The organism is Streptomyces sp. NPDC002573, assembly GCF_042889625.1.
Taxonomy (GTDB): Bacteria; Actinomycetota; Actinomycetes; order Streptomycetales; family Streptomycetaceae; genus Streptomyces; species Streptomyces gibsoniae.
In genome coordinates this window covers 18,050-125,458 of record NZ_JBIARC010000006.1, presented here as the reverse complement: position 1 = coordinate 125,458, position 107,409 = coordinate 18,050, and the positions used below count along the sequence as shown (strand labels likewise).

Annotated in this window: 135 protein-coding genes and 4 pseudogenes (1 of these 139 running past the window's edge); 95 read left to right on the top strand and 44 right to left on the bottom strand. The window is 70.7% G+C overall.

From position 1 onward, the window contains the following. The 7 genes from ACFYX0_RS08510 to ACFYX0_RS08480 all read right to left on the bottom strand — a co-directional run. On the bottom strand, positions 1-1,634 hold the 5' portion of the coding sequence (locus tag ACFYX0_RS08510) for a DEAD/DEAH box helicase (protein WP_388967948.1). 1,171 nt of this gene lie to the left of the window's left edge; only the first 1,634 of its 2,805 coding nucleotides appear in the window; the start codon lies at positions 1,632-1,634; the stop codon falls past the left edge of the window. A 116-nt stretch (positions 1,635-1,750) separates the two neighbouring features. Next, complete coding sequence (locus tag ACFYX0_RS08505; RefSeq protein ID WP_388967946.1) at positions 1,751-2,338, bottom strand: sugar kinase; 588 nt, start codon at positions 2,336-2,338, stop codon at positions 1,751-1,753. After that, positions 2,335-3,480: an ROK family glucokinase gene (locus ACFYX0_RS08500; protein WP_388967944.1), complete on the bottom strand. Its 1,146-nt coding sequence runs from the start codon at positions 3,478-3,480 to the stop codon at positions 2,335-2,337. Before ACFYX0_RS08500 ends, ACFYX0_RS08505 begins: the two co-directional genes overlap by 4 nt. Positions 3,481-3,690: 210 nt before the next feature. After that, on the bottom strand, positions 3,691-4,503 hold the full coding sequence (locus ACFYX0_RS08495; protein WP_388968223.1) for an ATP-binding cassette domain-containing protein: 813 nt from the start codon (positions 4,501-4,503) through the stop codon (positions 3,691-3,693). Positions 4,504-4,523: 20 nt separating this feature from the next. Beyond that, the gene (locus ACFYX0_RS08490) at positions 4,524-5,588 is read right to left on the bottom strand and encodes an ABC transporter permease (protein WP_388967941.1); all 1,065 of its coding nucleotides are present in this window, start codon (positions 5,586-5,588) and stop codon (positions 4,524-4,526) included. Next, positions 5,585-6,589 (bottom strand): sugar ABC transporter substrate-binding protein, encoded by a 1,005-nt coding sequence (locus tag ACFYX0_RS08485; RefSeq protein ID WP_311693332.1) that lies wholly within the window; start codon positions 6,587-6,589, stop codon positions 5,585-5,587. Before ACFYX0_RS08485 ends, ACFYX0_RS08490 begins: the two co-directional genes overlap by 4 nt. 153 nt (positions 6,590-6,742) lie before the next feature. After that, a complete protein-coding gene (locus tag ACFYX0_RS08480; RefSeq protein ID WP_388968220.1) occupies positions 6,743-7,492 on the bottom strand; it encodes a GntR family transcriptional regulator in 750 nt (249 codons plus the stop codon). Between the two features lie 116 nt (positions 7,493-7,608). Here ACFYX0_RS08480 and ACFYX0_RS08475 point away from each other — a divergent pair, with 116 nt between their 5' ends. Then, on the top strand, positions 7,609-8,619 hold the full coding sequence (locus tag ACFYX0_RS08475; RefSeq protein ID WP_388967938.1) for a Gfo/Idh/MocA family oxidoreductase: 1,011 nt from the start codon (positions 7,609-7,611) through the stop codon (positions 8,617-8,619). A gap of 32 nt (positions 8,620-8,651) precedes the next feature. Here the strand turns inward: ACFYX0_RS08475 and ACFYX0_RS08470 are convergent, their stop codons facing one another. The 8 genes and pseudogenes from ACFYX0_RS08470 to allB all read right to left on the bottom strand — a co-directional run bounded on the left by ACFYX0_RS08470 (position 8,652) and on the right by allB (position 16,035). Next, positions 8,652-9,824, bottom strand: coding sequence for a cytochrome P450 (locus tag ACFYX0_RS08470; protein WP_388967936.1), 1,173 nt, complete (start codon positions 9,822-9,824; stop codon positions 8,652-8,654). A 43-nt stretch (positions 9,825-9,867) separates the two neighbouring features. Then, positions 9,868-10,132: pseudogene (locus ACFYX0_RS08465) on the bottom strand (response regulator transcription factor); the annotation flags it as partial. A gap of 91 nt (positions 10,133-10,223) precedes the next feature. Continuing rightward, positions 10,224-11,057: pseudogene (locus tag ACFYX0_RS08460) on the bottom strand (sensor histidine kinase); the annotation flags it as partial. Between the two features lie 327 nt (positions 11,058-11,384). Beyond that, positions 11,385-11,609: a DUF397 domain-containing protein gene (locus tag ACFYX0_RS08455; protein ID WP_388967933.1), complete on the bottom strand. Its 225-nt coding sequence runs from the start codon at positions 11,607-11,609 to the stop codon at positions 11,385-11,387. A gap of 260 nt (positions 11,610-11,869) precedes the next feature. Next, a complete protein-coding gene (locus tag ACFYX0_RS08450; RefSeq protein ID WP_355913481.1) occupies positions 11,870-12,265 on the bottom strand; it encodes a ribonuclease domain-containing protein in 396 nt (131 codons plus the stop codon). Positions 12,266-12,493: 228 nt separating this feature from the next. Then, entirely contained in the window at positions 12,494-13,312 is an 819-nt protein-coding gene (locus ACFYX0_RS08445) for an AIM24 family protein (RefSeq protein ID WP_388967930.1), read from the bottom strand. Positions 13,313-13,491: 179 nt separating this feature from the next. Next, a complete protein-coding gene (gene alc, locus ACFYX0_RS08440; RefSeq protein ID WP_388967928.1) occupies positions 13,492-14,649 on the bottom strand; it encodes an allantoicase in 1,158 nt (385 codons plus the stop codon). A 45-nt stretch (positions 14,650-14,694) separates the two neighbouring features. Further along, a complete protein-coding gene (gene allB / locus ACFYX0_RS08435) occupies positions 14,695-16,035 on the bottom strand; it encodes an allantoinase AllB (protein ID WP_388967925.1) in 1,341 nt (446 codons plus the stop codon). A gap of 272 nt (positions 16,036-16,307) precedes the next feature. Between allB and ACFYX0_RS08430 the strand changes: the two genes are divergently transcribed. Continuing rightward, entirely contained in the window at positions 16,308-17,102 is a 795-nt protein-coding gene (locus ACFYX0_RS08430) for an IclR family transcriptional regulator (protein ID WP_388967922.1), read from the top strand. Between the two features lie 69 nt (positions 17,103-17,171). Here the strand turns inward: ACFYX0_RS08430 and ACFYX0_RS08425 are convergent, their stop codons facing one another. Next, complete coding sequence (locus ACFYX0_RS08425) at positions 17,172-17,486, bottom strand: DUF5955 family protein (RefSeq protein ID WP_388967919.1); 315 nt, start codon at positions 17,484-17,486, stop codon at positions 17,172-17,174. Positions 17,487-17,672: 186 nt separating this feature from the next. Here ACFYX0_RS08425 and ACFYX0_RS08420 point away from each other — a divergent pair, with 186 nt between their 5' ends. Both ACFYX0_RS08420 and aceB read left to right on the top strand, forming a co-directional pair. Further along, the gene (locus ACFYX0_RS08420) at positions 17,673-18,281 is read left to right on the top strand and encodes an NTP transferase domain-containing protein (RefSeq protein ID WP_388967916.1); all 609 of its coding nucleotides are present in this window, start codon (positions 17,673-17,675) and stop codon (positions 18,279-18,281) included. 229 nt (positions 18,282-18,510) lie between these two features. Continuing rightward, positions 18,511-20,130: a malate synthase A gene (gene aceB, locus ACFYX0_RS08415; RefSeq protein ID WP_388967914.1), complete on the top strand. Its 1,620-nt coding sequence runs from the start codon at positions 18,511-18,513 to the stop codon at positions 20,128-20,130. Positions 20,131-20,158: 28 nt separating this feature from the next. Here the strand turns inward: aceB and ACFYX0_RS08410 are convergent, their stop codons facing one another. From ACFYX0_RS08410 to ACFYX0_RS08395, 4 genes are all read right to left on the bottom strand, one after another. Continuing rightward, a complete protein-coding gene (locus ACFYX0_RS08410; RefSeq protein WP_355913505.1) occupies positions 20,159-20,458 on the bottom strand; it encodes an Rdx family protein in 300 nt (99 codons plus the stop codon). After that, positions 20,455-21,369, bottom strand: coding sequence for a HipA family kinase (locus ACFYX0_RS08405; RefSeq protein WP_355913508.1), 915 nt, complete (start codon positions 21,367-21,369; stop codon positions 20,455-20,457). Before ACFYX0_RS08405 ends, ACFYX0_RS08410 begins: the two co-directional genes overlap by 4 nt. 227 nt (positions 21,370-21,596) lie before the next feature. Continuing rightward, positions 21,597-21,938, bottom strand: coding sequence for a hypothetical protein (locus ACFYX0_RS08400; RefSeq protein WP_355913511.1), 342 nt, complete (start codon positions 21,936-21,938; stop codon positions 21,597-21,599). A gap of 202 nt (positions 21,939-22,140) precedes the next feature. After that, entirely contained in the window at positions 22,141-22,515 is a 375-nt protein-coding gene (locus tag ACFYX0_RS08395) for an HGxxPAAW family protein (RefSeq protein ID WP_388967911.1), read from the bottom strand. Between the two features lie 119 nt (positions 22,516-22,634). Between ACFYX0_RS08395 and ACFYX0_RS08390 the strand changes: the two genes are divergently transcribed. Then, positions 22,635-23,108 (top strand): MarR family transcriptional regulator, encoded by a 474-nt coding sequence (locus tag ACFYX0_RS08390; RefSeq protein WP_388967909.1) that lies wholly within the window; start codon positions 22,635-22,637, stop codon positions 23,106-23,108. A 61-nt stretch (positions 23,109-23,169) separates the two neighbouring features. On the opposite strand, the gene ACFYX0_RS08385 is transcribed toward ACFYX0_RS08390, so the two are convergent. After that, positions 23,170-24,654 carry an IucA/IucC family protein gene (locus ACFYX0_RS08385; protein WP_388968217.1) on the bottom strand — a complete coding sequence of 495 codons (1,485 nt, stop codon included), beginning with the start codon at positions 24,652-24,654 and terminating at the stop codon, positions 23,170-23,172. Between the two features lie 46 nt (positions 24,655-24,700). Between ACFYX0_RS08385 and ACFYX0_RS08380 the strand changes: the two genes are divergently transcribed. Genes ACFYX0_RS08380 through ACFYX0_RS08370 form a run of 3 tightly spaced genes read left to right on the top strand, consistent with a single transcriptional unit; the run spans position 24,701 to position 28,399 of the window. Next, positions 24,701-26,275, top strand: coding sequence for an IucA/IucC family protein (locus ACFYX0_RS08380; RefSeq protein WP_388967907.1), 1,575 nt, complete (start codon positions 24,701-24,703; stop codon positions 26,273-26,275). 43 nt (positions 26,276-26,318) lie between these two features. Then, positions 26,319-27,584 (top strand): VWA domain-containing protein, encoded by a 1,266-nt coding sequence (locus ACFYX0_RS08375; protein WP_388967904.1) that lies wholly within the window; start codon positions 26,319-26,321, stop codon positions 27,582-27,584. Next, a complete protein-coding gene (locus ACFYX0_RS08370; protein ID WP_388967902.1) occupies positions 27,584-28,399 on the top strand; it encodes a hypothetical protein in 816 nt (271 codons plus the stop codon). The genes ACFYX0_RS08375 and ACFYX0_RS08370 overlap by 1 nt, the downstream gene beginning before the upstream one ends. A gap of 96 nt (positions 28,400-28,495) precedes the next feature. Here ACFYX0_RS08370 and ACFYX0_RS08365 read toward each other — a convergent pair whose 3' ends face one another. Continuing rightward, a complete protein-coding gene (locus ACFYX0_RS08365) occupies positions 28,496-29,122 on the bottom strand; it encodes a winged helix-turn-helix transcriptional regulator (protein ID WP_388967899.1) in 627 nt (208 codons plus the stop codon). Between the two features lie 88 nt (positions 29,123-29,210). On the opposite strand from ACFYX0_RS08365, the pseudogene ACFYX0_RS08360 reads away from it, so the two are divergent. Next, positions 29,211-29,631 (top strand): annotated as a pseudogene (locus tag ACFYX0_RS08360) (aminotransferase class I/II-fold pyridoxal phosphate-dependent enzyme); the annotation flags it as partial. Between the two features lie 37 nt (positions 29,632-29,668). Then, on the top strand, positions 29,669-31,264 hold the full coding sequence (locus ACFYX0_RS08355; RefSeq protein WP_388967896.1) for a recombinase family protein: 1,596 nt from the start codon (positions 29,669-29,671) through the stop codon (positions 31,262-31,264). On the opposite strand, the gene ACFYX0_RS08350 is transcribed toward ACFYX0_RS08355, so the two are convergent. Both ACFYX0_RS08350 and ACFYX0_RS08345 read right to left on the bottom strand, forming a co-directional pair. After that, on the bottom strand, positions 31,203-31,745 hold the full coding sequence (locus ACFYX0_RS08350; protein ID WP_388967893.1) for a hypothetical protein: 543 nt from the start codon (positions 31,743-31,745) through the stop codon (positions 31,203-31,205). The genes ACFYX0_RS08355 and ACFYX0_RS08350 overlap by 62 nt on opposite strands. Continuing rightward, positions 31,745-32,197 (bottom strand): XRE family transcriptional regulator, encoded by a 453-nt coding sequence (locus ACFYX0_RS08345; protein ID WP_388967890.1) that lies wholly within the window; start codon positions 32,195-32,197, stop codon positions 31,745-31,747. Before ACFYX0_RS08345 ends, ACFYX0_RS08350 begins: the two co-directional genes overlap by 1 nt. Positions 32,198-32,389: 192 nt before the next feature. Between ACFYX0_RS08345 and ACFYX0_RS08340 the strand changes: the two genes are divergently transcribed. From ACFYX0_RS08340 to ACFYX0_RS08240, 21 genes are all read left to right on the top strand, one after another. Continuing rightward, on the top strand, positions 32,390-32,683 hold the full coding sequence (locus ACFYX0_RS08340; RefSeq protein WP_388967888.1) for a helix-turn-helix domain-containing protein: 294 nt from the start codon (positions 32,390-32,392) through the stop codon (positions 32,681-32,683). Next, positions 32,680-32,856 (top strand): hypothetical protein, encoded by a 177-nt coding sequence (locus tag ACFYX0_RS08335; protein WP_388967885.1) that lies wholly within the window; start codon positions 32,680-32,682, stop codon positions 32,854-32,856. The genes ACFYX0_RS08340 and ACFYX0_RS08335 overlap by 4 nt, the downstream gene beginning before the upstream one ends. Before the next feature lie 95 nt (positions 32,857-32,951). Beyond that, entirely contained in the window at positions 32,952-33,203 is a 252-nt protein-coding gene (locus ACFYX0_RS08330; protein WP_388967882.1) for a hypothetical protein, read from the top strand. Next, complete coding sequence (locus ACFYX0_RS08325; RefSeq protein ID WP_388967879.1) at positions 33,200-34,108, top strand: hypothetical protein; 909 nt, start codon at positions 33,200-33,202, stop codon at positions 34,106-34,108. The genes ACFYX0_RS08330 and ACFYX0_RS08325 overlap by 4 nt, the downstream gene beginning before the upstream one ends. Beyond that, positions 34,105-34,422 carry a hypothetical protein gene (locus ACFYX0_RS08320; protein WP_388967877.1) on the top strand — a complete coding sequence of 106 codons (318 nt, stop codon included), beginning with the start codon at positions 34,105-34,107 and terminating at the stop codon, positions 34,420-34,422. The genes ACFYX0_RS08325 and ACFYX0_RS08320 overlap by 4 nt, the downstream gene beginning before the upstream one ends. After that, entirely contained in the window at positions 34,419-34,799 is a 381-nt protein-coding gene (locus ACFYX0_RS08315; protein WP_388967874.1) for a hypothetical protein, read from the top strand. Before ACFYX0_RS08320 ends, ACFYX0_RS08315 begins: the two co-directional genes overlap by 4 nt. After that, a complete protein-coding gene (locus tag ACFYX0_RS08310) occupies positions 34,796-35,473 on the top strand; it encodes a hypothetical protein (protein ID WP_388967871.1) in 678 nt (225 codons plus the stop codon). Before ACFYX0_RS08315 ends, ACFYX0_RS08310 begins: the two co-directional genes overlap by 4 nt. Next, positions 35,470-35,673 carry a hypothetical protein gene (locus ACFYX0_RS08305; protein WP_388967869.1) on the top strand — a complete coding sequence of 68 codons (204 nt, stop codon included), beginning with the start codon at positions 35,470-35,472 and terminating at the stop codon, positions 35,671-35,673. The genes ACFYX0_RS08310 and ACFYX0_RS08305 overlap by 4 nt, the downstream gene beginning before the upstream one ends. Next, a complete protein-coding gene (locus ACFYX0_RS08300) occupies positions 35,670-35,942 on the top strand; it encodes a hypothetical protein (RefSeq protein WP_388967866.1) in 273 nt (90 codons plus the stop codon). The genes ACFYX0_RS08305 and ACFYX0_RS08300 overlap by 4 nt, the downstream gene beginning before the upstream one ends. Next, positions 35,942-36,862: a hypothetical protein gene (locus tag ACFYX0_RS08295; protein WP_388967864.1), complete on the top strand. Its 921-nt coding sequence runs from the start codon at positions 35,942-35,944 to the stop codon at positions 36,860-36,862. The genes ACFYX0_RS08300 and ACFYX0_RS08295 overlap by 1 nt, the downstream gene beginning before the upstream one ends. Continuing rightward, entirely contained in the window at positions 36,862-37,986 is a 1,125-nt protein-coding gene (locus tag ACFYX0_RS08290; RefSeq protein WP_388967862.1) for a hypothetical protein, read from the top strand. The genes ACFYX0_RS08295 and ACFYX0_RS08290 overlap by 1 nt, the downstream gene beginning before the upstream one ends. Next, entirely contained in the window at positions 37,983-38,717 is a 735-nt protein-coding gene (locus ACFYX0_RS08285; RefSeq protein ID WP_388967860.1) for a 3'-5' exonuclease, read from the top strand. The genes ACFYX0_RS08290 and ACFYX0_RS08285 overlap by 4 nt, the downstream gene beginning before the upstream one ends. Then, positions 38,714-39,190, top strand: coding sequence for a hypothetical protein (locus ACFYX0_RS08280; protein WP_388967857.1), 477 nt, complete (start codon positions 38,714-38,716; stop codon positions 39,188-39,190). The genes ACFYX0_RS08285 and ACFYX0_RS08280 overlap by 4 nt, the downstream gene beginning before the upstream one ends. Then, entirely contained in the window at positions 39,187-39,426 is a 240-nt protein-coding gene (locus ACFYX0_RS08275) for a hypothetical protein (RefSeq protein ID WP_388967855.1), read from the top strand. Before ACFYX0_RS08280 ends, ACFYX0_RS08275 begins: the two co-directional genes overlap by 4 nt. Beyond that, complete coding sequence (locus ACFYX0_RS08270) at positions 39,423-39,638, top strand: hypothetical protein (protein ID WP_388967852.1); 216 nt, start codon at positions 39,423-39,425, stop codon at positions 39,636-39,638. Before ACFYX0_RS08275 ends, ACFYX0_RS08270 begins: the two co-directional genes overlap by 4 nt. After that, positions 39,638-39,925 (top strand): hypothetical protein, encoded by a 288-nt coding sequence (locus ACFYX0_RS08265; protein ID WP_388967849.1) that lies wholly within the window; start codon positions 39,638-39,640, stop codon positions 39,923-39,925. The genes ACFYX0_RS08270 and ACFYX0_RS08265 overlap by 1 nt, the downstream gene beginning before the upstream one ends. Further along, positions 39,922-40,560 carry a hypothetical protein gene (locus ACFYX0_RS08260; protein ID WP_388967846.1) on the top strand — a complete coding sequence of 213 codons (639 nt, stop codon included), beginning with the start codon at positions 39,922-39,924 and terminating at the stop codon, positions 40,558-40,560. The genes ACFYX0_RS08265 and ACFYX0_RS08260 overlap by 4 nt, the downstream gene beginning before the upstream one ends. Then, entirely contained in the window at positions 40,557-41,240 is a 684-nt protein-coding gene (locus ACFYX0_RS08255; protein ID WP_388967843.1) for a WhiB family transcriptional regulator, read from the top strand. The genes ACFYX0_RS08260 and ACFYX0_RS08255 overlap by 4 nt, the downstream gene beginning before the upstream one ends. Then, positions 41,237-41,470, top strand: coding sequence for a hypothetical protein (locus ACFYX0_RS08250; protein ID WP_388967840.1), 234 nt, complete (start codon positions 41,237-41,239; stop codon positions 41,468-41,470). Before ACFYX0_RS08255 ends, ACFYX0_RS08250 begins: the two co-directional genes overlap by 4 nt. A 113-nt stretch (positions 41,471-41,583) precedes the next feature. Beyond that, a complete protein-coding gene (locus ACFYX0_RS08245; protein WP_388967837.1) occupies positions 41,584-41,904 on the top strand; it encodes a hypothetical protein in 321 nt (106 codons plus the stop codon). Then, positions 41,904-42,242: a hypothetical protein gene (locus ACFYX0_RS08240; RefSeq protein WP_388967834.1), complete on the top strand. Its 339-nt coding sequence runs from the start codon at positions 41,904-41,906 to the stop codon at positions 42,240-42,242. The genes ACFYX0_RS08245 and ACFYX0_RS08240 overlap by 1 nt, the downstream gene beginning before the upstream one ends. Before the next feature lie 5 nt (positions 42,243-42,247). On the opposite strand, the gene ACFYX0_RS08235 is transcribed toward ACFYX0_RS08240, so the two are convergent. Continuing rightward, on the bottom strand, positions 42,248-42,472 hold the full coding sequence (locus tag ACFYX0_RS08235; protein WP_388967832.1) for a hypothetical protein: 225 nt from the start codon (positions 42,470-42,472) through the stop codon (positions 42,248-42,250). Positions 42,473-42,657: 185 nt separating this feature from the next. Between ACFYX0_RS08235 and ACFYX0_RS08230 the strand changes: the two genes are divergently transcribed. Then, positions 42,658-44,154 carry a DnaB-like helicase N-terminal domain-containing protein gene (locus ACFYX0_RS08230; RefSeq protein WP_388967830.1) on the top strand — a complete coding sequence of 499 codons (1,497 nt, stop codon included), beginning with the start codon at positions 42,658-42,660 and terminating at the stop codon, positions 44,152-44,154. Positions 44,155-44,538: 384 nt separating this feature from the next. On the opposite strand, the gene ACFYX0_RS08225 is transcribed toward ACFYX0_RS08230, so the two are convergent. Continuing rightward, positions 44,539-44,676 (bottom strand): hypothetical protein, encoded by a 138-nt coding sequence (locus tag ACFYX0_RS08225; RefSeq protein ID WP_388967828.1) that lies wholly within the window; start codon positions 44,674-44,676, stop codon positions 44,539-44,541. 156 nt (positions 44,677-44,832) lie between these two features. Between ACFYX0_RS08225 and ACFYX0_RS08220 the strand changes: the two genes are divergently transcribed. The 13 genes from ACFYX0_RS08220 to ACFYX0_RS08160 all read left to right on the top strand — a co-directional run bounded on the left by ACFYX0_RS08220 (position 44,833) and on the right by ACFYX0_RS08160 (position 50,271). Beyond that, positions 44,833-45,198, top strand: coding sequence for a hypothetical protein (locus tag ACFYX0_RS08220; RefSeq protein WP_388967825.1), 366 nt, complete (start codon positions 44,833-44,835; stop codon positions 45,196-45,198). 63 nt (positions 45,199-45,261) lie between these two features. Continuing rightward, positions 45,262-45,789 carry a hypothetical protein gene (locus ACFYX0_RS08215; protein WP_388967822.1) on the top strand — a complete coding sequence of 176 codons (528 nt, stop codon included), beginning with the start codon at positions 45,262-45,264 and terminating at the stop codon, positions 45,787-45,789. Beyond that, on the top strand, positions 45,786-46,532 hold the full coding sequence (locus tag ACFYX0_RS08210; RefSeq protein WP_388967820.1) for a WhiB family transcriptional regulator: 747 nt from the start codon (positions 45,786-45,788) through the stop codon (positions 46,530-46,532). Before ACFYX0_RS08215 ends, ACFYX0_RS08210 begins: the two co-directional genes overlap by 4 nt. A gap of 77 nt (positions 46,533-46,609) precedes the next feature. Next, complete coding sequence (locus ACFYX0_RS08205) at positions 46,610-47,770, top strand: hypothetical protein (RefSeq protein ID WP_388967817.1); 1,161 nt, start codon at positions 46,610-46,612, stop codon at positions 47,768-47,770. Next, a complete protein-coding gene (locus ACFYX0_RS08200) occupies positions 47,767-47,907 on the top strand; it encodes a hypothetical protein (protein ID WP_388967816.1) in 141 nt (46 codons plus the stop codon). Before ACFYX0_RS08205 ends, ACFYX0_RS08200 begins: the two co-directional genes overlap by 4 nt. Beyond that, a complete protein-coding gene (locus ACFYX0_RS08195; protein ID WP_388967813.1) occupies positions 47,904-48,164 on the top strand; it encodes a hypothetical protein in 261 nt (86 codons plus the stop codon). Before ACFYX0_RS08200 ends, ACFYX0_RS08195 begins: the two co-directional genes overlap by 4 nt. Next, positions 48,161-48,283, top strand: coding sequence for a hypothetical protein (locus ACFYX0_RS08190; RefSeq protein WP_388967810.1), 123 nt, complete (start codon positions 48,161-48,163; stop codon positions 48,281-48,283). Before ACFYX0_RS08195 ends, ACFYX0_RS08190 begins: the two co-directional genes overlap by 4 nt. Then, positions 48,280-48,534, top strand: coding sequence for a hypothetical protein (locus tag ACFYX0_RS08185; protein WP_388967807.1), 255 nt, complete (start codon positions 48,280-48,282; stop codon positions 48,532-48,534). The genes ACFYX0_RS08190 and ACFYX0_RS08185 overlap by 4 nt, the downstream gene beginning before the upstream one ends. Then, positions 48,531-48,713, top strand: a complete 183-nt coding sequence (locus ACFYX0_RS08180) for a hypothetical protein (protein ID WP_388967806.1) — start codon at positions 48,531-48,533, stop codon at positions 48,711-48,713. The genes ACFYX0_RS08185 and ACFYX0_RS08180 overlap by 4 nt, the downstream gene beginning before the upstream one ends. Next, the gene (locus ACFYX0_RS08175) at positions 48,710-48,931 is read left to right on the top strand and encodes a hypothetical protein (protein WP_388967804.1); all 222 of its coding nucleotides are present in this window, start codon (positions 48,710-48,712) and stop codon (positions 48,929-48,931) included. The genes ACFYX0_RS08180 and ACFYX0_RS08175 overlap by 4 nt, the downstream gene beginning before the upstream one ends. Continuing rightward, entirely contained in the window at positions 48,928-49,164 is a 237-nt protein-coding gene (locus tag ACFYX0_RS08170) for a helix-turn-helix domain-containing protein (protein ID WP_388967801.1), read from the top strand. Before ACFYX0_RS08175 ends, ACFYX0_RS08170 begins: the two co-directional genes overlap by 4 nt. Next, a complete protein-coding gene (locus ACFYX0_RS08165; RefSeq protein ID WP_388967798.1) occupies positions 49,161-49,688 on the top strand; it encodes a hypothetical protein in 528 nt (175 codons plus the stop codon). Before ACFYX0_RS08170 ends, ACFYX0_RS08165 begins: the two co-directional genes overlap by 4 nt. Before the next feature lie 391 nt (positions 49,689-50,079). Further along, positions 50,080-50,271 carry a hypothetical protein gene (locus tag ACFYX0_RS08160; RefSeq protein ID WP_388967796.1) on the top strand — a complete coding sequence of 64 codons (192 nt, stop codon included), beginning with the start codon at positions 50,080-50,082 and terminating at the stop codon, positions 50,269-50,271. On the opposite strand, the gene ACFYX0_RS08155 is transcribed toward ACFYX0_RS08160, so the two are convergent. From ACFYX0_RS08155 to ACFYX0_RS08140, 4 genes are all read right to left on the bottom strand, one after another. Next, on the bottom strand, positions 50,268-50,483 hold the full coding sequence (locus tag ACFYX0_RS08155) for a hypothetical protein (RefSeq protein ID WP_388967794.1): 216 nt from the start codon (positions 50,481-50,483) through the stop codon (positions 50,268-50,270). The genes ACFYX0_RS08160 and ACFYX0_RS08155 overlap by 4 nt on opposite strands. 99 nt (positions 50,484-50,582) lie before the next feature. Next, positions 50,583-51,011 carry a DUF6221 family protein gene (locus ACFYX0_RS08150; RefSeq protein ID WP_388967792.1) on the bottom strand — a complete coding sequence of 143 codons (429 nt, stop codon included), beginning with the start codon at positions 51,009-51,011 and terminating at the stop codon, positions 50,583-50,585. After that, on the bottom strand, positions 51,004-51,210 hold the full coding sequence (locus ACFYX0_RS08145; RefSeq protein WP_388967789.1) for a hypothetical protein: 207 nt from the start codon (positions 51,208-51,210) through the stop codon (positions 51,004-51,006). The genes ACFYX0_RS08150 and ACFYX0_RS08145 overlap by 8 nt, the downstream gene beginning before the upstream one ends. A gap of 72 nt (positions 51,211-51,282) precedes the next feature. After that, positions 51,283-51,573, bottom strand: coding sequence for a helix-turn-helix domain-containing protein (locus ACFYX0_RS08140; protein ID WP_388967787.1), 291 nt, complete (start codon positions 51,571-51,573; stop codon positions 51,283-51,285). Between the two features lie 168 nt (positions 51,574-51,741). Here ACFYX0_RS08140 and ACFYX0_RS08135 point away from each other — a divergent pair, with 168 nt between their 5' ends. From ACFYX0_RS08135 to ACFYX0_RS08110, 6 genes are all read left to right on the top strand, one after another. Then, on the top strand, positions 51,742-51,912 hold the full coding sequence (locus ACFYX0_RS08135; RefSeq protein WP_388967784.1) for a hypothetical protein: 171 nt from the start codon (positions 51,742-51,744) through the stop codon (positions 51,910-51,912). Beyond that, complete coding sequence (locus tag ACFYX0_RS08130; RefSeq protein ID WP_388967783.1) at positions 51,912-52,055, top strand: hypothetical protein; 144 nt, start codon at positions 51,912-51,914, stop codon at positions 52,053-52,055. Before ACFYX0_RS08135 ends, ACFYX0_RS08130 begins: the two co-directional genes overlap by 1 nt. Before the next feature lie 82 nt (positions 52,056-52,137). Beyond that, entirely contained in the window at positions 52,138-52,380 is a 243-nt protein-coding gene (locus ACFYX0_RS08125) for a hypothetical protein (protein WP_388967781.1), read from the top strand. 15 nt (positions 52,381-52,395) lie between these two features. Further along, positions 52,396-53,322: a hypothetical protein gene (locus ACFYX0_RS08120; protein WP_388967778.1), complete on the top strand. Its 927-nt coding sequence runs from the start codon at positions 52,396-52,398 to the stop codon at positions 53,320-53,322. Positions 53,323-53,383: 61 nt separating this feature from the next. After that, complete coding sequence (locus tag ACFYX0_RS08115; RefSeq protein WP_388967776.1) at positions 53,384-55,144, top strand: FtsK/SpoIIIE domain-containing protein; 1,761 nt, start codon at positions 53,384-53,386, stop codon at positions 55,142-55,144. A gap of 215 nt (positions 55,145-55,359) precedes the next feature. Continuing rightward, positions 55,360-55,728 (top strand): hypothetical protein, encoded by a 369-nt coding sequence (locus ACFYX0_RS08110; RefSeq protein WP_388967773.1) that lies wholly within the window; start codon positions 55,360-55,362, stop codon positions 55,726-55,728. A gap of 46 nt (positions 55,729-55,774) precedes the next feature. Here the strand turns inward: ACFYX0_RS08110 and ACFYX0_RS08105 are convergent, their stop codons facing one another. Together ACFYX0_RS08105 and ACFYX0_RS08100 are read right to left on the bottom strand one after the other, a co-directional pair. Next, positions 55,775-56,038: a hypothetical protein gene (locus ACFYX0_RS08105; protein WP_388967771.1), complete on the bottom strand. Its 264-nt coding sequence runs from the start codon at positions 56,036-56,038 to the stop codon at positions 55,775-55,777. Positions 56,039-56,057: 19 nt separating this feature from the next. Next, on the bottom strand, positions 56,058-56,366 hold the full coding sequence (locus ACFYX0_RS08100; RefSeq protein WP_388967768.1) for a hypothetical protein: 309 nt from the start codon (positions 56,364-56,366) through the stop codon (positions 56,058-56,060). 127 nt (positions 56,367-56,493) lie between these two features. Here ACFYX0_RS08100 and ACFYX0_RS08095 point away from each other — a divergent pair, with 127 nt between their 5' ends. From ACFYX0_RS08095 to ACFYX0_RS07965, 27 genes are all read left to right on the top strand, one after another. After that, positions 56,494-56,880: a WYL domain-containing protein gene (locus ACFYX0_RS08095; RefSeq protein WP_388967765.1), complete on the top strand. Its 387-nt coding sequence runs from the start codon at positions 56,494-56,496 to the stop codon at positions 56,878-56,880. Positions 56,881-56,889: 9 nt separating this feature from the next. Beyond that, a complete protein-coding gene (locus tag ACFYX0_RS08090; RefSeq protein ID WP_388967762.1) occupies positions 56,890-57,333 on the top strand; it encodes a hypothetical protein in 444 nt (147 codons plus the stop codon). 98 nt (positions 57,334-57,431) lie between these two features. Beyond that, entirely contained in the window at positions 57,432-57,908 is a 477-nt protein-coding gene (locus ACFYX0_RS08085) for a hypothetical protein (RefSeq protein WP_388967759.1), read from the top strand. A gap of 153 nt (positions 57,909-58,061) precedes the next feature. Beyond that, positions 58,062-58,553 carry a hypothetical protein gene (locus tag ACFYX0_RS08080; protein ID WP_388967757.1) on the top strand — a complete coding sequence of 164 codons (492 nt, stop codon included), beginning with the start codon at positions 58,062-58,064 and terminating at the stop codon, positions 58,551-58,553. After that, the gene (locus ACFYX0_RS08075; RefSeq protein ID WP_388967755.1) at positions 58,550-59,950 is read left to right on the top strand and encodes a phage terminase large subunit; all 1,401 of its coding nucleotides are present in this window, start codon (positions 58,550-58,552) and stop codon (positions 59,948-59,950) included. The genes ACFYX0_RS08080 and ACFYX0_RS08075 overlap by 4 nt, the downstream gene beginning before the upstream one ends. A 244-nt stretch (positions 59,951-60,194) precedes the next feature. Then, a complete protein-coding gene (locus tag ACFYX0_RS08070; protein WP_388967752.1) occupies positions 60,195-61,679 on the top strand; it encodes a phage portal protein in 1,485 nt (494 codons plus the stop codon). Beyond that, positions 61,676-63,067 (top strand): head maturation protease, ClpP-related, encoded by a 1,392-nt coding sequence (locus tag ACFYX0_RS08065; protein ID WP_388967749.1) that lies wholly within the window; start codon positions 61,676-61,678, stop codon positions 63,065-63,067. The genes ACFYX0_RS08070 and ACFYX0_RS08065 overlap by 4 nt, the downstream gene beginning before the upstream one ends. Positions 63,068-63,078: 11 nt before the next feature. After that, positions 63,079-64,440, top strand: a complete 1,362-nt coding sequence (locus tag ACFYX0_RS08060) for a phage major capsid protein (RefSeq protein ID WP_388967747.1) — start codon at positions 63,079-63,081, stop codon at positions 64,438-64,440. 96 nt (positions 64,441-64,536) lie between these two features. Next, on the top strand, positions 64,537-64,974 hold the full coding sequence (locus tag ACFYX0_RS08055) for a hypothetical protein (protein WP_388967745.1): 438 nt from the start codon (positions 64,537-64,539) through the stop codon (positions 64,972-64,974). A 107-nt stretch (positions 64,975-65,081) separates the two neighbouring features. Further along, positions 65,082-65,348: a hypothetical protein gene (locus tag ACFYX0_RS08050; protein WP_388967742.1), complete on the top strand. Its 267-nt coding sequence runs from the start codon at positions 65,082-65,084 to the stop codon at positions 65,346-65,348. 47 nt (positions 65,349-65,395) lie between these two features. Continuing rightward, a complete protein-coding gene (locus tag ACFYX0_RS08045) occupies positions 65,396-66,478 on the top strand; it encodes a hypothetical protein (protein ID WP_388967739.1) in 1,083 nt (360 codons plus the stop codon). Between the two features lie 3 nt (positions 66,479-66,481). Beyond that, complete coding sequence (locus ACFYX0_RS08040) at positions 66,482-66,880, top strand: hypothetical protein (protein ID WP_388967736.1); 399 nt, start codon at positions 66,482-66,484, stop codon at positions 66,878-66,880. Beyond that, positions 66,880-67,338 carry a hypothetical protein gene (locus ACFYX0_RS08035; RefSeq protein ID WP_388967733.1) on the top strand — a complete coding sequence of 153 codons (459 nt, stop codon included), beginning with the start codon at positions 66,880-66,882 and terminating at the stop codon, positions 67,336-67,338. Before ACFYX0_RS08040 ends, ACFYX0_RS08035 begins: the two co-directional genes overlap by 1 nt. Continuing rightward, entirely contained in the window at positions 67,338-68,099 is a 762-nt protein-coding gene (locus ACFYX0_RS08030; RefSeq protein WP_388967730.1) for a hypothetical protein, read from the top strand. The genes ACFYX0_RS08035 and ACFYX0_RS08030 overlap by 1 nt, the downstream gene beginning before the upstream one ends. Positions 68,100-68,119: 20 nt before the next feature. Beyond that, entirely contained in the window at positions 68,120-68,545 is a 426-nt protein-coding gene (locus ACFYX0_RS08025) for a hypothetical protein (protein WP_388967727.1), read from the top strand. 6 nt (positions 68,546-68,551) lie between these two features. After that, the gene (locus ACFYX0_RS08020; RefSeq protein ID WP_388967724.1) at positions 68,552-68,959 is read left to right on the top strand and encodes a hypothetical protein; all 408 of its coding nucleotides are present in this window, start codon (positions 68,552-68,554) and stop codon (positions 68,957-68,959) included. 45 nt (positions 68,960-69,004) lie between these two features. After that, positions 69,005-69,403, top strand: coding sequence for a hypothetical protein (locus tag ACFYX0_RS08015; RefSeq protein ID WP_388967721.1), 399 nt, complete (start codon positions 69,005-69,007; stop codon positions 69,401-69,403). 120 nt (positions 69,404-69,523) lie between these two features. Further along, a complete protein-coding gene (locus ACFYX0_RS08010) occupies positions 69,524-73,480 on the top strand; it encodes a phage tail tape measure protein (RefSeq protein WP_388967718.1) in 3,957 nt (1,318 codons plus the stop codon). Between the two features lie 96 nt (positions 73,481-73,576). Beyond that, positions 73,577-73,999 (top strand): hypothetical protein, encoded by a 423-nt coding sequence (locus tag ACFYX0_RS08005; RefSeq protein WP_388967715.1) that lies wholly within the window; start codon positions 73,577-73,579, stop codon positions 73,997-73,999. Between the two features lie 3 nt (positions 74,000-74,002). Then, positions 74,003-76,894 carry a hypothetical protein gene (locus ACFYX0_RS08000; RefSeq protein ID WP_388967712.1) on the top strand — a complete coding sequence of 964 codons (2,892 nt, stop codon included), beginning with the start codon at positions 74,003-74,005 and terminating at the stop codon, positions 76,892-76,894. 6 nt (positions 76,895-76,900) lie between these two features. Continuing rightward, entirely contained in the window at positions 76,901-77,458 is a 558-nt protein-coding gene (locus ACFYX0_RS07995; RefSeq protein ID WP_388967709.1) for a hypothetical protein, read from the top strand. 9 nt (positions 77,459-77,467) lie between these two features. Beyond that, a complete protein-coding gene (locus tag ACFYX0_RS07990) occupies positions 77,468-77,665 on the top strand; it encodes a hypothetical protein (protein ID WP_388967706.1) in 198 nt (65 codons plus the stop codon). 11 nt (positions 77,666-77,676) lie between these two features. Beyond that, positions 77,677-78,528, top strand: coding sequence for a C1 family peptidase (locus tag ACFYX0_RS07985; RefSeq protein WP_388967703.1), 852 nt, complete (start codon positions 77,677-77,679; stop codon positions 78,526-78,528). 2 nt (positions 78,529-78,530) lie between these two features. Beyond that, positions 78,531-79,391, top strand: coding sequence for a peptidoglycan-binding protein (locus ACFYX0_RS07980; RefSeq protein ID WP_388967700.1), 861 nt, complete (start codon positions 78,531-78,533; stop codon positions 79,389-79,391). 38 nt (positions 79,392-79,429) lie between these two features. After that, positions 79,430-79,756, top strand: coding sequence for a hypothetical protein (locus tag ACFYX0_RS07975; RefSeq protein ID WP_388967697.1), 327 nt, complete (start codon positions 79,430-79,432; stop codon positions 79,754-79,756). Between the two features lie 9 nt (positions 79,757-79,765). Continuing rightward, a complete protein-coding gene (locus tag ACFYX0_RS07970; RefSeq protein WP_388967694.1) occupies positions 79,766-80,026 on the top strand; it encodes a hypothetical protein in 261 nt (86 codons plus the stop codon). Then, positions 80,023-80,703 (top strand): collagen-like protein, encoded by a 681-nt coding sequence (locus tag ACFYX0_RS07965; protein ID WP_388967692.1) that lies wholly within the window; start codon positions 80,023-80,025, stop codon positions 80,701-80,703. Before ACFYX0_RS07970 ends, ACFYX0_RS07965 begins: the two co-directional genes overlap by 4 nt. A 121-nt stretch (positions 80,704-80,824) precedes the next feature. Here the strand turns inward: ACFYX0_RS07965 and ACFYX0_RS07960 are convergent, their stop codons facing one another. Next, entirely contained in the window at positions 80,825-81,010 is a 186-nt protein-coding gene (locus tag ACFYX0_RS07960) for a hypothetical protein (protein ID WP_388967689.1), read from the bottom strand. Between the two features lie 102 nt (positions 81,011-81,112). Here ACFYX0_RS07960 and ACFYX0_RS07955 point away from each other — a divergent pair, with 102 nt between their 5' ends. The 5 genes from ACFYX0_RS07955 (at position 81,113) to tgmC (ending at position 85,310) form a co-directional block, all read left to right on the top strand. Then, a complete protein-coding gene (locus ACFYX0_RS07955) occupies positions 81,113-82,348 on the top strand; it encodes a helix-turn-helix domain-containing protein (protein WP_388967686.1) in 1,236 nt (411 codons plus the stop codon). Positions 82,349-82,471: 123 nt separating this feature from the next. After that, positions 82,472-82,852 carry a DUF6415 family natural product biosynthesis protein gene (locus tag ACFYX0_RS07950; protein ID WP_388967683.1) on the top strand — a complete coding sequence of 127 codons (381 nt, stop codon included), beginning with the start codon at positions 82,472-82,474 and terminating at the stop codon, positions 82,850-82,852. A gap of 34 nt (positions 82,853-82,886) precedes the next feature. After that, the gene (gene tgmA, locus ACFYX0_RS07945; RefSeq protein ID WP_388967680.1) at positions 82,887-83,228 is read left to right on the top strand and encodes a putative ATP-grasp-modified RiPP; all 342 of its coding nucleotides are present in this window, start codon (positions 82,887-82,889) and stop codon (positions 83,226-83,228) included. A gap of 11 nt (positions 83,229-83,239) precedes the next feature. Continuing rightward, positions 83,240-84,199 (top strand): ATP-grasp ribosomal peptide maturase, encoded by a 960-nt coding sequence (gene tgmB, locus ACFYX0_RS07940; protein WP_388967677.1) that lies wholly within the window; start codon positions 83,240-83,242, stop codon positions 84,197-84,199. Then, complete coding sequence (gene tgmC, locus ACFYX0_RS07935) at positions 84,192-85,310, top strand: ATP-grasp peptide maturase system methyltransferase (RefSeq protein WP_388967674.1); 1,119 nt, start codon at positions 84,192-84,194, stop codon at positions 85,308-85,310. Before tgmB ends, tgmC begins: the two co-directional genes overlap by 8 nt. Positions 85,311-85,365: 55 nt before the next feature. Here tgmC and ACFYX0_RS07930 read toward each other — a convergent pair whose 3' ends face one another. Then, positions 85,366-85,584 (bottom strand): helix-turn-helix domain-containing protein, encoded by a 219-nt coding sequence (locus ACFYX0_RS07930; RefSeq protein WP_388967671.1) that lies wholly within the window; start codon positions 85,582-85,584, stop codon positions 85,366-85,368. Between the two features lie 234 nt (positions 85,585-85,818). On the opposite strand from ACFYX0_RS07930, the gene ACFYX0_RS07925 reads away from it, so the two are divergent. From ACFYX0_RS07925 to ACFYX0_RS07905, 5 genes and pseudogenes are all read left to right on the top strand, one after another. Then, positions 85,819-86,046 carry a hypothetical protein gene (locus ACFYX0_RS07925; protein WP_388967669.1) on the top strand — a complete coding sequence of 76 codons (228 nt, stop codon included), beginning with the start codon at positions 85,819-85,821 and terminating at the stop codon, positions 86,044-86,046. Between the two features lie 3 nt (positions 86,047-86,049). Further along, positions 86,050-86,856, top strand: a pseudogene (locus tag ACFYX0_RS07920) (aminotransferase class I/II-fold pyridoxal phosphate-dependent enzyme); the annotation flags it as partial. A 77-nt stretch (positions 86,857-86,933) separates the two neighbouring features. After that, positions 86,934-87,584, top strand: coding sequence for a histidine phosphatase family protein (locus tag ACFYX0_RS07915; RefSeq protein WP_388967666.1), 651 nt, complete (start codon positions 86,934-86,936; stop codon positions 87,582-87,584). A 10-nt stretch (positions 87,585-87,594) separates the two neighbouring features. Beyond that, positions 87,595-88,227 (top strand): hypothetical protein, encoded by a 633-nt coding sequence (locus ACFYX0_RS07910; protein WP_388967663.1) that lies wholly within the window; start codon positions 87,595-87,597, stop codon positions 88,225-88,227. A 59-nt stretch (positions 88,228-88,286) separates the two neighbouring features. Further along, on the top strand, positions 88,287-88,709 hold the full coding sequence (locus ACFYX0_RS07905; protein ID WP_311693280.1) for an acyl-CoA thioesterase: 423 nt from the start codon (positions 88,287-88,289) through the stop codon (positions 88,707-88,709). A gap of 43 nt (positions 88,710-88,752) precedes the next feature. Here the strand turns inward: ACFYX0_RS07905 and ACFYX0_RS07900 are convergent, their stop codons facing one another. Next, the gene (locus ACFYX0_RS07900) at positions 88,753-89,280 is read right to left on the bottom strand and encodes an SDR family oxidoreductase (RefSeq protein WP_388967661.1); all 528 of its coding nucleotides are present in this window, start codon (positions 89,278-89,280) and stop codon (positions 88,753-88,755) included. A 96-nt stretch (positions 89,281-89,376) separates the two neighbouring features. Here ACFYX0_RS07900 and ACFYX0_RS07895 point away from each other — a divergent pair, with 96 nt between their 5' ends. Next, entirely contained in the window at positions 89,377-89,922 is a 546-nt protein-coding gene (locus ACFYX0_RS07895) for a hypothetical protein (RefSeq protein ID WP_388967658.1), read from the top strand. Positions 89,923-90,048: 126 nt separating this feature from the next. Here ACFYX0_RS07895 and ACFYX0_RS07890 read toward each other — a convergent pair whose 3' ends face one another. From ACFYX0_RS07890 to ACFYX0_RS07865, 6 genes are all read right to left on the bottom strand, one after another. Next, entirely contained in the window at positions 90,049-91,425 is a 1,377-nt protein-coding gene (locus ACFYX0_RS07890) for an 8-oxoguanine deaminase (RefSeq protein ID WP_388967655.1), read from the bottom strand. 21 nt (positions 91,426-91,446) lie between these two features. Continuing rightward, a complete protein-coding gene (pucL, locus tag ACFYX0_RS07885) occupies positions 91,447-92,376 on the bottom strand; it encodes a factor-independent urate hydroxylase (protein ID WP_388967653.1) in 930 nt (309 codons plus the stop codon). A gap of 4 nt (positions 92,377-92,380) precedes the next feature. Beyond that, complete coding sequence (gene uraH, locus ACFYX0_RS07880) at positions 92,381-92,788, bottom strand: hydroxyisourate hydrolase (protein WP_388967650.1); 408 nt, start codon at positions 92,786-92,788, stop codon at positions 92,381-92,383. Positions 92,789-92,866: 78 nt separating this feature from the next. Next, positions 92,867-93,376: a 2-oxo-4-hydroxy-4-carboxy-5-ureidoimidazoline decarboxylase gene (gene uraD / locus ACFYX0_RS07875; protein ID WP_388967647.1), complete on the bottom strand. Its 510-nt coding sequence runs from the start codon at positions 93,374-93,376 to the stop codon at positions 92,867-92,869. 161 nt (positions 93,377-93,537) lie between these two features. After that, a complete protein-coding gene (locus ACFYX0_RS07870; protein WP_388967645.1) occupies positions 93,538-93,906 on the bottom strand; it encodes a helix-turn-helix domain-containing protein in 369 nt (122 codons plus the stop codon). After that, positions 93,903-94,154: a hypothetical protein gene (locus ACFYX0_RS07865; RefSeq protein WP_388967643.1), complete on the bottom strand. Its 252-nt coding sequence runs from the start codon at positions 94,152-94,154 to the stop codon at positions 93,903-93,905. Before ACFYX0_RS07865 ends, ACFYX0_RS07870 begins: the two co-directional genes overlap by 4 nt. Positions 94,155-94,394: 240 nt before the next feature. Between ACFYX0_RS07865 and ACFYX0_RS07860 the strand changes: the two genes are divergently transcribed. The 3 genes from ACFYX0_RS07860 (at position 94,395) to ACFYX0_RS07850 (ending at position 96,687) form a co-directional block, all read left to right on the top strand. Next, positions 94,395-95,234 carry a TIM barrel protein gene (locus ACFYX0_RS07860; protein ID WP_388967640.1) on the top strand — a complete coding sequence of 280 codons (840 nt, stop codon included), beginning with the start codon at positions 94,395-94,397 and terminating at the stop codon, positions 95,232-95,234. A 43-nt stretch (positions 95,235-95,277) separates the two neighbouring features. After that, positions 95,278-96,171, top strand: coding sequence for a 2-hydroxy-3-oxopropionate reductase (locus ACFYX0_RS07855; protein ID WP_388967637.1), 894 nt, complete (start codon positions 95,278-95,280; stop codon positions 96,169-96,171). A gap of 234 nt (positions 96,172-96,405) precedes the next feature. Beyond that, positions 96,406-96,687: a hypothetical protein gene (locus ACFYX0_RS07850; protein ID WP_311693262.1), complete on the top strand. Its 282-nt coding sequence runs from the start codon at positions 96,406-96,408 to the stop codon at positions 96,685-96,687. Between the two features lie 259 nt (positions 96,688-96,946). Here ACFYX0_RS07850 and gcl read toward each other — a convergent pair whose 3' ends face one another. Continuing rightward, entirely contained in the window at positions 96,947-98,731 is a 1,785-nt protein-coding gene (gene gcl / locus ACFYX0_RS07845; RefSeq protein ID WP_355913570.1) for a glyoxylate carboligase, read from the bottom strand. A 238-nt stretch (positions 98,732-98,969) separates the two neighbouring features. Between gcl and ACFYX0_RS07840 the strand changes: the two genes are divergently transcribed. Further along, entirely contained in the window at positions 98,970-99,761 is a 792-nt protein-coding gene (locus ACFYX0_RS07840; RefSeq protein WP_388967635.1) for a hypothetical protein, read from the top strand. Positions 99,762-99,817: 56 nt separating this feature from the next. Here the strand turns inward: ACFYX0_RS07840 and ACFYX0_RS07835 are convergent, their stop codons facing one another. Together ACFYX0_RS07835 and ACFYX0_RS07830 are read right to left on the bottom strand one after the other, a co-directional pair. Then, on the bottom strand, positions 99,818-101,431 hold the full coding sequence (locus tag ACFYX0_RS07835; protein ID WP_388967632.1) for an AMP-binding protein: 1,614 nt from the start codon (positions 101,429-101,431) through the stop codon (positions 99,818-99,820). Then, a complete protein-coding gene (locus ACFYX0_RS07830) occupies positions 101,428-103,107 on the bottom strand; it encodes an AMP-binding protein (RefSeq protein ID WP_388967630.1) in 1,680 nt (559 codons plus the stop codon). Before ACFYX0_RS07830 ends, ACFYX0_RS07835 begins: the two co-directional genes overlap by 4 nt. Positions 103,108-103,211: 104 nt before the next feature. On the opposite strand from ACFYX0_RS07830, the gene ACFYX0_RS07825 reads away from it, so the two are divergent. Next, positions 103,212-104,054 (top strand): LuxR C-terminal-related transcriptional regulator, encoded by an 843-nt coding sequence (locus ACFYX0_RS07825; protein WP_388967627.1) that lies wholly within the window; start codon positions 103,212-103,214, stop codon positions 104,052-104,054. 220 nt (positions 104,055-104,274) lie between these two features. Continuing rightward, positions 104,275-107,088, top strand: a complete 2,814-nt coding sequence (locus tag ACFYX0_RS07820; RefSeq protein WP_388967625.1) for an AAA family ATPase — start codon at positions 104,275-104,277, stop codon at positions 107,086-107,088. Positions 107,089-107,409 lie beyond the last annotated feature (321 nt).

The following is a 107,409-nucleotide window of genomic DNA, read 5'->3' as shown; positions in this document are numbered from 1 at the left end:
CGGACCGGGACGCCGGGGGCGAACCGGGTGATCTCCCGCTGCCAGTTGCCCAGCAGCGAGGCCGGGCAGACCACCAGCGTCGGTTCGCGACGCGCCCGGCGCAGATGCAGGGCGATGACGGTGACCGTCTTGCCGAGCCCCATGTCGTCGGCGAGGCAGCCGCCGAGGCCTAGGGAGGTCATGAGGTCGAGCCAGCCGAGGCCCCGCAGCTGGTAGTCCCGCAGCCGGGCGGCGAGGCCCGGCGGCGGTTCCACCGGGCCGACGCCCGCCGTCAGCCGGTCCCGGAGCGCGGCCAGCGCGCCGACCGGCACCGCCTCCACCGTCTCGCCGTCGACCTCCGTGCTGCCGGTGAGCGCGACGGACAGCGCGTCCACCGGGTCGAGCAGACCCAGCTCGCGCTTGCGGGCCTTGCGGACGAGGGCCGGGTCGACCAGCACCCACCGGTCGCGCAGCCGGACGACCGGGCGGTGGGCCTCCGCGAGCGCGTCCATCTCGGCCTCGGAGAGCGGATCGCCGCCGAGCGCCAGCTGCCAGCGGAATCGCAGCAGGTCCTCGCTCTCGAAGAACCCCGTGCCGTCGGTCGCCGAGCCGGGCGCGGACCGGACGACCGCGGTGGCGGTGAGGTCCTGCGCCAGGTCCCGGGGCCAGTGCACCGCGACCCCGGCCGCGCCCAGCCGGGTGGCCGCGACACCCAGCAGCTCGCCCAGTTCCTCCTCGGACAGCGCGAGGACGTCCGGCGTCTCCTGCTCGGCCAGCCGCTCCAACGGGGGCCACACACGGGCCGCCCGGCGGACGGCGAGCGCCGCGTCCACCCGCGCGCGGGGGCCGAACGCGGTGGCCGCCTCGCCCGCCCACAGCTCCGCCGCGTCCACGACGAGGGTCGGATCGGCGAGGCTGTGCACCTGCACGACCGCGGCTCCGGAGCGGCGGGCGCCCTCGGCGTCGTCCAACAGGTCGTACGCCGACAGGTCCAGGCGCAGCGAGATCCGCACCCCCGCGTCCATGCCGGCCGCCACCTCGGCGGCCCAGGCGTGGGCCTCCGGCAGCCGCTGTGGACCGGCCGCCGCGAAGGGCCGGCCCGCGGTGTGGGCGGCGGCCGGGGTGCGCGGCAGGGTGTCCGCGACCGCGTCGAGAAAGGACCGCACGAGGGCCTCGGGCTCGGGCAGCAGCAGGGGGCCCTTGCCCGGGAGCGGGACGGCGTGCCCCTCGTACGGCAGGGCGGCGGCGATGGCCCTGAGGTGGGTGATGTCGTCCGGCTCCAGGGGACCGGCGCGCCAGGCGTCGTCCCCCTCGGGGGTGAGTCCGGGCAGCAGGCGCCCGCGCGCGACGAGCCGGAGGGCGTGCAGGGCGGCCGCGCCCCAGCAGGCGGTGGCGGGGTGTGCGGCGGGATCGCGCCGGGCCCGGGTGAGCAGCGGCAAGGCCTCGGCGACCGGCAGCGTCACGGCGGGCACGGTGCTTCTGCGCACTCCTGATCCGTGCGGGCGCACGACCGTCAGTTCCTCGGTGGCTTCCGACGGCGGTCGTCCGTCCTCCGGGTCCCAGAAGGCGACCCGGCCGCGGCGGGGCAGCGGCTCGGGCAGAAAGACGGCGGCCAGCCGCACGGGCACGGCCGCCTCGGCCATCTGGTCGGCCATCTGTCCGGTCACCTCCCGCCGTCGTCGCATCGAACGTCTTCGACTCTACGGGCGGGGTCTGACAATCGGCTCCGGCGAGCGGCCGGGCCCGGACGATCCGGGGCCGGCCGCGGCCGTCAGGGGATCGTGCGCGAGACCACGTACACCGTCGGGTGCTGGGGGTCGGTCCTGTTCACGACGACGTCGAGGGTGGGTGCGGGGTTCTTCTGCGCATGGGTCAGCCCGGACCAGGGGCCCGGTCCCGTGAAGGCCCAGTCGACGACGTGCCGGTCGCGCTCGCCGATGGCGAGGTCGTCCTTCTTCAGCGAGGAGGGCGTGGCCTTCAAGGTGCTCAGGAAGCGGTTCAGGCCGTCGTCGCTCGTGCTGAACTGCACGTAGAGGCGGCTGGTCTTCCAGTTGTTCGTCTCGTAGGACGTCACGTCCGTGGCGTCCCACGGGATCCAGACGTCGTACAGACGGCGCTGGACCCGCGTGGGCCAGCCCTCGGTCAGTCCGGTCGCCGAGTACTTGGCCTCCTTGTCCTTGCCGCTGTTGCGGCTCTGGTTGGCGGAGATCACCAGGTAGCCGGCGGGGACGCCGATGAGCAGGCCGATGATCAGCAGGGTGAGCGCCCGGCGCCGGAACTTGTGCCACCCGTCCTCCGGGGGCCGCGAGGGCTCGTCCGGCGGTGACGACTGACGCGGTATCGAAACGGTGGCGGTCACAGCGGCCCCTTGGCGGTGCGGCGGTCCTGCGCGTACCGCTCGTAGCGTTCGTAGCGCTCCACGCGGCGCCGGTTGGCGCGGCGGAAGCGGCGGGCGACGAGCCGGGCGAGGTCCGCGGCGCCGACCATCCCGGCCTCGGGGCCGAGCTGGGCGCGCGCAACACGGGCCTCGGGCCGGTAGCCGCGACCGGTCAGATGGCGCCGGAAGGCGTCCCGGGCGGGACCGATGAGCAGGTCGTCGGCCGCGCTGACCCCACCGCCGATCACGAAACAGGACGGGTCCAGGGCCGCCGCCAGGTTGGCGATGCCCACCCCGAGCCACTGGCCGATGTCCTGGAGCAGCTCGATGCACATCGCGTCGCCCTCGCGGGCCAGATCGGTGATCATCGGGCCGGTGATGTCGGCGATGTTGCCCTTGACGTGCTCGATGATCCCGTACGCCACCGGGGAGTCGGCCGCGGCCAGCTCCTTGGCCTCGCGGACCAGGGCGTTGCCGGAGCTGTACTGCTCCCAGCAGCCGCGGTTGCCGCACGGGCAGCGGTGGCCGCCAGGCACGACCTGCATATGGCCGAACTCACCGGCGACGCCGAACTTGCCGCGCTTGACCTGCCCGTCCTCCAGGATGGCGCCGCCGATGCCGGTGCCGAGGGTGATCATGACGAGGTGGTCCTCGCCGCGGCCGGCCCCGAAGCGCCACTCGGCCCAGGCGGCGGCGTTGGCGTCGTTGTCGACCAGGACGGGGACCGCGAGCCGGCCGGCGAGGCGGTCGCGCAGGGGCTCGTTGCGCCAGGACAGGTGCGGGGCGAAAAGGACACGGTTGCGGTCCGCGTCCACCCAGCCGGCCGCGCCGATGCCGACGGCGTGCACATCGTGCCGGTCCGAGAGATCGAGGACCAGCTCGACGATGGTGTCCTCGACGACCCTGGGGCTCTTGGACTTGTCGGGCGTCTCGGTGCGGAGCTTCTCCAGGATGTTGCCGTCGGCGTCGACGACGCCCGCCATCACCTTGGTGCCGCCGATGTCGATGCCGACCGTCGGGACACGCGGGGCCGTCAGATGCGAACGGCGCTCGCGTGTGCCCACGGTCCGCAGGACGGTGGCCCGGGCGGAGCCGCGGTGGGTGAGGTCGCGGTAGGTGCTCATCGCGCCCGATTCTGCCTTACCTCGCGGCGGGCTTGCATCGCGGAGTCCCGGCGCCCGGTGCCATGCGGGAGGGCCGCGGGCCGTGCGATCCCCGCGGCTGTGCCGGGCGTGGTGCCGCTCGTCCGGCGAAGCCGCACGGACCGCTCCACCCGGCGGAACCGCACGGAGCCGCACACCCGGCGGGACCGCACAGGCCGCTGCCTCTCGCCTCTAAAGACGGCCGCGTTCCAGTTCATGGCGCAGATCGTCCAGCTCGTCGCCGCCCGCCATCTGCCGGGTCAGCTCGTCCAGGGTGATCCCCTCACGGGTGTGGCTGCCCACCATCGTGCCGCGCTTGAGCAGCACGAAACGGTCGCCCACCAGATACGCGTGATGCGGGTTATGGGTGATGAAAACAACACCCAAACCCTCGTCCCGTGCGGCAGCCACATATTTGAGGACCACACCCGACTGCTTCACACCCAGGGCCGCCGTCGGCTCGTCCAGGACCAGCACCTTGGCGCCGAAGTAGACCGCCCGCGCGATCGCCACGCACTGGCGCTCACCGCCGGACAGGGTGCCGATGGGCTGGTCGACGTCGCGCAGGTCGATGCCCATGCGCAGCAGTTGCTCGCGCGTCGTCCGGCGCATGAAGTCGACGTCCAGGCGCTTGAAGGGGCCGACGCCCCGGCGCGGCTCGGAGCCGAGGAAGAAGTTGCGCCAGACCGGCATCAGCGAGACCACGGCGAGGTCCTGGTAGACCGTGGCGATCCCGCGGTCCAGGGCCTCGCGCGGGGAGGCCAGACGGGTCTCCTCGCCCTCGATGCGGAAGGAGCCGCCGTCGTGCCGGTGCAGCCCCGCCACGATCTTGATGAGGGTGGACTTGCCCGCGCCGTTGTCGCCGAGGACGCAGGTGATCTCGCCCGCGTGCACCTCCAGGGAGACGCCTTCGAGGGCGCGGACGTTGCCGTAGCGCTTGCTGACGTCCTCCAGGCCGACGAGCGCGGTGCGCCCGGTGACGTCCTGGGGCATGTCCTCGGTCATGTCCGTGGTCACGTCGTCGGTCATGCCGTGGCCTCCGCGCGCTTGCGGACCCAGATGTTGAGCAGGGTCGCGAGGAGCAGCATCGCTCCGAGGAAGAACTTGAACCAGTCGGGGTTCCACTCGGCGAAGACGATGCCCTTGCTCGTCATGCCGAAGAGGAGGGCGCCCACCGCCGAGCCGATCGCGGACCCGTAGCCGCCGGTGATCAGACAGCCGCCGATGACGGCCGCGATGATGTAGATCAGCTCGTTGCCGACGCCCTCGCCGGACTGGACGACGTCGTACGAGAACAGCAGATGCTGGCCGGAGATCCAGGCGCCGAGGGCGACACCCATGTAGAGGCCGATCTTGGTGCGCCGCACCGGTACACCGACTGCGCGGGCCGCGTCCTTGTTGCCGCCGACCGCGAAGATCCAGTTACCGGCGCGGGTGCGGAGCAGGATCCAGGAGGCGAGGGCGACCAGGGCGAGCCACCACAGGATGGTGACCTTGAACTGGACGCCGCCGACGGTGAACGTGGAGGCGAAGAGGGCCTGTGCCGAGGAGAAGCCGTCCATGTCGGAGATGGACTTGGTGGACACGGTGCCGCTGATCAGCTTGGTGAGGCCGAGGTTCATGCCGGTCAGCATCAGGAAGGTGCCGAGCGTGACGATGAAGCTGGGCAGTCCGGTGCGGGTCAGCACAAAGCCGTTGAAGGCGCCGATCGCGAGCGTGACCAGGAGCGACACACCGACGCCGACCCAGACGTTCGCGGTCATCTGGTAGCTGAACATCGACGACATCAGCGCGGACGACGTGACCATGACGCCCGCCGACAGATCGAACTCGCCGCCGATCATCAGCAGCGCCACCGGGACGGCCATGATGCCGATCGTGGACGACGCGTACAGCACCGTGCTGAGGCTGGACGCCCGCAGGAAGCTGTCGGCGACGATCGAGAAGAACAGGAAGACGGCGAGCGCGCCCACCACCGAGCCCAGCTCCGGGCGGCCGAGCAGCCGCTTCAGCGGAGAGGTCCCGAGCAGGCGTTCGTCCGTGCCCGTCCGCGGGCTCTCGGGCGCGGACGCCGGTGCGGCGGCGGTCATCGCGTACCCCGCTTCGTGTACTGCTCCAGCGCGGCGGCTTGATCCTTGGTGATGATCTGCGGTCCGGTGAGGACCGGCAGGCCGCCGCCGAGGGCGTTGGCGTTGTACTTGTAGAGCCAGAGCTGGTCGACCGCCTCGTAGCCCTGGAGGTAGGGCTGCTGGTCGACGGCGAAGCCGAGGGTGCCGTCCTTCAGCTCGGACGCCACCTTGGCGTTGAGGTCGAAGGTGTCGACCTCCGCCCGGCTGCCGGCGTCCGACCTGGCCTTGACCGCGGTGTCGGCGTACGGGGCGCCGAGGGTGACGACGGTGTCGACGGACTTGTCCGACTGGAGGCGCGCCTCCAGGGCGGACTGCACGTCCGGCATGTTGGTGCCGTTGACGTAGAGGTTCTCCACCGTGCCGTGGAACGACTTCTTCACACCCGCGCAGCGCTGCTCGTGGCCCACGTTGCCCTGCTCGTGCAGCACGCACAGGACCTTCTTGCGGCCGCGCTTGTTCAGCTCGTCGCCGACGGCCTCGCCCGCGATCGTCTCGTCCTGGCCTATGTGCGCGAGCGCGCCGAACGCCTTGGACTCCTCCGAGCCGGAGTTCACCGTGACCACCGGGATGCCGGCCTTCTCGGCGCGGGCCACGGCGGCCTTCATCGCGTCGGGCTTGGCCAGCGTGACGATGATGCCGTCGACCTTCTGGTCCACGGCCGCGTCCACGAGCTGGGCCTGCTGCTGGGCGTTGGCGTCGTGCGAGTACAGGAAGTTGATGTTGTCCTTGACGGCGGCCTGCTCGGCGCCGCTCTGCACGATGTCCCAGAAGGTGTCGCCGTCCCCGGAGTGGGTGATCATCGCGAACGTCCAGCGGGGGGTGCTCACCGCCGACCGGCCCTGGGCGGCGGCCGCGTTGCGGGCGTCCTCGGCACGCTTCCCGCCGTGGCTGCTGCACCCCGCCAGGGATAGGCCGAGCGCCCCTGCCAGCGCGATGGTTGCCCAGGTCCGAAACCGTGCCACGAGCCCGTGCCCTTCTTGCGTAGTTCCTTGGAACCACCAAGTATCACCGACCGCAGATCGACGCCGCAGGTCAGGGGGCACGCGGGGACGGCGGGCCGGCGCTTCGGAGCCGGGGCGGCCGGGGGCGGGGAACGGCGGGAGAGGCCCGAAAACTCAGGGGCGTACGAGCAGTTGGAACTCGAACGAGTAGCGCGAGGCGCGATATGTGTGCGTGCCGAACTCCACAGCGCGACCCGTGTCGTCGAACGCCGTGCGCTGCATGGTGAGCAGCGGGGCACCTTCGGGTTCGCCGAGCCGCTCGCCCTCGACCGGGGTGGCGGCGCGGGCCCCGACGGTCTGCCGGGCACTGTGCAGGGTGATGCCCGCGGCACGCATCAGGCGGTACAGGCCCGTCGACTCGAGGTGCTCGGTCTCCAGGTCCAGCAGGCCGGTCGGCAGAAAGTTGCACAGGTACGCCATCGGCTCGCCGTGCGCGAGGCGCAGCCGCTCGATGCGGTGCACCTCCACGCCCTCGGGCACCCCGAGCGCGGCGGCGACCTCCGCCGAGGCGGGCGCGAAGGCGTTGACCAGGACCCGGGTCGCGGGGCGCTGCCCGGCCGCCTCCAGGTCGTCGTAGAGGCTGCTGAGTTCCAGGGGGCGCTTGACCTGGCTGTGCACGACCTGGGTGCCGACGCCGCGGCGGCGCACCAGCAGGCCCTTGTCGACCAGGGACTGGATGGCCTGGCGGACGGTGGGCCTCGACAGACCGAGGCGCCCGGCCAGCTCGATCTCGTTGCCCAGCAGACTGCCCGGCGTCAGCTCCCCGTGCTCGATCGCGGCCTCCAGCTGCTGGGACAGCTGGAAGTAGAGCGGTACGGGGCTGTTCCGGTCGACGCCGAGCTTGAGGGAGACGGTCGGATCCACATCTGGTTTCGGCACGGAGCGAGCGTAGCTCCGGGACCTGTTGACGGGAAGTTGTGTAGTCCGGTTGTCCGGACAAAGCATTGACAGGGTGGGGGGTACGCCTCCAGGTTGTTCCCATGCGCATCGGACTCATCGGAGCAGGTCGGATCGGCAGCTTCCACGCGGCCACGCTCAGCCGTCACCGTGAGGTGGGGTCGCTCATCATCACCGACGTGGACACGGTCCGGGCCCATGCGCTCGCAGACCGGCTGGGCGAGACGGCCGCACCCGGTGCGGACGAGATCTTCACCTGGGGCGTGGACGCCGTGGTCATCACGGCGGCGACCGCGGCCCACGCCGAGCTGATCGGCCGGGCGGCGCGCTCCGGGCTCCCGGTGTTCTGCGAGAAGCCTATCGCGGTGGACCTGGCGGGCACACTGACCGCGCTCGCCGAGGTCGACGCCGCGGGGACCGTGCTGCAGATGGGTTTCCAGCGCCGCTTCGACACGGGCTACGCGACCGCGCGGGAGACCGTGCGTTCCGGGCGGCTCGGACGGCTGCACACGGTCCGCGCGCTCACGGCCGACCAGGCGCCGCCGCCGGCCGCGTATCTGCCCGTCTCCGGCGGCATCTACCGCGACTGCCTCATCCACGACTTCGACATCCTGCGCTGGGTCACCGGCCGGGAGGTCGTCGAGGTGTACGCGACCGGGTCGGACGCCGGCGGGGCGATGTACCGGGAGGCGCACGACGTCGACACGGCGGCGGTGGTGCTCACCCTGGATGACGGCACGCTGGCCACGGCGACCGCGACCCGCACCAACGGCGCCGGCTACGACGTACGGATGGAGCTCGCCGGCGAGCTGGACACGATCGCGGTGGGCCTGGACGACCGTACGCCGATCACCTCGACGGAACCGGCCGGGCCGCCGCCGGCGGACAAGCCGTGGACCGGTTTCCTGGAGCGTTTCGCGCCCGCCTACCAGGCCGAGGTCGCCGCCTTCGTCGAGGTGGTGCGGGGTGAGCGCGCCAACCCGTGCGACGGACACGAGGCCCTCCAGGCGCTGCGGATCGCCGAGGCCTGCGAGCTGTCCCGCCGGGAGCGCCGCCCGGTGCACCTGGGCGAGATCGCGGGCCTGCGCCGCTGATCCGCCCCCTGACTCGGTCCGCTCCACGTCCGCTACCAGCGCACCGGAAGGCTGCGCACTCCCCGTATCAGCATGCCCGGCAGCCGCGGGCCGGGCGGACCGTCGAGGGCCAGGTCCGGGCAGCGCTCCAGCAGGGTGCGCAGGGCCGTGCGCGCCTCCAGCCGGGCCAGGGGTGCCCCCAGACAGAAGTGCATGCCGTGCCCGAACGCCAGATGGCCCTGCGGGGCGCGGTGGACGTCGAAGCGGTGAGGGTCGGGAAAGCGGGATCCGTCCCGGCCGGCCGAGCCGAGCCCGACGATCACCGGGTCGCCCTCGGCGATGGCGGTCCCGGCGATCTCCAGCGGCTCCGACGCATAGCGGAACGTCGCCGACTCCACCGGTCCCTCCAGGCGCAGCACCTCCTCGACGACGCCGTCCAGCAGCGTCATGTCGGCGCGCAGCGCGGCGAGTTGCTCCGGGTGGGCGAGCAGCGTGTGCACGGCGTTCGTGATCAGGTTGACCGTCGTCTCGTGGCCCGCGACGAGCAGGAGGAAGGCCATCGCGCGCAGTTCGCTGCCCGAGAGCCGGTCGCCATCCTCCGCGCGGGTGCGGATGAGATCACCGAGGAGGTCGTCGGCTGGGGCCGTACACCGCTTGTCCTCTATCAACTCGTCCAGGAATCCGGCCAGTTGCCGCATGGCGGCGAATCCGGCCTCCGCGCCGGACGGGGTCACGACCTCGTTCGACAGGGCGCGGAAGGCACCCCGGTCGATGTCCGGGACGCCGAGCAGTTCGCAGATGACCGTGATGGGGAGCGGATAGGCGAAGGCCTCCACCAGGTCGGCCCGCCCCTTGGGCAGCATCTCCTCGATCAGCTCGTCGGTGAGGTGCTGGACGCGCGGGCGCAGCGCCTCCACACGGCGCATGGTGAACGAGCGGGCGACGAGGGAGCGCAGCCGGGTGTGCTCCGGCGGGTCGACGACCAGCATCTGCCGGCCCATCACGTCCTCCGCCAGGTTGAACCGCCCGTTCTTCGTGGCGTCCTTGGAGAATCTGGGATCGGCGAGGGCGGCGCGCGCCTCCTCGTACCCGACGATCAGCCACGCCTCCCCCTGGTCGGGCGGCGGCGTGCGCACCCAGTGCACCGGGCCGCGCTCGCGCAGCTCGGCGTAGACCTCGTGCGGGCTCTGTGTGAACCGCGCGCCGTACTCCCCCAGATCGATCATGGTCCTCCCCCTCCGTCACCTGTGCAACGAGCGAGGCACCCGTTCAGTGCCCGCCCTCGTCCAGAAGTCCCGCGTCGTGCGTCAACAGGGCTATCTGCACCGGTTGTTGACCTCGAGTTTGGCCAGGATCCGGGACACATGCGTCTTGACCCCGGCGACGCTCATGAACAGCTCCGCGGCGATCTCGGCGTTGGAGGCGCCCCGGCCGACGGCGACGGCGACCTCGCGCACCGCACCCGCTCGCCCAGGGACGCGAGCCGCTCGCGGGCGCCCGCCCGTCGGCTGCCGGTCCCGGCGCCCACGGCGTGCGCCGACCGCAATGGGGCCGGGGTCGACGAGGTGTGGCACACCCTGCGGCTGATGTGAACCGACCGGGGACCCATGTCTCGTGCGGAGCCCTCAGGCCGGCCACGGCAGCCGGGCCCTGACCCGGAAGCCGCCCTCCCCGGTGGTGCCGTGGTCGAGGGTGCCGCCGGCGAGGGTCGCGCGTTCGGTCAGACCGATCAGGCCCTGGCCGGAGCCGGGGACACGCGGGACCTCACCGGGCGGGGCCGGATTGCGCACGGTCACGGTGAGGCCGTCGCCGGGCGCGCCCGCGATCGTCACCGTGACCTCGGTCCCGGGGGCGTGCTTGCGCGCGTTGGTCAGACCCTCCTGGGCGATGCGGGACGCGGTGCGGCCCACGGAGGCCGGCACGGCGGCGGGGTCCGTGACCCGGTGGTCGAGGACGACCTCCATCCCGGCCTCCCGGGACTCGGCGACCAGGGCGTCGAGCGCGGCCAGCGTCGGCTGGGGACGGCCCGCGTCGTCGGAGTCCCCGGCCCGCAGCACACCGATGATCTCCCTGAGGTCCTGCAACGCCTCGTGCGCGCTCTCCCGGATCACCCCGGCCGCCCGCGCGACCTCCTCCCGGGGCGCGTCGGGACGGAACTCCAGGGCGCCCGCGTGCACGCTGAGCAGTGTCAGACGGTGCGCCAGGACGTCGTGCATCTCGCGCGCGATCGCCTCCCGGGCCAGCCGCTGGGCCTGCTCGGCCCGTAGGGCCGCCTCGGTCTCGGCCCGCCGCGCGCGATCCCGCAGGCTCAGCATCAACTGTCGCTTGGACCGTACGAACATGCCCCAGCCGACGACCGCGACCGTGACCAGCGCGGTGAGGATGACGGCGGCGAGATAGGGCAGGTCCGGGTCGGGTCGCAGCCAGAAGAACAGGGGGACGAGCGCGAGCTGGGCGCCAATCTAAGCGGCGTACGACGCGGACACCTCCCCCGAGAGCGTGATCGGCGACCGAAGTCGCACCACCGGATACTTTCGACGCGGCCCACCCGTGAGGGCGGCACTTTCGACGGACAGACGTCGACCCCGCCCGGCGTGTCCCGCCGGGCGGGGTCGACTCGTGACCGACAGCACGATCTGGAGGCATCAAGGGTGGGGGAAGTGGAAGCCGTCGACCGGTCAAGCGCTTCGGGCTTGGACGACAGCTACAGCTGAATCTGCACAGGAGAAGCCGGGCCCGGCTTGGGTACTGCTGTGACGCTGGACGTACGTACTGTGCGGGATGTTCTAGCCGAACTCGCCCTCGCGCACGCCCTCTCGGAACGCCGCCCACTCCTCCGCGGTGAACCGCAGAGCCGGCAGGTCGACGTTGTTGGAGTCACGGATCGCGACGGCTCCGCCACCAAGGTCCGCCACCTCGACGCAGTAAGGTCCGGTGGTGCTCTTGCTGCTCTTGACCCAGCGTGCATCCGTCAGGTCGAGCGCGTACAGTGCAGCCTTCTTCGCACGCATCAGAAGCTCCGTTCGACGCTCGGTTGTACGTTCCCTATCCACCCTCACCCGGTCGGACCAACCTCGCAAACCGGCGGCAATCGTGCACTGGCCGCGTCGACCGGCGGGCGTGGATCACGGACGCCGGGACGATGACAGCAGAGGGGTCAAGTCAGGTTGCCCGAGCGGGCGTTGGGGACGCCGGGACATCTGACGGCGAAGACGGGAGCGCCCGCGCCGAGGGTGAGACAACTCCCCTCGGACGCGGGCGCACCGCGTGGTCAGCAGCCGAAGTTGATCAGGTTGAACGTGGCGTAGTGGTCGGAGGTGTAGTAGTCCTCCTCGTACTCCTGACCCGTGACGATGCGTCGTGCGCCGCGCGTCGAGGAGCCGGGGGTCTTGACCGTGTACTCGTGGTAGTAACCGCTTGACTGCTCGGGCAGGACGCCCTCGCGGTTCTGGAAGACGATGCCGTCCTGCGGGTAGGGGAAGGGCCCGTCACTGTCGATGAGGTCGAGAGTGTCGTGGGCCTGGGACGGCAGACGGCTATAGCAGATGCTGCCGACGGAGGTGGCGGCGGCGTCCGCGGTGGTGGCGGAGACGGTGCCACCCATGAGGAGGGCAGTCAGGACGGCGGCTGCGGCGCCTATCCGGGTTGCGCGTGGGGGGAATCTCATGGAGTCATGATGACGCGCGTAGAGCATGGCATGTCAATGACAACTCAACAATGTTTCCCGTGGCGTCTCATGAGTTCTCGGGACGTTAACCTGCGGCCCTCGGCACTGTCCCCGGGTCCTCCCAAGGCACTTGTCCCCAGGCCCTCGCAAGCGGATGCGGTCGTGGCGTACCGGCCGCTCGCAGTGGACGGTACGCCGAACGCGGCGGTGCTGTTCGCGGTCCTCCCGTCAGCCCACGTTCGTGGAGAACAGTCCGCCCGTCGGCCCCTGTTTGTCGCCGCCCTGAGCCTTCTTCAGGGCGTTGGCGAGGCTCTCGATGGTGAGGGACTGCAGGATGACGCGGCCGTTGCCCTCCAGGGTGGCCAGGGACAGGCCCTCGCCGCCGAAGACCATGTTCATGATCCCCTGGCGGTTGAGGCCGCCGACTCGCTGGACGCCGTACTGAATGCCCTCCTCGAAGGCGACGACACAGCCCGTGTCGACCTCGATGCGGCCGCCGAAGTCCGCGGGGTTGAGGTCGATGAAGTTACCGGCGCCGGCGATGATCACCGTGCCGTACCCGGTGAACTTCTCCAGGATGAAGCCCTCGCCGCCGCTCATGCCGGTGCGGCCGCCCTGGAAGGCGATGCCGAAGTCGACGGTCGACTCGGCGGCCACGAAGGCGTCCTTCTCGGCGAACCATGCGCGCCTGCCGTCGAGCTCCAGCGCGCGCATCTCACCGGGGAGCACGCCCGCGAAGCCGACCGTGCCCTCGCCGCCCTGGGCCGAGAAGTACTGGAAGGCCAGCGACTCACCCGCGAGCGCGCGCTGCCCGACCTGCATGGCGGTGCCCATCGCCTGGCGCAGGAAACCGCCCATGCCGCCGCTCTGGCCCGCGCCCTGAGGCTGGCCACCGCTGTTCGACGGGCCGGAGAGGCGGGTCTCCATCGTCACGTTCGTCGTCTTGAAGAGGAACTTGCCCGCCTCGCAGTACACGGTCTGGCCGGGGCTCAGGTTGACGACCGCCATCTGCATGGCGTTGCCGACGATTTCTTGCTGAAGAGTCACGAGGGGAGAACGCGGGAGCCGGTCCGATTGGTTCCGGGCCCCGCGAACCCGTACGCCCGGGCCTGGCGAATCCGTTCGTCCGGGTCCCTCGATCCCGTTCAGCGGTGGCGGGCGGCCTCCCCCGTTCAGCGGTGGCGGGCGGCCTCCCCCGTTCAGCGGCGCCGGGCGGCGTCCGCCGGTCAGCCGCCCAGTTCCTGGTGTCGCGCCCTCAGGGCCGCCGCGCCCTCCTCGGTCAGGGAGCCGTACAGGCGCAGCCGGGAGATGCCGCCGTCCGGATGGATGTCCACGCGCGCGTGGGTGCCGACGGCCTCCGCCGGAAGCACGAAGCGGTGGTTGCTGTCGGGCTGGAGGCGGGTGCGCGGCAGGATCTCGCGCCACTCGGCGTCCTCGGCGCTCCCCGCGTCCCCCGCGGCCCCGCCGCCACTGACCGACACCGATGCCCAACCCGCCGCGTTCCCCTTCAGATACGCGGTGTCGATCTCGATCGCCCGGATCCGCGCCTCGGCCGCCAGCCGGTAGCGGATCCAGTCATGGTCCCGGTCGCGGCGGCGCCGTGTCTCCCAGCCTTCGTCCATCGTGCGGGAGCGGCCCGGCCGGATGGTGTTGGTGGCGGGCGAGTAGAAGAGGTCGGAGGCGTCCTCGACCCGGCCGCCGTGCTCCAGGGCGACGACGTCGAAGGTGCCCAGCGCCCGCAGCCACTCGGGGTCGGGCACCACGTCTCCGTACACCCGCAGCCGCGCGATGCCCCCGTCGGGGTGCTGGTTGACGCGCAGATGTGTGACCAGCTGCTCCGCCGCCACGACGAAGCCGTTGGCCGCGTGGCCGCCGACCGGTGTGCGCGGGACGAGTGTCGTCCACTTCACGTCGTCGGCGAGGAGGTCCTCCGGCGAGGGGGTGCCCGGCACCGCGGTTCCCTCGATGGACACCGCCTGCGGGTAGTTGCCCCGGAAGTGCGCGGTGTCGACGACGATGCCGCGTACGACACCCGGCGCGCCCAGCCGGACCAGTGCCCAGTCGTGATCGTCCGCGGTGGGCCACGGGTGCCCGGCCGAGGCGCCGCGGCGGCGCCTGGTCTCCCAGCCGTCCATGACCTTGCCCTTGTGCCCGAAGTGCTCGGGGTCGAACTCGGCGCGCCCCGGCACCAGCAGGTTCTCGCGCGGGGCGAAGAACTCGTCGTTGGCGGCGACGACCGCCGCGCCGAGGCGGCGGTCGGCGAGGTCGACGTGGTGGATGAAGGGGAAGTCGGCGGTGCGGTAGTCCGCGTACGGGTCGCCGCCGGCGTAGGGGTGTGCGTCGCCGGTGAAGCGGGCCGGACCGGTGGGATGCTGCGCCGTCACGGTGATCAGATCGTCCTTTCGGGGTTCGGCCGGTGCGAGGTCACGTCAGTGGTCCCGGGTGAGCAGCCTGCCCTTCGGCTCGGTGAACTCGCCGTCCGCCACGATGCGTTCGCCGCGCAGCCAGGTGGACCTGACCACCCCGGACAGGGTCCGGCCGGCGTACGCGGTGACGCGGTTGCGGTGCTGGAGGGCGGCGGGGTCGACGGTGAACGTCTCGTCGGGGGCGAAGACCGCGAAGTCCGCGTCGTGGCCCGCCGCGACGGCGCCCTTGCGGGAACCGAGCCCCACAAGACGCGCCGTGTGCGCGGACATCCAGCGGACCACGTCCTCCAGGCCGTGGCCGCGCCGGCGTGCCTCGGTCCACACGGCGGAGAGGCTCAGTTGCAGGCCCGCTATGCCGCCCCACGCCGTGGCGAAGTCGCCCGTCTTCAGGTCGGCGGTCGACGGGGAGTGGTCGGTGACCACACAGTCGATCGTGCCGTCGGCGAGCGCCTGCCACAGCAGGTCCTGGTTGGCGGACTCGCGGATGGGCGGGCAGCACTTGAACTCGCTCGCCCCGTCCGGGACTTCCTCGGCCGTCAGGGTCAGATAGTGCGGGCAGGTCTCCACCGTGATCCGTACGCCCTCCGCCCGCGCGGCGGCGATCAGGGGCAGCGCGTCACCGGAGGACAGATGCAGTACGTGCACCCGTGCGTCGAGCCGCCCGGCCTGGGCGATCAGCTCGGCGACGGCGGTGTCCTCGGCGTCCCTCGGCCGGGAGGCGAGGAAGTCGGCGTACCTGGGGCCGCCCTGCTGCGGGGCGGCGGCGAGGCGGTGCGGATCCTCGGCGTGCACGACGAGGAGGCCGCCGAAGCCCGAGATCTCGGCCAGGGAGCGGGCGAGCTGCTCCCGGTCGAGGTGCGGGAACTCGTCCACGCCCGAGGGGGACAGGAACGCCTTGAAGCCGAAGACGCCCGCGTCGTGCAGCGGCCGCAGGTCCTTGACGTTGTCGGGCAGCGCCCCGCCCCAGAAGCCGACGTCGACATGGGCCTTGTCGGCCGCGGCCCGCTGCTTGGTACGCAGATGGCCGACCGTCGTGGTCGGCGGCAGGGAGTTGAGCGGCATGTCGACGAGGGTGGTGATGCCGCCGGCCGCCGCCGCGCGAGTGGCCGTCCAGAAGCCCTCCCACTCGGTGCGGCCCGGGTCGTTGACGTGGACGTGGGTGTCGACGAGGCCGGGCAGCAGGACGTCGTCGCCGAAGTCCTCCAGCCGCGCTCCGGCCGGCACCTGGGCGTCGTGGGGCAGGACGGCCGTGATCGTGCCCCCGGCGACCGCGACGGACGCGGCGCGCGTCCCCTCGGGCGTGATGACGCGCCTCGACCGCAGCACCAGTTCAGCGTCGGACACCCGGGCCCCTCTCTCCGCGCCGTCGCCGCCTCCGGGAGCGGGATGGGCGCCCGCCCCACGGAATTCAACGTTCTGTTGAAGGAGTCTTCACCCCGCTTCTGGCGCCGTCAAGGGTGGGACCGCCGTCCGGCGCCCCGGCGCACGCCTCCCGAGCCTTTCTGCAAGGCGGAAGTAGGCTTCCAGTGCGCAGACCATCGCTCCGTACCAGCCGGGAGTCAACCGCCTGCCGGGTAGGCTGCTGCCCTTCCCGCCAGTCCCGAAAGGAACGCGCCGTGCCGACGTCGACGTCCAGCGCCAGCGACGCCCCCGCCAAGTCCGCCACGGGCGGGGTGCAGTCCCTCGAGCGCGCCTTCGACCTGCTGGAGCGGATGGCGGACGCGGGCGGCGAGGTCGGCCTCAGCGAACTGTCCGTGAGCAGCGGGCTGCCGCTGCCGACGATTCACCGTCTGATGCGCACGCTGGTGGCCTGCGGTTACGTACGTCAGCAGCCCAACCGCCGCTATGCGCTCGGCCCCCGGCTGATCCGGCTCGGCGAGTCGGCGTCCCGGCTGCTCGGCACCTGGGCGCGCCCGTATCTCGCACGACTGGTGGAGGAGACCGGCGAGACCGCGAACATGGCGCTGCTCGACGGCGACGAGATCGTGTACGTGGCGCAGGTGCCGTCCAAGCACTCGATGCGGATGTTCACCGAGGTGGGCCGCCGGGTGCTGCCGCACTCCACGGGTGTGGGCAAGGCGCTGCTCGCCACCACGCCGGACGACGAGGTGCGCGCCCTGCTGGCCCGCACCGGTATGCCCGCCGCGACGGAGAAGACCATCACGACGCCGGATGCCTTCCTCGCCGCCCTGGAGGAGGTGCGCCGGGCCGGGTACGCGGTCGACGACAACGAGCAGGAGATAGGGGTCCGGTGCCTCGCGGTGTCCGTGCCCGACGCCCCGACGGCCGCGGCGATCTCCATCTCCGGCCCGGCGGGCCGGGTCACCGACGCCGCGACGGAGCGGATCGTGCCGGTGCTCCAGCAGGTGGCGAGGGAACTGTCCGAGGCCCTGGCCGGCACGGGGAACTGACCACCGGACCGGCCGCTCGGCCGGCCGCCGGTCGTCCACCCCTCGCCTCGCGACAGGCCGCCGCGCCGGTCAGCCGCGTCGCGGCTCACCGAACTCCTCCACCGCGTCACGGACCTCCGCGAGCCCTCTGGTGAGGGCGCTGACCGAGCCGATCGCGCCGGCGATCAGCAGCAGGGAGCGGCGCAGACGGGGGATCTCCGGAACGCCGCCCGCGGCCATCGCGGCGAGGACGGCGAGTTCGTCCTCGGCGATGCCCCGGTCGGGGAACTCGGCCGGGAGAGTGGCGAGTTCACGGCGCAGCCGGGACACCGCGATCCGCAGTTCCGCCACCCTCGGATCCTCGTCGCTGCCGGTCACCGGTTTCTGCCCCAAGCTCCGTAACACAGCTTCCCCCCTCACACCGCGTCGTGCGCACGGCGGTGCACCGGCGCCCGTCACCCCGGGGCGTCGGCCCGGCGCCCGGGGACGCGGGTCAGTAAACGCCACGGGGTGCGCCGGGCGCCACCACGCGGACCGAAATTCAGTCCCGGGGCGCCACACGGCCGTCGCGGGGTCAGGTATGCAGGACGTATGACGCGAAGTGAAGACGGCCGGGACGAGGTCGCCGGGCTGCTCCTCGCCGCGGGTGGCGGACGGCGGCTGGGCGGGCGTCCGAAGGCGCTGCTCGTGCACCGGGGGCGTCCGCTGGTGGAGTACGCGGTGGGGGTGCTGAGGGCGGCCGGGTGCGGTCGCGTGCATGTGGTCCTGGGGGCGGCGGCCGAGGAGGTACGCGAGCGCGCGGATCTGTCCGGCTGCGTGCCGGTGGACAACCCGGACTGGGCGCAGGGCATGGGTTCCTCGCTGCGCGCCGGACTCGGCTCGCTCGCCGGTACGGGCGCGCGGGCCGCCCTGGTCTCGCTCGTCGACCAGCCCGGCATCGGACCGGAGGCGGCGGCGCGCGTCCTCGCCGCGTACGAGGACGGGACCTCGCTGGCCTCGGCCGTGTACGGGGGCGTCCGGGGGCATCCGGTGCTCCTCGGGACCGCGCACTGGGCCGGGATCGCGGCGTCCGCCACCGGGGACCGGGGAGCCCGCGCCTATCTGAAGGAGCACGAGGACGCCATCCGGCTCGTCGAGTGCGGGGACGTGGCGCGGCCGTACGACATCGACACCGAGGACGACTTGGTGCACCTGGAGTGACCGGCGGTCCGCCTCGGGGCACCCGGTGGCACGGAGAGCCACCTTGCCTCGAAGCGGAGAATCTCGACATCAACAGATCATTGAGCTTCCACCATGAGGAAACTAGTATCCACTGATCAGAAGCACCCGACTGCTCACGGGCGTGGTCAGCCGCATCCGGATTCCCTGGCACCCGGTGCGCACCCCGTGCCGCGGCTCCTCGTCAGCTCGCCGAAGGAAGTGACAGCTCATGTCCGCACCAGCGCCGTCGCCGGTCGTCATCGACGCCGAGCCCCTGCCGCGGCAGGACGAGGTCCTCACCGAACCGGCCCTCGCCTTCGTGGCCGAGCTGCACCGCCGGTTCACGCCCCGGCGTGACGAGCTGCTCGCCCGCCGGACCGAACGCCGCGCCGAGATCGCGCGTACCTCGACCCTCGGCTTCCTCCCGGAGACCGCCGCGATCCGCGCGGACGACACCTGGCGGGTGGCCCCCGCACCCGAGGCCCTGAACGACCGCCGGGTCGAGATCACCGGACCCACCGACCGCAAGATGACCATCAACGCCCTCAACTCGGGGGCGAAGGTCTGGCTCGCGGACTTCGAGGACGCCTCCGCGCCCACCTGGGAGAACGTGGTCCTCGGCCAGCTCAACCTGATCGACGCCTACACCCGGGCCATCGACTTCACCGACCCGGCGACGGGCAAGTCGTACGCCCTGCGCCCCGACGCCGACCTGGCCACGGTCGTCATGCGGCCGCGCGGCTGGCATCTGAACGACCGTCATCTGCTGGTCGACGGGGAGCAGGTGCCGGGCGCCTTCGTCGACTTCGGCCTGTACTTCTTCCACAACGCCCGGCGCCTGCTCGACCTCGGCAAGGGCCCCTACTTCTATCTGCCGAAGACGGAGTCGCACCTGGAGGCCCGCCTCTGGAACGACGTCTTCGTCTTCGCCCAGGACCACCTCGGCATCCCGCAGGGCACCATCCGCGCCACCGTCCTGATCGAGACGATCACGGCGGCCTACGAGATGGACGAGATCCTCTACGAACTCCGCGACCACGCCTCCGGGTTGAACGCGGGCCGCTGGGACTACCTCTTCTCCATCGTCAAGAACTTCCGTGACGGCGGGGCGAGGTTCGTGCTGCCGGACCGCAACGCGGTCACGATGACGGCGCCGTTCATGCGCGCGTACACCGAACTCCTCGTCCGCACCTGCCACAAGCGCGGCGCGCACGCGATCGGCGGCATGGCGGCGTTCATCCCGTCCCGGCGCGACGAGGAGGTCAACCGGGTCGCCTTCGAGAAGGTCAAGGCGGACAAGGACCGTGAGGCGGACGACGGCTTCGACGGCTCCTGGGTCGCCCACCCCGACCTGGTGCCGATCGCCATGGCGTCCTTCGACCGGGTCCTCGGCGACCGGCCCAACCAGAAGGACCGGTTGCGTGCGGACGTCGACGTCAAGGCGGCCGACCTGATCGCCGTCGACTCCCTGGACGCCAAGCCGACGTACCCGGGCCTGGTCAACGCCGTCCAGGTCGGCATCCGCTACATCGAGGCCTGGCTGCGCGGCCTCGGCGCGGTCGCCATCTTCAACCTGATGGAGGACGCGGCGACCGCGGAGATCTCCCGCTCCCAGATCTGGCAGTGGATCAACGCGGGCGTCGAGTTCGAGAACGGCGAGAAGGCGACCGCCGACCTGGCCCGCAAGGTAGCCGCCGAGGAACTCGCGCACATCCGGGCCGAGATCGGCGCGGAGGCCTTCGCGGCCGGTCACTGGCAGCAGGCCCACGACCTGCTGCTGAAGGTGGCGCTGGACGAGGACTACGCGGAGTTCCTCACCCTGCCGGCGTACGAGCAGCTCGCCGGCTGACCCGCTCCCCGGGGCTTCGCCGGCCGGCTCACTCCGCGGGCTTCTCCGAGTGGCCCAGGGGCTTTCCCGGGGCCACTCGGTCGCGTACGAGGCGCTTGACCGCCGTGGGCTCGGGGAAGCCCTGCTCACGGCGGTCCCAGACGACCTCGTCGTTGACCCGTACGACGAAGACCCCGCCCCTGCCCGGCTTGAGCGCGAGTTCCGTCAGCTCGGTCTCGAACGTCGTCAGCAGCTCCTGTGCCAGCCAGGCCGCGCGGGGCAGCCAGCGGCACTGGGTGCAGTACTCGATCTGGACGCGGTACTCGCCGTCCGTGGGGGTGTCCGTCATCCCAGGTGCACCGACCAATCCTGTTCCGCCGCCGGTTTGCCGTGCAGGTCGGGGACCCGCTTGAGCCAGGCCGGCCGGCCCTGCTGGGTCCGTGCCGCGCGCTGGGCCTCCTCGGCGGCGAGTTCCTCCCGGGTGGGGAAGTCGGTGGGCAGCCAGGACTCGGAGGCCTTCACCCGCGCGCAGAGATAGTCCACGTAGGCCCTGCGGACCTCGGCGGGCGTGGCGAAGCCCGGCTCGCCGCTCAGCCACGCGTCCGGGACCTCCTCGGTGATCTCGCGCAGCAGTTCCTCGGTCACCCGGGGCGCGAGGTCGGCCTCCGCGGCCGGCATGTCCGGGGTGAAGTGGCCGAGGGCGTGGTGCCGGAAGTCGTACGCCTTCTCCGGCGCGGAGGCGTCCCAGCGGTGGTGGAAGACGAGGGCGGCACCGTGGTCGATCAGCCACAGCCGCGGGGGTGCCGTGCCGAAGGTGGGCCAGACCATGAGGTTGGAGCTGTGGACCGTGCGGTCGACGTTGACGGTCAGGGCGTCGAGCCAGATGATCCGGCCCGCCTCCACCGGATCGACCGTGCAGGCCTGAGCGACCTCGGGGGTGAAGTCCCGGGCGCCCGGCAGATAGTCCATACCCAGATTGAGACCGGGGCTCGCGTTCAGCAGGTCGCGCACCTCCTGGTGGGGTTCGTGTGCGGCGATCGCGGGGTCGAAATGGGTGAACACCAGTTCAGGGACGCGCAGCCCGAGCCGGCGGCCCAACTCCCCCACGATCACCTCGGCGACCAGCGCCTTCACACCCTGAGCGGAGCCGGTGAACTTGACGACGTAGGTCCCGAGGTCGTCGGCCTCGACGATCCCGGGTACGGAGCCGCCGGAGCGCAGGGGCGTGATGTAGCGGGTGGCGGTGACCTCCCTCAGCATTTTCCCAGGCTCCACGGCTCTTCTGCCTCACGTCTCACGGAGCACCCTGAAACAGTGGCGGTGTGCCCCACATTTCCGGCCCCTTGCACGAAGTGAGCATAGTAACCGAGCGTGACAGCCGACGAGAAGTGCGCGAGCCGTCGCGCCGACGTCCTTCGTGTCACTCTGCTGAACTGCCCCCTTCGCCCAAGGCGAAGGGGGCAGTTCAGCAGATGCCGACCCGACGATCAGTTACAGATGATCACGGACGCGGAATCCTTGTAGACGAGAGTCCTGCCACCCCGAGACACCTCGACATGGGTGGTGTACCTCCCGCAGAAGTTGTTGATCGACACCTTGACGGTTCCGGCGCTCAGCTTGGAGCACTTCCCCGCGACGGGGATGTCCGGCGTGGCCGGGTGCGTCTGAAGCAGCGAAACACACATCTTGGTGTCCACCGGGTTGGGGCCCTGCAGGGTGGCCTCGGCGTAGATCTTTCCGCTCTTGAGGTACGGGTTCTTCACCGCCACGTACCCGGTCGCGTCGGCCGATCCGGCACCGAGGGCGACGGCCAACGTGGCAACAGCCACGACCGAGAGACTGCGCTTGATAGTGATGACGCACACTCCTCACCCCCCGTAGGGGCAGTCGATTCTTGCCATGCCTTGGTCAAGGGCACGAAGCGATCTTAGTGGGAAGGCAGCCACATACCAGGAGCAGACGTTTGAACTACGTCAAGAGCTGGCGGAGTTGTCGTGACGACTCACCGGTCAGGGCACGCCGCATCCGCCCTCAGGACGTCACGTCGGTCGCGGGGGCCGGCTCGCGGGAGCCGCCGACGGCGGTCTCGGGTACTTGACTTGCAGGTGCGGCGCCTCGTCCGGCCAGTCGGCATCCGAGGCAGTTCGCATGGCCCCGACGCGCGGAGAGGTCCCGCGCGCGCATGCCACGCTGGTCGACCGGTCGCAGCCCCGGCGGCTTGCCCCAGCCCGCGAGGTGCAGGAACCACGTGGCCAGGACGGACACCACGACGAGTCCGAGCCCCGGCCAGATCCCCGCACGCCAGCCGCAGATGCCCGCGCCGATCAGCAAAGCCCCTGCGGTGGCGAGGACGCAGCCCGTCCACCCGGCCAGAGTGTGGCCTTCCTCGTGCCCATGTTCGCTCACGTGCTCGCCTCCCCGTGCGCACCCGACCGGCCCACACGCGTCACAGGCCCGTCGATGACGCTCTGGCTTACGATGCCTTACCGAGTAAGGAATTTACCTTAGCAACTAAGGGGAGCGTAATGGAGGGCAAGTCGCGCCCGGCCACCTCCGCCTCGGATGCCATCAGCGCACTGGACGACCTCGTCGCGACGAGTGTCGTGGGGCAGCAGGAGTTCGCCCGCAACCTCGGGCTGAGCGTCATGGACCTCATCTGCTTCGCCCATGTCCTCGCGGCCGGGGACTCCGCGGTCACCGCCGGCGACCTGGCCGCACGCGCCCATGTCACCACCGGTGCGGTGACCGGCATCCTCAACCGCCTGGAGCAGGGCGGGTTCGTCACCCGGGAGCCCGACCCCACCGACCGGCGCCGGGTGCGGGTCGTCGCCGTCCCGGCCGCCGCCGACCGGGTGCAGGCCGTCTACGGCCCCTACCACGCGCTCCTCGCGGAGCTGTTCTCCCAGTACACGCCGGACGAGACCGCCGTCATCACCGACTGGTTCCTGCGCGCCGCCGCACTGGCCCGCACCTACCTGACGGACTCGTGCGAGACCTGAACCGCCGCCGAACCGCCGTCCGTCCGCACCGGTCGGCTGACCGCCGGGCGGCGACCCGGGGTCAGCGGCAGGCCAGCGGATTCGGCAGGGGCAGATAGCGCGCGTCCGCGCCGTCCGCGCCCGTCCAGCGCAGCAGCAGGTTCGTCTTGCCGGGGAGGGTGGGCGAGGCCAGCAGGGCGGGGATCTCGGGGACGGGGTGGCGGGCCAGTTCCGCGCGGGCCGCGGGCCACGGGTTCCAGCCGGGGTGGCGCTCCGACAGCAGCGCGGCCACCTCGGTGAGGTTGTTGACGACGAGGCAGTACACCAGCCGCTCCCAGCCCGCCTTCCGGGACACGTCCGTGAGGAGCTTGACGCCTTCCGCGTCCCGGAACAGCGCCTGTACGGGCAGACCCGCGGCGTCCACCGCGATCAGCGTGTTCTGCAGATGCGCCTCCAGGACGACCCCATGGCGCTCGAACGCCTCCAGGGCCGGGGGCACGACCTGGCGCAGATACGCCGTCCACCAGGGCGCCGGGTCGGTGAGCCGGGCCAGCGGGCTGCCGTCGAAGCCCTCCTCCACGAGGGCCGCGGCGAGCAAGGGGGTGGCATCCGGCAGCAGATGGGGGTGCAGACCGTCGCGGACCAGGACGGCCAGTTCCTCGAAGGCGAAGCCGGCCGTGCGGTAGCCGCGGTCGCTCAGCCAGGCCGCCGGGCCCGGGTGCGCGGCGAACGCGGCCACCGCCGCCGCGTCGGTGCGGCGCAGCTTGAGCAGATCGTGGCGCCACAGCCGGCGGATGTCGTTGGTGATCCGTACGTCCAGGCTGAACTTGAGGAAGTGGTCGCCGCCGGGGGCGTACACCGTGCGGATCGCGGCCGTGGGCCACACCGTCCCGGGGGTGCCGTCGAGCCGCAGCAGCCGCCCGTCCTCGAACGCCTCGCGGATCTCCGGGCGCCCGCCGACCAGGTCGAGCTGCCAGGGGTGCGCGGGCAGCAGCCGGTAGCCAGGCGGGGCGGTGCCCAGCGCGTCGAGCGCCGTCGTGTCGCCCTCCTCGACGACGATGTCCTCGCGCACCCCCAGAAGGGTGAGCGGGAAGCGGGCGTGCGCCTCCGGCGCGTACGGCAGCCAGCTCGCAACCGGTCCTCCGCCGCGCGCCTTGGGCGCGGGGTGGTGAGGGTGCCCGGTGATCAAGGACTGCTCGGAGCGCACATAAGGGTCGGGCGACGGGGTCGTACGGGCGCGTGCGGCGAGGATCGCGGCCACCGCGTCCCGGCTGTCGAGCATCTCCCCGGGCAGTTCGGGATTGGACAGACCGGTGGCCCGGCGCAGCTCCTCGGCGGCGAGTTTGACCAGCTCGGCGTGGGTGAGCGGATGCCAGGTACCGTCGGTGTGCAGCTCGGGGTCGCGGGGGCGACGGGCGCCGCGCACGCGCAGCAGCCGTCCGCCCGCCCGCAGCCGGTGGACGCCCTGCTCGCCGGCGGGGTCCGCGGCTTCCCGGAGCAGACAGTTGAGCAGCGGCGCCGCCGCGTAGGCGTCGGCGGGCTCGGGGACCCGGTCCCTGGGGTGCATGCGGTCCACGCGTCCATTCGTTCCGTACGGTGCACTGACGATCAGTATGTCTGTCATGGTCCGGCACGACGAATGCGCCGCCCGTCCCCCGAGGAGTTCGAACGTGTCCTCTTCCCTCTCCGCCGAGATCCGGATCGCCCGCGAGCTGGAGGGCGTACGGCCCGATCTGTCGGCGGCGTACGCGGCCGCCCTCCCCGGCGCCCGGGCCGCGGTCCTGTCGCGCCTGTGGCGGGCACTGGTGCATGAGCCGCTGCCGTGGACGGTCCGCCGTGAGCCGACGCGCGAGGGGCTGGTCCTCCGTCTGACGGACGGCCGCCGACTGCACGGGCCGCCCGCCGACCCGTACGCGACCACCGCCTACGTCACCGAGGTGCTGCTGGACGGTCGTGGCTACGACCGGGCGACGGAGCTGGTCACGGCGCTCGGTGTGCCGGGCGGTGCCGCGTTCGCCGCCGAGCTCGACGACAGCACGGCCTCGCTGGCCCTGTCGCGCGCCGACCAGCCGGACGGCGCGCCCGAACCGGTGACCGGTTGGGCGTGGGAGCAGCGGGTGGTGGACGGGCACCCGTACCACCCCAGCTGCCGCTCACGACCCGGCTTCTCGGTCGCCGAGCAGCTCGCCTACGGGCCCGAGCACCGGCCGCTGGTACGCCTCGGTCTGGTCCCCGCGGACGACGGCGTGCTGCGGGGCGAGTGGCCGGCCTGGCTGTGGGACGGGGGGCGCCCGCTGGTGCCGGTGCATCCCTGGCAAACGGCGCATGTGCTCGGCGGGGCGGCGCACGACGGTCCGGTCGCGCATCCGCTGATGTCCCTGCGCACGCTGGCCCTGTCCGATGCCGGCCCGCATGTGAAGACCGCGGTCAGCGCCCGACTGACCTCGTCCGTACGGGACATCTCGGTCGCGTCCGTCGAGACCGCGCTCGTCGTCTCCGAGTTCGCGGAGTCGGTCGCCGCGCGCACCGAAGGACTGCTGCGCGTCCCCCGCACCCTGGGGGCGTTCAGCGCCCACTCGCCCGATCTCGCCGCGATGGTGCGCGAGTCGCCCGAGACCTGCGCGGACCCGGCGGCGGGCGAACGGGTGGTCCCGGTGGCCGCCCTGCCCGCCACCGGACTCGCGGCGTCCCCGGCCTGGCTCGCCGCCTACACCCGTCTCGCGCTCACCGTGGGGCTGCTCCTGCTCGATCTGGGCGTGGCCCTGGAGGCGCACGGCCAGAACCTGCTGGTGGTGCTCGGGCCCGCGAACGAGCCACTGCGGCTCGTCTACCGGGATCTCGCGGACATCCGGGTGAGCCCGGCCCGGCTGGCCCGGCACGGCATCAAGGCCCCGGAGGTGGCCGACCGGATGGTCACCGACGACGAGACGGCCCTGCGCCGCAAGCTGTTCGGCGCGCTCGTCGGGGGCTCGCTGGCGGCCACGGCGGGTTCGGCACCCGCGCTGGGGGCGGCACTGGAGGCCGTCGTACGGGAACTTCCGGCCACATCCGATCTCGCGGCGCTCCGCGGGGAGCCGCTGCCCGCGAAGGCGTTGACGCTGATGAGGCTGTCGCCGGGGCGTGGCGGGGATCTGTGGACGCAGCTGCCCAACCCGCTCGTTCGCATGCTCGACCCCTGGGATCAATAAGATCGTTTTGAAGCGCGCACCCATTGATCAATAAGATCCGCCGATGATCACAAGACAACGGCTGGCGGCGGGAGTCTGCGCCCTGCTCGCCGCCCTGGCGGCCGGGATCGCCGTCCCGGCCGGCGCCGTCGCCGACGAGACGACAGCCCAGGCCGCGCCCAAGGTCGATCTCGTCCTCGACGTCAGCGGCTCGATGCGGGCGCGGGACATCGACGGCGACTCGCGGATGGCGGCGGCGAAGCAGGCCTTCAACGAGGTCCTCGACGCGACGCCGGAGGGGGTGCAGCTCGGCATACGGACGCTGGGCGCCAACTACCCCGGCAACGACCGCAAGACGGGCTGCAAGGACACCGCACAGCTGTACCCGGTGGGGCCGCTGAACCGGACCGACGCCAAGACGGCCGTGGCGACGCTGCAGCCCACCGGGTGGACGCCGATCGGCCCGGCCCTGCTGAAGGCGGCGGACGACCTCGAAGGGGGCAACGGCACCCGCCGGATCGTCCTCATCACCGACGGCGAGGACACCTGCGCCCCGCTCGACCCGTGCGAGGTGGCCCGGGAGATCGCGGCCAAGGGGGTCGGGCTGACCATCGACACGCTGGGGCTCGTCCCGGACACCAAGCTGAGCAAGCAGCTGAGCTGCATCGCCGAGGCCACCGGCGGGACCTACACCTCGGTGGAGCACAAGACCGACCTGTCCGGCAAGGTCAACCAGCTGGTGGACCGGACGGCGGACAAGGTGGTCACTCCGGTCGCCGTGGACGGCACCGAGCAGTGCACGACGGCACCCACGCTGAAGTCGGGTCTGTACACGGACCGCGAGGAGTTCGGGCAGCACCGCTTCTACCGGGTGGACGTGAAGCCTGGTCAGGAGCTGCGCGCCTCGGTGAGCGTCTCCGACGACCGGCAGGTGAACCCCGACTACGGCGTGACGCTGCGGGCGATCACCCTGCACGGCCGGGAGATCGTACGCGGTGAGGCGACCGGCACGGGCCGTACGGACGTGATGTCGACGGGCCTGCGCTATCCGAAGGCGGAGAGCGACGACGAGAACGCGCCCGCCGAGACGGTGTGCCTCCAGGTCGCCAACTCCTTCTCCCCGGTGGCGGGTGTGAAGACCACGCCCGGCCTTCCGCTGGAGCTGACGGTCGATGTCGTCCACGGGCCCGACCGGGCGAGCGACGTGGCCTCCTTCGGCCTCGGGCGCGGCTGGTGGCTGCTCGGCGCCCTCGTTCTGATCGGCTTCCTCGCGGGTGTGCTGTGGGGCTGGCTGTCGCGCTGGCGGGTCGCGATCTGGAGGACCAACTGATGTTGTTCGCAAGAGCGTTGAGCGCGACCGCCCTGCTGCTGGGTGTCGCCGCCGCCCCCGCCCTCGCCGACGCCTCGCCCTCGGCGAGCCCGTCGGACGACAGTGCCGCGCCCACCTCGGCGGGCACGTCGTTCCGTACGGCGACGGAGATCCAGCAGGGGCAGCAGGCCACGGCGAGCGCCTCCGCGGGTGACTACCTGTACTGGCAGTTCCCCGCGGAGGCCGGGCAGCGGCCCACCGTGAAGGCGACGGTGAAGCTGCCCTCGTCGTCCCGGAACGGGACGCAGACCTGGCAGCTGGACGTGTACGACGGGCTGCGGCGCCGCCAGGCGTGCCAGTACGGGGCGCAGACGCGCACCGCGACCCAGGGGGCGGCCTCCGTCGACCTCGCGTGCACGCTGCGCACGGTCCGTGCTTGGTCGGACGCCTGGTCCGACGACCCGCTGCCGGGCACGTACTACGTCCGTCTGACCGCCGTGGGGCTCGGCGGGGCCGACCTCGGGGTGCCGGTGAACACCCAGATCCAGGTCGACTCCAAGGACATGGGCGGCGCGGCGGCGGTGGACGGTTCGCTGGCCGAGCCGCTGGTGCCGGGCATCGCACAGAAGTCCGCGGATTCCGACTCCGACTCCGGTTCCGGCTCCGCGACGGACGCGCCCACTCTCTCCTCGCTCAAGCCGGACACCTCCGGCTGGTGGTCCGACCGCTGGGTGTGGACGGGGATCGGCGCTGTGCTCGCGGCGCTCGCGGGCATCGGCGGCTACGCGCTGACGCGCAGTTCGGGACGGCCGTACCGGGTACCACCGGGCGCCTGACGCCTGGTCGTCCATGAGTGGCGGGGCCCGCCGTGTCCGAGGGACGCGGCGGGCCTCGCCCGTGTCCGGGGAATCCTGGCCGCTTCCCTGGTTTCGTCAGTCCCCGCGCAGCACCTTGGCGAGCGTGCTGTCCCCCGACACCGCGACGCGCCCGTCCGTCACGGCCTGATGGAGCGTCAAGCTGCCGTCTCCCAGGGCGGTGCAGGTCGGCGCGTCGAGGACCAGCCGGGCGTCGGGCTCCTCCGGGGCGGCCCCGTCGCCGTACACCGGGCCGTCCTGGGCGCCGAGCCGCAGATGGAACTTCCCCTCGTCGAGCCGGACCTCGACGAGACCCTCACCCGGCAGCGCGCGCAGCAGCGGCAGGGCGAACCAGTGCGCGCGTACCGCGTCCGTCGGCCGGCGCTCCGCAAGCGCGGGCGCGCCCCAGACCCCGAGCGCCTGAAGCACTGGAAGCAACCCCCTTCCACGGTAGGTGAGTTCGTACACGTACGCGGCTCCGGGCGGCGGCAGCCTGCGGCGTGTGGTCAGCCCGTCGCGCTCCATGTCCTTCAGCCGGGACGCCAGGACGTCCGTGCTCACGCCCGGCAGGTCCGCGTGCAGATCGGTGTAGCGACGCGGACCGGCGAGCAGCTCGCGGACGATCAGGAGGGTCCAGCGGTCGCCGACGGCGTCGAGGGCGCGGGCCGTGGAGCAGTACTGGTCGTAGCTTCGGCGAGGTGACATGCGACGCAGTCTAGACGCGTTGTTGGACTTTCCAAGCGTCTACTTGGTAAAACCAAGCAACCACGGTTAGCGGAGGGGAAGCGGTCGTATGGAGTTCCGTCAGTCGAGCAAGCTGAGCGAGGTCTGCTACGAGATCCGCGGTCCGGTGATCGAGCACGCCAACGCGCTGGAGGAGGCGGGCCACAGCGTGCTGCGCCTGAACACCGGCAACCCCGCGCTCTTCGGGTTCGAGGCGCCGGAGGAGATCCTCCAGGACATGATCCGGATGCTGCCGCAGGCGCACGGCTACACGGACTCACGCGGCATCCTCTCCGCCCGCCGCGCCGTGGCCCAGCGCTACCAGGCGAGGGGCCTGGAGGTCGACGTGGACGACGTCTTCCTCGGCAACGGCGTGTCCGAGCTGGTCTCGATGGCCGTACAGGCCCTGATCGAGGACGGCGACGAAATCCTCATCCCCGCACCGGACTTCCCCCTCTGGACGGCCGTGACCACCCTCGCCGGCGCGAAAGTCTCCCAACAACCCACCTCGCGCCGTACAGTTCCGTCATGCCGATCGACCCGGAGTACCTCCACCACGTCTACGAAGGCCCCTTCCCCGCCCTGCTCTACGGACGCAACAGCAGGGACCCCAAGAAGAAGGGCCGCTCCGTCGAAGACCAGCTCGCCGTCGGCCGCGCACTCTGCGACCGCTACGACTGGCCCGTGGCCAAGGTCTTCAAGGACACCGGCATCTCCGCCTCACGCCACGCACGTGTCGGCCGCGACGACTTCGAAGCGCTCCTCGACGCCATCCGAGCCGGAGAAGGCCGGATCGTCGTCGCCTTCGAAGCCTCGCGCTACTACCGCGACCTAGAGGCGTACCTCCGGCTCCGCAACGCGTGCTTCGAAGCCGGCGTCCTCCTCTGCTACGACAACCAGGTCTTCGACCTGTCCAAGCGCGCCGACCGCAAGGCAACCGCCCGGGACGCCATCGACGCCGAGGACGAAGCCGAGACGATCCGGGACCGCAACGTTCGCACCGTCCGGCTGACGGCAGAGGCCGGGAAGCCTGGCGGCCGGCTCCCCTACGGCTACGCCCGACGTTACGACCCGGACACCGGTGACCTCATCGAGCAGTACCCGCACCCCGTCCAGTCGAAGATCGTACTCAAGGCCATGCAGCGCGTGGACTCCGGAGAGTCCCTCTACAGCATCGTCAGATGGCTGCGAGAGACCCCCGACGCCGCACGCCCGGACGGCCACCAGTGGACCGACAAGGCCATCAGGGACGTCCTCCTCAACCCCACCAACCTCGGCGAACGCGTCCACCAGGGCAAGGTGATCGGCAAAGCCACCTGGCGCCCCATCCCCGGCCTCGACGAGCCCGAGGGCCGCGCCCTGTTCAACCGGGTCAAGAAGATCCTCACCGCCCCCGAGCGGCGCACCCAACGCGACTCCAGAGTCCGGCACCTCCTGTCCCGCATCGCCCTGTGCGGGGAGTGCGGCGACCACGCCTTCCTCGCAGCAACGACCCGCGTCAAGGGCAAGCGCTACTACAAGTGCCAGGAAGCCTTCGACACCGGCATGGACGAGGACCGCCTCGACGCCTACGTCGAAGAGGCCGTACTCATGTGGCTGCGGGACAAGAAACAGGCCCGCGCCGCCCTCATCCCGGATGAGGAGGAGACGGCCTCGGTGAACGCGGCGACACAGGAAGAGCTCAACGGCTACCGGGCGCAGCTGGAGGAAGCACGGGGGCTGGCCCGGATGTTCGAGAATGGCCGGCCGCTGCTGTCTGTGGTGTCTCTGTCCGGGTTGGAGCGGGACCTTCTGCCGAAGATCGAGGCTGCCGAGAAGGCACTGGAAGCGTCAACGGGGTTGTCGCCGGTGATGCAGGAGCTGCTGGCGGCGGCTGATCCTGAGCTGGTGTGGGCTGGGGTGCCGGCGGCCGACGGCAGTGTGGAGGGCGGTCTGTCGGTGGAGCAGAAACGGGCCGTGATACGGCAGGTTGTCACCGTTCGCCTGTACCGGGCCAGTAAGCGAGGTGTACGAGCGCTGGAGCCTGGCCGTGTTCAGCTCGCGTTCGTGGGCCAGGCGGCCTTCAGGGACCGACCACTCCGTGCTCCCGTGCCCGCACCCGTTCCTGGTGAGGGAACTGAATGAGGTTGGCTGCCCTCGCGGCGTCGGGCGCGAACTTGCCGCGGTTGAACATGCGCACGGTCGCCTCCATCGCCTCGTTGATGACGTCCCCGCGGCGCTCTTCGAACTCGTCCTCCATCGCTTGCCGCTCGGCCGCGAGCCGGGCGGCGAGGTTGGCGCGCGCGGCGGCCATGTCCCGGTTGAGGCGGCCCTGCTCGTTCTCCAGGGCGGCCTGCGCGGCGAAGTAGCGGGAGCGTTCACGTTCGGCCTCGCGTTGGGCGGCGGCGAGGGCCTTGCGGGCGTCGGCGGTGTCGACGACCCAGCGGTGGACCAGGAGCAGGGCGGCTATGACCAGTGCTGCCGTCGCAAGGCAGGTGCCTGCGACGACGCGGGGGAGGTCCTCGGTGAGGACGCCATCTCCGGTGAGGGTGAGTCCTCCCAGCACGGCCGCCGCTGCGCTGATGGTGGCTCGTGTGCCGCCCGTGCCCATGGGTACCCCCTGCATCACATCTGTTGTGCTGCTGACCCTCCGTCGTCGGCCTGCTGATCGGAGGACTCGTCCTCAAGACGCTTGAGGCGCTCAATGGTTGCGTAGAACATCGCGCGCCCTACCTCGTCTTTGATGCCGAGTCGATCAGCCGCTTCCTCTGGAGTAAGGACAGACCTTACCTGCGACCGATCGGATTCGGACAGTGACTGGAGGGATTCGTGTGACAACACGCCTCCCTCTACCAGAAGGACGCGCACATCAAGCCCCACCCGTTCCGCGATGACTTCGAAGAAGCGGGGCTCCGGGAGGCTGGTTCCGGCCCACATGCGGCTGACGCTGCTCTCAGTCATGCCGGTGTCGCGGGCGAAGCGCGACTTCGCACCGAATCCTGTGTAGCCGGCCCTTTCGGCGGCGGGCACGACGATGTCGGCGAAGCGTCGTGCGCGCGTCGGCTGGGACTTAGTCATGTCCGGTGACTCTATCTCCCTAGTTAGGGATTAGCGACATATTCCCTCGCTCGCAAGGGTGCCCATCAGGCCACTGACCTGCGTTGACGCAGGCCCCCAGCGTGTTCGAACGTGCGTTCGGCTGCAATTTCACCCTTCCTCCACAATCACTCTCCCTTGCGAGCAAGGATTGGTCGGCGTAGAGTCTCCCTCGTGAGCAAGGAATCGCCTTCCACCAGCGACGACCCCTGCCAAACCCCACCCGAAGGAGGTGACTACGTGTACCGCCTCGACATCCCCCGATTCCTCGAAGCCGTCCGACAGCACGGCGACAAGACCAACGTCGCCATCTCACGCCGCACCGGAATCACCGAGTCGTCCGTCTCGCGCTACCTCCGCGGCGAAGCCCAGCCTGACCTGAACTGCGCCATGCGCCTCTCCGAGACCTACGGCATCGACCTCCGCGACGTCATCAAGCGCGTCCCCGTCATCGAGGCCGCCGCATGACCCGCGAAGAGCGCCGCGCCCTCCTCGGCGACGACGTCATCGCCCACATCCACGCATGCGTCGCTGCCGCCCCCGAGCCCTCGCTCGAAGTCGTCGAGCGACTGCGCCGGATCCTCACCCGGCCGGCGGGCCAGTCGACCCCGGTCGAGCCGTCGACGGCTGAAGCCGCCTGACCCCCTGAAACGCGCCGAAGGGCCGCCCGCTGCTTCCCGGCCCGGACGACCCCCGACTACGGCGCCCCTGCGAATCCAAGAAGGAGAGGCCACCGATGGCCCAATCATCTCAGACCAGCAACTACGACCCCAGGGTCCTCCCACTGCACGAGTCGCCGCAGGCACAGGCGTTCGTGGACCGGGAAGGCGACGTGTGGGTCGGCACCGGCCGCACCTCGAACGGTGAGCTGCTGCTCGCCTGCCCGCAGCCGCACAACCCGGAGGACGCCGGCGAGGGCGAAAGCTTCGCGTGGACGCTGCGCCTGGTCGAGGCAGGCTTCGGCCCGCTGACGGAGGTGGCGGCGTGAGCGCCCCGCTGGTGGTGAACACCACGGACGGAACGGTGTGGCTGCGACGTGCGGCCACGCGTGGCGGTGTCGCGCTGTACGCGCCGGCGGCCGTGTGCCAGTGCCCGGAGTTCGTGATGGCGACGGAGGCCGAGCTGGCGGAGCACGGGATCGCCGGGTCGGCGGACGTGCTGCCGATGCCGGTGGCCCGGACGCCGCTGGACGAGGCCGAGGACGAGCTGACGGGCGCGCGACTGTCCCTCTGGGAGGAGGAGCAGGAGAACGCGCGGCTGCGGCTGGCTCTGGCGTCGGCGCAGCGTGGTCGGCGTGACCTGCGGACGCGGCTGGCTGGCATGGCGAACCCGCCGTGGCAGTTGTTCCTCGCCCTGTACGACGGGATGGAGCCGGAGCTGTTCACGACGGCTGAGGCGGCCCGCGCGTTCTGCGATGACATCGCGCCGGTCGACGCTCACGGGAAGTGCTGGGACTGGACGGTCAACGAGCACGGGGTCCACGTCCAGTTCTGGACGCATCCCGACAACGACCAGCCGCTGAGCGAGACGTCCGGGTCGGTGACGCCGATCGTGGTTCAAGGCGCCGAGCCGGTGTCGGAGTTGGAGCAGTTGCGGGCTCGGGTCGCCGAGCTGGAGGCGGAGCGCCACACGACGAACGAGGCGCTGGCGGACGTGACCGTGGCGCAGCGCGCGGCGGAGGCTGCCGCTGCGCCGGGCCCGGACGGGATCACGCGCCGGTTCGCGCCGACACAGGCCCTCCGCGAGGACGGCGAGGACGTGACGCCGCAGGTGCAGAAGCTGCGGGCCCTCCTCGCCGGACAGCGCGCCGCGCTGGAGGACCCGCACGACGGCCCGCTGCACCACACCTACCGCGTGGCCCGGGACCTGCCCGAGATGGGCGGCACGCGATGACGGGCACCCACAGCCCCGCCGACTGGGCGGCGTTCCTGTCGCTCGGAACCAGCGCCTACGCCGCCGTGTCCGTCCCCTTCTTCCTGCTGGTGGACGCCGACCTCGCCGACTTCGACCCGCGGCCGGCGCTGTCCCGGCTGGTGGAGTCCGGGCGCCTGGACCCGCTGCTGGTCGCCGTCGTCAACGCCAAGGCCGACGCCCGCGAGATCGCGGCCGACGCCCGGCACTTCACCGTCCTGCACCTGCGTGACGCCGCGATCTCCGCCGCCGCGCTCCTCGCGCTCCTTCTCCCCGCCGCCGGAGGCCCCCGATGAACCGCATCCGCCTGTACCTGCACCGCCTCTTCCGGCGCCCCGCCATCACCGGCCCGATGCGCCTCTACACCCGGCGCGTCCCCGACGGCGTGTTCCTCGACCTGGAGGAGTACCTCGTCCATGTCATCGAGACCCTCGCCGACGACCCCGACGCGTACGCCCTGTTCCTGGAGCTCGCCGACGACCGCAGCGTTTCGCGGGAGCACGACGGTTGGGAGCCGGAGAAGCTCCTAATGGAGAAGCTCGCGCTGGTGGTCGGCTACGAGGTGCCGGTGCGGGGGGCGGCGCTGACGCGGCTCGTGGGCAAGCTGCGGGCTGCGGCCCCGGCCGCCACGGTCGTCGCGGTCCCGGCCCAGCGTGGGGCGGGTGCCGCATGAGCGCCCGCGACGAGACTGCGGCCAAGCTCCACAAGGCCCTCGTCTCTGCCATGGGCGCCCCGCTGCTGCCGCTCCCTGCGGCCACGGCGCAGTACCTCGCCGAGCATCTTGCCGACGCGCTGGTCCCGTCCTGGCTGCATGAGCGGAAGGCGCGCACGGCGGGCGAGGAGATCGCTCACGTGCTGCTGATGGTGGGGCTGGTCCCTGCGGACTGGCTGCACGCCTTCCGCGCCGAGGTGCTCGCCGAGCACACGGCCGAGGGTGAGGCGTACCCCGGCGAACTGGCCATGCTCCGCGGCTTCCTCGGCGTCGTCCGCGTCATCGCCAAGCACAGCGACATCGACGAGCTCCGCCGCGTCGTCCACGAGTACGAGACGGACAAGCAGGCCGCGCGCACCGAGGCCCGGGAGAAGAGCAGCCCCACCGGGGCCGACGCCACCCCCGAACTCACCGACCGGCAGGCCCGACTCCTCGACGCCACCCGCACCCACGGCGGCACCTGGACCACCCGCCGCGTCCTCGCCCTCTACGCCCTGACCGACCCGGACATCGTCCAGCGCGGCGCGGCCCGCCGCGACCTCACCGCGCTGTGCCGGGCCGGTCACCTGGTCCTGGTCGACGAGCCGGACAACCGCCACTACACCCGCAACACCCGCCACGGCGGTGACCGATGAGCCGCCACCTCGACGCCATCACCTACGTCGCCGCCGCCGGCACCGCGGGGCTGCTCCTCGCTACGGCCGCCGCCCTTCCGTTCCACGGCGAACTCGGCGCGCTGATCTTCATTGCCGTCGCCCTCACCGTCGCATCCCTCGCGGGTGCCCTCACCCCGCCCGCCGCCAGCGCCTACACCCGAGAGGACCGCCGCTCATGACTGGACCCGAGCACTACCGCGAGGCCGAACGCCTCCTGGACGGGCGCACCTTCCCTGCCGACCCCGAGCTCCACATCGAGGAGCGGCACGAGCCGCCGACGGCCGAGGACATCGCCGCCGCGCAGGTCCACGCCACGCTGGCCCTCACCGCCGCCACCGCCATGCAGGCCGCAGTCGACGGCTCCGAGCCCGGCATGGGATCCACCGAGTTCCACGAGTGGTACCAGGCCGCAGGCGTGAAGCCCCAGCCGAAGGGCGGCAACGCCTGATGACGACCACCACCGCGCGCGCCGGGGCTTCGGCCCCGGCCGCCGGCCGCCGCTCCCGCAAGCCGAAGAGCGAACCGACCGGCACCGACCGCATCCCCAAGCCCTCCCAAGGCTGGTACCGCGTCCCCGGCACCGACATCAAGCTCCGCCGCGTCACCACGATCCTGTCCCAGGGCTTCCCGAAGCCGCAGCTCGTGTTCTGGGCCGCCAACCTCACCGCAGCCGACGCGTTCGCCACCCTCCCCAAGCTCGTCGCCGCCTCCCTGCGACCCGAGGACAAGGAAGAGGCCTACGACTGGCTCCGCAAGGGCCACATCCGCAAGAAGGACGAACGCGGAGAGATCGGCGGCGCTGTCCACGACGTCATCGAAGCGAAGGTTCTCGGCGCCCCGATCCCTGAGAGCTTCCTCAGCGACGAGGAGATCGCCCCGTTCATCGACCACTTCCTCCGCTTCGTCAGCGAGTGGGAGATCGAGTTCGAGGCCTCGGAGATGACCGTCGGGAACTTCGCCGACGGATGGGCTGGGAAGCTCGACTACCTCTTCCGCTCCCGCCTCATCGCCCGCTTGCTGAAGGTACCGCCGCAGACGCTGTTCATCGGCGACACCAAGACCGGCGGCGAACTCGACGAGAAGGGCGTGTACCCGGAGGCCGGCGCGCAGATGTCCGCCTACCGCCGGGCGGAGGTCGCGTGGCTGCGAGATGGCACGCAGATCCCGATGCCCAAGGTCCACGACGTCGGCATCGTCCTGCACCTGCGCCCGGAGGGCTACCGGCCCATGCCGCTGAAGTGCGGCGACGAGGTGTACGAGGTGTTCCGCCACGTCCAGCAGGTCGCCGAGTTCCAGCGCGTCCTCGCCAAGTCCGTTGTGGGTGAAGCCCTCACCCTTCCCGCCACCACCGAAGAGAGGGCCGCCTGATGCCCATCCTCACCCTGCAACAGCGTCTGCGAGAGCTGGGCCGTATCCGCCTGGGCCAGAAGGTTGCCACCTCGAACGGCAACGCCCGGCCTGCGAAGCTCAACCGGTTCCGCCTCACCTCCCCGTCGAAGGAGCTCCTCGACCGGGTCGCCGCGAAGTACGGCGGCACCGTCAACCCGTGGACCCCCGACGGTGGGGCCGGTCAGTACGAGGTCATCACCGAGGCGACGCGCATGCCGATCCACGTGCCGCCGCAGCCCGTCTCTCAGTACTACGAGCTGTGGTCCGGCGGCGGATGCCAGCGCCGCTGCGACGGCGTCACCGAACTGCTTAAGGACCGGCCGTGCATCTGCGGCCCGGACCCGGAGCAGCGGCAGTGCAAGCCCACCACCCGCCTGAACGTCGTCCTGTCAGAGATCGAGGGCGTCGGCGTGTGGCGGCTGGAGTCCCACGGCTACTACGCGGCGCTCGAACTGCCGGGCGTGGCCGAGCTGCTCGCGCAGACGGGTGGCTACGTCGAGGCGTTCCTCGGCCTGGAACAGCGCACCGCCAAGCGGGACGGGCAGACCCGGCACTGGATGGTCCCGACCATCGACCTCGCTGTCACCCCGGCCGCGCTGATGGCCGGTGCCGCGTCGGTGGGGACGGCGGTCGCGGCTGGCCCGCAGCGTCCAGCGATCGAGGCGCCGCGCCCGGACTACCTGCGGCTCGCCTCGGTGGCTGAGACACCGGACGCAGTGCGGGAGTTGTACGAGCAGGCCGTCGCCGCGGGGCACATGACCAAGGAGATCGCTGACGCGCTGACAGCCCGCGCGGCTGAGCTCGGCGCCCCGGTCAAGCAGCCCGGGCAGAAGCAGCCCGAGCAGCCGTCGGCCGAGGCTGGGCAGCCGGAGCCGACGCCGGACGAGGAGGGCGTGTACGACGCCGAGGTCGTCGACGACGACCCGGCCGACGTGCAGGACGTCTGGTTCCAGGTCCTCGCCGCAGCTGGCGTGCGCGGTCTGAACACCGAGCAGGTCGAGGCCGGGTTCGCGCGACGCCACGGCGGCACCCACCCGTCGTCCGGGACCGTCGCGCAGATGACGGCGTACCTCGCCGCGCTGAAGGCGGGTGAGGTCGCATGACCGTCTGGTACGAAGGCCGCCTGGCCGGCTTCGACTTGGAGACCACGGGCGTCGACCTGGAGAACGACCGCATCGTCACCGCGTGCGCCGTCCAGTGCGGAGGCGGCCACCCCACCCAGTCCGCCACGTGGATGGCCGACCCGGGCATCGAGATCCCCGAGGGCGCCGCGAAGGTCCACGGCATCACCACCGAGCGGGCCCGCGCGGAAGGACGGCCGGCGGCCGAGGTCGTCGAGCAGCTGGTGGCCGCGCTCGCCGAGTGCGTCCTCGCCGGGCTGCCGGTCGTGGCGATGAACGCCAGCTTCGATCTCACGATCCTCGACCGCGAGGCGCGCCGGTACGGCGTGCAGCCCCTCACGGACATCGTGGGCGGCGACCTCAGGGTCATCGACCCGCGCGTCCTCGACAAGCAGGTCGACCAGCGCCGCAAGGGGCAGCGGACGCTCACGGCCCTGTGCCAGCACTACAAGGTCCCGCTGGACGGCGCGCACTCTGCGGACGCGGACGCCATCGCCGCGTGCCGGGTTGCGTGGCGGCTCGGCTCCCACTTCCCGCGGCTCGGGGAGATGAGCCTCGATGACCTGCACCAGGCGCAGATCAAGTGGGCCGAGGCGCAGGGCCGTTCGTTGGCCGCGTACTTCCGGCGGACGCCCGGCAAGGAGTCGTGGGCGGACGGTGTGCGCACCGAGTGGCCGCTCATCCCGGCGCAGCGTGGGGGTGAGGCGTCATGAGATGGCCCCTGATGAGCCGCAAGAACGGCGTCCCGCGCGGCCGCTACGAGCAGGTCATCGACCAGCGCGACGAGGCCCGCAGCGAGGCCGCACAGCACGTCTGCAAGATCGTCGAGTTGTGCCGTGAGATCGACGCCCTCACCGACCAGCGTGACACGGCACACAAGCGGCTGGCCGACTACGGCCACCGCCGCACCGTCTCCGACGTCCTCGAAGAGCACGAAGCCCACCGCAAGGCCCTCGCCCGCGCCATCGACTCCGGCCTCGAACGGAACTGGGACCAGCTCACCGAAGACGCGGCCCGCCTCCGCAAGGCCGCAGCCGAGTGGATGGCCGACAGCGAGACCGAGCGGAAGCGCGCCGACCACCTTCAGGCCCGCCTCGACGACGCGCTCGGCCTCAACACCAGCCAGGTCGAGGACGGCCGCCTGTGGCAGCACACCCGCACCGACAAGAAGGGGGTCACGCCGTGAACGACCGCATCAGCGCCGGAGCCGCCACGCTCATGACGAGCCTCGCCGGGCTCGCGCACATCACCCGTATGTGGCCGGCACCGACCGGCCGCCACCGGCGTGTCCCGGGCGCCGTCGTCACCCAGGCGTTCCGGCACTGCCCGCAGTGCGCGGCCAACACCTCGGTGGTCGTCCACGCGGACGGCTCCTCCCACTGCACCGACGGCCACACCATCCCGGCCGGAGGCGCACGGTGAACACCACCCTGACCATCACCGCCATCGCCGCGGCGACCGCGCCCGCGCTCGTGTGGCAGGTCCGCCGCGCCATCCGCGCCGACCGGGCCGCCGCCATCGCGCAACTCCAAGCCATCCACGGCACCGGCCCCCAACCCGGCCCCGACTTCACGGCCGGCCTGGACCGGCTGCGGGCCGCAATCCACGAGCAGCAGGAAGGAGCAGACCGCTGATGGGCCACCTCGTACCCGGCACCTGGGCACCCCACGACACCGCCACCACCGACGAGCAGCGCAAGGCCTCCCTGTTCGTGGCCTCCGTCGCCCGCGATGTGGCCGACGCCACTCACCTCCTCAACATCCTCGGCCTGCTGCCCAAGTACCACCCGGCCGTCATGGACCCGGAAGACCACGGGATGAAGGGCTACCGGCTCGGCTGTCGCTGCCAGGTGTGCCGCCGCGCGAAGCGCAACGACGCCAGCCGCAAGCGCGCGGCCGCACGACAAGGAGGCGCCATATGAGCACGCCGACTCTGTTCGACACCAAGGCACCGGCCGCCCCCATGGCGGCCGGGCCCCGCCCCCTCAACATCCCCACCGTCTACGGCCTCGACCTGTCCCTCACCTCAACCGGCATCAGCGACGGCACCACCGCCGACGCCCTCATCCCCGGCAACCGCGACGGACACGACCGGCTGGAGTTCCACCGCCGCGCCATCCGCGACCGGATCCCCGAGGAGACCAGCCTCGTCGTCATCGAGGGCCCGGCCATGTCCCTCGGCTACCGGCCCGGCGTCGAGGAGATGACGTACCTGCGCGGCCTGGTGAAGCACGACCTGTGGAAGCGCCGCATCCCCTACGCCGTCTGCCCGCCACAACACCGCATCATCTACGCCTGCGGCGTCGCCAACCCCGCCAAGGACCACCCCGCCAACCGACGCAAGACCATCGCCAAGGGCATGGTCCGCTACGCCGTCATCGAACGCTACGGCGTGCCCTGCGAGGGCCGCGGACGCTACGACCAGGCCGACAGCGTCATCCTCGCCGCGATGGGCCTGCACTGGCTCGGCTACCCGCTGGTCGTCCTGCCGGACACGCACCGGCGGGCGCTGGCCGGGGTGCAGTGGCCGATGAACCTTCCGGCGGTGGCCCGATGAGCAACTACACCGGCTCCGTCCCCGACACCACCAAGCGCAAGCCCGACTGGCGAACCTCCGCAGCCTGCCGCGGACTCGGCGACGCCATGTTCCCCGACAGCAACAAGAACGCCATCGAAGCCGCCAAGGCCCTCTGCAGGAGCTGCCCCGTGGTCAACACCTGCCTCCAGTTCGCCCTCAACGAGGGAATCCCGCACGGCGTCTTCGGCGGCCTCACCGAAAAGGAACGCGCCGGCCTCCGCCGCCGCATCAACGCGGGCCGCATCACCCCGGAGAACGCCGCCAAGTCTGCTGCGAAGGCCCGCCAGCCGCACAAGGAACGCACCCTGCGCAGCATCTTCGACGACAACACCGTCCGAGTGATCGACGGCCACCTGAAGTGGACTGCCAGCCCCCAGGTCAACTTCAAGGGCCGCGTGTACTCGGTCCGGCAGATCGCGTTCATCCTCGACCGCGGCCACTACCCAGAGGGCAAAGTCCTCACCGGCTGCAGCAACAAGGGGTGCGTGCTCCCCGCGCACCTCGCGGACTACGCAGAGCGGACCCGGTGCGGTACGCGGGGCGGCTACCAGCGGCACCTGGCGAACAGCGAGCCGATCGACGACGCGTGCCGGCAGGCGAACACGGACGCCGACAACCAGCTCCGCCGCACCGGCACCACGCTGAAGCTCGCCGGATGAGCGCGCTCACGATCACGGCCGCGCTGTTCGTCGACTGCGGCGAAGGCTTCGAGATCAAGTCCGGCGACCGCGCCGGACAGATCCGATGGACCGAGCAGCCCCGCGCCCGCTTCGAATGCCTCCGCTGCCACGGCACCGAAGGCCCCGTCACCGGCCCGGCCGCCGTCGCGAAGTTCGTCGCCACCATCCGCGGCGCCCACATCTGCCGCACACGACCACCCACCACATGACCGGCGGCCGGCCCCAAACGGCCGCCACCCGGGGCCCGCCCCGCCTTCCCCCTCGCCACCGGGGCGGGCCGGCCCACCCAAACCAGCGCACCACCAACCGAGAAAGGCACACCGTGACCCAACCCATCGACGCCGACGTCAAGTTCGACAGCAAGGTGCTCACCGACGTCGCCGAAGCCCTGGAACCCCTCGCCGAGGAAATGTTCAAGCAGCGCCGCGGCCGGTGGATGGCCGTCGTCGAGCTGGCCCACGTCGAGCGCACCGAGCCCGGCCCGGACGAGGACAAGCAGCCGACGGTCAAGGTCCGCGTCACGAGCATCGAGGTGGCTGCCGACGAGGTCACCCGCGGCCGGCTGCGCGGCGTGCAGCGGGAGATGTACGACCGGCGCACCTCCGGCGGAACCCTCTTCCAGCAGGACGACGAGGTCGCCTGATGAGCGCCCGGCCGTGGGGAGGCGCTGACTCCCGCCGCTCCGCGGCCGGGCCCCGTACCTGTGAGCGCTGCGGCCAGCCCGTCCTCCGCCAGAAGGACGGGCTGCCGTGGACGGTCACCGTCGACGAGCAGCGCTACACGCCCGACGAGGCAGCGAAGTTGGCCAGCCCGAACCGGCTGGCCTGGTGCCTACGCGAAAGCAAGTGGTCCGGGACGCGGCTGGTGGAAGTACTGCCGGTCTTCCACAACCCGGCGTGCACGTGGGCGCACGTCATCGAGCACGAATGTCCGCCCGAGATCGCGGCGCATGGGCGCCGGCCGGAAGGAGCGATGTGGTGAAGGCGTCAGGACTGCGCCTGCTGCTCCTCGACCTCGCGGACGAGGCGCCGCACGTGCTCGCGCGTGTACCCGGTCATCGCCACGACCTCGCTTTGCCGCATGCCGCCCCGTATCGCCTCAGCCATGGCGAGCGCCAGGGCGGCTCGCGCGTCATCTGCGCGTTTCTCGGCAGCGTTCTTGGCGCGCACTGCCTTCCGCAGCGTGGCGACGGTCTCTTCGGTGGCGGGCATGGCTGCATGTTCGCACATCGATGTGGCCACACGGAAGCGGAACCCCCCAAGCAACATCACATAGGCCACATCAATGTGGCATCATGGATGTGCGGCAAGCCGCCCTGACCCGGAGGTCAACACCCATGCCCTGACCTGCACTTCCGCAACACGATCAAGTCTTGACCAGCGACAGGAGACAGCCCGTGACGAACGTCCGCCCCTTCCCGCGCGACACGGCGGACGACGACGGCCTCAACCGGAAGCCTCCGGGAGACCCCGCCGCGGAACGCGCAGTGATCGCCAGATGCATTCACCACCCCGAGGAGTACCTCGACGCCGCGGAGATCGTCACCAGCGAAGACTTCACCGAGCCCGCACACCGGCTCCTCTGGGACGTCATCGGCCACCAGCTCGCCGACGGCAAGCCCACCGACCCGATCAGCCTCCGCGCCGCCGTCGACGCCCTCGGACAGCTCCGCCTCTTCAACAACGGCACCATCATCTGGGAGATCTCCGGCGAAGCCGGCCCCGGCGACGCCGCCTACTACGCCGACCTCATCCACGCCAAGACCCGGCTGCGCCGCATCGACGACCTCGCCGTCCGACTGCGCTCCGGCGTCCTCAACGGCGGCGCAGTCGACGAACTCGAAGAGCAGATCACCGGCTACGTGCAGGAGCGCACCTCGCGCGGCACGGGCACCTCCCGCTTCGTCCCCGGCGGATCGTTCATCCTCGACCGGCCCGACACCGTCCCCGCCATCTGGGGCGAGGGCGACCAGGTGCTGTGGGCCGAAGGCGAAGCCCTGATCATCGCCGGGCCGCCTGGCGTCGGGAAAACTACCGTCGGCCAACAGGTCCTCCTCGCCGCGATCGGCGTCCGCCCCCACGCCCTCGGCATGGCCGTCCGCCCCGCCAAACGCGTCCTCTACCTCGCCTCCGACCGACCCCAGCAGGCCGCCCGCTCCATGGCCCGCATGGTCACCGACGAGCACCGCGACCTCCTCAACCAGCACCTCGTGTTCTGGCCCGGCCCCCCGCCCAAGGACTTCATCAAGGACCCCGGCGTCCTGCTCCGCCTCGCCAAACAGGCAGGCGCCGACATCGTGTGCCTCGACTCGCTGAAGGACATGGCCGGCGAACTCGCCTCCGAGGAAGGCGGCCAGGCCATCAACTCCGCGATCCAGCGCACCCTCGTCGAGGGCATCGAGGTCCTCGCCCTGCACCACCACCGCAAGCAGGGCGGCGGGAAGGACTCCGGCCGCGAGCCGACGTCGCTGGACGAGCTGTACGGCTCCGTGTGGATCACCTCGGGTGCCGGGTCGGTCGTGTCCCTGTGGGGCGCCGCGGGCGACCCGATCGTGTCCTTCAAGCACCTCAAGCAGCCTGCCGCCGAGTGCGGCCCGTGGCGCCTCAAGCACGACCACCCCGTCGGCGTCACGGAGATCTGGCACGAGGTCGACGTCCTCGACATCCTCGCGCACGCCAAGACGCCGCTGACGGCCCAGCAGCTCGCGTGCCAGATCTACTCCCCGGACAAGGGCAAGCCGTCCGCGTCGGAGGTCGAGAAGGCCCGCAGGCGGCTGGACCAGATGGTGGAGAAGGGCCTCGCGCACAAGATCGCGAACGGTGGCGGGCGCGGGAGTCAGGCCGGGTACGTGGCGGCGTTCTCGTCGACCGGCGAGCTTCCCGAGGCGGGCTGACACCATGTCACGAATTAACTCACGCGAATGCTCACGATGCTCACGCGAACGCTGCAAAGAAACTCACGCGGAAACTCACGCTGCTCACGGTAACCGGCATCTGCGCAGGTCAGAAACTCACGCGGAAACTCACGCGGTTCACGGTCACGGAGAGTACAAACTCACGGCAAATACTCACGCGGAAACTCACGCGGGTCACGGTTTCGACGTTTCCGCAGGTCAAAAACTCACGCGAAACTCACGCAGCTTTCTCACGGACCCCCTCTCTCTAAAGAGAGAGGAGGGGGTCCGACCCCGCGCAAACCCCACACCCGCCCCAGGAGCCACCCCCATCAAGACCTACCGCCGCCACAACTGCACCCGCACCCACCGCACCTGGACCGCCTACGCCAAATGCATCTGGCCCCGAGCCACCTGGATCCACGGCAACGGCCCCTTCGCCTCCATCGCCCGCTGCGGACGCGACACCACCATCCAGCTCTGCACCACCGCCGACGACGCCCACGAGATGAAGGCCGTCATCGACAACAGCGGATGCGGCGGCCTCTGCCAACGCCGGCACGAGGTCATCCAACTCATCAGACCCGAGCGCTGACCCACACCGGCTGCGACCCCGCCACCGGAAGCCACCCACCCACCAGCCACGCACCCCACGACGCCGCCTGAAAGGAACCCGCCATGACCACCCTCACCCCCAACCCCCACAGCCCCTACGCCGACGCCGACCCCACCAGCCGCCACATCTTCACCACCCTGATCTTCTTCACCGCCCCCGAACCCGGCGTCCTCGCCCCCACCGCCTGCGAAGCCCTCGCCGTCGTCCCCGAAGAGCAGCTCACCGAGACCCGACCCGACGCCGAACTCCCCGACGGCCTCTGCACCGTGTGCGTGTCCGTCATGCAGGGCGGCAACCCCCCGAACCGCCCCAGCACCGAGTGCGGCGAATGCGGCTCCCCGACGTGGCACGGCGCCCTCTGCGCGCTCTGCCGGCAGGAGAAGCACGACGCCTGGTGGCCCACCCGCAACCAGCAGCCCACCGCCTGAGCCGCCCAACACACAACCGCCCAACTGACCAGTCGGTCAGCAACGCCACCAAGGAGCAGCACCGTGAGCACCGACTCGAAGACCGAACTCACCACCGCCATCTACGACGCAATCGCCGCGTTCAACGCGGTCGCCTGCTGGGGGACGCTCCAGCACGCGCGGAACCGGCAGTACCTCGCCGAGCACCTGGCCGGAGCCCTGAGCGCCGCCGGATGGGCTCCGGGTGAGGAGACGCTCGTCGCCGAAGTCCGCCGCCTCCGCGCCGAGCTGGCCGGTCCCCATGCCGAGACCCTCCGTGCTGCGGGCTGGACCGAGTGCTCACCCGCTTGGCTCGCTGCGAACCCCGGCCAGTGCGCGACTGCGGCGCGCATCCCTGGCGGCACGGCCGTCTCGCACTGGCACCCGCAGCAGGCCGAGCCCGAGGCGCAGCAGCCGGCCGAGTCGTGCGGGAAGTGCCGCCAGCCCTTCGACCCCGCCGACCCCCGCTTCGACGGCCACGCCCGACACGGCGACACCCCGTTCTGCCGCCGCTGCGTCGACGCCTGCCACGAGTCGACGGACGCTTTCCACGCGTGCGCCATCTGCCGGTGAACAGACCAGCCGCAGCCGGTGCGGAATGGCGCGACCGGGCAGCCTGCGCCGGCCACGACACCGCGATCTGGTTCACCTCGAACGGCCAGTCCACCACCGCGAAACAGATCTGCGGCCGCTGCCCCGTCCGCGCCGAGTGCCTCTACGACGCCCTGAAGACCGAGCCGTCCTACCACCGCTACGGCATGTGGGGCGGACTCACCGCCCAACAGCGCAACAGCATCCCCGCCCTGCCCACACCGAGAACAGCAGCGCTCGCCGCGCTCCGCGAGGTCTTCGACCGCCTCCCGGATTCCGACTCCGACCCGCAGCCCGAAAGGACAGACCAGCCCATGACCACCACCAGCAGCCCGGGCACTGCGCCCACCGAGGCCATCCCCACCGGCAAGCTCCTCAAGTGGGGCGACGACCACCCCGACCCGCAGGTGCAGGACCAGGCCGCCCGCGCCCGCGCCGCGCTCCTCGGCCTCCGCAAGCGGTACGCCGCCGATCAGGAACTCACCGCCATCACGACCGAGGCGGAGCAGCTGGAGAAGCGCCTGGCTGAACTCCGGGCGCGTGAGGCCGAGCTGAAGCCGGCGAAGGCGCGGGCGAAGGGCGGACCGCGGAAGAAGCTCGACTTCGACACCCGTGTCGTGCGGGCGTGGGCGCTGGAGAACGGCGTGGAGTGCCCGGTCAACGGGCGGGTGCCGAACGCGGTGGCCGAGAAGTGGCGCGCCGCCACCCAGACGCAGACCGCATGAGCTGCGAACCGGCCGTCCCGCAGGGCGCGCGGGACGGCCGGTCACCCCGAACCATCCCACACACCTGGAGCCACACCATGACCGAACAGCCCGTCGGACCCCGCTGCGGGAACAACCCGAACGTCCGACTCACCGACGGCGACCGCAAGGCCGTCGCCGACTTCAAGGCCCGCCTCGCGCTGCAGGCCGCTATCAAGCCGTACGTCGACGCCGCGGCCTGGGTGGGCGGTGACCCGCTGATGGAGGTCATCGCCGCCGCGGTGTGGGAGCACTGCCGTACCGAGGGCACGAGCCTCGTCACTGACGACCCGCGGAACATCGCCGCCGTCGCTGCCGCAGTGGCCCGCGCCGCCGAGGCGCAGCAGCAGGAGCCGGACGACACCGACCTCACCGAGCCGGACATCGACCGGATGATGGCCGCCGGTGTCCCCGTGCAGATCGTCACCGGGCCGCCGGACGCGCACGGAGCCGGGGCGCAGCAGCAGCCCGACACCGGAGCGCCGTTCGCCACCCGGGTGCTGGAGATCTTCGCCAAGGCCGACTCGCACGGCGACCTCCTCTGGCGCATCGTCGACGGGCAACCCGAGTTCGCGGCCAACGTCAGCGACGTCTTCGCCTGGGGTGGCGCCGACGCCGAAGACATCACCGCGGAGACGCTGCCCGTGCTGGAGCAGGCGTTCACGGACCTTGCCGCTATCCGCAGCACCGAGTTCGTCGCCGACCTGTACGCGGCCCGTCTGCGGAAGATGCGACCGCAGGGCGCGGCGTACCCGGGCAACACCCACCCGAGCTGGCGTGAGGTGTCCATGCTGTTCGACGCGTGCGGGCCCGAGCGGGAGTTGGGGCTCGGCAACCCGAAGCCTGCACCTGCGCACGCCCCGCCCGCCCCTGTGGCGCAGCAGCCCGCGGCAGAGGACACGTGTCGCCCGGTCGAGATCGACGGCGAGATCATCCGCGTCCGTGGCGCAGCCGAGATGAGCGAAGAGAGCCGGGCCGCGCTCGCCGAAGTGATCGCAGCAGCCAAGCGGCGGTACCTCGCTGAACACCCCGAAGACGAGCAGCAGCCCGCGGCAGCCGACGGCGAGGACACGCGGCCCTCGCCCACAGCCGTGCTCCTGGCCACCCGGTGCGACACCTGCCAACACACCCTCAACTGGCACCGCAACGACGTCGGATGCACTGTCCCCCTCTGCGTCTGCGGCCGCTTCCAGCCGCCCACCGAGGAGCCCCAGCCGTGACCGCCCCGACCGTGCCCGGGCTGATCGTCATCGTCAGCCTCGCCTGCTGGACCCTCGGCTGGCTCTGCTTCGCCGCCGCCGGCATCACCGCCCTCGCGACCGCCATCCGCAACTACCGCAACCGGGAGAGGCCTTGATCATCCACGACGCCGCGACCGCATGGCTCGCCATCATCCACGCCGCGGCCGCCTGGGTGCAGATCCTCGCCGGACTGCTCGCCATCGTGCTGTGCGCGGCATCGATGCTCGTCGCCCCCGCCGCAAGAGCCGTACGACGCCGTGTGACGCGGCCGTCCTGGGCTCGTGGGCGCGCCCGGGCTCGGATCATCGCCCGACGCACCCGCACAGCCCCCTGGGTCCACACACAACCACTCGACTACGAGGAAGCAGCGTGATCGCCCGCTACATCGCGGTCGGCATCATCTGCGCCCCATTCATCAGCGCGCTCCTGCTCGGCCTCGGCCGGGCCGGACGCGCCCTCCACAACCGCCTCATCCGAAGGAGCCCCCGATGACCAACCGACACCCCAGCACCACCCACCTGCTCCGCTACTTCGAGTACAGCCACCTGCCTGAGCGGCTCCAGGCGTTCAGCGCGCCGTTCTCCGAGCTGGCGCACAGCGTCGTCGGCTACCTCCCGGATGGGCCCGAGCTGACGGCCGGGCTGCGGAAGCTGCTGGAGGCGAAGGATTGCATCGTCCGCGCGGCCGTCGACCAGGAGCGGGACGAGGCCGCGGCCGCCGACCCGGACGGCGGTGAGCGATGAGCCTCCAGCACGCCACCATCACCGTCCACATCACCTACAACCCCGACCAGATCCAAGCCCGCGACGTCATCGCCAACGCCCGCATCCGCTTCGGCGACGCCCTCGGAGCCATGAACGGCGTCACCGGCTGGCAGACCACCGGCACCACCGAACCCGCAGACGAGGAGCCGGCCCGATGACCGGCCCGTCGTCCACGCCCCGGGGCGAGCACACGCCCGCCCCGGGCGTCACCTGGAACACCACCATCACCACCACCGGTGAAGTCGTCGTCCCCGACGGCCCATGGGGCGGCCCCGCCAAGCTCACCCTGTGGAGCAGCGACGGGCCCACCGCCCCGGCCAAGCCGAACCGCGAGACCCGGCGCGCCATCGCGCGCGCAGCACGGAGGAAGAAGTGACCGACGTCCCCGCCGAGGAGCAGCTCCGGACCCACGTCCGCCACGCCCTCGGCGCGGCCCACCTCAGCCAGGCCGAAGCCGCCCGCCAACTCGGCCTCAGCACCAAGCACCTGAGCCAGATGCTCACCGGCCGCGCCACGCTCACACTCACCTGGGCCGAAGGGCTGCTCGGCCTATGCGGAATGAGCCTCGTGATCGACATTCGACCCGACGACCCCAGGAACACGACATGACCGACCGGATCCCGCTGGACGACCTCACCAGCGACCAACTCGACCAGCTGTACGACCAGCTTGAGGTGCAAGCCGCCTCGCTCACCCTGTACGCGGAGCAGCTACCGCGCGCTGAGGAAGAACTCGCCGCGCTCCGTGCCGTGGCCCGCGGCTACTGCCCCGACTGTGGCCGAGGAGACGCCGCACCCACCCTCGCCGACTGGGAACAGCAGAAGCAGCGCGCCGACCAGCTCGCTGCCACGCTCCGCGAAGTCCTCGTCCGTGAGGTGACCGAGCAGCCCGTTGCGGCAGAGGATTACGCCCGTTGGACCGCTGCGCTCAACCAGTTCGCGCCGGGCCCGGCAGCGACCCAAGCGACCGAGGCCGACACCTGCGGCCACGTCATCGACGGCGGGTTCGGCCGCCCCCTCGGCCCCTGCCTCCGCCCGGTTGGCCACCGCGAGGTGTTCCACCGCGACGCGAACGGCACCGAATGGAGGCCAACCCGCAGCGCACCCACCGGCGGGGAACTCCGCCCGGCTTGACGGCGGTGGCATCCTGCTGGTGCGGGCCGACCGCGGCACGGCTCGCCCTCACGAGGTAACCCGCCGCACCGTCTGCCGGGACCAGGCCGGGACCAGGGAACTGGACCCTCCCGCACCACATGCCGCGCCCATCGGGACCAACGCCGCAGCGGGGTGAGAGGCCCCCGGAGACACGAGCGCCCCACTCACCGTCCCGAGTGGGGCGCTCAAGCGTCCAGACAGACTGCGACCCGCCGTTGGTGGAGAAACGGCGGGCCGCGTGCCTCGAAGGGCGCCCCTCTCGGGATGCACCGACCGTACGCCCGCAGCGGCCAGAACGAAAGATGTCGGCCCCATTGACCTGAAACAGACACTCACGCACCCTGAACCCCACGCAACGCAGGGAGGCCACGTGTCCACCAGCAACGACGAATACCGCGCCGTCGAATACTGGCCCAACGAGGACCAGCGGATCATCTTCGCCCTCAAACGCGACGAAGAGACCGACGCCATGACCGACGAGCAACTCATCGCCCGCTTCGACAAGTGGCGCCGGGAGCGTGAGGAGGAGCCGCGCAACCTCCGCGCTGTCACCGACGACTAGGTCCCCCACACGTCCGGGCCGCCGCCACGCCACTCGATCAGCCCCACCGCGGCGACGACGTCCAGCTCGTCCCAGCCCTCCAGGCCGGCGCGCTCCAGGAACACGGTCAGATCGTGCAGGCTGTACGCGGTCCCGATGTTCCGGCCATCCACGCGCACCCGCCGGCCGCCAGTCTCGGACGGCGGGTAGACGACAACGCGCGCTGTGACCACAAGCCCAGCCTCACCCAGGCGTGGGCGTGCCGCACGCTGGGATGAGCCAGACGCGACGAAGCCCCGGCCATTCCTCGGCCGGGGCTTCTGCTCGTGCGGCTACGGCCGCCACTCCTCGCGGTAACCGGCCCCGTCCGCGTAGGGCAGCGCGAGCAGCTTGAGCGTGTCGCACGGATACTTCCAGTGCCAGCCGCTCATGCAGCCGCAGGAGTTGTTGCCGTTGTCGCAGATCACACAACCGTCGTAGTACTTGTCCTTGACGTGCAGGGCGAGTATCCGCCGCTTGGCGTCGATCTCGCGCAGCACCCGAGCCGGATCATGCCCCAGGATTTGAGCGGCCGCTGGACCCTCGGGCCACCGCGACACCCGCCCGTTCAGCGTCCCGCCGACTGAGGGCACCACCCGCTCGCCGTCGGCGTCAACGATGCTGCCCGCGCCGTCCATCGACCACGGGCCGAGAGGCGCCGCCTGCGCGATCCGCTCGTCCTCGGCGAGCTGCTCGTCGAGCCACCGCACCAGCTCATCCATCCGACGCCTGCCTCCACATCTCGATCACCCCGCGCACACCCTCCAGCGACGCGGTCCCGATCGTCCGGGATGCTTCATCCGGCAGGCCCACGGTCAGGGCCGCGCGCACCGCTGCCTGCTCGATCATCCCCTGCAGGCGGTCTTGCTCTTCGGGGGTAAGGCGAGGTCCGTGCACTGGCGCTTCATCCGTCGACCACATGGTCGCTCCTTCGTCTTCGGGTGGGGAGGTCTGTGCGCTTGCCCTGCTGCGGCGGGTTCGCCGCGCCTTCTCTCATTCCTCGGCGGTCTTCTTCACGCGGTCTCTCCCTGACCGCGAGTGGCCGCCCACGATGTCCTGGACCGTCGTCGGCGACACGCCTAGTTCCTTCGCGACCTTGCGGACGGAGGCATCGTCTGGCGCGAGCAGCTCCATCACGGCTTGCCGCCGGACTTCCCGCAGCGCCTTGCTGTGCTCGGGCCACTCCTTGAGCACCCTCGCGACAGCGAGCGCGCGCGTCTTCGGATCGTCGATCTCGGAGAGACCTGCGAGGGCGTCGAGCACGCGCTGCACCTCCTCTTCCATGCCCTGTCCCTTCTTCGGGCAGGCTGCGTTGCCAGTGTACGGGATATCCCGTACGCTCGGCAGTGAGCAGCCCACCGCTGTTCGCCCAACAAGTAAGCCCCCGGCCGGAGTTGCCGCTCCATATGGCCGGGGGCGGACCCACCCCGAAGCGATCAAAGGAGCAGGTCCGTGCCCGAGCGTACCGACCAACCCCAAGCCCAGCCCACCCCCGCGTCCCCCGCTCTGCAACCGAGCCGGATCCTCGCCGAGCCCGCCACCGTCGACACCTGCCGCGCCGACTACCTGGCCGGCGCCGACGTCCGCCAGACCCTCGCCGCGCAGGAAGCGAGGCAGCGCTGATGGCCGAGCCGAACTTCGAGGACCGCGTCTTCCTCGCCAGCGAAGCCGTTTACGCGCGGATCGAACGCGGCGAGGCCACCGACGTCGAGGCCGAGCTGATGCAAGCCCACGCCGACGCTTCCAGCGACGAGCAGCAGAGCTGACCGGCTGCCCGCGGCGCCCGCCCCCACCGGGCGCCAAGGAGAACCGGCCAGCCCCGCCCACCGCCACCACTAGGAGCACCCCATGCGACACCGCCCCGACCACCTGCTCCGCAACCTGCTCATCGCCGCCCTGATCACCCTCGCCGCCATGCACCCCACCACCATCGACCACCTCACCCAACTCGGCGCCGGCCTCGTCCTCGCCGTCCTCAACGGCATCGCCACCGCCGCCCGCCAGCAGCCCGGCCCCGCCATCCTCGCCGCCGGACTCATCTGGCTGGCCTACCAGCTGCGCACCCGCCGACCCGCCCGCCCCCATACCTGACCGGAGCCCACTGCCATGCCCAGCCTCTTCCGCCGCCCTCCCACCCGCACCATCACCGAAACCATCCACGGCGTCGACGTCGCCTACGACGTCCCCGACACCACCCCCATGCCGCGGCTCCCGTTCAACCTCGACGCCGCGCTGCGCCGCGTCCTGTTCACCTTCGCCGTGGCCATGACCATGGGCGCGATCGTGTGGGGCACCGTCGCCATCGGCGGCATGCTCGCCATGCTTGCTCCCGCCTGGGCCGCCTACCTCGTCGCCGGAGTGTTCGACGCCGGATGGGCCGCCTGCCTCATCGCCGAGTGGATCCTCCGCCACGACTCCACCCGCGCCCGCGTACCGGCCGCCGCTGGGCTGGCCATGCTCGCCGTGTCGATGGCCGCGATCATCATCCACGGCGTCCGCTCCGACGCCGTCCTCGTCGGCATCGTCGGCGCGCTCGTCTCCGCCGCAGCCAAGGGCGTCTGGGCCATCGGCATGCACACCATCCGCATCAAACTCGACCCCAAGTACGAGGCATACCTCCGCGCGCTGCAGCAGCAGACCGGCACCGAGCAGGCCCTCGCCCTCGGCGAGTGGGACCGCATGCGCACCGGTGACCGGACCGCGCGACTGCGTCTCGCCCTTGAGGCCCGCCGCGGTGAGCCCGAACCGACCGTGGACCAGATCGCGAACCCCACGCAGCCCACGCCGGTTCAGGCCCCTGACCAGCCCGTGAACCAGGTCGAGGCCGAGCCCGAACCGATCGCGGTCCAAGCCGTCCAGGCCGCTGTGAGCCGCCCGGTTCAGCCCGAGGACCAGGTGGACCTCCTCGTCAGCCTGCTCCGCAAGGGCGAACACATCACCAAGAGCCGCGCTGCCGAACTTCTCGGCGTGCCCGAGTCGACCGCGTACCGGCGACTGACGAAGGCGACCAGCGTCGTCAACCAGTACAACTGACCACCCGCCGTCCGGCCCCCGCCACCATCGCGGGGGCCGTCGTCTCTCCGGAGCGCTCGCCGTGAAGATCCGCCCCGCCGACGTTGCCGCCGCCGTAGCCCTGCCCAGCCTCGTCTCCGGCGCCGCCCTCATCGCCGACCTGCAGTACGGCAGCCACGCCGTCACTGTTGAGTTCATTGCCGCCATAGCCGCCGGCAAGCTGAGCCTGGTCAGCTTCGGAAAGAAGTGGTCCCCGGCCCTGTCGTGGGGTGCGGGCGCTGCCGCCGCGGCGTTCACCCAGGCCGCCATCACCGGGGCCGCGAGCACCGGGCCCGCGTTCTACTCGTGGCTCGTCGCCGTACTCATCGCAGGCGCGGCCCGTGGCGCGTACCGGCACCACACGCGGCACGACCACGTGAAGCTGTCCATGGAAGAGGTCCGGCTTCAGACCGGACTGGTCCGTCTACAGATGGCCCAGCACCAGCTGGTCCAGAAGACCATCCCCGAACCGGTCCAGGCCGGACCGAACCTCACCGGCCGGACCCCGGAAGAAACCCGGCTGCGGACCGTGGTCCACGAACTGTTCACGGCGGAACTGCCGGGCTGCACCGTGGAACGGACCCGGACCGGATGGACCGCCGTACTGGACCTGCCCGTGAACCTGGACCGGGCCAAGCTCCGAACCGCATGGGACAAGGTCGCCTCCGGCATGGGCGTGGCCGGGGAGTTCATGCTGGAAGATGGTGCGCTCACGAACCAGCTCGTGGCGAAGTTCATCGACGGTGACCCGCTCACCGCGGTCATCCCCTACGAGCGGACCACCGGCGCCCGGTTCACCGACCCGGTTCTCCTCGGCGTGGACCGGTTCCTGAACCCGGTCTGGCTGGACTTGGCCTACAACCACACCCTGGTCGCTGGTTCGTCGAAGTTCGGGAAGTCCACCCTGGTTCGGTCCATCGCGGTCCAGCTCGCGGACCGCCCGGACACGGTCCTGTACGGCATGGACCTCAAGCCCGGCGCGCCCGAACTCACCCCCATGGCGCCGATCCTGCAAGACGTCGCCACCACCCCCGAACAGGCCCACGCCCTCCTCGACTGGCTGAAGGACGAGCTCGGCGAGCGCGGCGAGATCCTCGCCCAGGCCGGTGACCAGGAATGGGACCCCGAAAAGCACGGTAGGCCCGCGATCTGGGTCATCGAGGACGAGCTCGCCGAGCTGGTCAGGCAGGGCGACGACGGCCCGTGGAAGAAGCAGCCGGCGTCGAAGAAGCAGGAGTCCCTCCTCGCGCTGATGCGGTTCGCCGGGATGCACTTCCTGTCCGCGACGCAGCAGCCCTCGCGGAAGGTGTTCGGGGGGACGACGGACGCCCGCGGGAATTACGCGAACCGGCTGTCCACCCGCATGAACGACGCGGACCACCGCCGGTTCATCTTCGGGAACACCCCTGGCTGGGAGCCCGGGAAGCTGGACCAGCCGGGCAAGTTCCTCCTGCAGTCGCCCGTCCACCAGGTGCCGACGCCGTACAAGGGCATGTGGCTGACGGGGGATGAGTTCCGTGCCGAGGTCGCGCGGATCGGTGCGACCACGGTGCGCGCCCCGGTCGGGAAGCGGCTGATCCTGCCCGCGCCCGGCAGGAAGAACCAGGACAAGGTGCGCGCTGCGCTGGCCAAGTACGGCAACATGACGCGGCGTGAGCTTGAGCAGGCGACCGGCCTGGAGGAGAAGCAGGTTCTGGACGCGGCCCGGGCGCTGCGCCCGATGGTGGAGCGCTGCGACGACACGCAGACGTGGCGGCTCGTGCCGGTCGGGGTGTGGGAGGCGCAGGCCATAGCCCGGCCGTAAAAGGTGCAGGTCAGGGCCCGGTTCAGTGGGGTCGGGTATGGGGTCGGACGCAGAGGTGTGTGAGGGCGGATCCACGGCGGCCGGCCCTTTGTTGTTCGCCCCTGTTTCCGACCCGGGCGGGCGGTGTCGTGTCACGGTTCGGGCACACTGCCTTCACGCGGTGCGCACGCGGCGCCATCATGCGGCGACACGTTCCACGCGCCACTGGGGGGACCATGCGCCGCACCACCACCGTCATCCTGCTCGCCGCCGGCCTCGCGCTCGCGGGCTGCTCCAGTTCGGCCAGCAGTTCAACCACGCCCGGCCCGGCGCAGAAACTCGCCGACCTGGACGGCGACGTACGCCCCGTCGATCAGTACCAGAAGGCGCTGGACGCGTGGGCGACCCGTTGCAGCGAGGGACCGGAGCAGCTGGCTGGGTACGCGTACGCGACGGTGGAGGACCTGCAGAAGCACGGCGTGACGGATGAGACGGAGTACAGCGCCCTCGTGCATCTGAAGGACGCCGTTCCTGCCGGGACGAAGACGAAGTGCGAGGACATCGCGGCGAGTTACCTGGTCTTGCGGGAGAACGGCAAGTCCTGATCTCGTGGCGTGGCCCCGCACCGGAACTGTCCGGGCGGGGCCTTCGTCATGTGGCGGGCTCCAGCTGCTCCCACAGCCACGGGGTGTGCGTCGTGTGCCGCCGCTCCCGGCCGCACGGCTTGCAGTGCGACGGCCAGTGCCGCTTCGGAACGAACGTGTGCAGCGGCTTCAGCCAGTCGCCTTCGACCTGGAGGTGGTCCCCTCGGTGCTGGCCGCAGCGGTCGCAGATCCAGTAGCCGTCTGATCCGTCCGGGCGGACGGGGCCTTCGCGGAACCAGTGGTCGGTGATGAGCGGCGGGCGGGGGCTCATGGGGTCTTCTCCTTGCTGCTCATAGGTAGGGCGAGTCCACGCCGCAGTTGTGCCGTTCCTTGCGCCTGTCGTGTGCCACCCACTTGCATTCGGGGCATTGCCACGAGTACTTGCCGAGGCGGGCTTCCTCCTCGTCGCGGGTTTTCGTGTGGCCGTTGATGGTGCGCGCGATGCTGCGCGCTCGCTCGTGGTTGACGCCTGCCCACCGGCCGATCTCCCGGAAGGAGTGGCCGTCGAGGCGTGCGGCGGCGATGTCCTGGTCGAGCGCTTCCTTGGCGCGGTCGACGGCTGTGGCGCGGCGTCCGAGTTGCTTCTCCCAGTCGGTCATACGGCTGATGGTCTCACGGTTGCTGTCTGATTCCTAGACGTGTTTCGTCTACTCCCTAGACAGGGAGGGTCGCACCTGCCACACTCTAAGTGTCTAGAAAATAGACACCGCGACCGAGGGGGCACCGATGAGGAACACCAACCGCGAGACCACCACCCAGACCCTCACCCGCCTCATCAAAGCCCTCGACGCCAAGCACCCCGTGACGATCACCTACATCAAGGCGGACGGGTCGGAGACCCTGCGGACGATCGAGATCTACGACATCGCCGTCAGCAACGCCGGCGACATCCTCCTCAAGGCCATGGACCGCGAGACCGGCGAGGCCCGCACCTTCCGCCTCGACCGCCTCGTCGCCTACACGATCCACCGCACCGCGTACGTCATCGCCCGCCCGGCCGCCGACGACAAGCCGGCCCGCGCGCAGGGCCTCGCCACCGTCACCGTCCTGTACCCCGTCGACCTGCCGATCACCGCCCGCGTCGAGCTGCTCGCCGACGCCCTCGCCGCCTAGGAGAACCGCATGCAACTCCAGACCTGCCGCCGCCACCCGTCCGCCGGCCGCTTCATGGCCACCTGCTCCGGCTGCGCCCAAGAGCTGTACGACATCGAGCAGGCCAACCGCGCCCGCGCCGAGGCCGACCTCTCCGCCAAGGTGCGCACCGCCCTCGGGCTGCCCGGCTACCCGCCCGCGGAGGGCGACGGCGAGACCGCCCGCCGGGTCGGCATGTGGTCCCAGTACGAGCTGAGCGCCGTCTTCGAGCGGGTCGGCGGCACCGTCACCACCCGCACCGTGCAGCGCCTCGCCTCGACCGGTTCGACGTGGGAGGCCACCGAGATCACGGTCACCGTCGACCTGCCCGGCATAGGCACCGTCGAGGTCTTCACCGACTGGGACGAGGAGAGCGGCGGCCGTGACCTGCCGCTGATCCAGGCCATCCCCGACGTCGAGCTCATTGCCGCTTGATCACCACAGCCCCCAGGGCCGTCGCACCCGCGGCGGCCCGCCGCTGCTAGCACCAGCTCGCCGCGCGCATGCTGCTCGCGGCCTGAGAGGAGAACCCCATGGACTACCAGGACGCCATCAACACCGTCATCGCCGAACTCACCCCCCAGCCCTGGGACTACACCACGGACGACGGGACCACGCTCACCGTCATCCCGCTCGGCATCCGCCACGACCCCGGCTGCGCCGAGGTGAACATCCGCATCACCGCCAGCAAGACCCAGGCCGCGGAAGCCGCGATCACGACCACCGACCTGCCCGCCCTCCTCGCCGCCCTGAGCGAGCCGGCCACCGAGCCGTGGGAGCACACCGCGCACTGGCCCGACGGGACCCCGAAGGGCGGCATCGGTACCTGGCTGGGTGACTCCTACGGCCTCACGCTCGCGCCGGCCGACGGCGGGCTCACGCTCGCGGTGGCGGAGGACACCGGCGACACCATCGTGACGGCCTCGGTGGCGCTGCCGGAGGCGCAGCGTCTGCCGCTCGCGTCCGCACTGGCCCGTGCCCTCGACGTCGCCCGCAGCTGGGAGGGGTAGCGCACAGCCCCCACATACGCCAGAGGCCCGTATCCCTACGCCCAAGGGATACGGGCCTCTCCCGCACGCGCACCACGCCACCCAGCCCAGTTGCGCACGCTCGTTACCATCAAACCACGCCCATCCGGTAACACGCGACAAGGGGACGACGCCATGGCCAACCCCAACCAAGACGCCCGCAACGGAAACGGGAAATACGTCCGCACCCCCGAAACCGCGCAACGAGACGCCCGCGCAGCCGAACTCCTCAGCCAGGGCTACTCATACCGGGAGATCGCCAAAGAGCTCGGCTACCAGAGCCACACCGCCGCCATCCAGGCCTGCCGACGCGCGTGCCGGGACATCGTCCAAGGCCCGGCCGAGAAGCTCATCGCGCTCAGCGTCGACAGGTTGGAGTACCTGTTCGCGAAGGCCATGGAGATTGCCGAGGCGGATCACGTGGTGGTGTCGCACGGCCGGATCGTGAAGGACGACCAGGGCAACACGCTGAAGGACTCGGGGCCGACGCTCGCCGCGATCCGGGAGGCCCGCGCCACCCTGGAAAGCTTCCGGAAGCTGACCGGCCTGGACCAGCCCGCCAAGGTCAACGTGTCCGGCGGCGTCCGCTACGAGGTCGTCGGCGTCGACCCCGAAGACCTCACGTGACCACCGCGCTCGATCAGGACGCCGTCGTCCGGTACGAGCCCCGCGGCGCCGCCCGCCAACTCTTCAAGACCCGCGACTCCGAGGTCGTGATGGCGGGCCCGGCCGGCACCGGCAAGAGCCTCGCCTGCCTGTTCCGCGTCCACCTCGCCGCGCTCCACAACCCGGGCATCCGCTGCCTGATCGTCCGCAAGACCGCCGTCTCCCTCACCTCGACCACGCTCGTCACCTACGAGAAGAAGGTCGCCGGTGACGCGCTCGCCCGCGGGATCGTCACCTGGTTCGGTGGCAGCGCCCGCGAGGCCGCCTGCTACCGGTACTCCAACGGCAGCGTGATCGTGGTCGGCGGCATGGACAAATCCGAGAAGATCATGTCCGCCGAGTACGACCTCGTGTTCGCCGACGAGGCCACCGAACTCACCGTCGACGACTGGGAAGCCATCGCGACCCGCCTCCGTAACGGGGTCCTCTCGTGGCAGCAGCAGATCGCCGCCTGCAACCCCTCGCACCCGGCGCACTGGATCAAGCAGCGCTGCGACCAGGGCGAGACCCTGATGCTCACCTCGCGGCACCGCGACAACCCGGCCTACGTCAACGCCGACGGCACCTACACGCCGAAGGGCCGGGACTACTTCGCGAAGCTCGCCAAGCTCACCGGCGTCCGCAAACTCCGCCTGCAAGACGGCATCTGGGCCGCGGCCGAAGGCCAGATCTACGACAGCTGGGACGACGCCCTGCACCTCGTCGACCCGCGCCCGATCCCCGACACGTGGGTCCGCTGGTGGACCGTGGACTTCGGGTTCACCAACCCGTTCGTGCTGCAGTGCTGGGCCGAAGACCCCGACGGCAGGCTGTGGCTGTACCGGGAGATCTACCGCACCCGTCGCCTCGTCGAGGACCACGCCCGGCACATCCTGCGCCTGGTCCGCCGCTGCGCCGAGTGCTGCGAGTCGAAAGCCGACGATCACGACTGCCACGCCTGCGAGGAATGCCGCCTGGAGTGGACCGAGCCGCGGCCGCGTGCGGTGATCTGCGACCACGACGCCGAGGACCGGGCCACGCTGGAACGCCACTTGGGCATGTCGACGTCGGCGGCGAAGAAGACCGTGTCTGACGGGATCCAGGCGGTGCAGTCCCGGCTGAAGGTGCAAGGTGACGGCCGGCCGCGCCTGTTCGTGGTGCGTGACGCGCTGGTGGAGCGGGACCCGGAGCTGGAAGAGGCGTCGCTGCCGATGGGCACGGTCGAGGAGGTCACCGGCTACGTGTGGGCGGTGAAGCCGGGCAACGCCGGCGGGCTGAAAGAGGAGCCGGTCAAGAAGGACGACCACGCAATGGACGCGCTGCGCTACATGGTCGCGGACCGGGATCTCGGGGCGCGGCCGCGGGTGCGCTGGCTGTGAAACTGTCGGGAATCTACAACACGCCGCCGAGCGAGAGTGGGACTGCTGTGACCAGTCGGAAGGTGCCTGTGGGCAGGTGGATGCAGGGATTGAAGAAAGCCATGCCGGTTCTGCTTGACACGACTGGGATCATTCTGTTGTCGAGTTCCGCCATGTTGTGGAGCACGATTGCAGGCTTGGCGGTCGCCGGTGTCGGCTGCTTCGTCCTCAACTGGCGGTTCCACGGCTGAGCAAGGGAGGGGCGTTGGCCAGAACCCTCCTCGGTGCACTCCTCAACCGAGCAGCCACAGCCACCCCCGTCCCCTTCGCCTCCCGCAGCAGCAGCTACGGCCGCGGCCTGTTCGGCACCAACCGCGGCACCACCGCGCAACTCAACTCGATGGGCTCCGTTGGCACCCTCTTCGCCATCGTCAACCGGCTCGCCAAAGCCGAGGCCGGCATCGAGTGGGGCCTGTACCGCAAGGCCAAGAGCGGGAAGAAGGAAGACCGCATACAGGTCACGAGCCACGCCGCGCTCGACCTGTGGAACAAGCCGAACCAGTTCTACACACAGAGCGTCTTCGTCGAGTCCGGGTCCCAGCACAAGAGCCTGACAGGCGAGACGTGGTGGGTGATCGCCCGCAACGAGCGCGTGAACATCCCGCTGGAGATGTGGCCGGTGCGCCCGGACCGGATGACGCCGGTCCCGGACCCCGAGCAGTTCCTGCTGGGCTACATGTACACCTCGCCGGACGGGCAGCATGTGGCGCTCCGCCGCGAGGACGTGATCCTCAACCGGACGCCGCACCCCACGGACCCGTACCGGGGCATCGGCCCCGTACAGGCGATCCTCACCGACCTTGACGCCGTCCGCTACAGCGCCGAGTGGAACCGGAACTTCTTCCTGAACAGCGCCGAGCCCGGCGGCCTCATCCAAGTCGAGCAGCGGCTGTCCGACGACGAGTTCAACGAACTCCGCGACCGGTGGAACGAGCAGCACAAGGGCGTCGCCAACGCCCACCGCGTGGCCATCCTCGAACAGGGCCAATGGATCGACCGCAAGTACAGCCAGCGCGACATGCAGTTCGCGGAACTCCGAGGCATCTCCAGCGACATCATCCGTGAGGCGTTCGGGTTCCCGAAGCCAATGCTCGGGTCTGTTGACGACGTCAACCGGGCCAACGGCGACGCCGGGGAGCGCATGTTCGCCCGCTGGCTCCTCGTGCCGGACCTTGAGGCGATCCGCGACGCGCTGAACCACCAGCTGCTGCCGCTGTACGGGGCGACCGGGGAAGGCCTGGAGTTCGACTTCGTCAACCCGGTCCCGGAGGACGTGGAGTCGGAAGCCACGCAGCTCACCGCCCGCTCCACCGCGGCCGCCGCGCTGATCGCGGTCGGCCTGGACCCCGGCGACGTGCTGCCCGCCGTCGGGCTGCCGGAGATGCGGTTCGTGGGCCAGCTCACCGAGAACGCCCCCACCAACCCGGCGTTGAAGCCCGCGGCGACGTGGCAGAACGCGGTGGCCGGCCTGCTCGGTGAGGACATCGAGGCGGCGCAGCGGTGGGTGGCGGTGTGCGTGGACGACGCCAACTCGTGCCGGCCGTGCATCGACAACAACGGCCAGACGTACAAGAACCGCGCCGCCGCGTATGCGGACTACCCGGGCGGGTCGGGCTACGTCCGGTGTGAGGGCGGCAGCAACTGCCGCTGCAAGGTCGTGAAGCGAGGCCGCAAGGGAGAGGGCTCATGAACATTCAGCTGCCCGGTAAGGCGGCCACCTTCCAGGCCAGCCAGCGTGAGCAGGCCGAGAGGCAGCGCGCGCAGCTCGGTGTCGAGGCCCGCTCCTGGTACCGCATCACGAACGCCGCGTCGGACGACGAGGCCGAGGTGATGCTGTACGACGAGATCGGGGGCTGGTTCGGGCAGACCGCGGATCAGTTCATCGCTGACCTGAAGGGCGTCACCGCGAAGAACCTGCGGGTCCGCGTCAACTCGCCGGGCGGGTCGGTGTTCGAGGGCATCGCCATCGCCAACGCGCTGCGCTCCCACCCGGCGAACGTGACCGTGCAGGTCGACGGGATCGCCGCCTCCATCGCCTCCGTCATCGCCATGGCTGGAGACCGGGTCGAGATGGCCCCGAACACGATGCTGATGATCCACGACGCGTCCGGCGTCTGCATCGGCGACGCCTCCGACATGGAAGAGATGGGCGAGCTCCTCGACCTGATCTCCGACAACATCGCCGACGCCTACGCGGCCCGCGCGGGCGGCACCCGCGAGGACTGGCGGGCCCGCATGCAGGCCGAGACCTGGTACCTGCCCGAGGACGCCGTCGAGGCCGGGCTCGCCGACGAGGCGACCACGTCCCCAAAGGCTGGCACCCCGGCCGCCGAGCCCGAAGAGGACGAGCCGGAGCCGGAGATGCGGCGCGCGTTCGACCTCACCGCGTACGGCTACCAGGGCCCGAAGCGTGAGGAGCCGAAGGCGGAGGAGCCGGTCGCCGCGCCGGAGTCGACGACGCTCACCATCAACATCGAGTCGGCGCTCGCGGACGAGCAGCTCGTCGAGCTGCTCCGCAAGATGGCCGCCAGGCGCGACGCGGAGCCGGTGCCGGAAGTCGTCGACACCGCGTGCCCCGTACACCACACGGCCACCGAAGACCGGCCGTGGGACTCCGGCCCCAACGAGAAGCGCCTACCGAGCCCCATGACCGTGAAGACCGCCAAAGCCATGTACGCCTGGTACGACGACTCCCAAGTCACCGACGGCGAACTCCCCAAGACCGCCTGCAAGCTGCCCCACCACGAGGTGTCCGCAGACGGCACCCCCGGCGCCGCCAACCTGTCCGGCGTCCGCAACGCCCTCGCACGCCTGCCGCAATCGGACATCCCCGCAAGCCAGCACGACGCCGTCCGCCGCCACCTCCAAGCGCACCTCGACGACGCCAAGACCGCCGACGACACGGCCGACACCGAGCCGACCGCGGCCGTCGAACCCGAGCCGGAAACGCCGGCCGAAGACGAGTGGGCGTCCATCGTCGCCCGCCTGACCAAGCCCGCCCCCGACCCATGGGCGGCGGCCGTCGCCAACCTGACCCATCCCACGGCGTCGTCCAGCGCGGCGACGGAAACCGCCTGAAGGAGGCACCTGTGGCTAAGACCCTGACCACGCCGCGCAACGGCACCGAGCTGGCGGAGATGCTCGCCGACCCGGAGCAGGCTGCGCAGATCTGCGAGACCCCGAAGGCCCTGACGGACTTCATCGAGGAGTACGCCAACCGGCAGCAGGGCGACGGCACCGACCTGAACCGGCTCGTTGCCGAGGAGACGCAGAAGCAGCTCGCCGCGATGCTGCGGGACAACGGCGGCAAGGGCGGCAAGGACGAGATCCGCCGTCTCAACCTCGACCCGCAGGCCAAGCGGGGCGGCAACGGCAACATGCTGACCTCGCACCGGCAGGGCACCGCGTACAACGCGAAGGCCCCCGGCGCGGCCGTCGACGCGCACTTCGAGTCCGCGATCGACTACATCCAGAACATCTGGCACCGGAACACGAACGCCGACGCGGAGAAGCTCGGCGCGGTCCGTAACGCCGCATCGTCGGTCTCTCCGTCGGACGGCGGGTTCCTGGTCCCCGAGACACTCCGCAGCCAGCTGCTGCAGATCGCGCTGGAGATGGCCGTGATCCGGCCGCGCGCCACGGTCGTCCCGATGGACTCGGCGCGGGTGCCGTTCCCGATGATCGACTCCACCACGAACAGCGGTTCGGTTTTCGGCGGTATGGTCGCATATTGGGGCGAAGAGGGCGCGGCCCTCACCGACGCCAGCCCGAAGTTCGGCCGCGTCACCCTCGACGCGAAGAAGCTCACCGGCCTGTCCGCGGTGCCGAACGAGCTGCTCCAGGACTCCATCATCAGCTTCTCCGCGCTGCTGGAGCGGCTGTGGCCGCAGGCCCTCGCGTTCGAGGAGGACGGGAAGTTCACCGCCGGATCCGGCGTGGGCGAGCCGCTCGGCTTCCGAGGCGCAGGCAACCCGTCCGCGGTCACGGTGACCCGCGCCAACAGCAACAAGATCCAGTACCCGGACGTCGTCGGCATGTACGCCCGCATGCTGCCCTCGTCGCTGTCGAACGCGGTGTGGATCTGCTCCCCGGACGCGCTGCCGCAGCTGCTGCAGATGTCCATGACCGTCGGCACCGGCGGTAGCTCGGTGTTCGTCGTCAACGCGCAGGGCCCGGCCCCGCAGAACATCTTCGGACGGCCGCTGATCGTCACGGAGAAGGGCGGCCAGCTCGGCTCCCGCGGCGACCTCTGCTTCGCGGACCTCGGCTACTACCTCGTCGGCGACCGGCAGACGATGACCGCCGACAGCAGCACCGACTACCAGTTCGGCAACGACAGGACCACGTTCCGCATCATCCAGCGCGTCGACGGCCGCCCCTGGCTGCAGTCCGCGATCACCCCCCAGAACGGCTCCGCGGCCACGCTGTCGCCGTTCGTCGAGCTCCTCTGATCCCTCCGGCCGCCGCCGGCATTCACACCCCGGCGGCGGCTTCCACCGGGTCGGCAGTGTCGCCCCGACAGGACCCACAGACGAAAGGCAACGACGATGTCTCAGAAGGCTCTTGGCCGGCTGTTCAACAGCACCCCGGCCGGTGACGGCGTGTGGATCAACCTCAAGGACGCGGGGGCGATCACCTTCGTGTGCTACCTCGCCGGCGCGGTCGGCGATGTGTACACCCTCCAGGAGGCGAAGGACAGCGGCGGCACCGGCGCGCAGAACCTGCCGATCATCTCCGAGTACTGGACGAACACCGGTAACGGCTCGGACGCGTGGACGCGCCGCACGCAGGCGGCGGGCGCGGTCGTGACCACCGCTGCGGCTGCCACGCAGAACGCCATGGTCTGCGAGGTGAACTCCGTGTCCCTCGACGACGGCTACAAGTTCGTGAAGCTCACCAGCACGGGTGCGGGCGCCGTGAACGCGCTCACCCACGACCTGATGACGCAGCGAACCCCCGGGAACCTGCCCGCGATGGGCGTCTGACCGTGGCCCTGTGGATCTGCACCGGCTGCACCGCCGCGTATTCGGTGGGTGCGGCCCGGTGCCCGCAGTGCGGCGAGACGGAGCACATCGAGGAGGGAGCAGCAGACATGGCGAAGATCACCGTTCACGGCGGACCGTCCAACGAGTTCGCCGACGAGCAGGCGGGGGGTGAGGACGTATCAGCAACTGGTACGAGCTCCTCGACATCGAACGAGACGCCGCAGCCGAGCGCCGAGCCGAGCGACAAGCAGGCCCCATCGCGTGCCCGCGGTGCGGGGAACCGCTCGAAGCGAGCCCAAGCGGACCGGGAGGACGGCACTGCCGATTCGACGGCTACCAGTGGCCGCAAGACGGATGGCTCCTCTGACAAGTAGCCCGCCAACCGGCACGGCTCGACACGACACACGAGAGGGGGTGCGCCATGGGGAGCAACCTCGACACCAACACCAGCCCGGACGGGATCTGGTACGCCACACGCGAGGACATCATGGGCGCCCTCGACGTGAAGGAGACCACCCGAAACCGGCGATACATCGACCAGGCTCTGGAGTCCGCCTCCCGCAGCGTCGACAGCCTGTGCCACCGCCGCTTCCACCCCGTGCTGGGCACCCGCTACTTCGACTGGCCCGCACGCCCGGCGGGCGGCTACACGCCGTGGATTCTCCGCCTCGACGACAGCGAGCTGATCTCGGTCGACACGCTGTCGTCGGGCGGCCGGGTGATCACCTCCGATGACTACAACCTGGAGCCCAACCGCACCGGCCCGCCGTACTCCCGCGTCGAGATCAAACTGTCCACCAACGCGGCCTACGGCGGCGGCAGCACCTACCAGCGGGACGTCACCATCACCGGCCTGTGGGGCTACCGCCTGACGGAAAGCACTGCCGGCGCGCTCGCGGCGTCCGTCGACGGCACGCAGACCACCATCAACATCGACGGACCCACCTCGGCCGCTGTCGGCGTCGGCAGCGTCCTGCGCGTCGACTCCGAACGCCTGATCGTCACCGAACGCAGGCAGTTGTCCACCGGGCAGACCGGAACGCTCGGCGGCGGCAAGAGCGACGTCTCCCTGCCTGTCCTCAACGGTGCCGCCTATGCGGTCGACGAGGTCCTCCTCCTCGACTCCGAGCGCGTCCGCGTCGACGACATCGCAGGCAACACGCTCACGCTGGAGCGGGCGTACGACGGCACGGTCCTCGCCGCCCACACCGCAGCGACGATCTACGCCCCGCGCACGCTCGTCGTCACCCGTGGCGCGCTCGGCACCACCGCCGCCACGCACGCCACCTCCGCCCCGGTGGCGGTGTGGATGCCGCCTGGCCTGGTCCGCGAGCTGACGAAGGCCGAGGCCATCACGCAGCTCACGCAGGAGCGCAGCGGGTGGTTTCTGAAGGCGGCCACGTCGGGCCAGTCCGCCGGGAAGGTGTCCGCCGACGCCCTGAAGACGCTGCGGGACCAAGTGTTCGCCGAGCACGGCCGCAAGGCCCGCCACAGGGGGGTGTGAGGGATGCCTGAGGCCACGTTCGACATCCGCCTCGCCAAGCGCGGCCCGCTCTTCGACGGGCGCACCGCCAAGGCGATGCACGCGTACCGCGACGAGATCAGCCTGAGGATCGCCGAGGAAGGCGAGAAGCTGATCCGGCAGCGCCTCTCGGTGGTGCTGCAGCACCCGACGGGCTACTACGAGTCCCGGATCAGCGTGGACCGGGCCGGGGACGGCTACCGCGTCTCCGACGGCGGGGTCATCTACGGGCCGTGGCTGGAGGGCACCGGCTCCCGCAACAGCCCTGTCACGCGCTTCCCGGGCTACGCGACTTTCCGCCGCACGAAGCCCCTCGTGGACCAGCGCGCCCGGCAGATCGCCGTGCAGCTCCTGGCCCGCTACAAGGCGATGGGGCTGATCTGATGGCCCTGGACATCCGAACCATCCTCGACGCGGTCGAGTCGCACGCCCTGGCGTCCGGCTACTTCCAGGCCGTCAACGGCCACGAGCCCAAGACCGCGCCCGCGACCGGGATCACCTGCGCGGTGTGGGTCGAGCAGATCGGCCCGGCCCGCGGCGGCTCCGGCCTCGTCGCGACAAGCACACGGCTGGCGCTGTTCGTGCGCCTGTACACGCCGATGGTGTCCCAGCCGGAAGACGCCATCGACCCCGACCTCATGACCGCCCTCGACGCCCTCATGGCCGCCTACAGCGGCGACTTCACCCTCGGCGACTTGGTCCGCGAGGTCGACCTGCTCGGCACGTACGGCGATCCGCTATCGGCGCGCGCCGGCTACCTGACGACGTCGGGCGCTGAGTACCGGGTGATGACGATCACCCTTCCCCTCATTGTTAATGATCTTTGGGAGCAGGTGGCGTAGTGGCAAAGACCTCGGGCCTTGGGGATGCGCTCTACATCTCCGGCACCGACCTCAGCGGCGATTTCACCGCCGTCGGCAACGTCGGCGGCGGCCCCGCCACCCTCGACACGACGGGCATCAACAAGAGCGCGCACGAGCGGATCGGCGGTGTCCGGGATGGCCGCCTGGAGGCCACCAGCTGGTTCAACCCGACCGGGGCGCATCCGGTGCTGGCCGCGCTGCCCACGTCGGACGTGCAGGCCATGTACTGCCGCGGCACCGCGCTGGGCAGCCCGGCCGCGAGCATCGTCGCCAAGCAGGCCAACTACGACGGAACCCGCGGTAACGACGGCTCCTTCACCTTCGCCGTCAACTTGCAGGCCAACCAGTTCGGCCTGGAGTGGGGCCGCCTGCTGACAGCGGGGCAGCGCACCGACACCGCCGCGACGAACGGCACCGGAGTCGACTTCGGCGTCGGCAGCTTCCCGCTGTTCAACGGGCAGGCCCTCTTCGGCGCGCAGGCCTACTTGCAGGTCTTCAGCTTCACCGGCACGGACATCACGGTGAAGGTGCAGGACTCGGCGGACAACACCAGCTTCGCCGACGTGCCCGGCCTGGCGTTCACCACGGTCACCACCGGGCCCGGCGTGCAACGCATCGCCACCGCCTCCAACCAGACCGTCCGCGAATACCTCCGCGTCGCGACCACCACCAGCGGCGGCTTCACCAGCTGCACGTTCGCCGTCGCCGCCGTCCGCAACGACGTCTCGACGGTGTTCTGAGAGGGCCTGTGATGCAGAGCGTGAACAGGATCGACCCGGCGATGCCGGTCGGCGCGTACCAGACGTACTCGATCACGAGCCCGCGGGACGTGCAGGTGCGGGCCGCGTGCGAGCAGGCCGGTTGCCAGGCGTGGCAGCACGGTTGGGAGTCCGCCATCGACGAGCGCACGGACCTCGGCCGGACGCAGGCCGCATACATCCGCACCCAGTCCGGGCGCACCTTCCGCGAGATGAAGCGCGGCGACGGGCTCACGGTGTTCCGCTTCGAGCCGTACCAGCGGTGCTTCGCCGAGCACCGCACACGGCCGGAGATCTACCTCGTCCGTGACGGCGACTGGCGGGGCAATCCGACCGGCCGGCAGCGGCAGCACACGAGCCCAGACGACTGGGTCGAAGACTTCGGCGAGCACCAGCAGCGCATTGCCGACCAGCAGCAGAAGGGATGAGCCCTCATGGCGAAACAGAACGGCCTTGGCTGGACCACGCTGAGCGTCGCCGACGCTTCGGCGGTGGCGCGTGACATCCGGAACGACATCACCAACTTGCAGTTCGCGACCCCCCGCGGCGTGCAGGACGTCACTGGCATCGACAAGTCCGCGTACGAGAGGATCCTGCTCCTCGCGGACTTCTCGATCACGCTGAACATCGTCGCGGACTTCGCGACGAACCTGGTGCACGACGTCTTCAAGACGGTCCCCAGCACCTCGGTGGCCCGCGCCACGGTGATCGGTGTCGGCGGCAAGTCCCTCACCAACAACGTCCTGTACACCGACTATCCGCTGCAGCGTTCCAACAGTGGTGAGCTCACGGCCGCGGTGCCTGGCGTGCTCGCAGATGGCGCCGTTCCGACCTGGTCTTGAGCCCTGCGGAGTTCCACCAGCCCATTCACGACACGGGAGGAATCCGTGGGCTTCAAGCGCAACCCGAAGATCTACCACCTGAAGTGGGAGGACGGCGAATACGCCGGACTCGAAGTCCGCGTCCGCTCAATGTCGCTGGGCCAGCTCGTCGCCAGCCAGAAAGGCACGGGCTACAACGGCAAGGAGGGCATCGAGGGCAACATCGAGCTCTTCGCCGAGCGCATCGTCGACTGGAACCTGGAGACGGAGGACGGCGAACCCGTCCCGACCACCCTCGACGCCATCATGGGCGAGGACGACGACCTCATCATCGACATCGTCCGCCGATGGAACGAGGCGATGGCCGGGGTCCCTGCCCCTTTGCCCGAGAGCTCGCCATCTGGCGAGCCGTCCCCGGTGGCGTCGATCCCGATGGAACCCCTGTCCGAGAGCCTCGCGAGCTGACCTACGCGAATTACATTCTCGGCCTCGCCGACCGGTGGCACAAACTGCCGTCGGAAATTGAGAACGAGCCTGCCGAGACTTTCCGGCTGCTGGAGATCGAGAGATTGGGGGTGAATCCGGATGACGAACGTGGTGGAAATTCTGATCACGGCTAAAAACCTGACCGGCCCCGCCATGGCCAGCGTCAACGCCGAGGTCAACAAAGCGGGCACGGGCATGGCCGCCTTCCACAAGACGGCCCTCCTCGCCGGGGCGGGACTGGCCGCGATCGGCGTCGAGTCAGTCCGGATGGCCAGCAAATTCGACTCCAGCATGACCCTGCTGCACACGCAGGCTGGTGTGGCGCAGGACAAGATGGCGGGGTTGAAGAAGGGTGTCCTGGACCTGGCCGGGAAGGTCGGCCAGGACCCCGACTCGCTCGCGGAGTCCCTGTTCCACGTCGAGTCGAACTTCGAGTCGATGGGCATCAGCAGCAGCAAGGCTCTGCACCTCGTCGAGACCGCCGCCAAGGGCGCCACCACCGGCCACGCCGACCTCGTCGACGTCACCAACGCCCTCACCGCCGCCGTCGCTTCCGGGATCCCTGGCGTCCAGAACTTCGACCAAGCCATGGGCACGTTGAATGCGACCGTGGGCGTCGGCGACATGAAAATGCAGGACCTCGCCAACGCATTCGGTAGCGGAATGGTCGCCACCGTCAAGGGCTTCGGATTGTCGATAACCGACGTCGGAGCAGCATTGGCGGTTTTTGGCGACAACAATATTCGCGGCTCACTGGCAGGTAACCAGCTGCGGATGAGCGTGATGGCGCTCGCCAAACCGGTGGCCACCGCAGGCGACTCCCTGCAAAAGCTCGGACTGACCCAGACCACGCTCGCCACCGACATGCAGAAGGGCGGCCTCAAGCTCGCCCTGGAGGACCTCGTCGACCGCATGCACAAGGCGGGCATCTCCTCCAAGGAACAGGGCCAGATCATCACCGACGCGTTCGGCCGGAAGGCCGGCGCGGGCCTCAACATCCTGGTCGGCCAAATGGACCGGCTGGAGTCCAAATACCCGGCGCTGGAGAAGGGCGCCAAGGGCTTCGGGAAGTCGTGGGCGGACACCCAGCAGACTTTCGCTTTCCAGACGAAGCGACTGCAGACCAGCCTCGACGCACTGATGATCACCCTGGGCGAGAAACTGATCCCCCCGCTGCAGAGCGTCATCTCGCTGCTGTTGGACCACAAGTCGGCCACCATCGGCGCAACCGTCGCCATAGCCGGACTGCTCACGGCAACTGTCGCCGTGTCCGCCGCGATGAAGGTCGCTGCCGCGGCCTCGATGCTGTGGGCGGCCGGCGGGAAGGCGATAGCCGGGCTGGGGAGTGTCTTCGAGAGCGTGGCACTGAAGGCCATGTACATGAAGGGGGCGTTCGCCGCGGCCGGCGGCGGTGTGGCCGGGCTGAAGGCCGCGTTCATGGAGCTGGGCACCGTAGGCAAGATGACTGTCGTCGCGGGCGGGATCGCACTCGTCGCGGCCGCCGTGGTCGCGCTGTCGCAAGTCGGCAAGCGCACCCCGCCCGACGTCGACAAGATGACGACGTCGATCGAGAAGCTCGGCATGACCGGGCAGACGACGGGCGAGTCGCTGCGCATCTTCGGCAAGGACATGGACGGCCTTGCCTACGACGTCGACCGGGTGGCCGGCAAGTCCAGTGGCATGGACAAGTTCAACGACGTCATGAACAGCATCTTCACGCTCGGCTCGGAGCACTCGAACAGCTTCAACATGGCCAAGGAGGACATCGGCGCCCTCGACAAGTCCCTCGCCAGCCTGGTGGAAGGCGGCAAGGCGAACCTGGCTGCGGCGGCCCTGAAGAACTTGGAGGACGCCTACGCCAAGCACGGCGGCGACCCGAAGAAGCTCGTCGGTGAGTTGAGCGCCTACCAGAACGCTTTGGCGGGGTCGGCGATCGAGCAGAAGCTGACCGCGCAGGGCATGGGCATCTTCGGCGCTCAGGCCGTCGTGACGCAGGGGCAGCTCGACGATGAGGCGCAGTCCGCGAAGGGCCTGGAGCAGTCGATCATGGCGCTGAACACGGCGCACCGCAGTGCTTTCGATGCGGAGACGGCGTTCCACCAGGCCATCGCCGACGCCAAGCAGGCCATCAAGGACAACGGCCGCACCCTCGACATCAACACCGACGCCGGGCGTAAGAACCGCGATGTCCTGAGCCAGCTGGCGGCGAAGACCGAGGACCTCGTCGACAAGAAGCTGAAGGAGAAGACGTCGTGGGACCAGGTCGACAAGACCTACCAGCAGGGCCGCAAGAACCTGATCGACGTCGCGACGGCGATGACGGGCAGCAAGGAGAAGGCGAAGGAGCTCGCTGATGAGCTGCTGAAGGCGCCGGAGGCCAAGAAGCTCCAGATCACGGTGGACAAGAAGGCCGCGGAGTCGGACATCAACGACTTCAACGCCGCGGTGCGGAAGTCGCCGGGCTCCAAGAGCGTGACGCTGAAGACCCTGTCCAGTGGGGCCGAGCAGATCTTGAACGCGTTCGGATTCAAGGTCACGCATTTGAAGAACGGCAGCGTGACGGTGTCTGCGAAGACCGGGCAGGCCCTGTCCGGCATCGGGAACGTGCAGTCTGCCGTGGACGCTCTCAACGGTAAGACCGCCATCGTCACCGTGATGATCAACGGTGTGAAGACCGGCGTCGACCCGAATCAGTACTACTCGCAGGGCCCGCACGCCAAGGGTGGCCCGGTCCGCGGCTACGCCGTCGGCGGATCGGTGCAGGCGTTCCCGGGCGGCGGCTACGTGCAGGGCCCTGGCGGCGGCACCAGTGACAGCATCACCGCGATCTCCCCGGGTGGCGCGTACCGGGTGTCGAACACCGAGTACGTGGTCCAGTCCTCAGCGGTGAAGAAGTACGGGGTCGGGTTCTTCGACGCGCTGAACGCGGGCCGCCTGAAGCTGGCGGGGTTCGCGAAGGGCGGTCTCACGCAGGCGGAGAGGGACGCGCGCGGGCAGCTGCGCGGCGAGTTCGGCATCAGCGGCTTCGGGCGCCTCGCCGGTTACAAGAGGACCCCGTTCGAGCGGGGCCTCGGCGCCCCGGATGGCCTCGATGCGTTGGTGTCGTCGCTGAATGACGCGGCCGGCCAGATCCGGGCAGCGTTCCGCGGACGCACCGAGACGCATCTGCTGAAGGAACTGGACTCCGTCGGCAAGAGCCTCATCCGCTACGACAAGAACCTGAACAGCGTCAACGCCAGCCTCGACAACGCCAAAACGAAGCTCAACGACCTGAAGAACAGCGCCAGCCAGCTGTCCGACAGCGTGCGGTCCGGGATCCTCTCCTCCGCGAACGTCACCGGCGTCGCCTCGGCGGCCGGAGGGCAGCCGATCTCCGTGGCCTCGATCATGGGCGCAGCCACCCAATCCAGGGACAAGGCGCAGGCGTTCGCGAACGCCCTGAAAGACCTGAAGGCTAAGGGCCTCGACAAGGGGATGCTGCAGGACATCGCGGAGGCCGGCATCAACGGCGGCGGGCTGGAGACCGCGGGCGCTCTGATGGGGGCGTCGTCGTCGGAGATCCAGTCGCTGAACACGCTGCGGTCGCAGACGGCGACGTACGCGAAGCAGGCGGGCCAGACCACCGCGGACGCCGTGTACGGGGCGGCGATCAAGGCGCAGGACAAGCTGGTCAAGTCGCTGGAGAAGCAGCAGGCCCGGCTGGAGAAGGCGATGGCCGATCTGGCGAAGGTCATGGAGCGGGCGCTGTCCCGGGCAGCCGGGAAGGCGTCGGGCGGCATCGTCGGCGCCGCCGCGACCGGGGGTGCGCGGGGCGGGCTGACGTGGGTGGGCGAGTACGAGCCGGAGCTCCTGGAGCTGCCGGTCGGGTCGCGGGTGCACTCGGGCCCGGACTCTCGCCGTATGGCCGCGGCGGCGGGCAGCCACCGGGACCCGATCGTGCTGGAGATCCGCTCCAGCGGCAGTGAGATCGACGAGCTGTTCCTCAAGGTGTTCCGCCGGATCGTCCGGGTCCGTGGCGGCAACGTCCAGATGATTCTTGCCGGGCGTCCGGCGTAGGGAGATATAGGGATGCATCGGTATAAGTGTTGGAACGGACCTGCGCCAACCACCGCAGCCCAGCAGAAAGTCACGACCGGCACAGCGATCAAGACAATGCTTCAGATCGCCCCGCCGTCGACCCGGCAGATGCAGCTCATCTCGTGGGGCTTCACCCTGGACGCCGTCCCCGCGTCGGCCGGGCAGGTGGAGCTCATCCAGACCGACGTGGCCGCATCGGGTGGTACCGCGCACGTGGCGAGTGGCGTGCAGCAGCTGGACCCGAACGCTCCGGCTTCCCTCGTGCAGCTCGGCACAGCGCTGACCGGCTACACCTTCACCGTGGAGGGCGCCACCACCGCGACGCGGACGTTTGACGCGAACCTGGTGCCGGCGACGGCCGGGTCCACGGACATCAACTACTACTACCAGTGGATGCCTGACGAAAGGCCGATCATCGCGGCGTCCAAGTTCCTTCGGGTCCGGTGCACGTTCGGTGCAGCGGTGAATATGTCCTGCTTTGTGGTGTGGGACGAGTAGCCGATGCCCGGAGGTGGTCTCGCAGCTCGGGTGATGGGCTGGCAGCAGCGCATGCGCGCTACGGCCGGTCCCCTCGGCGCGTCCGGCGAGGCATCGACCGGCGACCCCGTCACGGTCGAACTCCTCGTCAGCGGCGTGTGGACGGACATCACCCCGTATGTGATGGTCCGCGACGACCAGGGCCGCATCACCCTCACGCGCGGCATCCGCGACGAGGGCAGCCAGACCGAGCAGGCCTCCGCCACACTGCCGTTGAAGAACGCGGACGGCCGCTTCACCCCGCGCAACCCGATGGGCGTCTGGTACGGGCAGATCGGCCGCAACCAGCCCGTCAGGATCTCGGTGCCGGACGGGATGGGCGGCAAGAGTTACCGCGTCTGGGGCGAGATCCCGAAGTGGCCGCCGTCGTGGGACCCGACCGGCACCGACGTGTGGACGGACGTCGCCGTGAACGGTCTCCTGCAGCGCCTCTCGCAGGGCCCGGCGTCGGCGCGCAGCGTGATCTACAACGCGGTCACAAACCCGCTGCCGCCGTCGGTCGTGGCGTACTGGCCGTGCGAGGACCCCGCCGGGTCCACGTCACTCGCGTCGGCGCTCACGACGGGCTCGCCGATGACCTGGTCTGGGACGCCGACGCTAGCCAGCTACAGCAGTCTCGCCGCGAGCGACCCCCTCCCGGACCTCACCTCCGCCACCCTCTCCGGCGGTGTCGCCGCCTACGCCGACCCGACGGCCACGCAGGTGCGCTTCCTGCTGTACGTTCCGGTGAACGGCCTGGCGGACGGCAAGGTGATCTGCTCGATCGACCAGTCCGACTACTCCGCCGGGTCGCCCCAGTTCTGGGAACTGTTCTACTCGACGACCGAAGCCAACAACTCGCTGGTGCTGCGCACCTTCGCTGACGACGGGACGTTCCTCGGCGCCGAGCTGTCGCACACCCTCGACGTCCGCGGACGCCTCCTGTACGTCAGCATCGAGCTGCAGGAATCCGGGACGTCGATCACCCGGGCACTCCGGCTGAAGGACGTCAACACCGGGTCTGTGTACACCGTCAACGACACCGAGACCCTCACCCAGCTGACCCGCGTCACCCGAGTCCAATTCGGCCCCGCCAGCCGTTCCGTGGTCCAGCCGATCGGCACCCAGTTCCTGCCCGGCGTCGCCATCGGGCACTGCACGGTCGAGAACGCCATCACCGACATCGCCGCGCTCGGCGTCCGCCTCAACCCGATCGGGGAGACAGCCGGCCGTCGGGTTCAGCGGCTGTGCGGCGAGTCGGGTATCCCCGTCGACTGGATCGGCGACCTCGACGACACCGCGGCGATGGGCGCGCAGGGCAAGACCAATCCCTTGAGCCTGATGCGGGAGTGCGCCGACGCGGACGGCGGAATGATCTACGAGACCCGGGCCGTCCTCGGGCTGGGCTACCGCACCCGCGTCAGCCTCTACAACCAAGACCCCCAGCTGGTGCTGGACTACACCGGCTACAACCTCAGCGCAGTGCCCACCCCGGTCGAGGACGACCGCTACCTCGCCAACCGCGTCGTGGTCAGCGTGGGCGGTGTCACCGCCACGTACGAAGACACCACCAGCAACCTGTCCACCGCGCAGCCACCCGCAGGCGTCGGCGTCTACGGCCCCAACTCCGATTCGCCGCTCGCACTGAACCTCGGCAGCTCGGACACGGCCACCCTGCTGGACCAAGCCGCGTGGCGCGTCCATCTGGGCACCGTAGACGAACCGCGGTACCCGCAGATCTCAGTGAACCTCGCCCACGCCAGCTTCGTGAACAACCCGGCGCTGCGGCGGGCCGTCCTCGCCCTGCGGATGGGCGACCGCGTCCAAGTCATCAACCCGCCGTCCTGGCTGGGGACCGACAGCATCGACCAGCTCATCCTCGGCTTCGAGGAGGACATCACCCACTTCGAGCACCGGATCACCTTCGTGTGCGCGCCGGCGTCGCCGTACAACACGATCGGCTACCTCGACACCAACGCGCGCCTGGACACCGACAGTTCACAGCTCGCCGAGCCGGTCGGGACTGCGGCCACAGTGCTGGACGTGCTGACGACGAGCGGCCCGACCTGGACATCCGCAGCTTCGGACTTCCCGTTCGACGTCCGGGCCGGCGGCGAAGTGATGACGGTCTCCTCTATCAGCGCGCAGCCCTTCGACCGATTCGACCGCACCTCCGCGTCCGGCTGGGGCACCGCCACCTCCGGCGACGTGTGGAACGAGGTCCAGGGCGTCACAGCGGACCGCACGGTGTCCGGCAACACCGGGCTGTCCAACGGGCTGGGGACGATCAACCTCGGGTCGACACCGACCACGATCCGCTTCGACCTCGCCGCGGCAGGCATCGCGGACACGTCGGTGCTCGTGTCGATCTCGCCGGGCCAGGTGCCAGCGGGCAACAGCCTCGCACCGGGCATCATCATGCGCTACCAGGACCCGGCGACGTTCTACCGGGCCAGGTTGCTGTTCCGGCAGACGTCGGACGGGCAGACGGTCGCCCTGAACATCACCGCCAGCGGCACCGACATGGGCACCTACGAGACCGGCAGCACGTATGCCGCGAACGACGTGTGGTGGATCCGCGCGCAGGTGGCCGGGCAGACGATCAGCGCCCGCGTCTGGAAGGACGGCACCGCCGAGCCGACCAACTGGCAGCTGGTGGCGACGGTCACCTCCTCGCCGATCGCGACGGGCTCGGTGGGCGTCTCAGCGTCGGGTGCGCCCGGCATCACAACCACGAATGCCACGGTCGCGTATGGCGGGTTCGCGGTTTCAGGCCCGCAGACATTCGTTGTGACGCGGTCGGTGAACGGCGTCGTGAAATCCCATGCGGCGGGCGAATCCCTGTCGCTCGCCCACCCGACCATCATCGCCCTGTAAGGAGACATGGTGCCCGAGTCGTATCCCACACCTCTTGCAGGGCAGAAACTGACCGCTCTGCTGCTGCGGTCCATGCTGCCGCAGACGGCCCGGAAAACCGCTGACACACAGCGAAATTCGACCACAACACAGACCCTTGACCCTCATCTGCAATTCACCGTCGTCGCAAATGCTGTGTACACCTTCGAGGGGTGGTTCGCGTACGACAGCGACATTGCCGCCGACCTCATCATGGCGTGGACCGTCCCCGCCAACACTCAAGGGAAATGGATCGGATACGGCACCGGCACCACCGTCATCTCCGGCACAGCCGGGGGCGGCACCCAGAAGGACGCCGTCTCCACCTGGGGCTACACGCTCCGCAATGAGTGGACCGACATCAACGCGGGACGAACCTACGGCGGTGTCGGGGTCGGAAACCCGCAATCCGTCCTACTGATGGGAACCGTCCGCGTCGGCGCCACAGGCGGAACCTTCGGATTGCAGTGGGCGCAAGCCACTTCAACCGCCGCCAACACGACCATTTACACCGACAGCGAGATCACATTGCAACGGACCGCATAAGGAGCAGTTGTGGCGAACTACATGGTGACCGGGAAAAACGCCAGCGGTGAACCGGTGGTGTCGGTGAACATTGCCCAGATCAACCAGGACACACCGGTCGTACAGGAAATCGATGTGGTCAACGCTGTCCGGAACTTCCTGGCTGGAACGGCAGGGATCGGCAGCGTGGTGGCGCAGAAGTTCGAGCAGGTCACCACCGTCATATGAAAGAGGGCAGCGTGGAAATTCAGCATCTCCCGGAGACCGACGGCCCTTTCCGACTCGGCCGTCACGTCGAGCACGACCCGCGCAGCCTGCGCTACGCCCACGGCGTTCTGCCGCAGAGCGCCATCAAGTCCGTGGAGTGGACGCGCCGGATCCCGATCCTGGACCAGGGTTCCCTGGGCTCGTGCACGGGCAACGCCGGCACGGGCGTGCTCGGCACGGACTCGGCTGGCCGGACGGCGTCCACCTCGGTCATCATCACGGCGGCCGGGGCCGCGGCGTCGCACGGCCTGTTCACCGCGGGCGAGCACCAGCTCGACGAGGGGTTCGCAGTCGCCCTCTACTCGCTGGCCACGATCCTCGACGGCGTCTCCGGCCAGTACCCGCCCACCGACACCGGCTCGACCGGGCTCGGCGTCGGCAAGGCACTGAAGGCACTCGGGCTCGCGAGCGGCTACACGCACGCGTTCTCCATCGCCGCCCTCAACAGCGCACTGCAGACCGGACCGGTGATGATCGGCATCGAGTGGCTGCAGAGCATGTTCGACACGGCCACCGACGGCCGGATCCTCCTCGACAAGACCTCCCCCATCGCGGGCGGCCACGAGCTGGAGCTGTCGAAGTACGACGCGACGACCGGCGAGTACTGGGTGCCGAACTCGTGGAACGCCTCATGGGGCCAGTCCGGTTGGGGCTACCTGACCACGGCCGACCTCACGTGGCTGCTGTCCCAGCAGGGCGACGTCACCGTGCCCGCCCTCGTCGGCGCACCGCAGCCGACCCCCACCCCGACGCCGACGCCGGCGGATCCCGACCTGGCGATGGCGCTCGCCGCCCACACCTGGCTCACCGCGAAGGGACTGTAACCATGGTCGACCTCTGGATGCCCGGCGCCGCAAGACACGACGTCGGCGACCACGCACCCACCGATCCCACGTACCCGGCCCGCGCCATTGCGCACATCACTTGGGACAAGAACGCCAGCCCCAGCGCCCCGGCCGACCACATCAGCTTCGAGACACTGCTGAGCTACTTCACCGGCTCCGGCGTCCAGATGGCCCCGCATCTGATCTGGGACCCCTTCACCGGGCAGCTCGCACAGCTCTACCCCGCCGACAGCCGCAGCAAGAGCGTGGTCGACCTCCCCGGCGGAACCCGAACCAACCGGGCCGGGAAGTACGTGATCCAGATCGAAGCGGTGTTCTTCCCCTACACCCGCTACAACGGGAAGGTCTACGCCACGCTCGCGGACACCCCGTGCAAGGGCTGGTCCGACATCAACGCCTGGACCCGCTCCCTGGGCATCGCGGACGCCTGGCCGATGGGCCACCCCACCGACTTCACCCCGCACCGCAGCGAGTCGGTGTGGGAGACCGCCGGCGGTTGGTACGCGCATGCTCAGGTCCCCGAGAACGACCACGTGGACCCCGGCTCGTGGCCGTCGTTCATCACGCCCGTGAAGCCGCCGCAGCCGCCGACCTACGAGCCGTTCCCCGGCGCTGGCTTCTTCGTCGCGGGCCGCAAGTCGCCGATCATCCGGGCCATGCACGCCCGGCTGGTCGCCGTCGGCTGCAACCACTACCTCAGCTCGGCCGACGCCGACGTGTGGGGGCCGGGCGATGAGCGGTCGTACGCCGCGTGGCAGCGCAAGCTCGGCTACACCGGCTCCGCCGCCGACGGCATCCCCGGCCCGACCTCGTGGACCGCGCTCCACGTCCCCAACGTCTGACCCCCTCCTCAACCCCTCCCCGAGAAACGGATCAACCCATGCAGACCATCAACGCGGCCTACTGGCTCGGCCTGTGCGTCACCTTCGTGCTGCCGCTCCTCGTCGGCGTGGTCACCACCCACGTCACCGCCCCCGGCATCCAGGCCGTGATCCTGCTCGCGCTCGACGCGGCCAACGGCGTCCTGGTCGAGTACCTGGCCCCGCACCCGGCCGGCTACTCCGTCACCTCCGCGATCGTGTTCGCGCTCGTCGGGTTCGTGATGTCGGTCGCTTCGCACTTCGGCCTGTGGAAGCCGACCGGCCTCTCCTACCAGGTGCAGAAGAACGTGGGCGTGACCCGGAAGTCCGTCAACCTCGCCGCCTAGGAGGTCCGATTGGACGCCACCACCCTCGGCGCGATCCTCGCGTGCGTCGGCGTGTTGTCCGGCTCGGTGGTGGCGTACATCGGCAAGCGCGGTGAGACCGCCAACTCGCTGACGGACCAAGTCCAAGAGGAACGCGACGGCCTCGTGAGGCGCCTCGCCGAGAAAGACGCACAGATCTCGGCCCTGGAGCAACAGCGCCACGACTACCTCGTCCGCATCACCCAGCTTGAGATAGAAAACATCCGACTCGGAGGAAACCCCAACCCATGACCCGAACCGAGCGCACGATCGTTTTGCATTGGCGCGGCATCGCGGTGTTGTGCGCGATCGTCGCTCTGTTCGGAATCTCGTGGGCGTTGTGGCACCGCGTGAACGCCGACCGGGCTGCGTCTGACCGGCGGTATGCGGCGGCGGCCGCGGAAGCCAACAAGCGCGGCGCCGCGGTGAGCACACTGGCGGGGGACGTGCGGGCCCTGAGAGCGCAGGTGCGGGCCAAGGGCGGAACCCCGGTGGCACCCGACCCTTCGAAGGCCGTGCCGTCGCTGTCGGCGCGGGCCGAGGTGCCGGTGCCGATCCCGGGCCCGGCGGGACCGCCTGGCGCGGCCGGCTCGCCGGGGCCGTCCGGGGCGCCGGGCCAGACCGGGCAGCCAGGACAACCCGGCACGCCTGGCTCCCCGGGAGCGGTCGGACCGTCCGGCGCGGCCGGCGCTACTGGCCCGCAGGGGCCGCAGGGCGCGCAAGGGCCCGCCGGACCTCAGGGACCGGCGGGGAAGGACGGCGCCGACGGCAAGGACGGGCAGACTTGCCCGGACGGCTACTCGCTGCAGGCCCCCGCCTGGGATCCGGATGCGCTGGTGTGCCGGAAGGACGGCGCCCCGCAGCAGCCGCAGAGGAAGAGCGCGCTGCTGTCGATGGGCCTGGACCCGCAACGCCGCCAGTACGCATAAAGCCCCCGGGCACCACCCCGGGGGCATCACTGCGCTGGACCCTCCAAAGCACAACGTCAGCACGACGACCGTACCGGCCCGGGCCCCGCAACTCTCCCTACGGCTGGGGACTCTCGCCAGATCAGGCCGTCTCGACTGCGCCCCGCTCGGCCCGCACCGCGGCCGCCCACGCGACGACCAGCCGCTCATACTCCGCCCGTTCCTCCGGCCCGAGCCGGTTGCCAGCGCGCTGCCACAGGGCCCGTATCTCCTCGTTGAGGTCGTCAGCGGACCGCACGGACCTAGGGGTCACGAGATCGGGGGACATGGATCAAGACTACGTGCACAGGCGTCACAACACCCCCACACAAAAAAGGTCCCGCCCCTACCCTGACAGTGACGAGCTGTACAGAGTGATAGGGGCGAGACCGTGCCATCTGATGCTACCCCGACCCCCACGACCGCAACGCTTACGTTCGGCGAGCGCGTCCAACGCGCCCGCACCCGAGCCGGGAAAACCCGCGCCTACGTCGCCGACGTGATGGGCCACTCCGTTGAATGGGTCAAGGCCATCGAGACCGGCCGCATCGGGATGCCCCGCCTCCCCAAGCTGCTGCGCCTCGCCCGCGTCCTCGGGGTTGAGGACATCACCGAGCTCACCGGAGACGACCGCATCGCCGCGGCCACCTACACCAAGGCCGAGCACACCGCGCTGCCGCTGATGCGGCACGCCCTCACTCGCTACCAGCTCGGCCCGGTCGACGAGGAACCGGAGTCCGCCGCAGTGCTCGCCGCCCGGCTGCGGCAGGCGTGGAAGCTGTGGCACGCCCGCGGCGACCACCGCACCGCCATCATCGCCCTGCTGCCGAGTCTCCTCACCGACACGCAGCACGCCGCACGCGTCCTCGACGGCGCCGATCGGCGGCGCGCCCTGGTGGCACTCGCCGAGACCTACCATCTCGCGCAGCTCTTCCTCAGCTTCCAGCCCGCCCCCGACCTGGTGATGCTCACCGGGGACCGCGGCATGGCCGTCGCGCAGGACGCCGACAGCCCCCGCGCCATGGCCGCCGCCGCCTGGTACGTCAACCACGTCCACCGGGACGCAGGGGAGTCAGCCCAGGAGAGAGTGGAACTGGCCGAGCAGGCTGCCGTGCTGATCCCCTCGGACGACGACCCCGACCACATCGCCCGGCGCGGGCTGCAGTACCTCGCCGTCGCCTTGTCCTACGCCAAGACCGGGCAGGCCGGGGACGCATGGCGGTACTGGGACAAGGCCGACGCCGCCGCCCGCCAGCTCGGCGCCGACTACGCCCACCCGTGGCTGATCTTCGGGCGGGGCATCGTCGACGGGTACGCGATCACCATGCACAACGATCTGATGGAACCGGCCCGGGCGTTGGAGGTCGCCAACGCCCTGGACTTGGACCGGATCCCGTCGGCGACGCGCCGCTCGTACCACCTGATCGAGACGGCGCGGGCGCACGACCTGCTCGACGAGGGGGCCGCGTCCGTGGGCTATCTGAAGAAGGCGTTCCGCGAGTCGCCGGAGACGATCCAGTACAACCTGCACACGCGCGGGGCGCTGCCTGGGCTGGTGAAGTCGGGGCCTCGGATGGTGCGGGAGGACGCTGCCGAGTTGGCGCGGGAGCTCGGCGTACCGGTGTGATCCTGTAGGGGGTAGGAACTGTACCCCCGGACAAGGGGGTAGGGACCCTACCCCTTGGGTGTGCTGAGCCCCTCTACGGTCACGACTGTGAGACGGATCACTATGATCGTGGAGGCTTGACCCATGCCGCCGGAGACCGTGAGCGCCGCAAGCCCCGAACCCGCCCTGCGGCCACCGGACATCGCGACGATGCGCGAGACGATCAGCCGACTACTTCCTCCCGACGTTGAGCCGCTCGACGAGGCCGAGGTCGAGAGGCTGATCGGTCTCCTGCGTGGGCACCTGGCGCTGATGATCGAAGAAGTCCACCAGGCCGCCATAAGCCAGCCCAAGGACGACATCCCCCGCTACGTCGCGCTCGCCTGCCTCGACGAGGCCCGCGGACGGCTGGAGCGCACGGCGACCGGGCTGGGACGGTACGAGGCCATCCGGCACGCCCGACGCCTGGCCCGCTCACTGAACGCCCTATGCGACCACTACGAGGCGCTGACCGGCGCCCGCTGACACCCCACAGACCCCCGCCCCGGCTCCCCAACCCTTGGACAGGTCGAGCAGCCGGGGCGGGTCCTGCACCACGCCCACCGTACGAAGCAACCAAGGAGGACACTTGCAGACGAGCACCGCAAGTACACACACCACTCCACCCGCCCCGTGGGGGCTGCGCCGCATGGCTCCGCTACGTAACGGCTCTCCCTCGCCGTGGCGGTACGCAGGCATTGACCCGGCCACGCAGACGGGCCGATGGATCGGCGAGGACGGAGCGATGACGCCAGCCGAACTCGGCAAACACGGAACGAGCGTGAACACCTACCCGCCCACCCAGCTCGGCAAGGACGGCAAGGTGGATGCCGACTCTGGCCATGACGCGACACAGGACTAGGGGGTAGAGCCATGGACGGACGCCCGGTGCTGGTCTGTACCGAGTACGAGGACGCAACCGCCGATCTGGTCATCGCGGAACTGAACCGGCGCCGGGTGCCCGTCCTCCGGTTCGACCCGGGGCGCGACTTCCCAACTCGCGTAGTGGTCGACGCCCGCTTAGGGACGGCCGGATGGGACGGACGGCTGAGTGTCGGGGAGCGGACAGCCGAGCTTTCCTCCGTGCGCGCCCTGTACCACCGCCGGCCGAGTCCCTACCCGACGGAGAACGGCGAGCAAGCAGCTCGGTTCGCCGCACAGGAAAACCGGCGCGGCCTGGGCGGAGTGCTGGGGGCGCTTCCGGCGTGTCTGTACCTGAGCCATCCGCAGGCCATCGCGCGGGCGGAGTACAAGCCGGCACAGTTGGACGCTGCGACCCGAGTAGGGCTCACGGTCCCGGCGACCCTGATCACGAACGACCCTGGGCAGGCCAAGGCGTTCTGCGCCGAGCAGCCGACCATCTACAAGCCGTTGCACGCGGGAGCGTACGACGTTGAGGGCGAGCCCGCCGGAATCTGGGCGGCTCGGGTCGAGGCGGGCGAGGTCGACGGCGCGGTGAGCCACAGCGCCCATCTGTTTCAAGCGCAGGTCCCGAAGGTGGCAGATGCGCGAGCGATTGTCGTCGGAGAGCGGGTGTTCGCCGCGCGGATCACTGCGCCGCCCGGGGTCGTGGACTGGAGAGCCGAATATCAGAGCCTCACCTATGAGCCGATCCCCTGCCCGGACGACATACGCGGGCCGCTGATGCGGTTCCTCGCCGCGTTCGGGCTGAACTTCGGTGCCTTCGACTTCTCCGTGACCGCGGACGACGCATGGTGGTTCCTGGAGTGCAACCCCAATGGCCAATGGGCGTGGCTCGAAGACGCGGCCGGACTGCCAATCACAGACGCAATCGCAGACCTGTTGGAGAACGGAGCGAGCCAGCATGACTGACCCCCAGCACTCGGAACCCCTACGAGCCGACCTCGCGCGGCGCCTGTCCACGTCAGGCGCACTGCGCAGCCCCGAATGGGAAGCGGCCGTCCTGTCCGTGCCCCGTGAGGCGTTCCTCTCGCACGGCTGGTTCGAGTACGAAGAGGGCGGCTGGTACCGGCCCGCGACCGCAAACTCACCCGAGGGACTCACGCGGATCTACGAAGACGACAGCCTCGTGACACAGGTCGCTGGGAGCGTCTTCCCGGACCAGGTCCAGGGGCGCATCGCCGCCGCCCCCTCGTCGTCGTCCACCCTGCCGAGCCTGGTCGTGCGGATGCTCGAAGACCTGCAGGCGACCGAGGGAACGCGTGTCCTTGAGATCGGCACGGGAACCGGCTACTCGACTGCACTGCTATGCCATGTCGTCGGCGAGGACAACGTGACAACGGTCGAGGTCGACGCCGAGGTATCCGCGCGGGCCGGCATGGCCCTCGCAGGTGCCGGCTGTTGGCCCGTCCGCGTGGTCGGTGACGGGCTGGCGGGTCACGAGGAGGGCGGCCCGTACGACAGGGTGATCGCCACCTGCCAGGTGCGGTCAATCCCGCAGGCGTGGATCGAGCAGACCCGGCCCGGCGGCAAGATCCTTGCGACCATCGGCGGGTGGCTCGGCGCGTCAGAACTCGCCCGGCTGACCGTCCACGACGACCGCACCGCCTCCGGGCCACTCCTCGGCGGCCGGGTGAGCTTCATGCTCGCCCGCCCGCAACTGCCGCCGCCGCTCGGCCTCCTGCCCGACCTCAACACGGGCAAGGAACGCGAGGCCATCATCGGCGCCAACGTCCTGGACGACTGGACGACACGGTTCGTCGTACAGGCTGCCGTACCGGACGCGCAGCGCCTGACCTTGGCGCAGGACGGCCGCCAGGAACACGTCCTCGTCGATGTCGAGTCCGGCTCGTGGGCTGCCCTCTACGAGGAGAACGGCCGCTGGATCGTGCGGCAGGACGGCCCCGCCGCTCTGTGGGATGCCGCGGAGGAGCAGGTGGGCCGCTGGGCCGCTACGGGGGCCCCGACGCTGGACGAGTTCACCGTCACGGTCACCCCGGACGGGCAGACCTACAGCTGGTAGGTGAGCACACTGGCCCCGCTCATCTACGGATGGGCGGGGCCTCTTGCGGCCTGGTTCAGCGCACGAGGTCGGCGAGCGGGATGCCGAGGGTGTCCGCGATGAGGATCAGATGGTCAACGAGCGTCGCGTGAGCGCCCTGCTCAATCCGGTTGATCGTCTTACGGTCCAGACCTGTGAGGTCGCCGAGCTTCTCCTGTGTGAGCTTCCTCGCTAACCGGGCGGCCCGCACGTTGTCCCCGATGGCCCTGCGGCGGGTGAGTACCCAGTCGGGCATGGGGTCATATGGCACAGATACACGCTGGTCGGAGGCATGATCATTGTCTGTACCATGCTTGGTACATCACGGGGATGCTTTCCGGCTTGCGAGCAAGCGTGCGAAAAATCATACGCGCGTTCGAGTGGACTTACTTACTGGCCAGTTGCATTCCAACACTTCAGTACTCAACTATTGCGTGCGCGCACCAGCCGTTCCCGCTCAACTTCCCATCCCCCAGGTGAACCCCACGCCATGACCGACGACCTTCCCCAGCCGCCGGAGCTCCCCCCACTCGCCGGCCTCCAGGCATCCCGCGTCGACTTCGCCCGCCGCGACCTTGAGTACGCACGCGCCGAAGACCTCGCCCAACTCGACGCCGACGGCCTGATCCTCCTCGTCGAGAAGCTCCGACGCCGCCTCGGCGACATGCTCGACCTCGTCGACGAGATGACCGAGCGAGACACCAACATAGGTGACTGAGAAACCTTGGCGGGCGGCAAGGCGGTGCACTACCTGTGCGACGAACAGGCCGACTGGTACCCGGACCTCCAGGACATGGCCTCGAAGATCACGGACCGTACGAAGGCGGTTGTGATCATCAACCCCAACAACCCGACGGGCGCGGTCTACCCGAAGGAGATCATCGAGGGCATCCTCGACCTGGCCCGCCGTCACGGCCTGATGGTCTTCGCGGACGAGATCTACGACCAGATCCTGTACGACGACGCCGTGCACCACTCGACCGCCGCGCTCGCCCCGGACCTGGTGGTCCTCACCTTCTGCGGACTGTCCAAGACCTACCGGGTCGCGGGCTTCCGCTCCGGCTGGCTGGTCGTGACCGGCCCGCGGCAGCACGCCCGCAACTATCTGGAGGGCCTGACGATGCTGGCCTCCATGCGGCTGTGCGCCAACGCACCGGCCCAGTACGCCATCCAGGCCGCGCTCGGCGGCCGGCAGTCCATCGACGAGCTGACCGCGCCCGGCGGCCGCCTCCTTGAACAGCGCGACGTGGCGTGGCAGAAGCTCAACGAGATCCCGGGTGTGTCCTGTGTGAAGCCGAAGGGCGCTCTGTACGCGTTCCCGCGCCTCGACCCCAAGGTGCACAAGATCCACGACGACGAGAAGTTCGTCCTGGACCTGCTGCTGCGGGAGAAGATCCAGGTGGTCCAGGGCACGGGCTTCAACTGGCCGGGCACTGACCACTTCCGTATCCTCACCCTGCCCCACGCGGACGACCTGGAGGCGGCGATCGGACGGATCGGCCGGTTCCTGAACGGCTACCGCCAGTAGGGCCGAGCGGCGCAGCCCGTCCTGCGGCCACCGGGAGAAGGTGTCACCGTACGAACGAAGACAGAAAGGGCACGGCGATGGGTGACCTCCTCCTCGTACGGCACGGTGAGACCGAGTGGTCGCTGTCCGGGCGGCACACCGGTTCCACCGACGTCCCGCTCACGGACCGGGGCCGGGAGCAGGCGCGCCGGCTCGCTCCGCTGATCGCGCGGCATCGCGTCGAGTCGGCGTTCGTCAGCCCGATGGAGCGGGCCCGGGAGACGGCCCGGCTGGCGGGGATCGGGGGCGCGCGCGTCGATGCGGACCTGGCTGAGTGGGACTACGGCGGGTACGAGGGTGTGACGACCGTCGAGATCCATTGGACGCAACCGGACTGGTTCCTGTTCACGGACGGCGTCGCGCCCGGTCCCCCGGACCATCCCGGGGAGAGCCCGGAGGAGGTCGGGGCGCGCGCGGACCGGATGATCGCCAAGATCGACGCGGCGCTCGCCGAGGGGGAGGGCAGCGTGGTCGTCGTCTCCCACGGCCACTTCCTGCGGGTGCTGACCGCGCGGCGGCTCGGCCTGCCGGCGTCGGGGGGTGCGCTGTTCCAGCTCTCCACGGGGACGATGAGCCGACTGAGCACGGAGCACCGGCGCCATGTGGTGGCCGGGTGGAATGTCAGACCCGACGCCTACTGTTCTCATGGGTCCCTCTCCGCGGGGGAGGCGGGGCCCTCCGAGGAGTGAGGGAGGGGCCGTGATCAGACCGCCGACCGCCGTGCAGCAGCGCCTGATCGAAGCCGCCGACCCCCTCACCGGGCGGCTGAAGGGGACAGACGCCCAGCTCGCCGCGCTGGTGAAGCGGGGGCTGGCCTTCCGGCATCCGCGTCCGCCGCACGACCACTTCCTGACCCCGGCGGGTCATCGCCTACGGGAGACACCACCCGTCGGGCAGCCACCGGCGGCCGCGCCCGCGCCCGCCGACTCCGCTGTGTTCGCCGCACGCGTCGGCGGTGACGCGTCCGCGGACAGCGGACCGGCCCGGCTGCGGGAGGTGCGCGGCGCCTGGCAGGGGCTGCTGGAGCTGCGCCGGATGACCAATCCCGACGGCGCCACGGACCGCCCCTGCGGCTGGGAGCGGACCCATCTGGTGCAGGCCGCCGCACTCGCCCTGGAGGCGGCCGGGCACCGGCCCGCGACCGGCGACCAGGGCACCGGCTACCGGGTGCGCGCGACGCCGCAACCCGAGGCGGTCGCCGTGCACGAGCCGGACCTGACGGCGCTGCGCGCCTGCGCGGCCACGCTGGAACAGGCGGGCTGGCAGACGAGCGAGCACACACAGCCACGGACGCGGGCCCGCTATCTGCTGGCCTCCCCGCGACGGTCGTGAGGGACATGCCAGGATCGGTGGGCCGGAGCGTCCGGTCGAAGCCGGGAGAAGGGGAAGCCTTGAGCGAGCCGTTTGCCGTCCGTGTCACCGTCCGGGGGTACGAGACCGACTCCTTGGGCCATCTCAACCAGAGCGTCTACCTTCAGTACGCGGAACACGCCCGCTGGTGCATGCTCCAGGAGGCCGGGGTGGGTCAGTCCGAGTTGCTGTCCAAGGGGATCGGTCCCGTCGCCCTGGAGACGACCATCCGCTATCTGCGGGAGCTGCGCGCGGGCGACGAGGTGGACGTGACGTGCGCCTTCGAGTGGGGCGAGGGCAAGACGTACCGGGTCGTGCAGACGATACGGAAGACGGACGGAACGGTCGCCGCCGAGGTGACCGGCGTCGGCGGCCTGCTGGACCTCGAGGAGCGCAGACTGCTGGCCGACCCGCAGGGGCGTTTCCGGGCGCTGGCGGGCAGGCCGGAGCTGTTCGGTCTGTGAGCGCCGCGCGTACGCGTCGAGCGGCTCCGGGGCGCGCCCGGCCTCATGGACCGCACTCGCCGCCGCCGCTGCTGCTTCTCACGCCTCCTCGAACATCTGCCTGTGGTCCCGCACCCACTGGCGGTATGCGGACCGCCGCCGCCCAGGCCAGCGTGTTGGAGGCGAAGGCCGAGGGGCGCAGGATCGTCCATTCCAGACCGCTGTCCCGGACTGCCTGCTCACCGGGCAGATGCCAGGTGCCGATCGGGCCCAGGGCCGGGTCGCCCGTCCCGATCGCCGAGAGCTTGACGATCCGGCGTACGCCCGCCGCCCGGGCCGCCGCCACCAGGCCCCGGCCGTTGTCGGCGTCCTCGGGCCCGAACTGACCTACCAGGAAGGCGACTTCGGCGCCCACCAGCGCGGCGTCGACCGAGGCCCGGTCACGGTGGTGACCGCGCGCCGCCTCCACTCTCCCGGGCACCCGGGCGTTGGCCGGGTCCCGGGTCAGGGCGCGCACCTTCTCGCCGCGCGCCACGAGCTGTCGTACGACTTCACTGCCGATGGTGCCGGTGGCACCGGTCACTAGGATCATGGCCCCCACGGTGGTGGAAGGCCGGGCCCCGGCTCTAGGAAATTCCGGCACGGTTCACCCGCCCCCGAGGGCGCACCGCGCGCTTACCGCGGAGAGGTGACCACCGTTCCCGCCGAGGCGGCCCTGCCCCTGCCCGAAGAGCTGCGCCCCTGGATCGACGGCGCCCGGCTGCTGTCGTTCGACGACGAGCCGTCCGGCACGTTCACCCATGTACCGGAGGCGGCGACGAAGGTGGTGGTGCGCGTCGAGCGGAACGGCCGCCGCGACGCCCTGGTCGTCGGACCGCGCACCCGCGCCTCGTACCGCACGGGCAAACGCCTCGCCGCCTGTGTGCAATTGCGGCTGGCACCGGGCACCGCACGCCTGCTGCTGGGCGTGCCCGCGGTCGAGTTGGTGGGACGGGCGCTGCCGCTGGGCGACCTGCCGGCCGCGACCGCGCGCCACCTGGCCGGGAGCCTGTGGGAGATGGAGCCCGAGCAGATCGTGGCCCATCTCGCGGACGTCCTGCCCCACCGGCTGACCGCCGGCTCCCGCACCGAGCGGCTGCTGTCGACGCGCCCCCATACCCACCATGCCCTCGACGACGCGATCGAGCAGGCTGAGCTCCTCGCCCGTCTCATGGCGTGGCCGGGGCCCGCGTAGGCACCCGACACGCCGTTCCGGGGCACGCGCGGGTGCGCGTGCCCCGGTGACGGCCGCCGTGGGCCCCCGCTCGGGTCCACGGCGTCCGGACGGGAGCCGTCCCTCCCGGCCGGGGTCTTCGCCCGCTCAGTGCTGCGCGGCGATCCGTGCGAGGCGCTGGGCCTCCTCCCGCGTGGAGCGGGCGACGGCATCCTCGTCGACATGCAGCAGCCGTCCGTTCTCGACGACCGGCTCGCCGTTCACGAGGGACAGCGTGACCGGGGCCGCCGCGCCGAGGACCAGCGCGGTCACCGGGTCGGCGATCGAGGCGTGGGCCAGCGTGTCGAGCTTCCACAGCACGAGGTCGGCGAGCTTGCCCGGCTCCAGGGAACCGATCTGCGCCGCACGCCCGAGGACCTGAGCGCCCCCGTAGGTGCCGAGGCGCAGTGCCTGACGGGCGTTCAGGGCGGCTTCCCTGTGCGGACCGAGGCGGTTGATCAGGAGCGCGTTGCGCAGTTCGGTGTGGAGTTCACCGGACTCGTTGGAAGCGGTGCCGTCGATACCGAGGCCGACCGGGACGCCCGCCGCGAGCATGTCGGGGACCCGGGCGATGCCCGCGGCCAGCCGGGCGTTGGAGGACGGGCAGTGGGCGACCCCCGTCCGGGTACGGGCGAAGGCAGCGATGTCGGAGTCGTTCATATGGACGCAGTGCGCCATCCACACGTCCTCGCCCAGCCAGCCCGTCGACTCGAAGTAGTCGGTGGGGCCCATGCCGAACAGCTCGTGGCAGAACTTCTCCTCCTCGACCGTCTCCGAGCCGTGGGTGTGCAGCCGCACGCCCTTGCGTCGCGCCAACTCCGCGCCCTGCCTGAGGAGTTCCGTGGAGACCGAGAACGGCGAACAGGGCGCCACCGCCACCTGGGTCATGGCGTCGAAGGAGGCGTCGTGGTGCTCGTCGACGGTCTCCTCGGTGGCGGCCAGCGCCCCTTCGATGGTCTCGACGGCGAAGTCCGGCGGCAGTCCGCCGTCCTTCTCGCTGCGGTCCATGGAGCCACGGGCAAGGGTGAAGCGGAGCCCCGTCTCCCGGGCGGCGCGGATGATGACACCGGACAGGTCGCCGCGGCCCCTCGGATAGACGTAGTGGTGGTCCATGGCGGTGGTCACCCCGCCGCGCGCCATCATGGCGAGCGAGCCCTGTGCCGCCGCGCGGAGCATCGGCTCGTCGATGCGGGCCCAGATCGGATAGAGCGCGACGAGCCAGTCGAAGAGGTTGTGGTCCGTGGCCAGGCCCCGGGTGATCCACTGGTAGAAGTGGTGGTGGGTGTTGACCAGGCCGGGGGTCACGAGGTGGCCGGACGCGTCGACACGGCGTACGACACCTTCCAGGCCCTCGGGGGCCGCCCCCGCCCCGACCGCCTCGATCCGGTTGCCGGCGACGACGACGTGTCCCGAGGCGTACTCGGTGTCGTGGGCGTCCACGGTCGCGATCGAACAGTTCTCGATGACGATGCGCCGGACTGTCATGATTCGTGGTTCTCGCTTCCGTCACAGGTTGGTGAGGTCCACCGGGATCCGTGCCTCGCAGCCTTCCCGCAGGAGGGTCGCCTCGATCAGGCCGTAGGGCCGGTCGGCGGCGTAGTACACGGCCCCCTCGGCGTCGTCGTTCTTCAGCCCGAACCGCTCCAGGTCCACCAGGAAGTGGTGCTTGTTCGGGAGCGAGAGGCGGACCTCGTCGATCTCGCCGCGGTGCTCGATGACGCGTGCGCCCATCTGGTACAGGGTCTGCTGAAGCGACAGGGAGTAGGTCTCGGCGAAGGCCTGGAGCAGGTGCTTCTTCGCCTCCTCGTAGGACGTGTTCCAGTCCGGCATCCGCTGGGCGTCGTCGCTCCAGCCGAAGCGCCAGCGGCCGGTGACGGACGTGGCCAGGATGCGGTCGTGTGTCTCGGGCAGTGTCGTGTACTTGTCCTTCGCGAAGCCCCAGAACTCGGAGTCGGTCGAGTTCAGCACGGTCAGATCCGTCAGACCCGACACGACTTCCCACGCCGAGCCGTCGTAGGTGATCTGCGCCAGACGGGTCTCCTGGCCGCTGCGGACGAAGGAGTGCGCGCCGCGTCCCGCGTGCTCGATCCGGTCCCAGGCGTACTCCTCGATCCGGATCCGGGCCCGGCGGATGGGCTCCTGCGACGTCACGAAGTGGCGGGCGAGACGGATGCCGAACTGCTCGGCGGACTCGATGCCGTGCTCCTTGGCGAACGCGTACACCGTGTTCTTGGTGCTGTCGGTCGGCAGAACGTGGGCGTTGGAGCCCGAGTAGTGCACCTCGTCCATGTCGCCGGAGAGCGAGACGGACACGTTGAGGTCCTTGATGTGGTGGGTGGCGCCGTCCCGCGTGATCCTGACGACTCGGTTCTCGGCCTTGCCGTACTGGTTCTGTCCGAGGACCACAGGGCGGGTGGGGCCGGAGTTGACGGTCATACAGCTAGCTCCCTCGGTAGACGGAGTAGCCGAACGGGTTGAGCAGCAGCGGCACGTGGTAGTGCTCCCCCGGCACGACGGCGAACGTGACCGTCACCTCCGGGAAGAACGCTCCGGGGGTCCCGCTTTCCCGATGCGCGGGGGCGTCCTGCTGCGCCTCGGCCGGCTTCTTCACAGACCTTGCGAGATACGCCTCGACGTCGAAGTCGAGCCGTACGTGGGTGGTTCCCTCCGGTGGGTCCGGAAGGCCCTTGCACCTGCCGTCCGCGTCGGTCACGGAGCCGCCGAGCGTCTGCCAGTCCGCGTCCCGGCCCGCGCGGGCCAGGAGACGGACGGCGACGCCCGGTGCGGGGCGGCCGACGCTGGTGTCCAGGATGTGCGTGGAGACGGAGGCGGTGGTCTCGGTGCTCATGCGCTGTCCTCTTCAGGTGGTGTCGAGGAGTCCGGCGGTCCTGCCTCGGACGGAGTCGAGGTGTCCGGCGGTCGTGGGTCAGACGGTGTCGAGCAGCCGGGCGAGCCGGATACGGTTGATCTTCCCCAGCTCGGTGCGGACGATCTCCCACTCCTCCTCCGGCGCGTTGCCGATCCGCTCCCTGACCGCGTCCCGCATCTGCTCCCCCGTCTTCCCGGTCGCGCAGATCAGGAAGACGTGCCCGAACTTCTCCTGGTACGCGATGTTGAGTTCGAGCATCTCCGCCCTCAGCTCCACCGAGGCGCCCGCCATGCCGCGCTGCTCCCGGGCCGAGGTGGGGTCGCCCGGCCTGGGGCGGCCGATCGGCGGGTGCCCGGCCATCGCCTCCTGGAGGTCCGCAGCGGTCAGCTCGGCCATGGCCGCGTCGCCGGCGGCGTAGAGGTCATCGGCGGTGCGGTAGGGGCGGGCGGCGAGCAGCCGGGCGGCCCATGCCGTGGAGGCGCACGCCTCAAGGAGGACGGCCGAGGCCGCCTGCTCCTCAAGGGCGTTGAACCGGGCGAGTCCCGGCGGCATGGAAGTCGACGTCACGGGTGCCTCCGTGGCCTGGGGGCTGAACGGACTGCGAACAGCTAACGCCCTCCACCGGGCAGCGTCAACACTTTGTTGAAAATCCGGAGGGACGCCAACCGCCGCCCGAGCGCCGGGCGGCGGCCCGCCGGCAGGGTCCGCACGGAGTGCATCGGGCGCGGTCAGGCCCCCTTCTCACGGTTGAGGTAGTTGTACACGGTGAAGCGGCTCACACCGAGGGCGCTCGCGACGGTCTCCACACCATGGCGCACGGCGAAGGCGCCGCGCGCCTCCAGGGCCCGTACGACCTCCTGCTTTGCCTTGCGGTCGAGTTCGGCCAGCGACCTGCCGTGCTTGCGCTCCATCGCGGCGAGGATGTGATCGAGCGAGTCGGCGAGCTGCGGCAGCCGTACGGCGACGACGCCGGTGCCCTCCCAGACGAGTACGACATCATCCGGTCCCGCCTGGTCGGGGGGCAGCATCTCGCCGCCCATGGCGTCGACCAGCGGCTTCACGGCCATGATGAAGGGCTCGTCCCCGGACCCGCTCATCTGCCGGCCTCCGTGACCACGTTGACCTGCAACGAGATCCGGGTGGCACCGGCCTCCAGGCTCTTGCGCAGCAGCCCGTCCACGGCGGTGAGCACCGCGTCGGCGCGGCCTTCGACGGTGTTGCCGAACGGGCCGACGTCCACGGCGTCCAGATCGGCCGCCTCCATGACCTCCCGGGCGACCTGCGCATGCCCCGGCACCTCGTCGAGGTCGAAGGGCTCGGTCGTGAACTCCACTCTCAGTCGCACGGTGCCCCCAAAGCACGGTCGTGACCTGTACTGCCATCCGGATCGCCCGGGACGAAGGCACGTCGGGGGCCTCCACCGGGACGGAGCCACCCCCGTCCAGCACGAGGCGACCCTAACCGACGCCAGGTTGCGGCCGCTTCCCCTTCCCTCCGCTTGACAAGGGGCATCAGGCACGACAGCCTTCCACTAAGCAAAATCTCGATTCCACAATACGGAAGTCGGCCGGAAAGGGCGCCGCGGATGGGATTCGCCGACCAGCGCTTCACCGTCAATCTGTCGATCCTCTTCACGGAGCTCCCGCTCCTGGAACGTCCCGCGGCCGCCGCCGCGGCGGGCTTCACCGCGGTCGAACTGTGGTGGCCCTGGACCGACTCACCCACCCCGAAGCCGTCCCGACTGGACGCCCTCGGGAAGGCGATCGAGGCCTCGGGGGTGCGTCTGACGGGACTGAACTTCTACGCGGGACAGCTGCCGGGACCGGACCGCGGCGCCCTCTCCGTCCCCGGCGAGGAGTCGGCGAGGTTCCGCGCCAACGTCGAGGTGGCGACGGACTTCGCCGGGGCGCTGGGCTGTACGGCCCTCAACGCCCTGTACGGCAACCGCGTCGACGGCGTGGACCCGGCCGAGCAGGACGCGCTGGCCCTGGAGAACCTGGTGCTGGCGGCCCGCGCCGCTGACCGCATCGGCGCGGTCGTCCTCGTCGAGGCGCTGAACAGGACGGAGTCCCCGCGGTATCCGCTGGTGTCGGCCCCGGCCGCCGTGGCGGTCGTCGACCGTGTGAACGCGGCGACCGGTCTCGCCAACGCGCGGTTCCTGATGGACCTGTACCACCTGTCGAGGAACGGCGAGGACCTGCCGGAGGTGATCGACCGGTACACCCCGCGGACCGGCCACGTCCAGATCGCCGACGATCCGGGCCGCGGAGCGCCGGGGACGGGTTCGCTCCCGCTGGCGGACCTCCTCGACCGGCTCGCGAAGGCGGGCTACGACGGCTGGATCGGCCTGGAGTACAAGCCGGGAGACGCCCCGAGCACCGGGGCCTTCGACTGGCTGCCGGCCCGGGCACGCGCCGCCCGCTGAGCTTCGACCCCCAGACGCAGCAGAGCAGTCAGAGAGGCACCCCATGACCACCACGCTTCCCAAGATCGCCTGGATCGGCCTCGGCATCATGGGCTCCCCCATGTCCGAGAACCTGATCAAGGCGGGGTACGACGTCACCGGGTACACCCTGGAGCGGGAGAAGCTGGACCGCCTGACCGCCGCCGGGGGCACGGCGGCCGCCTCGGTCGCCGAGGCCGTGCGCGACGCCGACGTGATCGTCACCATGGTGCCTGCGTCCCCCCAGGTCGAGGCGGTCGCCTACGGTCCCGGCGGCATCCTGGAGAACGCCCGGCCCGGCGCCCTGCTGATCGACATGTCGTCGATCACCCCGGGGACCTCGGTCGCCCTGGCCGAGCACGCCGGGAGAAAGTGCATCCGCGTCCTCGACGCACCGGTGTCCGGCGGTGAGGCCGGCGCGGTCGAGGCGGTGCTGTCCATCATGGTCGGCGGCGAGCAGGCCGACTTCGAGGCGGCGAGGCCGCTCTTCGAGGCGCTGGGCAGGACCGTCGTGCTGTGCGGACCGCACGGTTCGGGGCAGACCGTGAAGGCCGCGAACCAGCTCATGGTCGCCGTGAACATCCAGGCGTGCGCCGAGGCCGTGGTCTTCCTGGAGAGGTCCGGGGTGGACCTGGGGGCCGCCTTGGAGGTGCTCGGCGGCGGGCTGGCGGGCTCGACCGTGCTGGCCCGTAAGAAGGACAACTTCCTGAACCGCGACTTCACCCCCGGCTTCCGCATCGATCTGCACCACAAGGACATGGGCATCGTCACGGACGCCGCCCGCGCCGTGGGGGCCGCCCTGCCCGTCGGTGCCGTGGTCGCCCAACTGGTCGCGTCCCTGCGCGCGCAGGGCGACGGCGGCCTGGACCACTCGGCCCTGCTGCGGGGCGTGGAACGCCTCTCGGGCACCGGTATCTGAGCCTTCGAACCCCAGACTCCGGGTGGTGCCGTCGCCGACACCTGTCCTGTCGCGCCCAGGCGCCGGCACCACCCGGAACCCTCCGCCGGACACGGACCGTTCCGCGTCCGGCGCTTTCCTGTGTCCGCGACGCGGATCGTGACCGGGATGCGGCTGATGTCCGGGGTGCGGATGGGTCCGGGGTACGGACGGGTCCGGGGTGCGGATCGGTCCGGGCGGCAGGAGGCTGAAGACATGGAACAGTCATCGCAGCATCCGCACATCGTGGTGCACGCCCCGGCCCTGGACGGATCCCGGCGGGTCACCGAGGGCGATGTCACCCTCGGACTCGCCAGCCATCTGGACGACGTCGTCGAGATCCTGCGCCTGGCCGACCTGGACCGGATCGAGGTCGAGGAGAGCGACCTCATCGAGTGGCAGGGCGGCGGGCCGGAGGACTGGCCGGGGCTGTCGGAGCACTACATCGAAGAGACCGAAGACCCCGCCTACACACAGTGGCGTAGGCCGTCTACGTAACCCTCAAGTCATCCTCTGAACACCCGCCGGAAGGCTTCAAATGCCCGGCCACTTGGGCAGATTATCGGCACACAGGGCCTGTCGGCACGGGGGCGGCAGGCCCTGCCGGAGGGGTCCGGGCCGCCCGTCGGCGGCGTCCCGGGCGCGTCGCGAACTACGGGGGTACCGCGGCGCGCCGGACCTCTCCGGGTGCGACAACGCGAGGGGCGACCCGCATCACGCCGGATCGCCCCTCGCCGCCGTCTCGCCGCGGCGCGCGTCAGATCTTCAGGGTTCTGATCGAGGTCGGCGCGTGCCCCGGCTCGGACGCGGTCTCCTCGAACTCGACCACGGCGCCGATGTCGTTGGTGGTCGACATGGAGATGTCGGTGACGCGCTCCAGGATCACCTCGACGACGACCGGCACCCGGTGCTCGGCGGCGAGCTTCCCGGCCTGCTCGAACGCGGCGCCCAGCCCGGCGGGGTCGGTCACCCGGATCGCCTTGCAGCCGAGGCCCTCGGCGACCTTGACATGGTCGACACCGTAGACGCCCAGCTCTGGCGAGTTGATGTTCTCGAACTCCAGATTGACCTGGAAGTCGATGTCGAACGCCCGCTGCGCCTGGCGGATCAGGCCCAGATAGGCGTTGTTCACGAGGACATGGATGTACGGGATCCGGTGCTGGGCGCCCACGGCCAGTTCCTCGATCATGAACTGGAAGTCGTAGTCCCCGGAGAGGGCGACGACGGACGCCTCCGGGTCGGCCGTGGCGACGCCCAGGGCGGCCGGGACGGTCCAGCCGAGGGGGCCGGCCTGACCGGCGTTGATCCAGTGGCGGGGCCGGAAGACATGCAGCATCTGGGCGCCGGCGATCTGGGAGAGGCCGATGGTGGAGACATACCGGGTCTCGGGCCCGAAGGCCTTGTTCATTTCCTCGTAGACCCGCTGCGGCTTGATCGGGATGTCGCCGAAGTGCGTACGGCGCAGCAGGCGCGCCCTCCGCTCCTGGGCGGCCGCGGCCCAGTCGCCCCGGTCGGGCAGCCGACCGGCCGCCCTCAACTCCCGTGCCACCTCCACGAACAGTTCGAGGGCGGCCTTGGCGTCGGAGGTGATGCCGTAGTCGGGGGCGAAGATCCTGCCGATCTGGGTGGGCTCGATGTCGACGTGGACGAAGGTCCGGCCGGCCGTGTAGACGTCGAGCCGTCCCGTGTGGCGGTTTGCCCAGCGGTTGCCGATGCCGAGGACGAAGTCGGACTCCAGGAAGGTCGCGTTGCCGTAGCGGTGCGAGGTCTGCAGTCCGACCATCCCGGCGTTCAGCTCGTGGTCGTCCGGGATGACACCCCAGCCCATCAGGGTCGGCACGACCGGAGTGCCCGTCAGTTCGGCGAATTCCACGAGGAGTTCGGCCGCGTCCGCAGTGATGACACCACCGCCCGCGACGATCAGCGGGCGCCGCGCGCCGTTGAGGAGCGCCGTCGCCTTCTCGATCTGGGCGCGGGTGGCGGCGGGCCGGTGGACCGGGAGCGGTGCGTAGGTCTCCGGGTCGAACTCGATCTCGGTGAGCTGGACGTCGACGGGCAGATCGATGAGGACCGGTCCGGGCCGGCCCGAGCGCATGAGATGGAAGGCCTGCTGGAAGACGCCCGGCACCTGGGCGGCCTCCAGCACGGTGACGGCCATCTTCGTGACCGGCCTGGAGATGGAGGCGATGTCGACGGCCTGGAAGTCCTCCTTGTGGATCACCGCGGTCGGGGCCTGCCCGGTGATGCAGAGGATCGGGATCGAGTCACCGGTCGCCGAGTAGAGCCCGGTGATCATGTCGGTGCCGGCCGGACCGGAGGTGCCGATGCACACGCCGATGGCCCCGGGACGGGTGCGGGTATAGCCCTCCGCCATATGGGAGGCGCCCTCGACATGGCGGGCGAGGGTGTGCCCGATCCCGCCGGAGGCCTTCAGGGCCGCGTAGAAGGGGTTGATCGCCGCACCCGGGACCCCGAACGCGTGGCTGATGCCCTCACGCTTCAGGATCTCGACTGCCGCGCGGGCAGCGGTCATTCGAGCCATGGACTACTCCTGCCTCGGCTGTCGGACTCGCGCTCCCGTCGCGCCCCGCGGTGAGCACTTCTGTGTTGTTTCCGTATTGCGGAAACTTATTTCTGCTATTCGGAAGTAATGTAGGTGGGGTGGTGACAGCCGTCAAGAGCGGGCGGCGCCGGGGCGCACGGTGCGCGAAGCCGAGGACAAGCGGGGGCACTTGGGAGCAGGATGGGACCGGTGTCCGATGTGAGGGGTGGAGAGGGCCATGTCCGAGAGCGTCCTCGTGCGCTGCCCCATCTGCCGCCGTGAACATCTCTACGCCGCACCGCGCTACCCCTGTGTGTGCGGCGCCCCGGTCGCCCCGCCGCTGGACCGCCTCGGTGAGCCCTCCGTCGTCACCCACCGCACCTGGGCCGACGACTGGGTCACGGTCCGCTGCGGTGCGTGCGCACGTGAGGACGAGTGGCCGCACCCGGAACTGGGCTGTGCGTGCGGGACGGTGCTTCGTGTCCCGGTCGCCGGGCTGCCGGGACAGCCCGGCCCCGCGTCACCGGAGGAGCCGGGCCGGCCTCCGCAGGGCACGGGGCCACGGCAGCGGACAGCGGGCGCGGTGACGCCGGACCCGGCGGGCGACGGCAGCCTCGAATCCGGCCCGGTCGGCAGGCGGAAGCAGTCCCGCACCGCCTTTCAGCCCGTCGCCATACGCTCCGCACGCGACGCCGTCACCGTGGCCGCGCTCTATCTGCGCTGGCTCGGCTACCGCGACATACGGCGCGCCGACCAGCGGCAGCCGAACGGGATCGGGCTCGCCGCACGCGGGATCCTGGCGCAGGTGGATCCCACGGTGCAGCCGGCGTCGCTGCGGGACGTGGAGTGCCTGTGGCTCACCGCGCTGTCCGAGTCCGCCCGCTGTGTCTACTTCTCCCTCGCGGGCTATGCCGACGATGCCCGGGCCGTCGCCGACCGCCTGGGCGTCCCGTTGTTCGTCCTCGACCTCACCGGCGCGCCCCAGCCGGTGAACAGCCTCGCCGACGAACTGGCCGCCGGCCCGGCCTGACGCTCGCCCGCCTCGGGCGGACCGGCCGCCCCCCTGCGACCGGCCCGCCCCGCCCCCTACGGCTGTTCCGCGTAGGTCTCCCGCAGCTCCACCTTGCGCACCTTCCCCGACACCGTCATCGGGAAGGAGTCGAGGATCCGCAGGCTGCTCGGGATCTTGTAGTGCGCGAGTTGCTCCTCGCAGAAGGCCCGGAGTTCCTCCAGCGTCGGCGGATCGGCCGGGTCCCGCGGGATCACACAGGCGAGGACCTCCTCGCCGTAGCGCTCATGAGGGATCCCGACCACCTGGACGTCGGCGATCTTCGGGTGCGCGTAGAGGAACTCCTCGATCTCACGCGGGTAGACGTTCTCGCCGCCGCGGATGATCACGTCCTTGATCCGGCCGACGATCTCGACATAGCCGTCCTCGCGCATCATCGCGAGGTCGCCGGTGTGCATCCAGCGTCCCGGGTCGACGGCCTCGGCGGTCTTGTCGGGCTCGTTCCAGTAGCCGAGCATCACGCTGTAGCCGCGGGTGCACAGCTCACCGGCCGAACCGCGCGGCAAGGTCACGCCGGTCGCCGGGTCGATGATCTTCACCTCGATGTGCGGCAGCACCCGGCCGACGGTCGCGGTGCGGTGCTCCAGGTCGTCGTCCCTGCGGGTCTGCAACGACACCGGGGAGGTCTCGGTCATGCCGTAGCAGATGGACACCTCCTCCATGTGCATCTCGGCCACCACCCGCTTCATCACCTCGACGGGGCACGGGGAGCCCGCCATGATGCCGGTCCGCAGGGAGGAGAGGTCGAACTCGGCGAAGTCGGGGAGGTTCAGCTCGGCGATGAACATCGTCGGGACGCCGTAGAGGGAGGTGCAGCGCTCCCGCTGCACCGCCTCCAGTGTCGCCCGGGGGTCGAAGGAGGGCGCCGGGATCACGATGCAGGCGCCGTGCGCGGTGGCTCCCAGGTTTCCCATGACCATGCCGAAACAGTGGTAGAAGGGCACGGGCAGACACACCCGGTCCTGCTCGGTGTAGCCGACCGTACGGCCCACCCAGTAACCGTTGTTGAGGATGTTGTGGTGGGAGAGGGTGGCTCCCTTGGGAAAGCCGGTGGTGCCCGAGGTGTACTGGATGTTGACCGGGTCGTCGCAGCTCAACTCGGCCGCCACGGCGGCCAGTCGTGCGTGCGGCACCACGGTCCCGCCCGCGATGAGCTCCTCCCAGCTGGGGTCTCCGATGTAGACGGTCTCGCGCAGTTCGGGGCAGTTGCCGCGAACCTGGTCGACGAGGGCGCGGTAGTCGCTCGTCCGATGCGAGAGGGAGGCGACCAGGAGCGAGGCCCCGGACCGTTCGAGCACGTACTCCAGCTCGTGGGCGCGGTAGGCCGGGTTGATGTTCACCATGATCGCGCCGATGCGGGCGGTGGCGTACTGGATCAGCACCCACTCCGGGCAGTTGATCGCCCAGATGCCGACCCGGTCGCCCTTGCGCACGCCCTTGGCGAGCAGCCCGAGCGCCACCTCGTCGACGGCGGCGCCGAACTGCGCGTACGTCCAGCGGCGTCCGGAGGCCACGTCGACCAGCGCGTCGCGTCCGGGGTGGGCGGCGACCGCCCGGTCGAGGTCGGCGCCGATGGTGTCGCCGAGCAGTGGGGTGGTGCTGGTCCCGTGGGCGTACGACGGTGCGGTCACCGGAAGTCCTCCTCGCGGTACTCGCTCACGGACCCGGCCGCCGTGGCCGCACGCAGCTCGATACGGCGGATCTTGCCGGAGACGGTCTTGGGCAGATCGGCGAACTCCAGGCGGCGGATGCGCTTGTAGGGCGCGAGGACGTCCCGGGAGTGCTCGAAGAGGACCTTGGCGGTGTCCGGACCGGGCTCCCAGCCCGCGGCCAGCACGACGTACGCCTTGGGGACGGCCAGGCGCAGTTCGTCCGGCGCGGGCACCACGGCCGCCTCGGCCACCGCCTCGTGTTCGAGCAGCGCGCTCTCCAGCTCGAAGGGGGAGATCTTGTAGTCGGAGGCCTTGAAGACGTCGTCGGACCGCCCGACGTAGGTGATGTATCCGTTCTCGTCCCGTGCGCCGATGTCCCCCGTGCGGTAGTAGCCGCCCGCCATGGCCTCCGCGGTGCGGTCGGCGTCGCCGTGGTAACCCGTCATCAGGCCGACGGGCCGCGCCGACAGGTCGAGGGCGATCTCGCCCTCGGTCACCCCCGGCGCCCCGCTCACCGGGTCGAGCAGTTCGATGCGGAAGCCCGGGCTCGGACGGCCCATCGAGCCCGTCTTCAGGGGCTGGCCGGGGCTGTTGGAGACCTGCACGGCCGTCTCGGTCTGTCCGAAGCCGTCCCGGACGGTGACACCCCAGGCGCGCCGCACCTGCTCGATGACCTCGGGGTTGAGCGGCTCACCGGCGGCGACCGCCTCGCGCGGCGGGGTGCGCAGCTGGGTGAGGTCGGCCTGGATGAGCATGCGCCACACGGTCGGCGGGGCGCAGAAGGTGGTCACGCCGGCCCGGTCCATCTCGGCCATCAGCCGGGTCGCGTCGAAGCGCGTGTAGTTGTGGAGGAACACGGTCGCCTCCGCGTTCCACGGCGCGAACAGGCTCGACCAGGCGTGCTTGGCCCAGCCCGGCGAGGAGATGTTGAGGTGGACGTCGCCGGGCCGGAGCCCGATCCAGTACATGGTCGCCAGATGGCCGATCGGGTACGAGACATGGCTGTGCTCCACCAGCTTGGGGTGTGCCGTGGTGCCCGAGGTGAAGTACAGCATCAGCGGGTCGTCCGCCTGCGTGGGCCCGTCGGGGGCGAAGAGCGCGGAGGCGGCGTACAGATCCTCGAACGGCTGCCAGCGCGCGCCCGCGCCGCCGACCGCGATACGGGTGTAGTCGCCGGGCACCTCGTCGAACTTGCCGGTGTCCTCGGCACGCGCGATCACATGCCGCACCCGGCCGCGGTCGACCCGGTCGCGCAGGTCGGCGGGACCGAGCAGCGGGGTGGCCGGGATGACCACGGCCCGCAGCTTCATCGCGGCCAGAGCCGTGATCCACAGCTCGGCCTGGTTGCCGAGCATGACGAGGATGCGGTCCTCGGCGCGGACGCCGCGCCCGCGCAGCCAGTTGGCGGCCCGGGCGGAGCGTTCGGACAGCTCGCGGAAGGACAGCCGGGTCTCGCGGCCGTCCTCCTCGACGATGTGCAGCGCGGTGCGGTCGTTGCCGTCCGCGATGGCGTCGAACCAGTCGAGCGCCCAGTTGAAGTGCGTGGGGCGCGGCCAGCGGAAGCCCGCGTAGGCCGTGGCATAGTCCTCCCGGTACGCGAGCAGGAAGTCCCGCGCGGCCCGGAACGCATCCGTCGGGTCGGTGTTCACCGTCACGTGTCCTCCTCATTGCCGGACAGCCGGCTCACATCGTGTAATCCGTGATACAGGTCTCACCACCCCCGAACGGGGGTGCGCCGCGCGACGAGGGGGGCGGACAGGTGGCTGACACGGCCGAGGCGGTGGAGGTACGCGGCGCACTGGTGCGCCTGCGGCGCGCGACGGGGCTGCCGGTCGCCTTCGGCGGCCTGGTGGAGCCCGGGCGGCCACAGATCCGCATCAGCGAACTCAGCGGGACCGCGACGACGGCGCTCCGCTCGCTCGCCGTCGTCTCCGGCAACGGCCTGGGCGGCAAGGTGGCGGCGCTGGCCCGGCCGTGCGCGGTGACCGACTACTCGGCCTCACGGACGATCAGCCACGAGTACGACGGGGCGGTGGCGACGGAGGGCCTCAGATCCGTGCTCGCGGTGCCGCTCGTCGTACGGCGCAAGGTGCGCGGTGTCCTCTACGGCGCCCTGCGTACGGCCCAGCCGCTGGGTGACCGCACGCTGAGCGCGGCCGTGGCCGCGGCGCGGGACGTGGAGCAGGCACTGGTCGCGCGGGACGAGGCGCGGGCGGTGCTGACGGCCGTACGGGAACCCGCGGGGCCGTCCGGGGCGGCCTGGGAGCGGGTCCGCGAGGCGCACAGCACGCTCAGGTCGCTGGCCCAGCGGGTGGAGGACCCGGCGCTGCGCGAGGAGTTGCTGGCCGTGTGCGGGAGTCTGGCGGGCGCGGCGGGCGCCATGCCCCCGGAGACCTCGGGGCGGGCCGCGGAACTGTCGCCGCGGGAGGTGGACGTGTTGTCGTGCGTGGCGGTCGGCTCCACCAACGCGGCGGCCGCAGAGCGGCTGGGGCTGCGCCCGGAGACCGTGAAGGGGTATCTGCGGTCGGCCATGCGGAAGCTGGGCGCGCGCACGCGCTGGGAGGCGGTGGTCGCCGCCCGGCGTGCCGGAGTGCTGCCGTAGACACCATGACGACCATCTGTCGGCCTCTGCACGGGTTCCCGGCGATTTGCCACCGACCCGCACGTTTTGCGCGCTCTCGGATTGTCGGTTCTCATTCATTCGGCAGGCCAGAGAATTCGGCTCTGCCGACGTCTTGTTATCTGCCTCACCTCACGGGCTGTCCGAAATTCAAAGCCTGGTTGCCTAATATTGGCCAGGACACGACACACGGAGGGGAGCGGTGACCGTGCGACGGGACTTCAAGGAGCCTGCCAGACCCCGCCCCGACCTGGTCATCGGCCGGGACGAGCTGTGCGCGGAAGCGCGCGAGCAACTCGCCGGCGGAGGAAGTGTGCTGGTACACGGCCCGGCCGGAATAGGAAAGTCGACCGTCCTGCGCTCGCTGGCCGCGGATTACGGCGAACAGGCGCGCACCGTGTTGCGCTGCTCGGCGACCGAGTCCGAATCCCATCTCCCCTTCCTGGCCCTCGCCGACCTGCTCGGCCTCGTCGTGGACGAGGTCGCCGACCAGCTGCCCGCCCCGCAGCGCACCGCCCTGGAGTCCGCGCTCACCGGCCGCGGTGAGTCCACGCTGCAGCGGGACGGTCTCGCGCTGCGGCTCGCGGTGCTGTCCACCCTGCGGGCCCTCGCCGCCCGCGGGCCCGTACTGATCGTCGCCGACGATCTGCAGTGGCTGGATCCGGCCAGCACCGAACTCCTCGGCTTCGCCGCGCGCCGCCTCGGCGGCACACCCGTGCAGATGCTGTGCGCGGTGCGCACGCACACCGCCCCGCAGGGCCAGGAACACGACCGCTATCTGAGCGTGGCCCCGCCGGACACCGTCGCGGTCCGGGTCGGCCCGCTCCCCCGCACCCAGATCGCCGCGCTGCTCGACCACCGCGGCTACACCGGCCTGCCCCGCTCCACCGTCCGGGACATCCACCGCACCAGCGGCGGCAACCCGCTGTTCGCGCTGGAGCTCGGCCGGGCCCTGTTCGAGAGCACGACGCCGCCGAGCCCCGGTGAACCGCTGCCGGTGCCGACCTCGCTGCGCGCGCTGGTGCTCAACCGGCTGGAGGCGCTGTCTGCCGAGGCCCGCCGCACGCTACTCGTGGCGAGCGCCGGGGCCCGGCCCACACTGGCCCTGCTGCGCGCCGCGGGACGGCCGAACGCGGAGGCGGAGACCGCGCAGGCCGCCGCGCTCGGGCTGCTGCTGACGGAGCGGGACGCGCCGTACGTACGGTTCACGCATCCGCTCATATCGGCCGCGCTGTACGCGCAGGCGAGCGCTCAGGAGCGGCGGGCCGTGCACGCGGCCCTGTCGACGGCGGCCGGCGACCCGATCGAGCGGGCCCGGCATCTCGCGCTCGCGAGCACCGGCGCCGACCCGGGGGTGGCCGAGCGGCTCGGCGAGGCCGCGGCCGCCGCCCGGGACCGGGGCGCGCCGTCGGTGGCGGCGGAACTCGGGCTGCTCGCGGCCCGGCACACCCCGGTGGACGCGACACCGGCCGCGGACGAACGGCGGCTGCAGGCGGCCGAGGACGCGTTGACGGCGGGCGAGACGGACTTCGCGCGGGACATCGCCCATGAGGTGCTGGCACGGGCGACCGAACCGGCGGACCGGGTGCGGGCGTGGATGGTCGTGATCGACGCCGCCGGGCATGCGATGGCCGAGGTCGACGCGGTCTTCCCGCAGGCGCTCACCGACGCCGGCGACGATCCACGGCTGCTCGCCCTCGTGCACTACCAACTCGCCTGGCGGGCGCTGCTCGTGGAGGGCGACTTCGACCGGGCCCGGGAGGAGGGCGCGCTCGCCGCGGACTTGGCGGCGCGCGCCGGGGACCGGCGCAACGAGCTGCTGGCGCTGGCCTTCCAGGCGCAGTCCGAGACCCTGATGGGGCATCCGGACGCGCCCGTGACCATCAAACGGGCGCTGCGGGAACCGCAGGACCCGCGGGTGGCGTGCGACCACAACGGCGCCGGCTACGCCCGGTTCCGCTGGCTGATCATGAGCGACCAGCTGACCGAGGCCCGCAAGACGATCAGCGGTCTGCTGCGCGAGGTGCGGCGGCGCGGGATGGTCGAGGCCGAGGTGCACTTCCTGCGCGGACTCGCCGAGACCGAACTGCGGGCCGGACACTGCGGGCGCGCCCTGGACCTGGCGCGCGAGGGCCTGCGGCTCGCCCGTGACACCGGCATCGGGGAGGCTGCGAGCGCCATGCTCACCTCGCTCGCGGAGGCCGCGGGCGGCGAGGTGGAGCGGGCGTTGACGCTGGCCCGGGAGGCCGTCGGGCGCGCCGAGGAGGACGGCGACGTGCTGTATCTGTCGCGGGCCCTGGCCGCCCTCGGGCATGCCCAGCTGGTGGCCGGCGACGCGGCGGGTACGGTCGGATCGCTGCGCCGGGTCCGGGAGTTGGAGGAGGGGCTCGGGGTCACCGACCCGGCCCGGGGGCGCTGGCAGGGCGACCTCGCCGAGGCACTCGTGCGCACCGGGGACCTGGCCGAGGCCCAGGACGTCATCGACGCCACACGCGCCCGTGCGCTGCGGCTCGGACGGGAGAGCGTGCTGGCGGTGCTGGACCGGGCGGAGGCCCTGGCGCGCGCCGCCCGAGGGGAAACGGTCGTCGCACAACGGCAGTTGACGTCGGCTCAGGACCGGCTGGCGAAACTGGGGTACGGACTGGAGGAGGCCCGGGCCGCGTACGCGCTGGCGGGTCTGCGCACCCACAAGCCCGGGCCCACCTCGTACGACGAGGCGGCCCGGCTCTTCCGCCGCTGCCGCGCGATGCCGTGGCTGCGCCAGGTGGAGACGGCCGCGGTCACGGGAGCCGCCGCCCAGCCGCCCCTGGCCGCGGCGGCCCTGGACACCCTGGCGGCGACGGAACGGCAGGTGGCCGCGTTGGTCATGGAGGGCGCGACCAACCGCGAGATAGCGGCCCGGCTGTTCATCAGCGTGAAGACCGTGGAGGCCACGCTCACCCGGGTGTACCGCAAGCTGGGCATCCGGTCGCGGGTGGACATCGTGCGCCTGGCGGCGGGCCACCACTCGGCCTGAACGGATCCGGCCGAGGTACCGGGCCGGGCGCTCGTGCCGACGCACCGGACCGGGCGCTGGTGCCGACGTATCGGGCCGGGGCTCGTGCCGACCGGGTCCGGCCCGCGTGCGGTCCACCCGTCGCCTCGACCGGGTCCGGCCCGCGTACCGAACCGCCCCGCGCCGCGACGGGATCCGGCCGACGTGCCGGCCATCGCTCGTCCCGACCCGATTCGGTCGACGTACGGGCCATCGCTCGTCCCGACCCGATTCGGTCGACGTACGGGCCATCGCTCGTCCCGACCCGATTCGGTCGACGTACGGGCCATCGCTCGTCCCGAC

Excerpts from the sequence above, each read along its gene's own strand:
- ACFYX0_RS08500 (WP_388967944.1), bottom strand. The coding sequence starts at position 3,480 with ATGAGCACCTACCGCGACCTCACCCACCGCGGCTCCGCCCGGGCCACC.
- ACFYX0_RS08495 (WP_388968223.1), bottom strand. The coding sequence starts at position 4,503 with ATGACCGAGGACATGCCCCAGGACGTCACCGGGCGCACCGCGCTCGTC.
- ACFYX0_RS08490 (WP_388967941.1), bottom strand. The coding sequence starts at position 5,588 with ATGACCGCCGCCGCACCGGCGTCCGCGCCCGAGAGCCCGCGGACGGGC.
- ACFYX0_RS08475 (WP_388967938.1), top strand. The coding sequence starts at position 7,609 with ATGCGCATCGGACTCATCGGAGCAGGTCGGATCGGCAGCTTCCACGCG.
- ACFYX0_RS08470 (WP_388967936.1), bottom strand. The coding sequence starts at position 9,824 with ATGATCGATCTGGGGGAGTACGGCGCGCGGTTCACACAGAGCCCGCAC.
- ACFYX0_RS08455 (WP_388967933.1), bottom strand. The coding sequence starts at position 11,609 with ATGCGTGCGAAGAAGGCTGCACTGTACGCGCTCGACCTGACGGATGCA.
- ACFYX0_RS08450 (WP_355913481.1), bottom strand. The coding sequence starts at position 12,265 with ATGAGATTCCCCCCACGCGCAACCCGGATAGGCGCCGCAGCCGCCGTC.
- ACFYX0_RS08420 (WP_388967916.1), top strand. The coding sequence starts at position 17,673 with ATGACGCGAAGTGAAGACGGCCGGGACGAGGTCGCCGGGCTGCTCCTC.
- aceB (WP_388967914.1), top strand. The coding sequence starts at position 18,511 with ATGTCCGCACCAGCGCCGTCGCCGGTCGTCATCGACGCCGAGCCCCTG.
- ACFYX0_RS08410 (WP_355913505.1), bottom strand. The coding sequence starts at position 20,458 with ATGACGGACACCCCCACGGACGGCGAGTACCGCGTCCAGATCGAGTAC.
- ACFYX0_RS08405 (WP_355913508.1), bottom strand. The coding sequence starts at position 21,369 with ATGCTGAGGGAGGTCACCGCCACCCGCTACATCACGCCCCTGCGCTCC.
- ACFYX0_RS08390 (WP_388967909.1), top strand. The coding sequence starts at position 22,635 with ATGGAGGGCAAGTCGCGCCCGGCCACCTCCGCCTCGGATGCCATCAGC.
- ACFYX0_RS08385 (WP_388968217.1), bottom strand. The coding sequence starts at position 24,654 with ATGCACCCCAGGGACCGGGTCCCCGAGCCCGCCGACGCCTACGCGGCG.
- ACFYX0_RS08380 (WP_388967907.1), top strand. The coding sequence starts at position 24,701 with ATGTCTGTCATGGTCCGGCACGACGAATGCGCCGCCCGTCCCCCGAGG.
- ACFYX0_RS08375 (WP_388967904.1), top strand. The coding sequence starts at position 26,319 with ATGATCACAAGACAACGGCTGGCGGCGGGAGTCTGCGCCCTGCTCGCC.
- ACFYX0_RS08370 (WP_388967902.1), top strand. The coding sequence starts at position 27,584 with ATGTTGTTCGCAAGAGCGTTGAGCGCGACCGCCCTGCTGCTGGGTGTC.
- ACFYX0_RS08365 (WP_388967899.1), bottom strand. The coding sequence starts at position 29,122 with ATGTCACCTCGCCGAAGCTACGACCAGTACTGCTCCACGGCCCGCGCC.
- ACFYX0_RS08355 (WP_388967896.1), top strand. The coding sequence starts at position 29,669 with ATGCCGATCGACCCGGAGTACCTCCACCACGTCTACGAAGGCCCCTTC.
- ACFYX0_RS08350 (WP_388967893.1), bottom strand. The coding sequence starts at position 31,745 with ATGCAGGGGGTACCCATGGGCACGGGCGGCACACGAGCCACCATCAGC.
- ACFYX0_RS08345 (WP_388967890.1), bottom strand. The coding sequence starts at position 32,197 with ATGACTAAGTCCCAGCCGACGCGCGCACGACGCTTCGCCGACATCGTC.
- ACFYX0_RS08335 (WP_388967885.1), top strand. The coding sequence starts at position 32,680 with ATGACCCGCGAAGAGCGCCGCGCCCTCCTCGGCGACGACGTCATCGCC.
- ACFYX0_RS08330 (WP_388967882.1), top strand. The coding sequence starts at position 32,952 with ATGGCCCAATCATCTCAGACCAGCAACTACGACCCCAGGGTCCTCCCA.
- ACFYX0_RS08320 (WP_388967877.1), top strand. The coding sequence starts at position 34,105 with ATGACGGGCACCCACAGCCCCGCCGACTGGGCGGCGTTCCTGTCGCTC.
- ACFYX0_RS08315 (WP_388967874.1), top strand. The coding sequence starts at position 34,419 with ATGAACCGCATCCGCCTGTACCTGCACCGCCTCTTCCGGCGCCCCGCC.
- ACFYX0_RS08310 (WP_388967871.1), top strand. The coding sequence starts at position 34,796 with ATGAGCGCCCGCGACGAGACTGCGGCCAAGCTCCACAAGGCCCTCGTC.
- ACFYX0_RS08305 (WP_388967869.1), top strand. The coding sequence starts at position 35,470 with ATGAGCCGCCACCTCGACGCCATCACCTACGTCGCCGCCGCCGGCACC.
- ACFYX0_RS08300 (WP_388967866.1), top strand. The coding sequence starts at position 35,670 with ATGACTGGACCCGAGCACTACCGCGAGGCCGAACGCCTCCTGGACGGG.
- ACFYX0_RS08295 (WP_388967864.1), top strand. The coding sequence starts at position 35,942 with ATGACGACCACCACCGCGCGCGCCGGGGCTTCGGCCCCGGCCGCCGGC.
- ACFYX0_RS08290 (WP_388967862.1), top strand. The coding sequence starts at position 36,862 with ATGCCCATCCTCACCCTGCAACAGCGTCTGCGAGAGCTGGGCCGTATC.
- ACFYX0_RS08285 (WP_388967860.1), top strand. The coding sequence starts at position 37,983 with ATGACCGTCTGGTACGAAGGCCGCCTGGCCGGCTTCGACTTGGAGACC.
- ACFYX0_RS08280 (WP_388967857.1), top strand. The coding sequence starts at position 38,714 with ATGAGATGGCCCCTGATGAGCCGCAAGAACGGCGTCCCGCGCGGCCGC.
- ACFYX0_RS08265 (WP_388967849.1), top strand. The coding sequence starts at position 39,638 with ATGGGCCACCTCGTACCCGGCACCTGGGCACCCCACGACACCGCCACC.
- ACFYX0_RS08260 (WP_388967846.1), top strand. The coding sequence starts at position 39,922 with ATGAGCACGCCGACTCTGTTCGACACCAAGGCACCGGCCGCCCCCATG.
- ACFYX0_RS08255 (WP_388967843.1), top strand. The coding sequence starts at position 40,557 with ATGAGCAACTACACCGGCTCCGTCCCCGACACCACCAAGCGCAAGCCC.
- ACFYX0_RS08250 (WP_388967840.1), top strand. The coding sequence starts at position 41,237 with ATGAGCGCGCTCACGATCACGGCCGCGCTGTTCGTCGACTGCGGCGAA.
- ACFYX0_RS08240 (WP_388967834.1), top strand. The coding sequence starts at position 41,904 with ATGAGCGCCCGGCCGTGGGGAGGCGCTGACTCCCGCCGCTCCGCGGCC.
- ACFYX0_RS08235 (WP_388967832.1), bottom strand. The coding sequence starts at position 42,472 with ATGCCCGCCACCGAAGAGACCGTCGCCACGCTGCGGAAGGCAGTGCGC.
- ACFYX0_RS08225 (WP_388967828.1), bottom strand. The coding sequence starts at position 44,676 with ATGACGGCCTTCATCTCGTGGGCGTCGTCGGCGGTGGTGCAGAGCTGG.
- ACFYX0_RS08220 (WP_388967825.1), top strand. The coding sequence starts at position 44,833 with ATGACCACCCTCACCCCCAACCCCCACAGCCCCTACGCCGACGCCGAC.
- ACFYX0_RS08205 (WP_388967817.1), top strand. The coding sequence starts at position 46,610 with ATGACCGAACAGCCCGTCGGACCCCGCTGCGGGAACAACCCGAACGTC.
- ACFYX0_RS08185 (WP_388967807.1), top strand. The coding sequence starts at position 48,280 with ATGACCAACCGACACCCCAGCACCACCCACCTGCTCCGCTACTTCGAG.
- ACFYX0_RS08180 (WP_388967806.1), top strand. The coding sequence starts at position 48,531 with ATGAGCCTCCAGCACGCCACCATCACCGTCCACATCACCTACAACCCC.
- ACFYX0_RS08175 (WP_388967804.1), top strand. The coding sequence starts at position 48,710 with ATGACCGGCCCGTCGTCCACGCCCCGGGGCGAGCACACGCCCGCCCCG.
- ACFYX0_RS08165 (WP_388967798.1), top strand. The coding sequence starts at position 49,161 with ATGACCGACCGGATCCCGCTGGACGACCTCACCAGCGACCAACTCGAC.
- ACFYX0_RS08150 (WP_388967792.1), bottom strand. The coding sequence starts at position 51,011 with ATGGATGAGCTGGTGCGGTGGCTCGACGAGCAGCTCGCCGAGGACGAG.
- ACFYX0_RS08145 (WP_388967789.1), bottom strand. The coding sequence starts at position 51,210 with ATGTGGTCGACGGATGAAGCGCCAGTGCACGGACCTCGCCTTACCCCC.
- ACFYX0_RS08140 (WP_388967787.1), bottom strand. The coding sequence starts at position 51,573 with ATGGAAGAGGAGGTGCAGCGCGTGCTCGACGCCCTCGCAGGTCTCTCC.
- ACFYX0_RS08130 (WP_388967783.1), top strand. The coding sequence starts at position 51,912 with ATGGCCGAGCCGAACTTCGAGGACCGCGTCTTCCTCGCCAGCGAAGCC.
- ACFYX0_RS08125 (WP_388967781.1), top strand. The coding sequence starts at position 52,138 with ATGCGACACCGCCCCGACCACCTGCTCCGCAACCTGCTCATCGCCGCC.
- ACFYX0_RS08120 (WP_388967778.1), top strand. The coding sequence starts at position 52,396 with ATGCCCAGCCTCTTCCGCCGCCCTCCCACCCGCACCATCACCGAAACC.
- ACFYX0_RS08110 (WP_388967773.1), top strand. The coding sequence starts at position 55,360 with ATGCGCCGCACCACCACCGTCATCCTGCTCGCCGCCGGCCTCGCGCTC.
- ACFYX0_RS08105 (WP_388967771.1), bottom strand. The coding sequence starts at position 56,038 with ATGAGCCCCCGCCCGCCGCTCATCACCGACCACTGGTTCCGCGAAGGC.
- ACFYX0_RS08100 (WP_388967768.1), bottom strand. The coding sequence starts at position 56,366 with ATGACCGACTGGGAGAAGCAACTCGGACGCCGCGCCACAGCCGTCGAC.
- ACFYX0_RS08095 (WP_388967765.1), top strand. The coding sequence starts at position 56,494 with ATGAGGAACACCAACCGCGAGACCACCACCCAGACCCTCACCCGCCTC.
- ACFYX0_RS08090 (WP_388967762.1), top strand. The coding sequence starts at position 56,890 with ATGCAACTCCAGACCTGCCGCCGCCACCCGTCCGCCGGCCGCTTCATG.
- ACFYX0_RS08085 (WP_388967759.1), top strand. The coding sequence starts at position 57,432 with ATGGACTACCAGGACGCCATCAACACCGTCATCGCCGAACTCACCCCC.
- ACFYX0_RS08080 (WP_388967757.1), top strand. The coding sequence starts at position 58,062 with ATGGCCAACCCCAACCAAGACGCCCGCAACGGAAACGGGAAATACGTC.
- ACFYX0_RS08065 (WP_388967749.1), top strand. The coding sequence starts at position 61,676 with ATGAACATTCAGCTGCCCGGTAAGGCGGCCACCTTCCAGGCCAGCCAG.
- ACFYX0_RS08055 (WP_388967745.1), top strand. The coding sequence starts at position 64,537 with ATGTCTCAGAAGGCTCTTGGCCGGCTGTTCAACAGCACCCCGGCCGGT.
- ACFYX0_RS08050 (WP_388967742.1), top strand. The coding sequence starts at position 65,082 with ATGGCGAAGATCACCGTTCACGGCGGACCGTCCAACGAGTTCGCCGAC.
- ACFYX0_RS08045 (WP_388967739.1), top strand. The coding sequence starts at position 65,396 with ATGGGGAGCAACCTCGACACCAACACCAGCCCGGACGGGATCTGGTAC.
- ACFYX0_RS08040 (WP_388967736.1), top strand. The coding sequence starts at position 66,482 with ATGCCTGAGGCCACGTTCGACATCCGCCTCGCCAAGCGCGGCCCGCTC.
- ACFYX0_RS08035 (WP_388967733.1), top strand. The coding sequence starts at position 66,880 with ATGGCCCTGGACATCCGAACCATCCTCGACGCGGTCGAGTCGCACGCC.
- ACFYX0_RS08020 (WP_388967724.1), top strand. The coding sequence starts at position 68,552 with ATGGCGAAACAGAACGGCCTTGGCTGGACCACGCTGAGCGTCGCCGAC.
- ACFYX0_RS08010 (WP_388967718.1), top strand. The coding sequence starts at position 69,524 with ATGACGAACGTGGTGGAAATTCTGATCACGGCTAAAAACCTGACCGGC.
- ACFYX0_RS08005 (WP_388967715.1), top strand. The coding sequence starts at position 73,577 with ATGCTTCAGATCGCCCCGCCGTCGACCCGGCAGATGCAGCTCATCTCG.
- ACFYX0_RS08000 (WP_388967712.1), top strand. The coding sequence starts at position 74,003 with ATGCCCGGAGGTGGTCTCGCAGCTCGGGTGATGGGCTGGCAGCAGCGC.
- ACFYX0_RS07995 (WP_388967709.1), top strand. The coding sequence starts at position 76,901 with ATGGTGCCCGAGTCGTATCCCACACCTCTTGCAGGGCAGAAACTGACC.
- ACFYX0_RS07980 (WP_388967700.1), top strand. The coding sequence starts at position 78,531 with ATGGTCGACCTCTGGATGCCCGGCGCCGCAAGACACGACGTCGGCGAC.
- ACFYX0_RS07975 (WP_388967697.1), top strand. The coding sequence starts at position 79,430 with ATGCAGACCATCAACGCGGCCTACTGGCTCGGCCTGTGCGTCACCTTC.
- ACFYX0_RS07965 (WP_388967692.1), top strand. The coding sequence starts at position 80,023 with ATGACCCGAACCGAGCGCACGATCGTTTTGCATTGGCGCGGCATCGCG.
- ACFYX0_RS07960 (WP_388967689.1), bottom strand. The coding sequence starts at position 81,010 with ATGTCCCCCGATCTCGTGACCCCTAGGTCCGTGCGGTCCGCTGACGAC.
- ACFYX0_RS07950 (WP_388967683.1), top strand. The coding sequence starts at position 82,472 with ATGCCGCCGGAGACCGTGAGCGCCGCAAGCCCCGAACCCGCCCTGCGG.
- tgmB (WP_388967677.1), top strand. The coding sequence starts at position 83,240 with ATGGACGGACGCCCGGTGCTGGTCTGTACCGAGTACGAGGACGCAACC.
- tgmC (WP_388967674.1), top strand. The coding sequence starts at position 84,192 with ATGACTGACCCCCAGCACTCGGAACCCCTACGAGCCGACCTCGCGCGG.
- ACFYX0_RS07930 (WP_388967671.1), bottom strand. The coding sequence starts at position 85,584 with ATGCCCGACTGGGTACTCACCCGCCGCAGGGCCATCGGGGACAACGTG.
- ACFYX0_RS07925 (WP_388967669.1), top strand. The coding sequence starts at position 85,819 with ATGACCGACGACCTTCCCCAGCCGCCGGAGCTCCCCCCACTCGCCGGC.
- ACFYX0_RS07915 (WP_388967666.1), top strand. The coding sequence starts at position 86,934 with ATGGGTGACCTCCTCCTCGTACGGCACGGTGAGACCGAGTGGTCGCTG.
- ACFYX0_RS07900 (WP_388967661.1), bottom strand. The coding sequence starts at position 89,280 with ATGATCCTAGTGACCGGTGCCACCGGCACCATCGGCAGTGAAGTCGTA.
- ACFYX0_RS07890 (WP_388967655.1), bottom strand. The coding sequence starts at position 91,425 with ATGACAGTCCGGCGCATCGTCATCGAGAACTGTTCGATCGCGACCGTG.
- pucL (WP_388967653.1), bottom strand. The coding sequence starts at position 92,376 with ATGACCGTCAACTCCGGCCCCACCCGCCCTGTGGTCCTCGGACAGAAC.
- uraH (WP_388967650.1), bottom strand. The coding sequence starts at position 92,788 with ATGAGCACCGAGACCACCGCCTCCGTCTCCACGCACATCCTGGACACC.
- ACFYX0_RS07870 (WP_388967645.1), bottom strand. The coding sequence starts at position 93,906 with ATGAGCGGGTCCGGGGACGAGCCCTTCATCATGGCCGTGAAGCCGCTG.
- ACFYX0_RS07860 (WP_388967640.1), top strand. The coding sequence starts at position 94,395 with ATGGGATTCGCCGACCAGCGCTTCACCGTCAATCTGTCGATCCTCTTC.
- ACFYX0_RS07855 (WP_388967637.1), top strand. The coding sequence starts at position 95,278 with ATGACCACCACGCTTCCCAAGATCGCCTGGATCGGCCTCGGCATCATG.
- ACFYX0_RS07850 (WP_311693262.1), top strand. The coding sequence starts at position 96,406 with ATGGAACAGTCATCGCAGCATCCGCACATCGTGGTGCACGCCCCGGCC.
- gcl (WP_355913570.1), bottom strand. The coding sequence starts at position 98,731 with ATGGCTCGAATGACCGCTGCCCGCGCGGCAGTCGAGATCCTGAAGCGT.
- ACFYX0_RS07840 (WP_388967635.1), top strand. The coding sequence starts at position 98,970 with ATGTCCGAGAGCGTCCTCGTGCGCTGCCCCATCTGCCGCCGTGAACAT.